Source organism: Nocardia sp. NPDC057353 (assembly GCF_042667085.1).
GTDB lineage: Bacteria > Actinomycetota > Actinomycetes > Mycobacteriales > Mycobacteriaceae > Nocardia.
In genome coordinates this window covers 1-81,990 of the sequence record NZ_JBHVAK010000006.1, presented here as the reverse complement: position 1 = coordinate 81,990, position 81,990 = coordinate 1, and the positions used below count along the sequence as shown (strand labels likewise).

The following is an 81,990-nucleotide window of genomic DNA, read 5'->3' as shown; positions in this document are numbered from 1 at the left end:
CACATCTACCCCCGCAGACCCCCCCCCTCCCCCCCCGACTACCCCCCCCCCTGCCCCGACCGCCCCGCGCCCCGGGGCCTAGAGGGGCTGTGCGACTGCGCTGATGGTTAGCGCAGTCGCACAGTGCGTGTTGAGTTGCCGTTGGTGGATCTGGCGGTTGCCGGTGTAGGGGCAGTTGGCGGATGCGCCGTCGAGGTGCGTCCGTGCACGGGCCGCGCCGGCGCGGCTGTCGAACCGTCAGGTGCGCGCCCCCAGTAGTTCGTCCACCAACTGCTGGACTCGCTGCTGGATCTGGTCGCGGATCGGGCGTACCGCGTCGACGCCCTTGCCCGCGGGGTCGTCGAGCTGCCAGTCGCGGTAGGTGGTGCCGGGCAGGACGGGGCAGGCGTCGCCGCAGCCCATGGTGATCACGACGTCGGCGGCCTCGACGGCGGCGTAGGTGAGTTTCTTCGGGGTCTGGGCGCTGATGTCGATGCCGAGTTCGGTCATCGCCTCGACCGCGGCGGGGTTGATGGTGGCGGCGGGGTCGGAACCGGCCGAGTGGGCGTGGATGGCGTCACCGGCGAGGTGGATGAGGAAGCCTTGGGCCATCTGGGAGCGTCCGGCGTTGTGGATGCAGACGAACAGCACGCTGGGTTTGCCGGTGGTCACTGGGCGGTCGCCTTTCCAGGGATGGGGATGTCGAGTTCGGTGAGCAGGGCGCGGACGCGGGTTTCGATGTCGTCGCGGATGGGGCGGACAGCGTCGAGGGTGAGGTCGGCGGGGTCGGCGAGGGTCCATTCCTCGTAGCGGCGGCCGGGGTAGAGGGGGCAGGCGTCGCCGCAGCCCATGGTGATGACGACGTCGGCGGCCTGGATGATCTCTTCGGTCCAGGGTTTGGGGAATTCGCCGGTGATGTCAATGCCGACTTCGGCCATGGCTTCGATGGCGGCGGGGTTGATCTGGTCGCCGGGTTCGCTGCCGCCGGGCCAGGCGACGGCGTTGGTTCCGGCGAGGTGGGTGAAGAAGCCGAGGGCCATCTGGGAGCGTCCGGCGTTGTGGGTGCACAGGAACAGCACGGTGGGGGTGCCGGTGTGGGCCTTGCCCTCGACGCGGGCGAGGGCGGTGAGGCGCTGGCGGGCGAAGCGCTCGGCGAGCAGGGGCAGGTAGTTGACGACGGTGGCGCGTCCGGCGAACTGGTCGTAGGAGGTGTGCAGGAACCGTTCGATGGTCTCGGTGCCGAACACGCCGTCGAACTCGCGCTGCAAGCGGGTGGCGGCGGTCTTGAGGGCGAGTTGCTGGTCGATGGTGAGGTCTTCGCGCAGGTAGCGGGCGACGGGGCTGGCGTCGGTCATGGTCTCTCCGTCGGTGGAGGTGGACTGGTGGGTGTCGATGAGTTCGGTGAGCAGTGCCTGCACGCGGGCGGCGATGTCTTCGCGGATCAGGCGCATGCGTTCGATGCCGTCGATGCCGCGGGTGGAGGGTTCGTCGGTGTCCCAGCGGATCAGCCGCGGTCCGGATGGGAGGTCGAGTTCGGCTTCGCGGCCGAGCACGACCACGATGTCGGCGTGGGCGGCGAGGGCCGGGTCGAGGGGTTTGGGGTGTTCACCGTCGACGGTGGCGCCGACCTCTTCGAGTACCTGGACCGAGAGCGGGTTGAGGCCGGCGCCGGGGTCGGTGCCCGCGGAGTGCACGCGCACGATTCCGGGGCCCGCCTGGCGCAGGAGCGCGGCGGCCATCTGGGATTTGCCGCTGTTGCGCACGCAGACGAACAGCACCGACGGTGTGGTCACGGCTGCACGCTCCCCTCGATCGGGTCGGTGCGGAAGCGTGTGCGCAGGGCGAGGGAGACGTAGACGAGGGCGACGAGGACGGGGACTTCGATGAGCGGGCCGACGACGCCGGCGAGTGCCTGGCCGGAGGTGGCGCCGTAGGTGGCGATGGCGACGGCGATAGCGAGCTCGAAGTTGTTGCCCGCGGCGGTGAAGGCCAGCGTGGTGGTGCGGGCGTAGCCGAGCCCGAGCAGCGCGCCGAGGGCGTAGCCGCCACCCCACATGAGGGCGAAGTAGGCCAGCAGCGGGATGGCGATGCGGACGACGTCGAGGGGCTGGGAGGTGATGCGGTCGCCTTGGAGGGCGAACAGGATCACGATGGTGAACAGCAGTCCGTAGAGGGCCCACGGGCCGATCGCCGGGAGTAGCCGGGTTTCGTACCAGTCGCGGCCCTTGGCGCGTTCGCCGAAGCGGCGGGTGAGGTAGCCCGCGAGCAGGGGAATGCCGAGGAAGATCAGCACCGACTTCGCGATCTGCCAGGGGGAGGCGTCGATGCCGGTCTGTTCCAGGCCGAGCCAGCCGGGCAGGACCGAAAGGTAGAACCAGCCGAGCACGGCGAACATGACGACCTGGAAGACCGAGTTCAGCGCCACCAGTACCGCGGCGGCTTCGCGGTCGCCGCAGGCGAGGTCGTTCCAGATGATGACCATGGCGATGCAGCGGGCGAGCCCGACGATGATCAGGCCGGTGCGGTACTCGGGCAGGTCGGGCAGGAAGATCCAGGCCAGCGCGAACATCAGCGCGGGGCCGAGCAGCCAGTTCAACACGAGTGATCCGGCCAGGAGTTTGCGGTCGCCGGTGACGGTGTCGAGGCGGTCGTAGCGGACCTTGGCCAGCACCGGGTACATCATGATCAGCAGCCCGATCGCGATGGGCAGGGAGATGCCGTCGATCTCGATCGCGCTCAGCCCGTCGCCCAGACCGGGGATGAGCCGGCCCAGCAGCAGCCCGGCGGCCATCGCAACGCCGATCCAGACGGGCAGGAACCGGTCGAGGGTGGACAGCTTGCCCACGACCGCGGGTTCGGTGGCGGTGGTGCTCATGCGGGGACCTGCCCGCAGCAGTCCGCCTCGGTGCCGATGTCGGCGCCGGTGGTGGCGGGCAGGTGCAGCAGCTCGCCGATGCGGGCCAGTGCCTCGGGCACGACGCGGTAGTACACCCAGGAGGCGCGGCGCTCGGATTCGAGCAGCCCGGCCTCGCGCAACACCTTGAGGTGGTGGGAGATGGTCGGCTGGGACACCTCGACGCCCGCGGAGATGTCGCAGACGCACGCTTCGCGCGTCGACCGTGAGGCGATCGAGCTGAGCAGCTGCAACCGCACCGGGTCCGACAGCGCCCGGAACACGCTCGCCAGTTCCGCCGCGCCCTGCGTGGTCAGGGGTTCGCGGACCAGGGGCGAGGCGGTGCACGCCTGGATCGGGATCACCGGCAGCTGTGACTTCGACATAGGTCGATATTGATCGATATCGAATCTCAGGGCAAGCGAACGGCAGGTGAACGCTCGTCCGACGGGCGTGGGGTCAGTTGACGGGGCTGCGGCGTTCGAGCAAGACGACATCGTGCCAGGTGCCGTCGATGTCGATGAGGCGTTCGCGGATGCCGACGGTGCGGTATCCGGCGGAGTGGTGCAAGGCGAGTCCGGCCCGGTCGGCGGGCAGGACTCCGGTGCTCAGGGTCCGCAGCCCGGCCTCGTCGGCGGCGATGACCAGCGAGCGGATCAAACCCTTACCGACACCGTGGCCGCGCTGGTCCTCGGCGACGAACACAGTGCTCTCGGCGATCCCGTCGTCGGCGGGGCCGAGCGGGGACCGGGACAACGCAGCCCACCCGGCGATGCCGCCGTCGCGTTCGGCGATCCAGCGATGTTCGGGCAACCAGTCCTGCACCGAGGTGGCACCGCCGAGGCGCACGACGACAGGCAGATCGGCATCGGTCATGGCGCGCACGGTCACGTCGGCGGGAACGTCGGACGGGCAGCAGGGGCGCTGCCCGAGCGCGCCCATGACCGCGTCGGCGGCGTGGGGCAGACCGGTGCAGCAGGCGGGGTTGATCGCGACCACGCTGGTGGTGCCCCGCTTGGACACGCTCACGAACCCGACCTCGGCGAGCTTGCGCACGTGATGCGAGACCGTGGGCTGCCCGACTCCGAGCGCTTCGGCCAATTCCCCGATCGTGGTCCCGCCGGGGCGGGCGGCGACCTGGTGCAACAGCCGCACCCGCGTCGGGTCGGCAAGGCATGCGAACCAAGCCGCGTAGGTCGTTGCCTCCGCCACCGGCAGTGGCACCACCTCGGCGCGCACGGCGTCGGCGTCGCGGACGACGGGCATGTCGAGGGATGTCATACACGACAGTCTATTGCGTGTCGTGCAATCAATCGATGGTCATCGATGGTTGCTTTCATCGACGTCTGTCGATACAGTCGCGCCCATCAATCGATGACCGTCGATGAATGGAGACGTGATGAGTAACGACGATCTGCCTGTGGTCGTGATCGGTGCCGGTCCGACCGGCTTGGCCGCCGCCGCCGAACTCGCCGGGCGTGGCCTGTCCCCGCTCGTGCTCGAGCGCGGCGCCGCCGCCGGGGCTGCGGTCGGGGAGTGGAATCACGTGCGGCTGTTCTCCCGGTGGGGTGAGCTGATCGCCCCGGCCGCTGCCCGGCTGCTGGAACCGACCGGGTGGAGCACCCCCGATGCCGACGCCTACCCGACCGGGCAGGAATGGCAGCGCGACTACCTCGAGCCGCTGGCGGCCGCGCTGGGTGCGGATGTGGTGCGGACCGGGGTCGAGGTCGTCGGGGTGGCGCGGCGTGGTCGTGACCGGGTAGTCGATGCCGGACGGGAGGGGGAACCGTTCACCGTCCACGTGCGCCGTGGCGATGGTGGTGAGGAGCGGATCACCGCGCGGGCGGTCATCGACGCCTCCGGTACCTGGGGTGCGCCGAACCCGCTGGGCGGGGACGGGTTGCCCGCCCTCGGCGAGCGCGCCGCCGCCGCGGCCGGGGTGCTCGGCTACCGGGTGCCCGACCTCGACGACCCCGCCACCGCCGCCCGCTACGCCGGTGCGCATACCGTGCTCGCGGGCAGCGGGCACTCGGCTCTGACCGCGATCGTGGCCCTGGCCGGGCTCGCCGAAACGACGCCGGGCACCAGGCTGACGTGGGTGTTGCGGCGTGGCGAGATCGGCGCCACCTTCGGCGGTGGCGCGGCCGATGAACTCCCGGCCCGCGGCGCCCTCGGCGAGCGCGCGCGCCGCGCGGTCGAGGCCGGGCTGCTGCGGGTGGTGACCGGATTCCGCACCACCGCAATCGAACCCGACGCCGAGGGGCGCGTCGAGCTGGTCGCGGACTCCGGGGCCCGGATTCCCGAGGTGGACCGGGTGGTGGCGCTGACCGGTTTCCGCCCCGACCTGTCCTGGCTGTCGGAGATCCGTCTGGAGCTGGACCCGGCGTTGCAGGCGCCGGTGCGGCTGGCACCCTTGATCGACCCGAACGTGCACTCCTGCGGCACGGTCTACCCGCACGGCGTGCTCGAGCTGGCTCATCCCGAGCCGGGGTTCTTCTCCGCGGGGATGAAGAGCTACGGGCGAGCCCCGACCTTCCTGGCGATGACCGGCTATGAACAGGTCCGCTCCGTCGCGGCCGAACTGGCCGGTGACCACGAGGCCGCGCGCCGGGTCGAGCTCACCCTGCCCGAGACCGGTGTCTGCGGAGGTGCCGGAGTCTTCGACGACCCCGCCGCCGACACCGCCGGGGGCGGTTGCTGCGGCACCCCGTCCGCAAGTACTGTCCCGGAGCTGATCACGCTGGCCGCGCCCGGCTCCCGGGGCGCGTGAGCACCACCGGCACCGCGCCCGCGCCGACCGGACTGGATGCCTCCGGTCGGCGCCGGGTGCTGATCGTGCTGTGCGCGACCCAGATCACCAGCTGGGGCATCCTCTACTACGCCTTCCCCGTGCTCTCGACCTCGATCACGACCGGCACCGGATGGTCGGCACCGGTCATCACCGCCGCCTTCTCGGCCGGGCAGCTCGCCGCCGCGCTCACCGGCATCCCCGTCGGACGCATCCTGGACCGGACCGGGCCTCGCACGGTGATGACCGCGGGCTCGATCGCCGCTGTCCCCGCGCTGCTCGTCGTCGCGACCGCACCGAACCCGGTCCTGTTCTTCGCCGGGTGGATCGCGGCCGGGGTGGCGATGGGCGCGGTGCTCTACCCGCCCGCCTTCGCCGCCCTGACCCGCTGGCACGGCGACGACCGCATTCGCGCGCTGATGATCCTGACCCTGGTCGCCGGGCTGGCCTCCACGGTATTCGCCCCGCTCACCGCCGCCCTCGACCTCCATACCGGCTGGCGCACCACCTACCTGATCCTGGCCGGGGTACTCGCGGCCATCACGATCCCGGCGCACTGGTTCGGGCTGCGCGGACCCTGGCCCGACCCGCCACCACCGGCCGCGGCCGAGTTCGACCGCCACGACCGCATCGCCCGCTCCCCGGCATTCCTGGCGTTGACCGCCGCGCTCGCCCTCGGGGCGTTCGCTTCGTTCGCCGGAGTCTTCAACCTGGTCCCGCTGCTGCTCGAACACGGTTTCAGCCCCACCCTCGCCGCCTGGACGCTCGGGCTCGGCGGGGCTGGGCAGGTCCTGGGACGGCTCGGCTACCTCCAGCTCGCCGCCCGCACCAGCCCCGCCACGCGGCTGATAGCGCTCCTGGCCGCCACCGCGGCCACCACCGCACTGCTCGGCCTGGCCGCCACCGTCACCACGCTGGTCGCGATCTCCATCGGCGCCGGACTGGTCCGCGGCCTGACGACCCTCGTGCAGGCCACCGCGGTCACCGACCGCTGGGGCGCCACCCACTACGGACGCCTGGGCGGGCTGCTCAACGCCCCCATCGTCATCGTCATGGCCCTGGCCCCCTTCGCCGGAACCGCCCTGTCTGCTGCTACCGGGAGCTACGCCAACGCCTACCTCGTCCTCGCTGCCATCGCCGCGGCCGCCGCAGTGCTCGGCCTCGCCGCAACACCACGCACCCGCTCACCTGAACCCGTTGCCTCGGAGAGTGATTCATGAGTTCCGACCTCGACGCGATCGTCGTCGGCGCCGGCCAATCCGGCCTCGCCGCCGCCCACCACCTCACCCGCGCCGGACTGTCCACCCTCGTCCTGGAAGCGAGCACGGACACCGCTGGGTCGTGGCCGCGCTACTACGACAGCCTCACCCTGTTCTCACCCGCCCGCTACAGCTCGCTACCCGGCCGGCCCTTCCCCGGCGACCCGGACCACTACCCGCACCGCGACGAAGTCGCCGACTACCTGCGCGGCTACGCCACCGGCCTCGACGCCGAGATCCGCACCGGCACCCGTGTCACCGCCGTCGAACGCGACGACACCGGCTTCGCCGTGCACACGAGCACCGGCCGAACGTTCACCGCACCTCGGCTCGTCGCCGCCACCGGCGGGTTCGGGAACCCGAATCGGCCCGCCCTTCCTGGACAGGAACTGTTCGCAGGCAGGCTGATTCACGCCGCCGACTACCGCAACCCGGACCCTTTCGCGGGTCGTCACGTCCTCGTGGTCGGGGCCGGGAACTCCGCGGTCCAGATCGCCGCCGACCTCGCCGACCACGCCGCCTCTGTCACCCTGACCTCCCGCATACCGCCACGGCTGGTCCCGCAGCGCCCGCTCGGCCGCGATATCCACTTCTGGTTCACCCGCACCGGCCTCGATGCCGCACCCCTGGGCCGGTTCATCACCCGCCCGCCGACCGCACCCGTCTTCGACACCGGCATCTATCGCGCCGCGATCACCGCCGACCGCCCGCGCCTGCGCCCGATGTTCACCACGCTGACCCGCGACACCGCCCGCTGGCCTGATGACAGCGAAACCCCCGTCGAGGTCCTCATCACCGCCACCGGCTACCGCCCCGACCTCGGCTGGCTGGCCGCGCTGGGCGCGCTCACCACCGACGGCACGCCACGACATCGCGGCGGGCTGTCCACAACCTATCCCGGCCTGGCCTACCTCGGCCTGGAGTGGCAACGCAGCCTGTCCTCGGCCTCACTCCGCGGAGTCGGACGCGACGCCCACCGGGTTGCCACCATCCTGACCCGCTCAACGCAATTCGCCCGCACGTCGAATCCCGCACGGCCGGGGCGCGGGATGGAGCGCAGCGCGTAGGCGGCCAGGTTCGATCCGGTCCCGATTTCGATCTCTGCCCCCTCGCCTTCCGTGGAACGAATGGTGCAACACCATAACGTCACTGCCGAGACATAATGACTTGACAGTGACATATTGTCTCGCAAAACTTGGGTCAGTCGTGGCAGCACTCCGAATGGATCAGGTGAACGGTATGGGCGATCGACCAGTACGGGTACCGAGAGGTGACAGCGAGAACCGCCCGCCGCGGTGGGCAATCGTGATGGGGATTCTCATCGGGGTGCTGGTCGTGATGGTCATCGCCATCGTGGTGGTGGGGGGAGGCGAGCACGGCCCGGGCAGGCACACCCCTGAGCGAGGTGACTCCCACGGCAGCCACGCCGCGGGCCGGCATCCCGGCGGTTCAGCGGTGCGAGTCGTACCGCAGCCCGCCGACGCTGCTGAGGGCGGGGATGTACTCGGCTACGACCGTCCGGCGAGTTCGCGTCCGGGGCGGGTGAGTTGACACCTCTGTGGTTGTGCGGGGTGTCAGGTGGGTGGGCGCAGTCCGTCGAGGACGAGCACGACCAAGCGGCGCGTTGCTGCTTCGGAGCGCGAGGACTGAGCGGCCGACAGTGCCGCGAGGCAGTATTCGGTCAGTTCCGTGGTGGCGATGTCGGCGCGGACGATCCCGGCGGTGACGCCGTCGTCGAGCAGGCGGCGCACCATGTCGTGGAGCTGGTGTCGGGCCTGGGTGGCGTGGCTGCCCCGGTGCAGCAGTGCCGACAGCTCGCCGCCGTGGTGGTCGAATCCGATGCGGGCGTAGGTGCTCAGGGCCTGCTCGAGTCGCTGCCCGATGTCGCCGGGACCGGACACGATCGCCTTGAGCTGTTCGATGTGGTCGGTGATGCGGCGTTCGTGCCAGGCGTTCAGGATGGCGCCGACGTCGGGGAAGTACTTGTACAGGGTGGCGCGTCCGATGCCGGCGGCGCCGGCGATCTGGGTCATGGTCACCGCGGTGGGCCCGTGCTCGGCCACCAGCCGCGCTGTCACGTCGAGCACGGTCGCGCGCACAGCATGCTGATGTGCCGCGACCGTGTCGTTCCAGAGCTTGGGCACATCCGGAGTATATCCAGCTCACGACCCGATTCTTTTCCTGCCGACGACCCGACCGAGGCGCGCTCGGCGGTACAGCGGCATCCGATCGGTCGTGGCGCTGTCCCGCCGCCGCGGTCGGTAGTGATCCCGAGGTGTTCCGAATGACTTTCGCTCGGCGTACCCGGCAGCTGGCGCTGCTGGCGCACATCGTCTCGTCGGTGGGATGGATGGGCGCGGTCGCGGTCTATGTCGGCTTGGCTGTCGCGGTGCTGGCGGCTCGGGATCCGCTGGCGGTGCGAGGGGCGCTGACCTCGATGCGGATCTCGGTCTATGGCGTCATCGTTCCGCTGGCCTTCGCGGCGCTGGCGACTGGTGTGATCCTGAGTACCGGGACGATCTGGGGCCTGCTGCGGCACTACTGGGTTGTCTTCAAGCTGGCGTTCACCGTGCTGGGGATCGGTGTTCTGATCCTTTACACCGACTCGATCGACTACTGGGCGCGGCAGGCCCTCTCGGCGCAGTCCGCGGATTCGATCGTGGAGCTGCGCAGCCCCACGCACCTGGTTCACTCCGCCGGAGGGCTGGTCATCCTGCTGGTCGCAGCGGTGCTGTCGGTGTACCGGCCCAGGGGGATGACCCGCTACGGCCGGTCCCGTACACCAGGCGCCACATCGTCTTCGAGCGCACGGAGACGTCGTGGCGGTGAGGGTCACAGTCCTTGCAGTGCGTAGACCGCCGCGGTCGCGATCGCTGTCGTGCCGAGGACGTAGCGCAGCGTCCGCTCGGGCAGGGCGGGTTGCAGGTGGGCGCCGAGGTATCCGCCGAGGAGCCCGCCCGCGCCGGCGGCGATGCCGATGGTCCAGTCGGGTGCGATGTCGGTGCCTCCGGTGGTGATGGCAAGCAGCAGGTAGGTTGCCGCGCCCGCGATCGAGGTGAGCAGGGTGGAGGTGAGTGCGGCGGGCGCGACTTCGGGCAGGTCGATTCCGCGGCCGACGAGGATGGGGCTGAGCAGGGAACCGCCGCCGATGCCGTAGATGCCGCCGACGATGCCGACCAGCAGTGCGGTCAGGGTGATGGTCCGGTCGGAGGGCCGTGGGCGGCGGTGTGGGCGGGGGCCGGTGGCGGTCCGCAGGCACAGCCACAGGCCGAGGGGGCCCAGCAGGGCGGCGGCGAGGAGTTTGAACCCGGTGGCGTCGGGCAGCAGGAACACCCGGATGACGGCTCCGGCAACGACACCGGGCAATGTGCCTGCCACCAGGAGCCGGGTCAGCGGGCTGCGCAGGGAGGCGCGGCGACTGTACCTGGCCAGTGCGCCGGGGATGGATACGACGTTGAACAGCAGGTTGGTGGGGGTGACCGCGGGGCTGGGGACTGCGAGCACACTGATCTGCACCGGCAGCAGGAAGACCGCGCCCGACACTCCGACCGGGGCGGTCACCACGGCCACCACCAGCCCCGCAGCGAAGCTCGCCACCACAGCACCCGCTCCCACGCTGCGACTATCGCATGCGCGGAGAAGGCCGGTGTCCCACCGGCGTCATCACCCGCGTGCCGGATGCCGCGCTCGATCGGGCCGGTGTCGTCGCGGCGGGGTCGGCGGGTTACCCCGGGTGAGCCGGTTCGTGCTCACCCGGGGTGGCCTGTCAGTGGACGGCGGACTTGAAGCGGCGCAGCCGGAGGCTGTTGGTGACCACGAACACCGAGCTCAGGGCCATGGCCGCGCCGGCGAGCATGGGGTTGAGCAGCCCCGCCATGGCCAGGGGGATGGCGGCCACGTTGTAGGCGAAGGCCCAGAACAGGTTGGCCTTGATGGTGGCCAGGGTGCGGCGCGCCAGGCGGATGGCGTCGGTGGCCACCTGGAGGTCTCCGCGCACGAGGGTCAGGTCGCTGGCCTGGATGGCGACGTCGGTGCCGGTGCCCATGGCGAGCCCCAGGTCGGCCTGGGCGAGCGCGGCCGCGTCGTTGACCCCGTCTCCGACCATCGCCACGACCCGGCCCTGGGATTGCAGCCGTTTGATGGTGTCGACCTTGTCCTGGGGCAGGACCTCGGCGATCACCTCCTCGATGCCGACCTCCTCGGCGATGGCGTGTGCGGCACGGGTGTTGTCGCCGGTGAGCAGGACCGGGGTGAGCCCGAGTTCGCGGAACTCGGCGACCGCGCGCGCCGAGGTCGGCTTGACCACGTCGGCGACGAGCAGCACGGCGCGGGCGCGGCCGTCCCAGCCGACCGCGACCGCGGTCTTGGCCTCGGCTTCGGCGCGGGCGACGGCGGCGCTGAGGTCGTCGTCGAGGTGTTGCGCCCAATCGGCCAGCAGCCGGGGCCGTCCGATAATGACCGCGTGGCCGTCGACCACGCCCTGCACGCCGAGGCCTTCGAGGTTGGCGAAGTCGGTGACCGGTGCCGGTTCGCCGAATTCTTCGAAGGCGGCGGCGGCGATGGCGCGGGCGATGGGGTGCTCGGACTGGTGCTCGAGCGCCCCGGCGCTGGCCAGCACGGTGTCGCGGTCCTCGCCCCGGGCGGGCAGCACGTCGAGCAGCGTCATGGCTCCGGTGGTGACGGTGCCGGTCTTGTCGAGCACGATGGTGTCCACGGCGCGAGTGGATTCGAGGACCTGCGGGCCCTTGATCAGGATGCCCAGTTGCGCGCCGCGGCCGGTGCCCACCATGAGCGCGGTCGGGGTGGCGAGGCCGAGGGCGCACGGGCAGGCGATGATCAGCACGGCGACCGCGGCGGTGAAGGCGGCGGCGACGGCGGATCCGGTGCCGAGCCAGAAGCCCAGGGTGGCCACCGACAGGGCGATGACGACCGGGACGAAGATCCCGGAGATCCGGTCGGCCAGCCGCTGGGCGGGAGCCTTGCCGGTCTGGGCGTCTTCGACGAGCTGGGCCATGTGCGCGAGCTGGGTGTCGGCGCCGACGCGGGTGGCGCGGACGACGAGGCGGCCGCCGGCGTTGACGGTCGCGCCGGTGACGGTGTCGTCGACGCCGACCTCGACCGGTACCGGTTCCCCGGTGAGCATGGAGGCGTCGACGGCCGAGCTTCCCTCGACGATCACCCCGTCGGTGGCGATCTTCTCCCCGGGGCGCACGACGAATTCGTCGCCGACGGCCAGCTGGTCCACCGGTACCCGGTGTTCGCGTCCGTCGCGGCGCACGGTGGCTTCCTTGGCGCCCATCTCCAGCAGCGCGTGCAGCGCCGCGCCCGCGCGCCGCTTGGCGCGTGCCTCGAAGTAGCGTCCGGCGAGGATGAAGGTGGTGACGCCGGCGGCGGCTTCGAGGTAGATGTTGCCGGTGCCGTCGGTCCTGGCGATGGTGAACTCGAACGGGTGGGTCATGCCCGGCATGCCCGCGGTGCCCCAGAACAGGGCGTACAGCGACCAGGCGAAGGCAGCCGAGGTGCCGATCGAGACCAGGGTGTCCATGGTGGCGGCGCCGTGGCGCAGGTTGGTGAGCGCGGCCCGGTGGAACGGCAGCGCGCCCCAGACGACCACGGGCGCGGCCAACGTCAGCGACAGCCACTGCCAGTTGTCGAATTGCAGCGCCGGGATCATCGCCATGGCGATCACCGGGACGGTGAGTGCGAGAGAGACCAGCAGCCGGGTCCGCAGGCTTTCGGCCGGGTCGTCGGTGGCGGGGGTGTGCTCGGTGGGTGCGGCGACCGGCTGGGGCAGGACGGCGGTGTAGCCGGCCTGTTCGACGGTGGCGATCAGTTCCTCGGCGGTCACCGTGCCGGTGGATTCGATGCTGGCCTTCTCGGTCGCGTAGTTGACCGTCGCGGTGACGCCGTCGATCTTGTTCAGCTTCTTCTCGATGCGGTTGGCGCACGACGCGCAGGTCATGCCGCCGATCACCAGTTCGACCCGGTCGGTCGCGGGTGGACGGTGCTGCACGGTGGTCATGGTTGCTCCCCTCGGTGCTTGTCGGCCGATCAGTGTCCGTGGCCGGGCTGTTCGGGCTGGGTAGATGTGGTGGGCGCCGGTGTGGCCGGATCGGCGCCGACGCTGACCGTGAACTGCGCGGTGCGCACGACGCCGGCGTGCTGGAAGTCCAGGAACAGCCGGTAGTCCCCGGCAGTGGGGGCCTCCACGACGAAGTCGATGCCGGGCCCGGCCGGGGTGCTGCCGTCGCCGGGCTGCCCCTCGGGGTGGACGTGCAGGTACGCGAGGTCGGTGGCGCGCAGGGCGACGAGGTGGCCGTAGGCGCCGAGATAGGGCTGCAAGTCGGTGACCGGGGCCCGGCCGCGCTCGACCGACAGCCGCACCCGAGACGCCTGCCCGGGCACGATGGCGCCGTCGAGGGTGACGGTGTAGTCGCCGATGGTCGCGGTGCTCGCGGGCGCGGCCAGGGGCTGCGGGTCGTAGTTCCCGCTCACTCGCAGGTCGGTGCGGAGGGTGAGGTTCGGGCCGCCGTCGGGGGTGAAGTCGGCGAAGACCCGGTAGTCCCCGGCGCGGGACAGGTCCACCGGGACCGACCAGGTGCCGGTGGCGTCGAGGGTGGGGTGCACATGCTGGAAGGCGGCCAGGTCACGGCGGACGAGGATCAGGTGCAGGTCCTTGTCGTGGCTGCGGGTGTAGCGGGTCAGCGGCGCGCCGGAGGCGTCCAGGATCTGAAAGCTCAGGGTGGACGGGGTGGTGGCGGTGGCGAGGGCGCTGTCGAGGCGCAGGGTGTAGCCCTGGTCGGTGGTGAGCAGCCCGCCGGGGCCACTGGCGACCGGCGCGGGGCCGCTGTCGTGGGTGTCGTGCGGGCCGGGCTCGGTGGCCGGCTCGGGGCCGACCGCGGCGCCCACGCCCAGTGCGAGTGCGAAGACGGCGGCGAGGCCGCCCGCGAAGGTGATGATCTTGCCGGTGGTGTTCATCGGTCGTGCTCCGTTTCGCCCGGTCTCCGGGCAGGGTTCAGCGGGTGAGGATTCGGTCCGGGCGCAGGTCGAGGCGGCGCAGCAGCTGGGCGTTGACGGCGACGACGACGGTGGAGGCGGACATGAGCAGGGCGCCGATCTCCATGGGCATGGTGATGCCCCAGTGCGCCAGCACGCCCGCCGCGAGGGGGACGGCGACGATGTTGTATCCGGCCGCCCAGGTGAGGTTCTGGATCATCTTGCGGTAGGTGGCTTTCGACAGGGTGATGATCGACAGCACGGCGCGGGGGTCGTCACCGGCCAGGACGACTCCGGCCGAGGCGATGGCGACGTCGGTGCCCGCACCGATGGCGATCCCGACGTCGGCGCGGGCCAGGGCGGGGGCGTCGTTCACGCCGTCGCCGACCATGGCGACCTTGCGGCCCGCCTCCTGGAGGGCTTGCACTTTGGCGCCCTTGTCCTGAGGCAGGACCCCGGCGAAGACCTCGTCGATGCCGAGGCGGGCGGCCACCGTACGGGCCACGGGCTCGGCGTCGCCGGTGATCATCGCGACGTGGATGCCGTGCTCGTGGAGTGCCTCGATGGCTTGGGCGGACTCGGGGCGGATCTCGTCGGCCAGGGCGATCGCGCCGAGCACCGTGCCGTCGCGCAGCACGTGCAGGACGGTCGAGCCTTGTTCGCCCCAGGCCGCGGTCTCGGGGAGCGGGTCGAGGCCGTGTTCGGCGAGCAGGCCGGGTCCGCCGACCGAGACGGTGGCGCCTCCGACCTCGGCGGTGACTCCGATGCCGTTGCGGGCGGTGAAGTCGGTGGCGGCAGGGACGGTGAGGCCGCGCTCGCCGGCGGCGGCGACGATGGCCCGGCCCAGCGGGTGCTCGCTGTCGGCTTCGACGGCCGCGGCCAGGGCGATGACCTCGCTGTCGTCGGCTCCGGTGACGGCCTGCACGGCGGGTTCGCCGCGGGTCAGGGTGCCGGTCTTGTCGAACAGAACGGCATCGACCGAGCGCATGGCCTCCAGGGCACGGCGATCGGTGATCAGCACGCCGGCCCTGGCGGCCCGCTCGGTGGCGATCGAGACCACCAGCGGAATGGCCAGCCCCAGCGCGTGCGGGCAGGCGATGACCAGCACGGTGATGGTGCGGGTGACCGCGGACTCCGGCTCGCCGAGCAGCAGCCAGGTCGCCGCGGTGAGAACCGCCGCCGCGGAGGCGAACCAGAACAGCCATCCGGCGGCGCGGTCCGCGAGCACCTGGGCGCGGGAGCTGGAGTTCTGCGCCTCGGTGACGAGGCGCTGGATTCCGGCCAGTGCGGTGTCGGCACCCACGGCGGTGATCCGCACGCGCAGCGCGGAGTCGGTGCTCACGGTGCCCGCCACCACCCGGTCACCCTCGGTGCGCCGGACCGGGCGGGACTCGCCGGTGATCATGGACTCGTCGACATCGGCGGCGCCGGACTCGACGGTGCCGTCGGCGGGCACCCGCCCACCCGGGCGGACGATCACCAGGTCACCGGTGCGTAGCTCGCCGACCGGCACGGTGGTGACAGCGTCGGCGTCGAGGCGTTCGGCCTCGTCGGGCAGCAGCGCGGCCAGCGATTCGAGTGCGCTGGAGGCCTGCCCGAGCGAGCGCATCTCGATCCAGTGCCCGAGCAGCATGATCACGATCAGCAGCGCCAGCTCCCACCAGAAGTCCAGGTGGTGATCCAGAACCCCGGCGGTGGCGCCCCACGAGGCGGCGAAGGCGACGGTGATCGCGAGCGCGATCAGCAGCATCATGCCCGGCTTGCGGGAACGGATCTCACTCACCGCGCCGGTCAGGAACGGGCGCCCGCCCCACAGGTACATGACGGTGCCGCCGAGCGGGGAGATCCACGACAGGCTCTCGGGGACGGTGTATCCGAGCAGGTCGGCGAACATCGTGTTCGCGGCGACGACCGGGATCGCCAGCACCAGCATCACCCAGAACAGGCGCCGGAACATCGCGACGTGATCACCGTGGCCCGCGTGCCCGCCGTCATGGCCGTGTGCGTGGTGATCGTGCGCGTCGTGACCGCCGTCGCCGGGCGGGGCGGCGGCCGCGACCGCGGCGTCGCCGGACTGGTGACCGTGGTGCGAGTGGTCGTGCGCGGGGTGCTCGTGTTCGCTGGACATACCCGGACTATATACCCCTGGGGGGTATCTGTGAAGGGCGTGGAGCGGCGGCGGATCGTCCCGGGGCGGTGGAGCGCGGGCGGTTAGGGTGGCGTTCGTGGTGCAGGCAGGTGGTCCGATGTGGTCGCGGCGCAGGTTGCTGGCCGCGGCGGGGGCAGGAGCGGCGGCCGTGGCCGCGGGCTGTTCGGCCGAGCCGGGTTCGCGCCCGGTCGGCGTAGATTCGGTGGCGGTGCGCGAGGCCGAGGCGCGCAGGCGCGCGGCGGGTGCGCCGGTGCGCGAGGTGCGGTTGCGGGCCGAACCGGCCACCGTCGACCTGGGCGGGGTGGTGGTCGACACCTGGACCTACGGCGGTCGGCTGCCGGGGACCGAGGTCCGGTTGCGGCGCGGTGAGGTGTTGTCCGCCCGGTTCGACAACGCGCTCGCGGCGCCCTCGACGGTGCACTGGCACGGGGTGGCACTGCGCGCCGACATGGACGGAGTGCCCGGGCTGACCCAGCCGCCGGTGCAGCCGGGCTCGGGCTTCGGCTACGAGTTCACCGTCCCCGACGCCGGAACCTACTGGCTGCACCCCCACGTGGGCGTGCAACTCGATCGCGGGCTGTATGCCCCGTTGATCGTGGAGGACCCCGCTGATCCCGGCTACGACGCCGAGGCGGTGGTGATTCTCGACGATTGGCTCGACGGGGTCGACGGCCGCGATCCCGATGCCGAGCTGGCCCGGCTGCGGGCCGCGGGCATGCACGACATGAGCGCCGAACCGGGCGGCGGGCACGGTGGGCACGGCGGTCACGCAGGCGCGCAGACCGCGCCGCTGGGCGAGCACGGCGGTGACGTCGAGTACCGGCACTACCTGTGCAACGGGCGGCTGCCCGCCGATCCGGTGACCTTCACCGCCGCACCCCGCCAGCGTATGCGGGTGCGGCTGATCAACGCCGCCGCCGACACCGCGTTCCGGGTCGCGGTCGCCGGGCATCGCATGACCGTCACCCACAGCGACGGATTCCCGGTCTTCCCGGTCTCGACCGAGAGCCTGCTGATCGGCATGGGCGAGCGCTACGACGTGACCGTCGACCTGCGCGCGGGCGTGTTCGCGCTGGCCGCCGCCGCCGAAGCCAAGGCCGGCCGCGCCATGGCCGTGATCCGCACCGGGCCCGGGGAGGCACTCGACGCCGGAGTACGGGTTCGCGAGCTCGACACCGCCCCGCTCACCGCGGGCCGGTTGCAGGCCGCCGACGCCGCGCGCCTGGCGCCGCGGGCCCCGGAGGTGGTGCACGAGGTGCGTCTGGGCGCCGACGCCACCGGCTATGTGTGGACGATCAACGACCGCGCACCGCTCGACGGGATGGTGGGACACGACGCGCACGCGATGTTCGAGGTGTTCGCCGGGCAACGGGTGCGGTTGCGATTCGTCAATGCCACCACGATGTTCCATCCGATGCATCTGCACGGGCACACCGGCGCCCTGGTGACCGGCAGCGGCGCGGGCCCGCGCAAGGACACGGTGCTGGTCGGGGCGGGCGAGACCGTGGAGTTCGATTTCGACGCGACGAATCCGGGTCAGTGGATGCTGCACTGCCACAACGCCTATCACGGAGAAGCCGGGATGATGAGCGTGCTGTCCTACCAGGCCTGACCGCCCTCACCGCGTCCCGCCTCCACGCCGGCCGCCCGGGCGGGAAAGCGCCGCTCCCAGGGCGCCGGCGCCGGAACAGCGGGCAGCTGCACGGTCGGGGCGTCCTCGCCGCGGAACTCCCACCGGCCCGTGCGCGCCGACCAGGCGTGCGTCGGTGCGGGCAGCTGCAGGGTCGGCGGGTCGTGCGGGTCCGGCTCGCCTGCCGCGGCCGCGGTGTCCTCGGCCACCGGACGCCGGTCGAGCACGGCCAGTGCGCCGGTGGCGATGACGCCGACCGCGATCAGCCCGGTCCACACCGCCCAATCCGCGCCTGCGGCGCGGGCAGCGCCGAAGACGGCACCGGTGCCGAGGTTCCCGGCGAGGATCCCGACCCCGACGATGGTGTTGTAGAAGCCGTAGTGGGTGGCTACGAGCCGGTCGCGGGCCAGCCCCACCACCGTGTCCATCTCGAAGGGGAACACCGCCGCGGTCCCCACCGCCAGGATCGCGGCCGAGATCAGCAGCGCGGCGATGGCGGCAGGGGCGCCGAGCGGCCCCGGCGCCGGGATCAGCGCCAGCGGCACGAACGCGCCGGTCATGATCGCCATACCGGCCACCAGCGCCCGTGAGCTGCCCCATCGGGCCTTGAACCAGGCGGTGATGCGCAGCTGACCGGCCACCGCGATCACTCCGGACACGACGAACAGCATCGAGATCAGCAGCTGCGCGCGGGCCCCGGCCAGGACCTCGGCCTGCAAGGCCAGGGCCAGATACACCTGGAACGACAGCACGTAGGAGCCGATCATCGCCAGCGAGAACGCCACGAAGCGGCGGTTGCGCGCGACCACCGCCCAGTCCGCCCGGATCGAGGTCCTCGCCTTGCCGGGGTCCTCGCGCCGGGGCGGCAGTGCCAGCAGCTGAGCCACGGTCAGCCCGGCGAAGACCGCCGCGGCCGCGGCGGCCGCGACCTGGAACTGCACCGCCATCAACGCCAGCCCGACCAGCGGTCCGGCCAGGATCCCGGCCTGGTAGAAGATGTTGAACAGCGCGAACGCCTCCACCCGGCGCTCGCCGGTGTCGGCGGCGAGGTAGGCGCGCACCGCCGGGTTGAACAGCGCCCCGGCGAAACCGGTTGCCGCCGAGGCGATCAGCAACCCGGGCAGGCTGGTGGCGAAGATCAGCAGCGCGAATCCGGCGGTGCGCAGCAGGCAGCCGGCCACGATGAGCGGTTTGTAGCCGAGCCGGTCGGCCAGGGTGCCGCCGAGCAGGAACATGCCCTGCTGGGAGAAGTTGCGCACCCCGAGCACCAGCCCGACCGCCCACGCCGCCAGCCCCAGCGGCCCGGCCAGGTAACCGGCCAGGTACGGCATGAGCATGTAGAAGCCGAGGTTGATGCCGAACTGGTTGATCATCAGCAGCCGCGCGGGCAGGTCGAAGCTGCGGAATCCGGCGATCACGCCCATCACCGCTTACTCCCGGTCCAGGTGCGCGGGTCGGTGACGGCCGTGGTCCGGGTCCAGGTGCGCGCGGTCACCGCGCGCGGGCAGTCCACGGTCACCGGCCCGGCGGGCGCGGCGTCGAGCAGCAGATCGTTGGCGCGGCAGTAGTCGTCGCTGTAGACGGTGTCGAAGTAGCGCTGCGGCCCGTCGGGGAATACCGCCGCGATCCGGGTACCGGACGGATACTGCGCGGCAGCCCAGCCCGCTACCAGCCCCACCGCCCCCACGCTCCAGCCGCCGCTGGCGTGGTGGGTGGCGGCCAGGGTGCGCGCGGCCCACACCGCCTCGGCCGGGGCGACCCAGTGCACCTCGTCGAAGGCGGCGTAATCGACATTGGCGGGGTGGATGCTCGAGCCGAGCCCGCGCATCAGCCGCTCCCCGGGCGGCTGGCCGAAGATGGTGGAGGCGATCGTGTCGACGCCGATCAGCGCCAGGGCGGGGTTGTAGCGGCGCAGCACCCGCGCCACCCCGGCCGAGTGCCCGCCGGTGCCGACCGCGCACACCAGCACATCGACTCCGCCGAGCTGGGAGAGCAATTCCATCCCCAGCGACTCGTAGCCCGCGACGTTGTCGGGGTTGGTGTACTGGTCGGGGCTCCAGGCGCCGGGCTCGGCCGCCAGCAGCTCACCCACCCGCTCGCGGCGCGCCTGCTGCCAGCCCCCGACCGCATGCGGCGCGGCGACCACCTCGACCACGGCACCGTAGGCGCTGAGCATCTGCACCATCATCGGTTCCATCCCCGGGTCGGTGACCAGCGTGACGGGGTGGCCGTGCGCCAGCCCCGCCAGCGCCAGCCCCAATCCGAGGGTTCCCGAGGTCGACTCCACGATCCGCGCGCCGGGCGCGAGCTCACCGCGCTCGCGAGCGCGCGCGACCATGTGCAGGGCGGGACGATCCTTCATGCCGCCGGGGTTGAACCCTTCGAGCTTGGCCCAGAAGCCCCGGCCGGCGGGGGCCAGCGGCTGCGACACCCACAGCACCGGGGTGTTTCCGACCAGTGCGTGCGGAGCACGCACCGCACCGGGTATCGCGACGATCCGCTCCGGGGCACCGAGGCGCCCTGGGGTCACCACATTGCTCATGATTTGTCGCTTCCTGTATCCGGGCGCGTGCGGCGAGCACGACCGCCCTCGACGGTGAACGGAAACAGACACCGGCCCGCACGCACCGCGGCCCGGGACAGGGCGCGACGGCACAGACCTGGCGCTGACCGATCAGCGTCGGGCGATACAGAACCGAACCAGCAGCGCCGGTCCGGGCACGACGAAACCCGCGACGGGCGGGCCGCGAGGCACCGCGGGCCCGTACCGGCCCAGCGACGCGGCCACCAGCGCGGTCACCGCCAGGGTGGCCAGGAAGACCAGCGCGAACGGATCACCGGCGCGCATCGGCAGCACCGCCTGGGCCACGCAGTGCACCCCGTGGCTGACGCAGCGCGCGTGCATCGGGTCGGCCAGATACCCCTGGGCATGGTGCGCGCCGGCCTCGGACAGCGCGGCCGGCGCGAAGGCCGCATCGGGCTCGACCAGATGCGAGACCGAGTGGTCGTGACCGTGCTCGGCGCCGGAGCGATCGGTGAGCAGCGCGCAGTGCAGCATCGGCACCAGCAGGGCCACCACGGCCAGCATGGCGAGCATCAGGCCGGGTGCGGTGCGCACCGCGGGCCGTGTTGTCGTCGCGGGCACCGTCACCTCCCTGGTCGCCGTCGAAGTCGTCGCCGCCGCCTGCGTCGGCGGCCGGGCCGGGTTCCGCCGCCCCAATGTAGTCGCCCGCCGCCGGGCCACCGGACATCTGTGAGCTGCGCCACCGCCGTGCGGCGCGTCGCCGCTACCCGACCGGCCCGGAGCGGAATCGGCGTGGTGCGGCCGGGCCGGTGAGGAACGCGCGGATCGCCGGGGCGGTCGCGGCGGCGAGATCGTCGGCGGTGTGCAGCTCGGCGTCGATGCGCACCCGAGCCAGCTGCCCGCCGGCCACCGTCGCGGCGAGGTGTTCGGCCAGGGCGGTGGGGTGGCGGGGATCGGTGCCGGGGAACACCAGCACGGGCGCGGTCACCGCGGCCAGCTCGCCGACGGTGGCGAAGGAGCGATCGTGGGCGATCGCGGCGGCGGCGACGATACTCGCCGGATCCGATCGCGGGATCGCATCGCGCACCATCGCCCCCACCAGCGGCGGGAACTGATCGAGGATCGGCTCCCAGCCCGCCGCTATGCCGTGCTCGGCGACCCGCCGGGCGAAGGCGTCCAGGAACGCGATCTCGGCGGCCTTGGCCTCGTCGTCCTCGATGTCCTCGACCCCGATCGCCACCACGGCCGAGACCCGGTCGGGATGGGTGAGCGCGGTGCGCAGCGCGATCGTGGAGCCCAGCCCCGCCCCCGCCAGCACCGCCGACGACGCGCCGAGGGCATCGAGCAGCGCGACCACATCGGCGCTGTAGCGATCCCAGGTGTGCGCGGCCGGATCGCGGCAGGTCGACGCGCCGTACCCGCGTATGTCCGGGGTCACCACCCGCCCGAGATCGGCGAGGTGGCGCGCCAGCGGCAGCATGCTGTGGTGGTCGGGTCCCCCGGCGTGCAGCAACACCAGCAGCGGCGCGACCGGCGGGCCGTCCATGGCCCAGGCGTGCAGGGCGACGGAATCACCGCCGCTGTAGCTCAGCCCCCGCAGCGTCCCGCCGGTCGGCCGCTGCGCGCTCACGCGCTGACCTGGTAACCGATCGGCTCCACCACCTCCGCGATCGCGGCCGGGGTGATCGGATCCTGCGCGGTGACCACCACCGCGCCGGTGCCCGGATCGGCTTGCACCTCGCTGACGCCGGGCAACTCGCCGATCGCGGTGCGCACCTTGGACGCGCACCCGCCGCACGACATGCCCGAGACGGTGACAGTAGTTGTGGCCATCGGCTTCTCCTCAGCGGTGCCGTTCGCGTGACCAGCCGGTCACACCCCCTTCTTACCCTTACCCCCCTGGGGTATGCAAGGTGTCGGTCAGCAATCGGCGGTCAGCGCCTTGGCGTAGGCGGCGGCCTGGTAGGGGTAGTGATAGATCCATTCACCGGCCGACAGCCGCGCGCCGGCATCGACCATCAGCAGTTCCACTCCCGGGGGCAGGCACCGTTCGAGCAGGTGGCGAGCGCGCGCGAGGTGCGGGGTGAAGGTGACCACGATGACCCGGCGCCAGCCGCGGTCGCGCGCCAGGGCGGCCACCGCTCGCGCCTCGCCGAGGGTGGTGTCCGGCTCGGGGGCGAAGCAGTCCAGCCGGAACTCGAAATGGCTGTCGCACAGGCGGTTCAGGGTGAGGTCGTGGTCGGGCAGATCCTCGCCCAGGTGGGAGTTGGACAGCACCAGCTGACCGGCGTAGCCCTGCCGGGCCAGCGTCAGCCCGCGCTGCTCCCGTACCCGCGGGTGGGCTCCGCCCAGCACCACGATCGCGTCCGCGCTCCGCACCGCGTCGGTGCGCGGGTACACCAGCACCGGAACCAGCGCCAGCAATCCGGCCACGAGCGCGGCCACGAGCAACACCGTCACCCGCCGCCATCGCCGGGGCGACCCTCCCGATACAGCTCTCACGAGCCTCGGATTCCTTTCCGCATCACGCGTCGGGGCCGGAGCCGGACCGGCTCGGCCCCGGTGCGCCGGGCAGCGCGGCACGCGTCCGCGCAGCCCCGGCGACCATGGCGGCGCCGGCCGGTTCCCGTGCGGGAACCGGCCGATGCCCTGGAACACGGGGCAGGCTCAGCCCTGCAGCAACCCCTGCATCTGGCCGATCTCGGCCTGCTGGTCGTCGATGATCTTCTGCGCCAGCGCCTTGGCCTCGGGGTTGGAGCCCTCGGCCAGCTCGGTGCGCGCCATCTCGACCGCGCCCTGGTGGTGGGCGATCATGCCGGTCAGCCACAACCGGTCGAACTCCGCGCCCGATGCCGCCTCCATCGCGGCCATCTGCTCGGCGCTCATCATGCCCGGCATGGCGGCACCGCCCCCGCCGTGATCCATCCCGCCGTGCCCGCCCTGTTCGGTCGCGGCGGGCACCGATTCGCCCCACGCTCGCAGCCAGCCCGACATGGTCGCGATCTCGGGATCCTGCGCGGCCTGGATCCGTGCGGCCAGATCGACCACCGCCGGGTTGGTCGAGCGCGACGGCACGAGCGCGGCCATCTGCACCGCCTGGCGGTGATGCGGGATCATCTCCTGGGCGAAGGCCACGTCGGCCTCGTTGCGCGCCCCGGCCGGTGTGGCGGCCGACGACGACGGCGCCGACGCGCTCGCCGCCGTCGAAGCCGACATGTTGTGGCCGTCGTGGCCGCCGGAATCGCCGCTGTCGCTACAGCCGGCCAGTACCGCGATCGACACCACCGCGGCGGCGGCAGCACAAAGCACAGTCCTCGTAGTCATGGAACTACTCCTGAAGTCCTGAATGTGTGAAGGGTCGGTGAAGCAGCGCCGCGACCCGGGAGAACTCACCGGGTCCGGCGGGCGCCGATCACTGCCGCAGCACACACAGAACTGCCAAACGCCGCAGGACCGGCACCGGCGGTGGCCGGGCCCTGCGCCGATCCCCGCCCCACGCGGCGCGCGTGTGTTCCAGCGCCGCTGCGATAGGCACCTTCGACACGACCACCAGCAATGCCACGCCGACCACCGCGGCCAGGATCGCCAGGCACAGGTGCAGCGCGTCGTGGCCGCCGTGCTCCGCCGGCTCGGGTCCGGCGTTCACCTGCCCCGCGGTGTCATGGGCGCAGCAACCGGGGTCGGCGATGGGCGACCCGATCTCCGCTGGTGCTGTCCCGTGCTCGGTCACGGCAGGGGAGGTCGAGGTGAAGTGATGCCCGGAGCAGGCCGACGCGGCCAGGGCGGGAGCGTGGTGCATGCCCAGTACGGCCACCGCCAGGGTGGCCCAGAGCAACGAACGCACCAGCGTCCTCGCGCAGCCGGACAACACGCATCCAAACTAGCAGTCATCAGCACCGGAGCCGTTCGCCCTGCTGGAGCGCGGGAGCCTGAGGCACGAAGGTTCTGGTGGGCGGGAGCGGGGCCGGCCGCGGCGGCAAGCGGCGGGCCGCGACGAGGTTCGCCTGGCATGGGACCATGTCTGCCGGACCGCCGATTCATATTTTCCTGAATACAGAATTTTATGTATCGTCTTGCGCATGGAAACCGTGCTGCACGTCGACGCTCTCGCTCGCTTCGGGCATGCGCTCTCGGACACGACCCGCACCCGGGTCCTGCTGAGCCTGCGCGAGGGCCCGGGGTACCCGGCGGAGCTGGCCGAGCAGATCGGGGTCTCGCGCCAGATCCTGTCCAACCACCTGGCGTGTCTGCGCGGGTGCGGGCTGGTGGTGGCGGTGCCGGAGGGCCGGCGTTCGCGCTACGAGCTGGCGGATCCGAAGATCGGTCACGCCCTGGCCGATCTGCTCGGGCTGGTACTGGCGGTGGATCCGGCGTGCTGCCCGGACTCCGGACAGCAGGGGTGCTGCTGATGAGCGCGCCACTGGGCATGCCGGGCCTGCCCGCCGCCGTGTCTCTCGGCCCGTCGACGGAGCGCAAGGCGGTGCTGTCGCGCCGGATTCGCTGGTTCGTGGCGGCGACGATCACCTACAACGTGATCGAGGCGATCATCGCCATCAGCGAGGGTGCCCGGGTGTCCTCGACCGCGCTGATCGGATTCGGCCTGGACTCGGTGATCGAGGTGTCCTCCGCGGCCGCGGTCGCCTGGCAGTTCGCCGGCCGCGACCCCGAGGCACGGGAGAAGGTCGCGCTGCGGGTGATCGCCTTCTCCTTCTTCGCCCTCGCCGCCTACGTCACCGTCGACTCGATCCGGGCGCTGACCGGAGCTGCCGAAGCCGAGCACTCCACGATCGGTATCGCATTGGCCGCGGCGAGCCTGGTCATCATGCCGGTGCTCTCGGCCGCACAGCGCCGCACCGGGCGCGAGCTGGGCTCGGCCTCGGCGGTCGCCGACTCCAAGCAGACCCTGCTGTGCACCTACCTCTCGGCGGTGCTGCTGGTGGGGCTGGTCCTCAACAGCGCCTTCGGGTGGTCGTGGGCCGACCCGATAGCCGCGCTGGTCATCGCCGCGGTCGCGGTCAAGGAGGGCCGCGAAGCCTGGCGCGGGGACGGCTGCTGCGCACCCTCCTCACCGCGCGCCGGCGACACTGCGGCCGGTGGGCACGACTGCGACTGCTGCGACTGAACTGCTGAAACGATGCCTGATCTGTCAGACCTGGCGCGGTCCTCGCCCCTGGGCGCCCCGGGCAGCGGTTCAGTTCGGAATAGCGCTGGAGAGGGGCTTGCGGGCCAGGGCCCGCACGACCATGTTCCCGCGGCCGCTGCGCGCCACCTGCTCCAGCTCGAACCCGGCCTGCCGCAGCAGCGGCAGCGGATCGCGCGAGAGGTGATCGGCCGACAGGCGCACCGCCAGCGGCTCGGCTGCGCGCAGCAGCGCCGCACCGAACCGATTGTCGGGCAGGCCGTGCTCGGCGAGCACGAACGCCCCGCCCGGCCGCAGTACCCGCCACGCCTCGGCCACCGCGGCGGCCGGATCGGGAATCGAGCACAGCGCATAGGTCGAGACCACCGTGTCGGCGACCTCGTCGGGCAGCGCCAGTGCCTGCGCGTCGCCGTGGCGCAGTAGGAACCGATCCTGGTCGATCTCGGCGGAGTTCAGCCGGGCTCGGGCCCGGTCCAGCATCGCCGCGGAGATGTCGATCCCGGTCACCCGCGTCACGTCCGGGCCGTAGGCGGGCAGGTTCAGCCCGGTGCCGGTCCCGATCTCGACCACCTCACCCCGCGCCGCCGCCACCGCCCATCGCCGGGCATCGCCCAGCAGTAACCGCTCCGACCAGGTGATCTGACGGTCGTAGCCGTCGGCGAGGTGATCGAACACCCGCACCACCCGCGCGCTCTCCCCGCTGGGATCGGATGCTGATGTGTCCATTCCCGATTCGACCACCCGGATGCCTTCTCGCGCATCGGGGATCGCCCCGACCCGGTACCAGGGGGTGGGGGCGCCGATCCCGCTGAGCCGGGAATCGGTCTGTGCTTTTGGTCGCAAGGTGTTCGCGCCGGTGAGATCCGGGTGCACCAGCAGTAGGTGAACTCCACCGTGCTCGACCGGGCTGCGCGCGCCATCCCCCGGTAGCGGGCCCGTCGGGGCGGGACCGCACGGTTGCTACCGGTGCGTCGCCTGCTCGGTGGAAGCGGTGCCTGCTCGTGCAGGTGACTGCTCGAGAACCTGCGGCGCTTCGATCCCCGGATGGCTGGGCATCAGGTGGTGGGCATCGCGGAGTATGCGACTGATCGTCGAGCGGTTCTTGTGCAGCGCGCGACCTATTCGAGTCGGATTCCACCCGTCGAGGTGATGGTGTGCCAGTGCCTTCGCAACCACGGTGGGGTCGCGTCGGCGTGCGGGATCCCGTGCGCACAGCTGCGCGGCGACCGCTGCGATGGTGTCGGCGGAGAGCCGGGATGTGGTCGATGCGTGCGCACGGTGGGTGATCGGCTGAACTGTGTTCGCACCGCTGGTGCACGGTTCACCGCCGGGGGCGGCGGTTCGATCCGGCGCGTGCGCGAGCGTGAGGAGCGCGACGGTGGCCTGTGCCATGGACCCTTCGATGATCAGCGGCCACAGCCAGGCTTCGTGGGCCGGCACGCCTGCGGTGACCGCCAGCGAGCGCAGTGCGGTGAAGGACAGCCAGAACGCTCCGGCTGCGATAAGCGCAGTCATCGCGATCGCGACCACGTGGGTTGCGCCGAATTTCCCGTGCGCACGGGCGAGAACCGTGACTCCGTGCACGGCGGCGAGCAGTGCCAGTGGCGGGATGACGGCGACCGCGGCGGCGACGACCGGCAGGGCGGTGGTGTGCAGGAGGGCCTGGGTGGCGTTGCCGGTGATGCTCACCGCGGCTGCGGCGGTGAGCACCGTCCAGAAGAAGGCGTGCGCACGCGGTCTCGGTGTGGGCACGATGACGGGTTCGGTCACGGGGAGTCCTCGGTGCGGGGTCAACGTGCGGAAGGCTGGTAGTCGGGCGCGAGCGGGTGCGGTTCGCCGGTGAGCACGGCCAGGGCCGCGGCGACCTCGTGGAGGTCGGCTTTGACGTAGGTGGAGGTGGTGCCTCGTGATTTGGTGGCGTGTCCGGCATAGGCGCTGGCGACGGCGTAGCTGAATGTCCGCTCCACCCAGGTCAGGGTGGTGTGGCGCAGCCAGTGCACGGTCATGCCGTGGGCGGCGACCCAGGGCAGTTCGGCGCCGAGGCGGTTCCAGATGTAGTCGAAGCGGCGTGCGGTGATCGGGCGGCCGTTGCGGTAGCGCAGGAGCTGCTCGTTGCGAGGGCTGCGGCGTTGCCGAGCATGGTCGAGCAGGTGGCGCATGAGGGTGGGGGAGACCGGCTGCCAGCGGTCGATGCCGTCCTTCTCGCGCAGGTAGATCAGGCACTGGTCGGGGTCGAGGTCGTGCGGGCGAAGGGCGAGCGCTCCGCCTCGGCGGCAGGCGGTTTCGATGTGCAGGCGCAGCAGCAGGGAGTCGAGTTCGGGGTCGTTGCCGGTGACGGCGGCGACCTGGCAGATCTCGGTCAATTGACCCGACGGGATGGCGTAGCGCTTCGACGGTCGCCGCGCCGGCATCTTCAGGTGCCGCGCGGGGTTGTCGGCCGGGCGGATCCAGCCGTTGTCCTCGGCGAGGCGGTAGAGGCAGCGGACCGCGCTGACGAAGTGCTCGGCGGCGCTGGTGCCGCCGCGGGAGGCGCGGTTGACCCGCGCACCGGCCTGGATAGTGCGGGCCCGCTCCTCGAACTCGGCCTTCGACGGCTCGTCCAGGCGCCGGTCGGGCCATTCGGTGACAAGCCGGGTCAGTGCGGTGTTGTAGGTCCGCAGCGTGCCTTCCGAGAGCCGGGCGCGGACCAGCGGCACTGCCTCGGCGAAGGTCGGCACGGGTGCTGCTTCGGTGACCAGGTCGGCCGGGGCGATGCCCATCTGCGACAACAGCACTCGCGCGGCGGCTACGGCTTCGGCACTCGGCGCGGTGGTGGTCACGAGGTCGCCTCCGCGAGAGTGGCGAGCGGGTCGGACAGAAAGCCGCCCAGCGTGGCGGGCGGCAGGATCAGCACGCGCCGGTGGGCTCGGTGCGCCAGGAGCAGGACGCGGTCGCCGGCGAACAGGTGCACCCGCCGCCGCTGGCGGTAGCCAATACGGAAGTAGCCGTCGCGCACCGTGGCGACACCGGCTTCGGGTGTGGCTTCGACGAGAAGCGAACCGTCGTTCCGGCAGGAAACGTCGAGAGCTGTCCCGGACTCCCAGCCCAGCGCGGCGAGGATCGTCCGGTCGGCGATGCGGCCGGAGTCTCCGACCACGCAGATGGCGAAGAGCACGTCCCGGTCGGCCATTCGCAGAACGGGAGCGGGCACCAGCGGCTGGGGCAGCAACCGGCCGAGCGGCGTCGAGGGCGGGACGACAGGCGTGATCATCGACGATCACCCCGCCCAGCAAACCCCGGATCCGTCACCGGTGACACCGAAAACGATCCGAGTAGAGCAGAAGTGCGCAGGTCAGCGCAGGAAAACATGAGTTGGCCTCCGTGTGTTCGAGTGCACTCGAACACCCCGCACGCATAAGCGTCACCAGAGACGGAGATCTGTGCGCGAGAGGGGACTTGAACCCCTACGTCCTAAGACACCAGAACCTAAATCTGGCGCGTCTGCCAATTCCGCCACTCGCGCGTGCTGGTACGGCCGTCCAAACTCTACCGGCCCGACCCCGCTGAGCGAAGCATCCTGCGGAGTGTCTCTACTCACGAGTAACCCGACCTGGGATTATAACGATGCGGTAACGGCCAATATGAGGGGCACTCATGTTTCAACGCGGTGTCCATCGACCTCACCAGCGCGATCGAACGTGAGGGAGGATCATGTTTCGCACCGTTCTGGTACATGAGTGCAAGAAAACTCGAGAGTAGCCGCCGCGCCGGAAGAGGAACGTGAGGTTTTCCTCATGATTCTCTGGCATCCTCGGCTCTACCAGGCCCTGGACAGGGGAGACCCCTGCGCACCGGAGCGGAGCGTCCCCCCGGGCTACGTCGCGAGAGTAGGAAGTCGAGCGTCTTGACGATCAACGAGAACACTGAGACCGGGACCGAAACGCGCCGTACGGCGGGACGGTCCCCCGAGGTGGAGGCGTCCCGGTCGCCCTTGCTGGATCGTCTGCTGAACGGCACCGCTTATGCGCTGGCGTTCGGCGGGCAGGGCGCCAAATGGCTGGGCGAGCTGGAGGAGATCGAGCGGGACAGCGCGCTGGAGCCGGAGCTCACCGCCCTGGTGAACGAGGCCGCCGCGCTGCTGGAGCCGGTCGCGAACCAGCTGCTCGTCGTGCGGCCGGTCGGGTTCGACCCGATCGGCTGGATCCTGGAGAACGAACTCGCCGAAGGGGACGACGACGCCGAGAGCTCGGCCGCGCCGTCGGAGCGCGTGCTGCGCTCCGCCGCGGTCTCGATGCCCGGCGTGCTGCTCACCCAGCTCGCGGCGCTGCGCGCGCTCAAGCTGCAGGGGCTCGATGTCGTCGAGCACCCGCCGGTGCGGATGATCGGGCACTCGCAGGGTGTGCTGGCCGCTGCCGCGCTGCGCGACGGGGGTCGGCGCGATGCCGAGCTGCTCGCGTTCGGGCAGATGATCGGTGCGGCCGCCAGCCTGGTCGGGCGGCGGCGCGGGCTGATGCCGGTCGGCGAGCAGTCGCCGATGGTGGCCGTCTCCAATGTCGATCCGGAGCAGCTGCGGGCGGTCGTCGCCGAGGTGTCCGATGGCGTCGATCCCGCTGTCGCGGCGGTGGTCTCGATCCGCAACGGGCGTCGGCGCGCGGTGCTCTCCGGCACCCCGGCGCAGATCGCGCGGGTTCGGCAGCGCTGCACCGAGATCCACGACGCGCAGAGCGCCGAGCGGGATGCCAAGGCGCGCGGCGGCTCGGTCTTCGCGCCGGTCTTCGAGGACCTCGCGGTGGACGTCGCCTTCCACCACCCGGCGCTGACCGACACGGTCGAGCTGGTGGCAGGCTGGGCGCGGCAGTGCGGGCTGGACGCCGAGCTGGCGGGGGCGCTGGCGCAGGAGATCCTGGTCGACCCGATCGACTGGGTCGGCACGGTGGACGAGGTCGTCGCGGCGGGCGCCGAGTGGATCCTCGACCTGGGCCCGGGCGACCTGCTCTCCCGGCTGACCGCGGGCTCGCTCAAGGGGACCGGGGTCGGTGTCGTCGCCGCCGCGACCCGCGAGGGGCAGCGCAGCCTGCTGACCCCGGGCGCTGCGCCGCAGGTGCCCGCGCCGTGGTCGGCGTTCGCGCCGAAGCCGGTGCGGCTGCCGAACGGCCGGATCGTGGTCGAGACCTCCTTCACCCGGCTCACCGGGCGCTCGCCGATCCTGCTCGCGGGCATGACCCCGACCACCGTGGACGCCAAGATCGTCGCCGCGGCGGCGAACGCGGGCCACTGGGCCGAGCTGGCCGGTGGCGGCCAGGTGACCGAGCAGATCTTCGCCGACCGCGTCGCGGAGCTGCAGACGCTGCTGCAGCCGGGCCGCGCGGTGCAGTTCAACTCGCTCTTCCTCGACCCCTACCTGTGGAAGCTGCAGCTGGGCGGGAAGCGGCTGGTGCAGAAGGCCCGCGCCGCGGGCGCGCCGATCGACGGCGTCATCGTCACCGCGGGCATCCCCGAGCTCGACGAGGCCGTCGCGCTGATCGAGGAGCTCACCGAGGCCGGGATCCACCACGTCGCCTTCAAGCCGGGCACCGTGGCGCAGATCCGCGCGGTGCTGCGGATCGCCGACCAGGTCCCCGGCTACCCGGTGATCGTGCACATCGAGGGCGGCCGCGCGGGCGGGCACCACTCCTGGGAGGACCTGGACGACCTGCTGCTCGCCACCTACGCCGAGCTGCGCACCCGCGACAACGTCGTGGTCTGCGTCGGCGGCGGCATCGGCACGCCGGAGCGCGCCACCGAGTACCTGACCGGCGCCTGGGCCACCGGGTACGGCTACCCGGCCATGCCGCTGGACGGCGTGCTGGTCGGCACCGCGGCGATGGCCACGCTGGAGGCGACCACCGCCCCCGAGGTCAAGCAGCTGCTGGTCGACACCCCCGGCACGCCGGACTGGGTCGGCGCGGGCACCGCGATCAACGGAATGGCCTCGGGCCGTTCGCAGCTCGGCGCCGACATCCACGAGATCGACAATGCCGCCTCGCGCACCGGCCGCCTGCTGGACGAGGTCGCCGGTGACGCCGACGCCGTCGCCGCGCGCCGGGACGAGATCATCGCCGCGCTGAACGCGACCGCCAAGCCGTACTTCGGCGACGTCGCCACCATGACCTACCTGGAGTGGCTGGAGCGCTACGTCGAGCTGGCCGTCGGGCTGGACCGGCGCCGCGACTTCGACTGCGGCTCCGACCTGGGCGACGCCATCCGCGAGGCCACCCGCTCGCAGTGGCTCGACATCACCTGGCGGGACCGCTTCGCCGAGATGGCGCGGCGCGCCGAGGCGCGGCTGCACCCGGCCGACCGCGGTGACATCCCCACGCTCTTCGGCTCGGACCAGGACTTCGAGGACCCGGTCGGTGCCATCTGCACGCTGAAGGAGCACTACCCGGCCGCCGCGGAGACGCTGCTGCACCCGGCCGACGTGCCGTTCTTCGTCTCGCTCTGCAAGATGCCGGGCAAGCCGGTGAACTTCGTGCCCGTGGTCGACGGCGACGTCCGGCGCTGGTGGCGCTCGGATTCGCTGTGGCAGGCGCACGATGCCCGCTACTCGGCCGACCAGGTCTGCATCATCCCGGGCACCGTCGCCGTCGCGGGCATCACCCGGGTCGACGAGCCGGTCGGCGAGCTGCTCGACCGCTTCGAGCAGGACACCGCCTACTCGCTGGTCCGCGCGGGCGTCGTGCCCGCCGCGGTGGACGCGCGCCGCGTCGCGGGCGTCACCGCGGGGCCGATCGACGCCGTGCTGGCCGCGCCGGACGTGCGCTGGTCCGGGCGGACCACGGTGAACCCGGTGCACCGCCTCGGTGACCTGGACGCCTGGGTCGTCGACGGCAAGGGCGCCGTGCACCCGGTCACCGGTGCCACGCTCACCGAGACCACCGGCCCCGACACCGAGGACAGCTACGTCGAGCTGACCGTTCCGCTGCTCGGCCGGGACGCCGTCACCATCCGGATCACGGTCCCGGTCTCCGTCTACAACGGCGGCGCCCCGGTCATCACCGAGGCCGACGCCGAGACCGCCATGAGCGCGCTGCTCGCGGTGGCCGCCGGGCAGTCGCTGCCCGAGGTCAAGGGCTCGGTCGCGCACGTCAACGTGGCCTGGACGCCGGACCTCGGCGCCGACCACGCCGGGGTCACCGGCGGCGGGCTGCCGGACACGCTGAGCACGCTCGGCCGGGTCGTCCCGGACGTGCTGGTCGGCGCCTGCTGGCCCGCGGTCTTCGCGGTGCTCGGCGCGGCCCGCACCGCCGACGGCGGCAGCGTCATCGAGGGCATGCTCGACCTGGTGCACCTCGACCACCAGGTGCACCTGGTCTCCGAGCTCCCGGACGCCACCAGCGTGCTCACCGTGCGCGCCGAGGCGGGCGAGACGCTCGACACCGACCTGGGCCGCGTCGTCGAGGTCAAGGTGCGGATCACCGGCATGCTCGACCGGCCGGAGACCGGGCTCTCCATGCCCACCCTCGCCACGCTCACCGAGCGCTTCGCCATCCGCGGCCGCACCGGCTCCGGCGAGCTGACCGACCCGCCGCGCGCCGGTGGCTCGGTCTCCGCCGACGCCCGCGAGACCGCGCGGCGCAGGCGCCGGGACGTCACCGTGCGCGCGCCGCGGGCCATGCACGCCTTCGCCGCCGTCTCCGGCGACCACAACCCCATCCACACCAGCGATTCCGCCGCCAAGCTGGCCGGGCTGGGCAGCCCGATCGTGCACGGCATGTGGCTCTCGGCCGCGGCCCAGCACGTGGTGGCCGCGCTCGACCCGGCGAGCGGGCTCCCCGCGCGCAGGCTGACCGCTTGGACCACCCGGTTCCTCGGCATGGTCCGGCCCGGCGCGGAGATCGACGTCCGGGTGGAGCGGGTCGCGATCGACGCCGGCGACGAGATCGTCGAGGTCTCCTGCCGCGCCGACGGCGACCTGGTGATGGCCGCGACCGGCCGCACCGCCGCGCCGAAGACCGTCTACGCCCTCCCGGGCCAGGGCATCCAGCGCAAGGGGATGGGGCTGGAGGCGCGCACGCGCTCCAAGGCCGCCAAGGAGATCTGGGACCGCGCCGACAAGCACACCCGCAAGGCGCTCGGCTTCTCCATCCTCGCCGTTGTCCGCGACAACCCGACCTACCTCAAGGCGCGCGGCGTCGAGCACCGGCACCCGGACGGCGTGCTGCACCTGACCCAGTTCACCCAGGTCGCCATGGCCGTCGTGGGCGTGGTGCAGGTGGCCGAGCTGCGCGAGGCCGGTGCCTTCGTCGAGGGCGCCGTGCTGGCCGGGCACTCGGTCGGCGAGTACAACGCGCTCTGCGCGGTCGCCGGGGTGCTCCCGCTGGAGGCCACGCTCGAGGTGGTGTTCCAGCGCGGCTCCGCCATGCACCAGCTGGTTCCGCGCGATGCGCAGGGCCGCAGCGACTACCGGATGGCCGCCATCCGCCCCTCGCAGATCGACCTGCCGGACGAGGAGGTCATCGGCTTCGTCGCCGGGATCGCCGAGCAGACCGGCGAGTTCCTCGAGGTCGTCAACCTCAACCTGCGCGGCTCGCAGTACGCCATCGCGGGCACGCTGGCCGGGCTGGAGGCGCTGGAGACCGAGATCGACCGGCGCCGCGAGATCACCGGCGGCAAGCGGGCGTTCATCCTGGTGCCCGGCATCGACGTTCCTTTCCATTCGACGGTACTGCGCAAGGGCGTTCCGGAGTTCAGGCAGAAGCTGGAGCAGCTGCTCCCGGCCGACCTGCACCCGGAGATCCTGGTCGGGCGGTACATCCCGAACCTGGTGCCGCGGCCGTTCTCGCTGGAGCGCTCGTTCGTCCAGGAGATCGCCGACCTGGTGCCCTCCGAGCCGCTGGCCGAGGTGCTCAGCGACTTCGACGGCTGGGCCGCGCGCCCGATCGAGCTCTGCCGCGTGGTCCTGGTCGAGCTGCTGGCCTGGCAGTTCGCCAGCCCGGTGCGCTGGATCGAGACCCAGGACGTGCTCTTCACCGACGCCGCGCACGGCGGCCTCGGGGTCGAGCGGTTCGTGGAGATCGGGCTGGCCGCCACCCCGACGGTGGCGAACCTGGCCAGCCAGACGCTCAAGCTCCCGGCCTTCGGCAACACCGCGGTCGAGGTGCTGAACATCGAGCGCGAGGCCGGCGTGGTCTTCGGCACCGACACCGACCCGGCCCCGGCCGACGAGCCGGTGGAAGAGACCACCACGGCTTCCGAGGCGCCCGCCGCCGCGGCTCCGGCTCCGGCCGCCGCCCCGGTGGCGGCCTCCGGCGGCCCGCGCCCGGACGACATCGCCTTCACCGCCGCCGACGCCACCAAGGTGCTCATCGCGCTCTGGACCAAGCTGCGGCTGGACCAGATCGGCCCGGTCGACACCATCGAGGGGCTCTGCGACGGCGTCTCCTCGCGCCGCAACCAGCTCCTGGTCGACCTCGGCTCCGAGCTCTCGCTCGGCGCCATCGATGGCGCCGCCGACGCCGACATGGGCGCGCTCTCGGCCACCGTCGAGCGGCTGGCGCGCACCTACAAGCCGTTCGGCACGGTGCTCTCCGACGCCATCAACGACCACCTGCGCAAGGTCTTCGGCCCGTCCGGCAAGCGCCCGGCCGCGGTCGCCGACCGGGTGGCCAAGGTCTGGGAGCTGGGCGACGGCTGGGCCAGCCACGTCACCGCCGAGCTCTCGCTCGGCACCCGCGAGGGTGCCAGCGTGCGCGGCGGCGACCTGGGCGGGCTGGTCTCCGGCGCGCTCGGCGACGGCGCCTCGGTGGACGCCGCGATCGACGCCGCCGTGCAGGCGGTCGCAGGCAGGCGCGGCGTCGCGGTCTCGCTGCCCAGCGCGGGCGGCGGGGGCGGCGCGACCGTCGACGCGGCCGCGCTCGGCGAGTTCACCGAGCAGATCACCGGCAGGGACGGCGTGCTCGCCAGCGCCGCCCGCGTGGTGCTGGAGCAGCTCGGCCTGGCCGAGCAGGTGAGCGCCGCGGTCGCCACCCCGGACACCCTGGTCGACCTGGTCGCCGCCGAGCTCGGCTCGGACTGGCCGCGGCTCGTCGCCCCGGCCTTCGACAGCCGCAAGGCCGTGCTGCTCGACGACCGCTGGGCCAGCGCCCGCGAGGACCTGGCCCGGCTCTGGCTCGGCGCCGACGCCGATGCCGCCGAGCTGCCGGTCAACGGTTACCTGGGCGCGGGCGAAGCCGTTGCCACGCAGGCGAACTGGTGGCGGGACAAGGCGAAGCACGAGGCCCGCTCTGTGCTCGCGGGCGCCTACGAGCGGATCGCCGCGGCGGCGCTGACCGCCGAGGAGCCGGGCGAGTGGTCCGCCGACGTCGCGGTGATCACCGGCGCCAGCAAGGGCTCGATCGCCGCCGCCGTCACCGGCAGGCTGCTCGCGGGCGGCGCGACCGTCGTGGTCACCACCTCGCGGCTGGACGACACCAGGCTCGGCTTCTACAAGCAGCTCTACCGGGAGCACGCGCGCAGCGGCGCCGCGCTCTGGGTGGTGCCCGCGAACATGGCCTCCTACACCGACATCGACGCGGTCATCGACTGGGTCGGCGCCGAGCAGGTCGACTCGGCGGGCGGCGCCAAGGTCAAGATCAAGGACGCCATGACCCCGACCCTGCTGCTGCCCTTTGCGGCGCCGCGGGTCGCCGGTGACCTCGCCGACGCGGGCTCCCGCGCGGAGATGGAGATGCGGGTCCTGCTCTGGTCGGTCGAGCGGCTGATCGCGGGGCTCTCCGCGCTCAACGCCGACCACGACGTGGACGCCAAGCTGCACGTGGTGCTGCCCGGTTCGCCGAACCGCGGCCTCTTCGGCGGCGACGGCGCCTACGGTGAGTCCAAGGCGGCGCTGGACGCGGTCGTCACCCGCTGGCGGGCGGAGAAGTCCTGGTCGCAGCGGGTCACCCTGGTGCACGCGCTGATCGGCTGGGTGCGCGGCACCGGGCTCATGGGGCAGAACGACCCCATGGTCTCCGCGGTCGAGGCGGCCGGGGTGCAGACCTGGTCCACCACCGAGATGGCCGACGAGCTGCTCAAGTGGTGCACCTCGCAGGCGCGGGCGATCACCGTCACCGCCCCGCAGCAGATCGACCTCACCGGCGGCCTGGCCGGCGTCGAGCTCGACCTGCCCGCGCTCGCCAAGCAGGCGGCCGACGAGGCCGCGGCGGCCGAGGTGGAGGCCGAGACCGTCCCGACGGTCGCGGCGCTGCCCGCCCCGCCCACCCGCAGCTCCGCGCTGCCGGTGCCGGAGTGGAGCGAGGTCGCCGCCGACCTCACCGACATGGTGGTCATCGTCGGCGCGGGCGAGCTGGGCCCGTACGGCTCGGCGCGCACCCGCTTCGAGATGGAGGTCTCCGACGAGCTCTCCGCCGCGGGCGTGCTCGAACTCGCCTGGACCACCGGGCTGGTGACCTGGGAGAACGATCCCAAGCCGGGCTGGTACGACGTCGCCTCCGGTGACTTCGTGCCGGAGCACGAGGTGGCCGAGCGCTACCACGACACCGTGGTCGAGCGCTGCGGCGTGCGCCGGTACGCCGACGACGCCGCCATGGTCGACAACAGCGCGCCGCTGATGACCTCGGTCTTCCTGGACAAGGACCTGACCTTCACGGTCGGCTCCGAGGCCGAGGCCCGCGCCTTCGAGTCGGCCGCGCCGGAGCACACCGTCGTGCTCCCGGCGGGCGACGGCGGCGACTGGCAGGTGACCCGCAAGGCGGGCACCGAGATCCGGGTGCCGCGCAAGGCCAAGCTCTCCCGCACCGTCGGCGGCCAGATCCCGACCGGCTGGGACCCGACCGTCTGGGGCATCTCGGCGGACATGGCGTCCTCGATCGACCGGGTCGCGCTGTGGAACATCGCCTGCACCGTCGACGCCTTCGTCAGCTCCGGGTTCGACCCGGCCGAGCTGATGAGCTGGGTGCACCCGAGCCTGGTCGCCAACACCCAGGGCACCGGCATGGGCGGCATGTCCTCGATGCGCTCGCTCTACGTCGACAACCTGCTCGGCGAGCCGCGGCCGAACGACATCCTGCAGGAGGCGCTGCCGAACGTCGCGCTGGCGCACGTGGTGCAGTCCTACGTGGGCAGCTACGGCGCGATGGTGCACCCGGTGGCGGCCTGCGCCACCGCCGCGGTCTCCGTCGAGGAGGGCGTCGACAAGATCAAGCTCGGCAAGGCCGAGGTGGTCGTCGCCGGTGGCTACGACGACCTCGGCATCGAGGGCATCGTCGGCTTCGGCGACATGTCCGCGACCGCCGACTCCGCGGTGATGGCGGGCAAGGGCATCGCCGACCGGTACTTCTCCCGCGCCAACGACCGCCGCCGCGGCGGGTTCGTGGAGTCGCAGGGCGGCGGCACCGTGCTGCTGGCCCGCGGCGACGTGGCGCTGGAGATGGGGCTCCCGGTCCTCGGCGTGGTGGCCTTCGCGCAGTCCTTCGCGGACGGCGTGCACACCTCCATCCCGGCGCCAGGGCTCGGCGCGCTGGGCGCGGGCCGGGGCGGGCGCGAGTCCAAGCTCGCCGCCGAGCTGCGCAAGCTCGGCGTCACCCCGGACGAGGTCGCGGTGGTCTCCAAGCACGACACCTCGACCGCGGCCAACGACCCGAACGAGTCGGAGCTGCACGAGCGGCTCGCGGCGGCGATCGGCCGCTCCGACGGCGCCCCGCTCTTCGTGGTCTCGCAGAAGTCGCTGACCGGGCACGCCAAGGGCGGCGCCGCCGCCTTCCAGCTGATCGGGCTCTGCCAGGTGCTGGAGCAGGGCGTCGTGCCGCCGAACCGCAGCCTGGACTGCGTCGACGACAAGATGCGCGAGTACCCGCACCTGGTCTGGGTGCGCGAGGCGCTGCGGTTCGGCGAGCGGTTCCCGCTCAAGGCCGGGCTGGTGACGTCGCTCGGGTTCGGGCACGTCTCCGGGCTGCTCGCGGTGGTGCACCCGCAGGCGTTCGTGGCGGCGGTGCCGGCCGATCGCAGGAACGAGTACCTGCACCGTGCCGAGCAGCGCAGGCTCAACGGCAGGCAGCGCTTCGCCGAGGCGATGTGCGGCGGCTCCGACCTCTACGAGCGACCGGCTGACCGGCGGCTCGGCGCGGACGGCACCCCCGCATCGCGAATCCGTCAGTTCGAGGCCGACATGCTGCTCTCCGGGGCCGCCCGCCTCGGTGCCGACGGCACCTACCGTGCCGACGGCAGGGGTTGCGAGACGGGCCGGTTCGCCCCGGCGTCCGAGACCGAGGGGTCATAGGCTCCGGTTCCATGACCATCATCGGTATCGGGCTGGACCTGGTGACCATCTCGGAGTTCGGCGAGCAGCTGGACCGCGTGGGAACCACCATGCTCAGGGAGAGCTTCACCGCCGCCGAGCGGCGCTACTGCCAGAGCAAGGCAACGGATTCCACGCGCAGCTACGCGGCGCGGTGGGCGGCCAAGGAGGCCGTGCTCAAGGCATGGGCCTCCTCCCGGTTCGCCCGCCGCCCGCAGATCGGGGACAACCCGTACCCGCTGATCGAGGTGGTGAACGACGCGTGGGGCAGGCCGAGCATTCGGCTGCACGGCCTCGCCGCCGAGTTCCTGCCGCGGGTGCGGGTGCACCTCTCGCTGACGCACGACGGTGACACCGCCGCGGCGATGGTCGTCCTGGAGGACCCGGGCGAATTCGCCGACCTCATCGAGGGCAGGGAAGCCTCGAGCTGAACGACGGGGCCCGAGCCGGAAACGGCTCGGGCCCCCTGTCTTTCGCGGCTAGGACCGCGATTCCTTCTCCGCCACCAGCAGGTACGCCACCATGAGCCGCTTGAGCTCGGCCACCGCCTGCCCGCTGCTCTGCTGGTCCTGCACCGAGAAGTTGAGCATCGAATACACCACGTGCACCAGCACCTGGGCCATGGTGGTGCGCCGCTCGCGCGGGGTGCGCGGGGTGAGCGGGCGCAGCATCTGCGAGACGACCTCGGCGAATTCCTTCTCGTGCTTGGCGCCGGTGGCCCTGGTGGAGGGGGTGGACTGCATGGCCAGCCAGACCTCGCGGCGGGAGGGGTCGGTCATCCACAGGTTCGCCAGGTGGTCGACGAACTGGTTCATGTGCCGCAGCCAGTCCAGCGAGGGGACGCCGCCGTGGAAATCGGCGAGCTCCCGGGAGACCGCGACCAGGTCCTGCCGGTTCAGTTCGCAGACGATCACGTACTTGTTGGCGAAGAACTGGTAGAGCGTGCCGATCGGCACCTCGGCGCGGGCCGCGACCTCTTCACAGGTGAACGATTCGAAACCCACCTCGACCAGCAGTTCCCGCGAGGACTGCAGCAGCGCGTCGAACTTCCGCTTGCTGCGCTCCTGGGTCGGGCGGCGCCGCGGCATGAGCTCCTGCGGGTCGTCCTGCATCTCCAACGCAGGGTCGGGTCTGCGTCTCGACCTGGCCTCCGCGCGTAGTTCCACCCGTCCAGGCTAACGTGAGCCCAGCACTGCCCGGTACGGGCGTTTCCGCTCGTCTGTGACAGTTCACCCCCATCCGTCGCGAACTCGGTGCCGAACCACCGCTGTATCCGCGTGTCGGGGCCGTCCTGAGCCGGGAACCAGGTTCCGCGCGCGATGATCGGTATCTACCAGGGGGCGGGACCGACCGGCAGCACGCCGACCCCGCGGCACCGGTGCCCCCGCGGGCAGGAGGCGTGGCTGTGGCGGCACGAACGGGCGGCGCGCAGGCGCCGGTGGTGTTCGGCGTGAGCACCGAGCGCGGGGCGGTGCACGCGGTGGCGCTCGGCGGGGCGGGGGAGCGGCTGGCCGAGCGGGTGCTGGCGCAGCGCACCCTCACCGTCGCCGACGACCGGCGCGCGGCGACCGCCGCCGTGATCGCCGCGCTGGACGCGCTCGCCGCCGCCGTGCGCCGGGAGCCCGCCGGGGTCGCGGTCGCCTACCACGATGCCGCCGAGCGGCGCACGCTCGCCGCCGCGCTGGCCGCGGGCCGCTGGCACGCCGCCGCGCTGGTCTCGACCAGGGCCGCGCACCTGAACGTGGCGGGCGCCATGACGTGGCTGGCCGAGTTCGACGACCTGCTGCTCTGCGACGTGGTGCCCGGTCACCTCACGCTCACCCTGGTCGACCGGGGCCGCGGCCGGGTGCTGGCCGGGGTCACCAGGACCGGCGGGGTCACCAGCGCCGCGCTCGGCGCCGCCGTCGGGGCCGCCCGCGACCAGCTGGACGCCGCCGAGACCAGGCCGGACGCGGTGGTGCTGATCGGCTCCGCCGCCGCCGAGCCCGCGGTGGCGGACGCGGTGCGGGCGCTCGGCGCCCCGGTGCTGCCGTGCACGGTGGCGGCGCAGGCGACGGCGCTCGGCGCCGCGCTCGCGGTCGCGGCGGACCCGGGCGGGGTGGCGGAGGTGCCGGTGCCGCGCTCGCGCTCGGGTCGCACCGCCGCGCTGCTCGGGGCGGCCGCGCTGGCGGCGGGGTTCACCGTGGCGGGCGGGGCGTACCTGATGAGCGATCCGCACCCGATGCCCGCCGCGGTGGTGGCCGGTGCCTTCGCGCCCGCCGCCCCCGCGGTCCCGGTGTTGCCGCAGCACATCGCCGCGACCGCGGCGGACGGCGGGTACCGCATCGGCGAACTGGCAGCCGCCGCGGCGGTCGCGGTGCCGTCGCAGTGGGCGGTCCCGGCCGCGACCACGGGGCGGGACGGGCCGCTGCCGCTCGTTCCCACCGCTGATCTCGCCCTCGCGGAGCCGGCGCAGGCTCCCGGTGACCGGGCGGAAGCGCCCGGCGACTCGCCGCGGGCGCCTGGTGACCCGGCCGGAGGGCCTGGTGACCCGGGGCGGGCATCCGGTGACCCGGGGCGGGCTCCCGGTGACCGGGCGGGAGCGCCGACCCTGCCCGGCACGGGCGTGCCAACGCGGGACGGCGGCCCGGGAAACCCGGACGCCGTCCTGCTGTTCCCCGGCGAATCGCAGGCACCGGCGCCGTTCACCCCGGAGTCGGCCGCCTGGTTCGCGGAACACCTCCGGCTCGCCGTCGCCTGGGCCACCCAGCAGCTGCTCAAGGGCTGAGCGCTCAGTCCCTGGTCCGCGCCCGGAACGCCGCCAGCGCGCCCAGGTACCCCACCACGATGAACAGGGCGCACCAGCTCACCGCCAGCACCGCGCTCGACCCGATCGGGGTGCCGATCAGCAACCCGCGCACGGTCTCGATCACCGGCGTCACCGGCTGGTGCTCCGCCACCGGCCGCAGCCACCCCGGCATCGACTCCACCGGGACGAAGGCGCTGCTCACGTAGGGCAGGAAGAGGAAGGCGAAGGTGGAGCCGTTCGCCGCCTCCACGCTGCGGGTGAGCAACCCCAGCGCCGCCGAGATCCAGGAGAGCGCCAGCACGAAGAGCGCGACCAATCCGAGCGCCGCCAGCCAGCGCAGCGGGTCGGCGGTCGGCCGGAACCCGATCAGCACCGCGAGCACGGTGACCAGCGCGGTGGTGAAGAGGTTGCGCAGCAGGCTCTCGGCGACGTGCGCGTTCAGGAAGGCCGAGCGCGCCACCGCCATGGTGCGGAAGCGGTCGACGAACCCCTCGGTGACGTCGGTGCAGACGCTCACCGCGGTGGTCGCCGAGCCGAACCCCGCGCAGAGCAGCAGGATGCCGGGCACCACGTAGTCGACGTAGGTGCCGCCGCCCACCTCGATGGCGCCGCCGAGCACGTAGACGAACATGAGCAGGATCAGCACCGGCACCGCGATCGTCATGATCAGGGCGTCCGGGCTGCGCAGCGAGTTCCGCAGGTTGCGGTCCAGCATGGTGCGGGTGTCGAGGAGCACGCGGGCTCCCGCGGCGGGGGCGGTCATGGCGGCTCCTGTGGTCACGGCGGTCACGCGGCTTCGGCCGGGGCGGCGTGGCCGGTGAGCGCGAAGAAGACATCGTCCAGGTCGGGGGTGTGCACGGTCAGCCGCGCCACCTCGATGCCGAGTTCGGCGCAGCGGTTCAGCAGCGCGCGCACCTCGGCGGCGCTGCCGTCCGACGGCACCTGCAACTCCAGCTGCTCCGGCTCCGCCCGCCACCCCTCCGGCATCGGCAGGGTGGCCTCGGCGGCGGCCAGCTCGGCGGCGTCGGCGAAGCGCAGCCGCAGGTGCGCGCCCGGCACCCGCCGCTTGAGCTCGTCCGGGGTGCCGTCGGCGACGACGGCGCCGTTGTCCAGCACCGCGATCCGGTCGGCGAGCTGGTCGGCCTCCTCCAGGTACTGCGTGGTGAGGAAGACGGTGGCGCCGTCGGCGGCCAGCCCCTGGATGACCGACCACAGGTCGCGCCTGCTGCGCGGGTCCAGCCCGGTGGTCGGCTCGTCCAGGAAGACCATGCGCGGCCTGCCCATCAGGCTCATCGCCAGGTCGAGCCTGCGCCGCATGCCGCCGGAGAAGTCGGCGGTGCGCCGGTCCGCGGCGTCGGCGAGGTCGAAGCGGTCGAGCAGCTCGGCCGAGCGGCGGTTCAGCTCGGCGCCGGGCAGGTGCAGCAGCCTGCCGGTGAGGCGCAGGTTCTCCCTGGCGGTGAGCACGCCGTCGACGGCGGAGTACTGCCCGGTGACGCCGATCAGCGCGCGCACCGCGTCGGGTTCGGCCACCACGTCGTGGCCGAAGACCCTGGCGCTGCCGCGGTCCGGCGCGGCCAGCGTCGCCAGGATCCGGACCAGGGTGGTCTTGCCCGCGCCGTTCGGCCCGAGCAGGGAGAAGACCGTGCCCGCGGCGACCTCGAGGTCGAGGCCGCGCAGCACGGGGTGATCGCGGAAACCCTTGTGCAGGGCGGAGATCGAGAGGGCGGAGGTCATGGTGGCTCCAGGGTCGGAAACTGTGTATCGAATAAACTCAGTTTATAGAGTAAACAGTTATCCGGCGCAAGAGGAGGTGTGATGGAGAAGCGGAATCCAGGAGTTGCCCTGCGGCTGCTGTGGGGGATGGACGCGGCGGGCACGCGCGGGCCCAAGCGCGGGCTCTCGGTCGAGCGCATCGTGGACGCGGCCATCGCGGTGGCGGACGCGGAGGGGTATGCGGCGCTCTCCATGAAGCGGGTGGCGGAGGAGCTCGGCTTCACCGCCATGTCGCTCTACCGCTACGTGGACAGCAAGACCACGCTGATCGAGCTGATGTCGGACCGGGTGCTCGGGCTACCGCCCGCCGTCGACCCCGCGCTGGGCTGGCGGGACGGGCTGCGGCACTGGGCGGTCACCGAGTACGAGCTGATCACCAGGCACCCGTGGTGGCTGGAGATCCCCATGACGACCCCGCCGCTCGGGCCGAACAACATGGCCTGGCTGAACACCGGGCTGACCATCCTGGAGCGCACCGGACTGCCCCCCGGCGTCCGGCTGCGGCTGGTGATGAACCTGACGCTCTACGTCATCGGCCGGATGCGGCTCAGCCTGGAGCTGGGCCAGGCCGAGGCCGACGACGACCTCTTCGACGGCCTCTTCACCGCCATGGACCCGCAGCGCTTCCCCGCGGTGCTCGCCGCGGCCGCCGCGGGCGCCTTCTCCGACGCCGAGATCGACTGGGCGCGTGCCGACTTCGAATTCGGGCTGGACCGCACGCTGGACGGCTACGAGACCTACATCCGCGGCCTGCGGCCCTGACCCCGTCAGACCGAGAGGTCGCGCCGCAGCTTGGCCACGTGCCCGGTGGCGCGCACGTTGTACTGCGCGACCTCCACCTTGCCCTCCTCGTCCACCAGGAAGGTGGAGCGGATGACGCCGGTGACGGTCTTGCCGTACATGGTCTTCTCGCCGAAGGCGCCGTAGGCGGTGAGCACCGCGCGGTCCGGGTCGGAGAGCAGCGGGAAGGTGAGCTGCTCGGCGTCGCGGAACTTGGCCAGCTTGGCGGGCTTGTCCGGCGAGATGCCGACGACCGCGATCCCGGCACCGTCCAGTTCGGCCAGGTTGTCCCGGAAGTCGCAGGCCTGCTTGGTGCAGCCGGGGGTGCTCGCGGCGGGGTAGAAGTAGACGATGACCTTGCGGCCGCGGTAGTCCGCCAGGGAGACGGTGCTGCCGTCGGCGTCGGGCAGGCTGAAGTCGGGGGCCGGGTCGCCGGGGGAGAGTCGAGTGTCGGTCACGCCAGCACGGTAACCGAACCGCCGGGGCCGATGGCTACGGATACACTCGGGCGAGTTCCGGGGCCTGCGGTTTTCCGTTGGGTTCCGCGGGCACATCGACCGACAGGAGGCGTGGAACGTGGCAAGGGACACCGAGCGGATCGAGCGTGACATCGAGGCCGCGCGCACGCGGCTGGCAGGCACGCTGGACGAGCTCGCGGTGCGGGCCGATCCGCAGCGGATCGCCGGCGACACCAAGAACCTGGTGCTGGCCAAGCTGAACGAGCCCAAGGTCAAGTACAGCCTGATCGGCGCCGGGGCCGTCGTGGTCGGCCTGGTACTGGTCAAGCTCTTCCGCTGACCCGCTCGAAACGAACGACACCCGGTGCGCTGCGCACCGGGTGTCGTCGTTTTCGGGGGTCGCTCAGACCGTCGGGCAGGCGAAGCCGTCGCCGTCCGGGTCCAGGTGCGGGCCGTAGCCCGGTTCCCCGCGGAACAGCGGCGCGCGCCCGGCGGCCTTGGCGTCCTCGCAGTTGGCGAAGGCGCCGCCCGCGGAGCCGGTCTGGGTCAGACCGGCCGAACCGGTGAGCCCGACCCCGGCGTCGATGGCGGAGGACCCGGTACCGGCGGAACCGGTGGGCACGGCATTGGCGGCCGGAGCCGCGAGGAGCGTAAGCCCCGCGGCGGCAACGCTGACGGTGAGCCGGCGAACGTTCATGTATTCCTCTGTTGTGTGCTGCGGTGGATCGGCGGCCGAATGAGACGCCGCCCCCACTGTCGTGAGCCCTCGCCGTGTTGTCAACCGAGCCGTCGGTGAGCGCGGCCGTCCAGGGCCCGGTCGATGAATTCGGCCGGAAGAATTCGGTGTGATACTTCTTCGACATGCACGACGATCGACCCCTCGCTCCGCGTTATCGGCACGACCTGGACGGGCTGCGCGGGGTGGCGATCGCGTTGGTGGTGGTCTTCCACGTGTGGTTCGGCCGGGTCTCCGGCGGCGTCGACGTGTTCCTGGTGCTCTCCGGCTTCTTCTTCACCGGCATGGTGCTGCGCCGCGGCGCGGTCGGCGGGGTCGGGGTGCCCGCGGTCTTCGCGCGCACCGCGCGGCGGCTGCTGCCCGCGCTGGTGGTGGTCCTCGGCGCGGTGACGCTGTGGGTGGTGCGCGAGCTGCCGTACACCCAGTGGACCGAGCTCTCCCGGCAGGTGCTCGCCTCCCTGCTCTACTACCAGAACTGGCAGCTGGCAGCGGCTTCCGCCGACTACCTCGCCGCCGACCCGTCGGTGAGCCCGCTGCAGCACCTGTGGTCGATGGCGGTGCAGGGGCAGTTCTACCTGGCCGTGCTGCTGGTGATCGCCTGCACCGCGCTGGTCTGCCGCCGGGTGCTGCGCCGCCCGCGGCTGCTGCGCCCCGCGGTCGGGGTGCTCGCCGCGGCCGGTGCCGCCGCGTCCTTCTGGTACGCCGCGACCCGGCCTGCCGCGCAACAGGACTGGACCTACTACGACAGCGCCGCGCGGGCCTGGGAGCTGCTGGCCGGTGCGCTGCTGGCGGTGGTACTCGGCTCGGTGGCTTTGCCCTCCGGTCGGTTCGCGCGGGTCGTGCGCGGGCTGCTCGCGGTCGGCGGGCTGGCGGCGGTGCTCGCCTGCGGCGTGCTCTTCGACGGGGCGCAGCAGTTCCCCGGCCCGGCCGCGCTCTTCCCGGTGCTCGCCACCGTCGCGCTGATCCTGGCCGGGGCGGGGGAGCGCCCGCCCGCGGTGAGCAGGCTGCTGGCGACCTGGCCGTTCGTCGAACTCGGCGCGATCGCCTACGCGCTGTACCTGTGGCACTGGCCGCTGCTCATCGCCGCGCTGCACTACACCGGCTCCGGCGGTGCCGGGCTCGGCAGCGGGCTGGTGGTGGTCGGGCTGTCGCTGGCGCTGGCGGTGGTCACCCAGCGCTGTGTCGAGGAGCCGCTGCGGCAGCGCACCGGCCGCCAACCCCGGCCGCCGGTGCTGGTGCGGCGCGGCCTCGGCGCGCTGGTCACCGCGGCCGGGGTGGCGGTGCTCGGCACCGTCTTCTTCTGGCAGGGCGTGCTGCAGGACGTCGAGCGGCCGCTCGGCGCCCTGGATCCCGTGGTCTACCCGGGCGCGGACGTGCTCGTCGAGGGGGTCGCGGCGCCGCCCGCCGCGGTCCGGCCGTCCATGCTGGAGGCCCCGAAGGACGTGCCCGCATCGACCACCGACGGCTGTATCTCGGACTGGCACACCACCGCCGTCGTCACCTGCGACTACGGCGACCCGGAGGGGGAACGGACCATCGCCGTCGTCGGCAACTCGCACGCCGAGCACTGGCTCACCGCCATGGACGCGATCGGCCGCGACCACGGCGTCCGGATCACCGTCTACCTCAAGATGGGCTGCTCGCTGAACCTGCGCGAGGACTCGCTCTACCGTGGCGAGCCCATCCCGGACTGCCGCGACTGGTCCCGCGCCGTGCTCGACCGGCTCGCCGGGCAGCGCCCGGACTGGGTCTTCACCACCGCCACCGCGCCGATCTGGCCGACCGGCGGCGACGAGGTGCCGCAGGGGTTCATCGAGGTGTGGGGTGCGCTGGCCGAGCGCGACCTGCGCGTGCTCGCGGTGCGCGACACGCCGTGGCTGCGCACCGAGTACGGCCGGTACCGCGCCGTCGACTGCCTGGCCGCGGGCGGCACCGCGGAGAGCTGCGGCATGCTGCGCGCCGACGCCCTCGCCCCGGTGAACCCGGCGCTGGAACCGGCCGCGGACTTCCCGAACGTGCGGCTGCTCGACCTGAGCGACGCGGTGTGCGGGCCGGTGGTGTGCCGGGCCGTGGAGGGCAATGTGCTCGTGTACCACGACGAGCACCACCTGACCGCCAGCTACGTCCGCACCCTCACCCCGGAGCTGGAGCGGCAGATCGGCGCCGCCACCGGGCTCTGGTGAGCGCTCTAGGATGCACGGATGGTCCGATGGCTCTCCGATGACGAACAGACCACCTGGCAGGCCTTCATCCGGCTGAACCAGCGGCTGGACGCGGCCGTCGCGAAGGGGCTGGCCGAGCACGGCCTCTCCACGCCGGACTACGAGCTCATGGTCGCGCTCTCCGCCACCCCCGACGGCGCGCTGCGCGCCAAGGACCTGGCGGCCGAGGTGTGCTGGGAGAAGAGCAGGCTCTCCAAGCACCTGGCCCGGATGGCCGGGCGCGGGCTGGTGGAGCGCAAGCCGGTGGCCGACGACGCCCGCGGCGTGCTCGTCGTCCTCACCGAGCAGGGCAGGAGCACCCTGGAGCGGGCCGCGCCGAGCCACGTCGAGCTGGTGCGCACGCTCTTCATCGACGCGCTCACCGCGGACGAGGCGCAGTCGGTGCGCTCGCTCGCCGCCAAGGTGGTCACCCGCGCGGAGGCGCTGTGACGCTCAATTCCAGGGTGTCACCGGCGGTTTGACCCACAGCAGCTTCTCGTCGGCGTGCGGCCGCCGCGCCGCGGGGTGCTCCGGGTGCCGCGCCGCCCACGCCGCCTTCTCGGTCAGCAGGTCGGCGACCGCCACCCAGGTCTCGTCGGTGCTCGGCGGGTTGACCCCCGCCGCCCGCGCCAGCTTGCGGCGGGCGGCCGGGGTGAAGGCGCGCAGCTCGGCCGCGTCGATGGCGCGGTCCCACAGGTAGGCCGCGAGCGCGCGGGCCTTCTCCGCCCGGCTGCGGGCGGCGTGGTCGTTGTGCGTGTAGTCGGGCATCGCCGCCAAGTATGGCGAGCCGCACCGACTCAGTAGGCGCCGTACACGTTGTCCATGGAGCCGTAGGTGTGCGCCGCGTAGTTGCAGGCGGCCACGATATTGGCGACCGGGTCCCAGACGTCGAACGGGGTGCCCGGCACGTGGAACCTGGCGAAGGTCGGGTCGATCACCTGCAGCAGCCCCTTGGAGGGGATGCCCGCAGCGGCGTTCGAGTCGTAGAGGTTGATCGCCTTGGGGTTGCCGGTCGACTCGCGCATGATGTTGCGGTGGATCGACTCGTAGCTGCCCGGGATGCCGTTGGCGCGCATGACGTCGAGCGCCTGGCTGATCCAGCCGTGCAGGTTGTCCGGGTAGAACGCGGTCGCGGCCCGCATCTCCGCCTCGTCCACCAGCGGCGCGGCCTCGGGGGCCGGGAGCGCGGCAGCCACGGCCTCGACGCCCTCCGGCGCGGCCTCGGGCGCGGCCTGCTGCTGCTCGGCGGCGGGCTGCTGCTCGGCGATCAGGGCGATGCGCGACGGCACGCTGTTGTCGGCCACCGAGACGGCAGAGGAGGCGCAGACGGCGACGACGCCTGCCGCGGCGACCGCGCCGGTGATGCTCTCCCGCAGGGTGGGGCGACGCAGGGTGGAGAAACGTGAGTCGGGCATGCGAATTCGGTTCCTTGCTTCGGTCGGTGACGGGCCCAGGGCAGCACCGATCGACCGACGCTGCGGCCGGTTGTGATCGTGGTGCGTGGGTTCCGGTGTCTCCGGACGATGTGCTCTTGTCGGATTTGGTTGTCGGGGGCACTTCGTCCCCGGACGCGACGGCTCGGAATGTCGCGCCCACTCCAACTCGAATGGAGCATGGCCACTGGGGCCGGATTGCAGAATGGTCACGGAAGGTTAACGGAAGGTGAACAGAATTCGTCCGCAGGGTGCTGGGACGGCCGTGAATCAAGCAGCCGTGCCGGAAAGCCCGCGCTGACCGGGGCGGATGGTGCTAAACGCCTTGTGCGTAGCGTCACAGAATTACAACGGTGGTCGACCGCTCAGAGAGCCGCGGCGCGCTCGATCTGGGCGGCGATCCAGTCCTTCGTGACCGGGCGCAGCGCGTGCGCGTCCAAGCCGACGTGGATCTGCCTTCCCCTGACCTTGATGTCGGTGTGCGTGTGGCCGTGCAGCAGGAACTGCCCGACATCCGGCACCCGCCACTCCTCGAACCGGTTCTCCGGAGTGTGATCCCCGTCCGGGTCGCCTCGGAACGGGAAGTGCGAAAGCGTCACCCGCTGCCCGGCGATCTTGTGCACCGCCGTCTGCTGCACCGAGGCGAAGCCGCCCGCCAGGTAGGTGGCCTGCCAGGCGGCGGCGCGCGAGCGCATGGGGTGGCAGCCGTCGTGGTTGCCGGTGATGAGGTGTTTCTCGCCGGGGCGCTGGGCGATCCACTCCAGCGCGGCGGTCTCCTGACGCCTGCCGCCGACCGAGATGTCGCCGAGGACCCAGATCCGGTCGCCCGGGGCGACGAGCTCGTCCCAGCGGCGGGCGAGTTCGGCGTCGTGGGCGGGAATGTCGGGGAAGCCGCGCAGGCCCGAGAGAAGACGATGGCCGATGTGCAGATCGGCGGTGTACCAATCGATCACATCGGCCCCATATGGTGAAATAGTGTGCGCCATCAGGGACTCGAACCCCGAACCCGCTGATTAAGAGTCAGCTGCTCTGCCAATTGAGCTAATGGCGCGTGCTCCGTGTGTTCCGGTGCGAGAGAGACAGTAACAGGCCGGGGGCTCGAAAGTGAAATCGGTATCCGGTGGCCTCGCGCGCCTGCCTTGACCTGCTGTTAACGCTTCAGGGGTCGCCCACGATCCGCAGGGTGGTGCCGTGTGGGAACGGGGCCTGTCCAAACGTGGGCGGACCCGTTCTGCCGGCAGAATGACAGAAGAGGTCATCGGAAACGGGGTTTGTCATGAGTGTTGATCGAGGGCGGCGGCGGTCCTCCTGGAAGAGATCGTCCGCGCCGGTCGTGGTGCTGTCGGTACTGGCGCTGGCGCTGTCGGCGTGCTCGACCTCGTCGGGCGCCACGGAGGCGGACGGCGTGCCGATCGATCGCAACCCCATCACCGAGTTGATCAAGCCCAAGCTGGTGTCCCCGGTCAAGGATGGGGACAAGGGCGTCTCTCCCGCCATGCCGATGACGTTCCAGGTCAACGATGGCAAGTTCACCGAGGTGAACCTGGTGAACAACCAGGGCAAGGCGGTGAACGGCACGCTCTCGCCGGACGGCCGCACCTGGCAGACCGCGGAGGTGCTCGGGTACGGGCGCTCCTACACGATGCAGGCCAAGGCGATCGGGCTCGGCGGCGCGCAGACCGCCGCGGTGAGCTTCACCACGTCCTCGCCGGACAACCAGACCAAGCCGTACCTGAACATCGCCGAGAACGCCGTGGTCGGGGTGGGCCAGCCGGTGGCGGTGCAGTTCGACGAGAACATCCCGGACCGCAAGGCCGCGCAGGAGGCCATCACCGTCACCACGACCCCGCCGGTGGAGGGCGCCTTCTACTGGGTGAACAACCGCGAGGTCCGCTGGCGGCCGGAGCACTTCTGGGCGCCGGGCACCAAGGTGGAGGTGAAGGTCAATGTCTACGGCCGTGACCTCGGCGCCGGGCTGTTCGGCCAGGAGGACGCGAGCACGCAGTTCACCATCGGCGACGCGGTGATCTTCACCGCCGACGACAACACCAAGCAGGTGACGGTGGAGCGCAACGGCGAGGTGATCCGCACCATGCCGACCTCGATGGGCAAGAGCAGCACCCCCACCGACAACGGCATCTACATCCTGGCCGACCGGCACGAGCACATCATCATGGACTCCTCCACCTACGGCGTGGCGGTGAACTCATCGGACGGCTACCGCACCCCGGTGGACTGGGCCACCCGGATGTCGTACAGCGGCATCTTCTTCCACTCGGCGCCGTGGTCGGTGGGGCAGCAGGGCTACTCGAACGTGAGCCACGGCTGCCTGAACCTGAGCCCGGACAATGCCCGCTGGGTGTACGAGAACGCCAAGCTCGGCGATATCGCCATCGTCAAGAACACCGTGGGCGGCACGCTCTCGCCGGTGGACGGCCTCGGCGACTGGAACATGCCGTGGGAGCAGTGGAAGGCGGGCAACGCCGACGTCTGATCCCCCGCACGCGAAAGGCCCCCGGTGCTCCGGGGGCCTTTCGCGGTTACGGGGTGCTCAGGGGATGACCGGGCCCGCGGTGCCGGGGCAGGTGAGGTTGCGGTTCATCGCGCTGCCGACCGCGGCGCAGAGCAGCGGGCCGCCGAAGAGCAGGCTCTCCAGCGCGGTCGCGGAGCCGGTGCCGGACGAGCCGGTGGTGGTGGCGCCTGCCGACGAGCCGGTGTCGACGGCGGCGGCGGAGCCGGTGCCCGCGTTCAGCTGAACGGGCTGCACGGAGGCGCCGGGCGCCGCGGCCGCGGCGGCCGGGGCACCGGCGAGCAGCGTGGCACCCGCGACGGCGGCGATTACTGCGGAACGCATCACAGGTGGATCGTCTTTCTGTCGAACGGGACGACATTCCGACGACGCCGCCCCGAACGGGGAGTCTACGGAGTGAAAATCGGTTCTGTCACATAGTTGCGCGCACTGGCGGAAAGGGAAAGGGCCCGGGAGCGAAACGCTCCCGGGCCCTCCTCGGGGTGAGTGACGGGACTCGAACCCGCGACATCCAGGATCACAACCTGGTGCTCTACCAACTGAACTACACTCACCATCACCGGTACGACCGGCGCGCTCGATACTAGCGTGCCCGGCGCCGGAATCACTAATCGCCCTGGCCGCCGGGGGTCGGGGCGCCGCTCAGCTCGGCCGCGATCGCGGCGATCTCGCTGCTCGACGGGCCGGGCGGGGCGACGAAGGCGGTGCGCCGGTAGTAGTCCAGCTCCCGGATGGATTCGGTGATGTCGGCCAGCGCGCGGTGCGCGAGCCCCTTCTCCGGCTGGCCGAAGTAGATGCGCGGGTACCAGCGGCGGCACAGCTCCTTGATCGAGCTGACGTCGATCATCCGGTAGTGCAGGTGCGCGTCGAGCGCGGGCATGTCCCTGGCCAGGAAGCCGCGGTCGGTGGCGATGGAGTTGCCCGCCAGCGGCACGGTGCGCGGGGCGGGCGCGAACTGCCGGATGTAGTCGAGCACCTGCTCCTCGGCCTCGGCGACGGTGACCGCGGAGCGGCGCACCTCCTCGGTGAGCCCGGAGCGGGCGTGCATCTCGGTGACCACCGGCGGCATGGCGGCGAGCGCGGCGTCGTCGGCGTGGATCACGATGTCGACGCCGTCACCGAGGACGTTGAGGTCGCTGTCGGTCACCAGCGCGGCCACCTCGATCAGCTTGTCGCTGTCGAGCCGGAGCCCGGTCATCTCGCAATCCATCCACACCACAAGTTTGTCCGACACCCGAGCACCTTAACGCGGGGTGCCGCGCGGACCGCCGACGCCACGGAGCCGATCGGCGCGGATACAGTGGGTTCGGTTCGCCCCGGAGTTGCCGCCAGATCAGCACAGGAGGACTCGATGAGCACCCCGCAGGACAGGGCCGCGGCAGCGCGGCGCGCGGCCGACGAGGCGGCGCGGGTCGCGGCGGAGTCGGTCGCGGCAGGGGAGGCGGAGATGCGCGAGGTGGAGCTGGGGCAGCCCGCGGTCACCAGCGCGTCCGCGGTGGCGGGCGAGGTGGCCGCGGTCGAGGCGGCGAACGCGGGCTACGCCGCCGCGATCGAGCTGGGCGCCGCGGCGGCGCGGGCGGCGGACCCGTCGGCCGCGGGCGAGCGGCGCTGACCGCTCAGACCTCCCTGGCCAGCAGGTCGTCGACGGTTTCGCGGCGGACGATCTCGCGGTAGCTCCCGTCCCGCACCGCCACGATCGGCGGCCTGCCGATGCCGTTGTAGGTCGAGGCCAGGCTGTGGTGGTAGGCGCCGGTGCAGGGGACGGCCAGCACCTCGCCCGCGCGCAGGTCGGCGGGGAGGCGGATGTCGGTGGCGATGATGTCGCCGGACTCGCAGTACCGGCCCGCGACGGTGGTGCCGCGCTGCGGCCCGCAGCGGTGCCTGCCCGCGACGACCGCGTCGTAGCGGGCGCCGTAGAGCGCGACCCGCGGGTTGTCGCCCATACCGCCGTCCACGATGGCGTAGCGCCTGCCTGCCTCGTTCTCCTTCACCGCGAGCACCCGGTAGAGCGTGACGCCCGCCCTGGCCACGATGGCGCGGCCGGGTTCGAGCAGCAGCCGCGGTCGCGGGAAGCGGTGCCTGGCGCAGGCGACGTCCAGCGCGTCCGCCAGCACGTCGGCGAGTTCGGCCAGGTTCAGCTCGGCGTCGCCGGGGCGGTAGGCGACGGCGTGCCCGCCGCCGAGGTCGAGCTCGGTGAGCAGCAGGCCGTGCTCGTCCCGGATGGCGGCCATCCGCGCGACCAGCCTGCGCACCGCCTCGCCGTAGTGGTCCGGGTCGTGGATCTGCGAGCCGAGGTGGCAGTGCAGGCCGACCAGCCGCAGCCCCCCGCTGCGCCCGATGCGCTGCACCGCCTCGCCGACCGCGGTGCCGGAGAGCCCGAACTTGTGGTCGCTGCCCCCGGTCCTGATCGCCGGGTGGCCGCCCGCCTCGATACCGGGCGCCAGCCGGAGCAGCAGCCGCTGGTCGTGGGCGGGGAGTGCGGAGAGCAGGGTGATCTCGGCGGTGGAGTCGACCACGATGCGGCCGACGCGGGCGCGCACGGCGGTGCGCAGCTCGTCCATGGTCTTACCGTTGCCGTGCAGCACGATCCGCTCCGGGGCGACCCCGGCGGCCAGCGCGATCGCGAGTTCGCCGCCGGAGCAGACGTCGAGCCCGACGCCCTCCTCGGTCACCCACTCCGCGACCGCGCGGGTGAGCAGCGCCTTGGCCGCGTACACCACCGTCGCCTCCGGGAAGGTGGTCAGGTAGGCGCGGCAGCGGCGCCGGATCTCGGCCTCGTCCAGCACGTAGCAGGGGGTGCCGAAGCGGTCGGCGAGCTCGGTGAGCGCGACCCCGCCCAGGGTGATCCCGCCCTCGGTGTCGTAGTGCGTGTCCGGCGGCCACACCGCGGGGGCGAGCCGCACGGGCGCGCCCGAACCGAGGGATGGGACGAAGTCGAGCAGTGTCACGGTGAACTCCCGGTCGAGTCCCCGCTTTCTCGGAGGGCGGGGCCGCTTCCAGGACTACGCCGCCGCCCGCGGCCCCGGCCCGATCCTGACGGAACGTTGACGGGATCGCGGGCCGATCCTGACGGTTTCGCTCAGCTGCCGAGCTTGCGGTAGAAGGCGCCCGCGACCGGGGCGGTGACCGCGCGCGGGCCGTACTGCCCCGCGACGCTCATGCCCTTGCTGATCAGCCCGGGCACCACGCGCATCTTGTTGCGGGCCAGGGCGTCCAGCGAGACCTTGGCGGTGTACTCGGAGGAGACCCACATGAAGTCGGGCACCAGCCGGTCCACGATGGAGGCGTCGGCCGGGTCCGGGATCTCGGTGCGCACCGGGCCGGGGGCGAGCAGCGTGACGTGCACGCCGGTGCCCTTGAGTTCGCCGCGCAGCGACTCGGAGAAGGTGTTGGCGAAGGCCTTGCTCGCGGCGTAGGTGGTGTTGTTCGGGATCGGCATGTTGCCCGCGGCCGAGCCGCTGATCAGGATGCCGCCCGCGCGGGCCGCCAGCATGCCTGGCAGCACGGCGAGGCTCAGGTCGTGCACCGCGACGGCGTTCAGCTCCAGTTGGTCGCGCTCGTAGGCGGGGTCCAGCTCGGCGACCGCGCCGAAGGTGGCGATGCCGGCGTTGTTGCAGAGCACGGCGATGTCGCGGCCCGCCAGCTCCTCGGCGAGCGGGGCCCGCGCGGCGCGGTCGGCGAGGTCGACCGCGCGGACCTCGGCGGTGATGCCGTGCTTGGCGGTGAGCTCGTCGGCGAGCGCGGTGAGCAGCTCCTCGCGGCGGGCGACGAGAATCAGCGAGTAGCCGCGGGCGGCGAGCTCGGCGGCGAGCGCCGTTCCGATGCCGGAGGAGGCGCCGGTGACGACGGCGCGGTTGTCGGTGGTGGGGGAGGGCAGGCTCACGGGGGTGAGCCTAGGGGATCGGGCCGGTCTCAGAGCCGCGCGGCCAGGCGGGTGCCCTGGTCTATGGCGCGTTTGGCGTCCAACTCCGCTGCCACATCGGCGCCGCCGATGACGTGCAGGGTGACCCCGGCGGCGCGCAGGGGGTCGGCGAGGTCGCGGACCGGCTCCTGGCCCGCGCAGATCACGACGGTGTCGACCAGGATCAACCGCCGGCGCTCCCGCTTAGGGCCGAAGCTGATGTGCAGCCCGGCATCGTCGATGCGCTCGTAGTTGACCCCGCCGATCCGCTCGACGCCCTTGGCCTCGAGCGCGGCCCGGTGCACCCACCCGCTGGTCTTGCCGAGCGTCGCGCCGAACGCGCCCGACTTGCGCTGCAGCAGCACCACGTCGCGGGCGGCGGGGGCGGGGCGCGGCGTGGTGAGCTGGCCGGGCAGCTCCTCGTCGAGGCTGACGCCCCACTCCTCCTTCCACTCGTCCAGCTTGAGCGTGGGATGCCCTTTCACGGTGAGGAATTCGCTGACGTCGTAGCCGATCCCGCCGGCACCGATCACCGCGACCCGCGCGCCCGGCTGCTTCTCCCCGCGCACCAGCTCGGCGTAGGACATGACCATCGGGTGGTCGATCCCGGGGATGTCCGGGATCCGCGGCCGCACCCCGGTGGCCAGCACCACCTCGTCGAACCCGCCCGCGGTCAGCTCGGCGGCGGAGACCCGGCGGCCCAGGTGCAGCGTGACGCCGGTGACCTCGAGCATGCGGGTGAAGTACCGGATCGACTCGTTGAACTCCTCCTTGCCCGGAATCCGCCGGGCCAGGTCGAACTGCCCGCCGATCCGCTCCTCGGCCTCGAAGAGCTCGACGGTGTGCCCGCGCTGCGCCAGCGCCACCGCGGCCGAGAGCCCGGCGGGCCCCGCGCCGACCACCGCAACCCGCTTGCCGCGCCGGGTGGGCAGCAGCGTCAGCTCGGTCTCGTGGCAGGCGCGCGGATTCACCAGGCAGGAGACGGTCTTGTGCCGGAAGGCGTGGTCAAGGCAGGCCTGGTTGCAGGCGATGCAGGTATTGATCTCGTCCACCCGGTCGGCCGCGGCCTTGCGCACCCACTCGGGGTCGGCGAGCAGCGGGCGGGCCATGGAGACCAGCGCGGCGTCGCCGCGGGTCAGGATCTCCTCGGCCACCTCGGGCATGTTGATCCGGTTGGAGGCGCAGACCGGGATCGAGACGGCCCGGGTGATCCGCGCGGTGAACTCGGTGAAGGCGGCGCGCGGCACCGAGGTGACGATGGTCGGCACCCTGGCCTCGTGCCAGCCGATATCGGTGTTCAGGATGTCCACCCCGGCGGCCTCGAGTTCCCGTGCCAGCGCGGTGATCTCGGTGAGCGTCTGCCCCCGCTCCACGAACTCCGCCATGGAGAGCCGGAAGAGCAGCAGGAAGTCGGTGCCGACCGCGGCCCGGATCCGGCGCACGACCTCGACCGCGATCCGCTGCCGGTTCTCCGTCGAGCCACCCCACCGGTCCCTGCGGCGATTGGTGCGCGGCGCGAGGAACTGATTGAGGAAATAGCCCTCGCCGCCCATGATCTCGACCCCGTCGTACCCGGCCAGCCGGGCCAGCCGGGCGCAGCGCACGTAGTCGTCGATGGTGCGCTCGATGCCGCGGGCGGAGAGCGCGCGCGGCCGGAAGGGGTTGATCGGCGCCTTGATCGCGGAGGCGGAGACGCTGCCCGGCCAGTACGAGTAGCGCCCGGCGTGCAGGATCTGCAGCGCGATCAGCCCGCCTGCCTCGTGCACCGCGGCGGTGACCGCGCGGTGCCGCAGCGCCTCGGCGGTGCTGGTCAGCTTGGCGCCGAGCGGGAGCAGCCAGCCGGTGCGGTTCGGCGCGTAGCCGCCGGTGACGATCAGCCCGACCCCGCCGCGCGCGCGTTCGGCGAAGTACGCCGCGAGCCTGGGAATGTCGCGGGCCCGGTCCTCCAGGCCGGTGTGCATCGACCCCATGACCACCCGGTTGGGCAGCGTGACGTGGCCGAGGTCGAGCGGTTCGAGCAGGTGCGGGAAGCGGGTCATGCGGGCCCGGCCTTTCCCGGGCGCAGCGCCCGGAGTACTTCGTCGCACCAGTCGACGAACCCGGTCTCGACGCGGATGCCGCCGCGCAGGACCAGGTACTGGTGCAGTGCGGTGCCGGAGAGCCGATCCGGCGCGGGAAAATCGCGTTTCTCCAGCATGCGGAAGACCTCGAGCCGGGCGGCGTGCTGCTCGCGGTGCCGCTCGACCTCGGTGCAGAGCGCCGCGACGTCGCCGTGCGCGGCGCCGCGGATCTTCACCCCGAGCTCGTTGCGCGGCATGCCGGTGTCGGTCGGCTCGGCGATCCAGCGGGCCAGCTCGGCGCGGCCCGCCGCGGAGACGGCGTAGACCTTCTTGTCCGGCCTGCCCGCCTGCGGCACCGCCTCGGCCGTCACCCAGCCGGATTCGGCCATGCGCTTGAGCACCCGGTAGATCTGCTGGTGGGTCGCGCGCCAGAAGTACCCGATGGACTTGTCGAAGCGGCGCGCCAGTTCGTACCCGGAACCGGCCCGCTCGGTGAGCGAGACCAGCAGGGCGTGCTCGAGGGCCATGCCGGAAGGGTAGTCGTAACACCGGGTACTATGCAATTGGGTGCATAGGGCGTTTTCGGCGCGATCTCCGGCCCCGACCCGGATAGGCTGCCCGGTATGGCGGAGGTGAACGCCCGGGCCACCGTCGGTGGCGCGGCGACGCGCGGACAGGTGGCGGCCTGGGGGCTGTGGGACTGGGGCTCGTCGGCGTTCAACGCCGTCATCCTCACCTTCGTCTTCTCGGTGTACCTCACCGACACGGTCGGCGACGACCTGCCCGGCGATACCTCGGCCAGCGCCTGGCTGGCCTGGGCGCTCGCCGCGGGCGGGCTGGTGGTGGCGCTGACCGCGCCGGTCAGCGGGCAGTACTTCGACGCCGCGGCCGGTCGAAAGCGCGCGCTCGGGATTCTCACCGGGCTCACCGTCGCCTGCATGACCGGCATGTTCTTCGTGCACGACGACCACAGCTACCTCTGGCTCGGGTTGGTGCTGCTCGCCTTCGGCTCCGCCTTCTTCGAACTGGCGAACGTGCCGTACAACGCCATGCTGCGCCAGGTCTCGACCCCGCGGACCATCGGCCGGGTCTCCGGGTTCGGCTGGGCCATGGGCTACTTCGGCGGCATCTTCCTGCTGCTGCTCTGCTACTTCGGCTTCATCGCGGGCGACGGCGACACCAGGGGGCTGCTCGGCATCCCCACCGACGACGGGCTGAACATCCGCCTGGTGGCGCTGCTGGCCGCGGTCTGGTTCGCGGCCTTCGCGCTGCCGGTGCTCTTCGCGGTCCCTGAACTGCCGCGCACCGACGCCGACCCCGGTGCGGCCGAGGCCGGGTTGCTCGGTTCGTACAGGGTGCTCTGGCGTGACCTGCGCGAGCTCTGGCGGGTGGATCGCCGCACGGTGCAGTTCCTGCTGGCCAGCGCGGTCTTCCGGGACGGGCTGGCCGGGGTCTTCACCTTCGGCGCGGTGCTCGCGGTGAACGTCTACGGCATCGCCGACGCCGACGTGCTGCTCTTCGGCGTCGCCGCGAACGTGATCGCCGCGCTCGGCGCGGTGGCCGCGGGCCGCTTCGACGACACCATCGGGCCCAAGCCGGTGATCGTGGCCTCGCTGGCGGGCATGATCGTCTGCGGGATCGGGCTGCTGCTGGTATCGGGGCCGGTGCTCTTCTGGGTGTTCGGGCTGCTGCTCACGGCCTTCGTCGGGCCCGCGCAGGCCGCGGCGCGCTCGTTCCTCGCCCGGCTCGCCCCGCCCGGGCGGGAGGGGCAGCTGTTCGGGCTCTACACCACGACGGGGCGCGCGGTGTCGTTCCTGGCGCCCGCGCTGTTCGGGCTCTTCGTCTGGCTCTTCGACGCCGAGCGCGCGGGCATCGTCGGGCTGGTGCTCGTCCTCGGCGCCGGGCTGCTGGTGCTGCTCCCGGTGCGTAGCCCGGACCGGGCCGAGGTGGCCGAGCCGCCCGCCGCCGCGAAGGAGTACTGAGCGCTCAGCCCCGCGGCGGTTTCCAGGCGCCCATGCCGACGCCGATCAGCGTGACCTTGCGCACGGTCAGCTCCACGATCGCGGACTCCTCGCGCTCCGGCACCGCGACGAACGCGGCGATCCCGTCCGAGACCGTGGCCACCAGCAGCTCCGCCGCGATCTCCAGGTCGTCCGAGCTCCAGGTGTCCAGCGTCGGCACCCGGGAGAGGTCGGTGACCAGCTCGCGCACGATCAGCTGGATCTCCAGCGCGATGGCGCCGCGGATCGCCGCCGAGCCGCCGTGCCGCTCGCGCGCGAAGAAGCCGAACAGCTCCCGCTTCGCGCGCACCTGGTCGAAGACGAACCGCACGATCTCCGAGAGCTGCGTCCCGGAATTGCGCCTGACCTCGCGCAGCGCCAACCGCAGCGCCTTCACGCCGTCGTCGACCAGGGTCCGGCCCAGGTCGTCCAGGGACGGGAAGTGCCGGTAGAAGGCGGTCGGTACGATTCCCGCGGACCGCGCGATCTCGCGCAGGCTGAGCGCGGCGAAGCCCCGCTCGGCGGCGAGCGCGAGCGTGCCGTCGAGCAGCGCCTGCCGCGTGCGCTCCTTGCGCTCGCCCCTGGTCACCGCCTGCTCAGTCATCTCGCTGAGCATACATGCGTTCACCATGACTTCCTCGCGTCATTGTTGCTGCCATCACACATCTGCGCGGTTGACACATACCTGTACCCGTTTGTCACACTGGATGAGTGTACAGGCGTGCACTGAAATTGAGTGGGCGTGCCTGTCGGAGACCGACATCGACGGTATGGAGCAGCGACATGGTGGATCTCGTCAATCTGGTGCAGACCCTCACCTCCCCGCACCCAGTCGACCGCTACCTGGAGCTGGTGCACCCGACGCTGACCATCGGGCGCATGCGCGCCGAGGTGGTCCGGGTGAACCGCTCCGCGCCCGGCTCGGTGACGCTCACCCTGCGGCCGACCCGGCAGTGGCGCGGCCACGCCGCGGGCCAGTACGTCACGCTCGGCGTCGTCGTCGACGGGGTGCGGCACACCCGCTGCTACTCGCCGGTGAACGCCGAGCTCGGCCGGGAGCGCAGGCTCGAGCTCACCGTCAAGGCGCACTCCGGCGGCGTCGTCTCGCAGTACCTGTACCAGCACGCGGCGCCCGGGCTGGTGGTCGACCTGGAGCCCGCCGCCGGTACCTTCGCGCTGCCCGAGCCGCGCCCGGAGCGGATGCTGCTGGTCAGCGGCGGCAGCGGGATCACCCCGGTGCTCTCCATGCTGCGCACGCTGGCCGAGGAGGAGCACCGCGGCGAGGTGCTCTTCCTGCACTTCGCGAAGGCGGAGGTCTTCGTGCCGCACCGGGACGAGCTGGCCCGCATCGCGGCCGAGCACCCGAACCTGCGCGTCGAGCTCCGCTACCCGGACCGCCGCGCGGGCACCGGCTACTTCGACCGGGCCGAGCTGGAGCGGCTCGCCCCCTGGTACCGCGCGGCGGAGGCGTTCGTCTGCGGCCCGGCCCGGCTGATGGACGGCGTGCGCGCGGTCTTCGAGGCGGAGGGGCTCGGCCACCGCGTGCACAGCGAGGAGTTCACGATCTCGCTGGCCCCGGTCGCCACCGAGGACGTGCACGGCACCACCACCTTCTCGGCCAGCGACGTCCGCTCCGACAACACCGGCGAGAGCCTGCTGGAGCAGGCCGAGGCCGCGGGCCTCACCCCCGAGTTCGGCTGCCGCATGGGGATCTGCTTCTCCTGTACGGCGGTCAAGCGCACCGGCTGCACCCGCAACCTGCGCACCGGGGAGACCGACAGCGATCCCGACCAGCCGATCCAGCTGTGCGTCAGCGCCGCCGTCGGCGATGTCGACATCGAGATCTGAAGGGAGTCACCATGACCATCCTGACCGAGACCAAGGACGGCCCGCTCGTCCTCAGCCCCGAGGACATCGAGGAGATCGGCCGCGCCCTCGACGAACTGCGCGACCGCGTCACCGCCGACCTCGGCGAGCGCGACCGCGAGTACCTCTACAAGGTCATCAAGGCCCAGCGCGGCTTCGAGGTGGCAGGCCGCGGGCTGATGTACCTCGGCTTCCTGCCCCCGTTCTGGCTGGCCGCGGTGGCCTCGCTCTCGGTGTCGAAGATCCTCGACAACATGGAGATCGGCCACAACGTGATGCACGGCCAGTACGACTGGATGCGCGAGCCGGACGTCAACTCCCGCGAGTTCGAGTGGGACAACGTCTGCCCCGCCGACCAGTGGCGGCACTCGCACAACTACATGCACCACACCTTCACCAACATCCACGGCATGGACCGGGACATCGGCTACGGCATCCTGCGGATGGACCAGGGCCAGAAGTGGAACCCGTACTACCTGGGCAACCCGCTCTACGCCTTCCTGCTCATGGTGCTCTTCGAGTGGGGCGTCATGCTGCACGACGCGGAGGCGGAGAACATCGTGCAGGGCAAGCGGAAGTGGGCCGACCTCAAGCCGCTGCTCAAGGGGTGGTGGAAGAAGGCGGGGCGGCAGACGCTCAAGGACTACGTGGTCTTCCCCGCGCTCACCGGCCCGCTCTTCCTCAGCACGCTGGCGGGCAACGCCGCCGCGAACCTGGTCCGCAACGTGTGGGCCTACTCGATCATCTTCTGCGGTCACTTCCCGAACGGCGTACAGACGTTCACGCAGGACGAGACGATGGACGAGACCCGAGGCGAGTGGTACATCCGGCAGATGCTCGGCTCCGCCAACATCGACGGCGGCAAGCTCTTCCACATCATGTCCGGCAACCTCTCGCACCAGATCGAGCACCACCTCTTCCCCGACCTGCCCGCCAGCCGGTACCCCGAGATGGCGCCCGAGGTGCGGGCGCTCTGCGAGAAGTTCGGGCTGCCCTACAACACCGGGCCGTTCAGCAAGCAGATCGGCTCGGTCTGGGTCAAGATCTTCAAGCTCGCGCTGCCCGACCGCTTCACGAAGGGTGACCCCACCCCCGGTGTTATCGTCATGCGTAAGCGTGAGGCGACCGAAGCGAGCGTGTAGATGATCGGGAAATTCGAGAGCAACAAGGACCTGATCCAGGAACTGACCGTGTCGGGGGCGAAGCGGGTCGGCAATATCGCCTCGATCATCACCGGCACGGTCGGCGCGGTCACCCGCGAGATCGGCGAGTGGATGACCGACGCCATCGAGATGCGCGAGGCGGCCGCCGCCGCCAAGCGCGACGCGGAGGCGCAGCGCTTCGAGGACGACGAGGTCGTCCCGGCGCCGAAGCCCGCGGGGCGGCCGCCGGTGGTGAAGCCCGAGGGCGCGATCGTGGATGCCGAGGTGGTCGACCACCCCGGTGACGGGCCGCGCTGAGCCGAGTCCGACGTCGAGTGCCCCGGCTGCCGACGGCAGCCGGGGCACTCGCGCGTTCCGGAGCCGCTGCTCCGGCGAGCGATCAGCTAATCTTCGGGTCGTGCCCGCCTACGTCTCCTCCCCGGAACTCACCTTCGGGTTCCTGTTCGCGCTCGAGGATCCGGAGCGGGTCGCGGACGTGGTGCGCAACCTGGTGGTGGGCAAGACCGTCTCGGTGTTCCGGCTGGCCAGGCTCTCCGACGACGACGCGCTGCCCGAGCGGTTCGTGGTGAACTGGGCCGCCATCCCGCAGATCAATGTCACCACCGAGGCGCCGGAGCCGGACCGGCTCCGGGCCGACGGCATCCTCCTGGTGAACGCCTTCCTCGGCGAGAACGGCGACGTCAGCCTGTACTCGGCGCCCTGACCACTCGCTATTCCGCAAAAACCCTGCAGAACCCCGGTCCGCAGTGTTAGAAACGCATGCGCTTCAGAATCCTCGCCAGCGCCGTCGCTCACCGATCGGGGACCGCCATGACCGCGTCAGTTTTCGAGACCGTCGAATCCAACGTCCGCGGCTACTGTCGCGCCTGGCCCACGGTCTTCGCCACCGCGAGCGGCAGCTGGCTGCGCGACGAGGGCGGGCGGGAGTACCTGGACTTCTTCGCCGGGGCGGGCGCGCTCAACTACGGCCACAGCAACCCGGTCTTCAAGCAGGCGCTGGTCGACTACATCCTGAACGACGGCATCATCCACAGCCTGGACATGGCCACCATCGCCAAGCGCGGCCTGCTGGAGGCGCTGCGCGACCTGGTCTTCGTGCCGCGCGGGCTGGACTACCGGGTGCAGTTCCCCGGCCCGACCGGGGCCAACGCGGTGGAGGCCGCGCTCAAGCTGGCGCGCAAGATCACCGGCAGGCAGACCGTGCTGAACTTCACCAACGCCTTCCACGGCATGTCGCTCGGCGCGCTCGCGGTCACCGGCAATGCCGCCAAGCGCGCGGCCGCTGGCGTCCCGCTGCCGTACACCCACCCCATGCCGTACGACGGTTTCCTCGGCGGCGAGGACGAGCTGCGCTGGATGCGCCGCGCGCTGGACGACACCTCCTCCGGGCTGGACAAGCCCGCCGCGGTGATCGTGGAGACGGTGCAAGGGGAGGGCGGCATCAATGTCGCGCGGGTCGAGTGGCTGCGCGAGCTCGCCGAGCTCTGCGCCGCGCGCGGCATCCTGCTCATCGTCGACGACGTGCAGATGGGGTGCGGCCGCACCGGGCCGTTCTTCTCCTTCGAGTTCGCCGGCATCAGCCCGGACATCGTCGCCATGTCCAAGTCCATCGGCGGCTACGGCCTGCCGATGGCGCTGGTGCTGTTCAAGGCCGAGCACGACCAGTGGGCGCCCGGCGAGCACAACGGCACCTTCCGCGGCAACAACCCGGCCTTCGTCACCGCGCGGGTGGCGCTGGAGCGGTACTGGGCCGACGACGCGCTGGAGCGTTCGGTGCTGGCCAAGGGGGAGCGGCTGGCCGCCGGGCTGGCCGAGATCGCCGCGGGCTGCCCCGGCACGACCACCCGCGGCCGCGGCCTCATCCACGGCCTGGTCTTCACCGACCCCTCGCACGCGGGGAAGGTCTCGCAGGCCGCCTTCGAGCTGGGGTTGCTGGTGGAGACCTCCGGCTCGACCAACCAGGTCGTCAAGCTCATGCCGCCGCTGACCACGAGCGAGGACGAGCTGGACCACGGGCTGGGGCTGATCGGCGCCGCGGTGGCGGCGGTCTGCGGCTGAGGATTCCCTGGTTTGCCTGCCGTACGCGGCGGGTAACCCTCCGGTGACCTGCGTGCGCAGCGCCGGTCGAGAGTGGTGTGCGCCCCCGGCAGGAATCGAACCTGCGACCTAGGGATTAGAAGGCCCTTGCTCTATCCAACTGAGCTACGGAGGCAGTCGCATCCACGGTGGCCGGCCGCAACCCCGCGCGCACCGGCAGGGCGAGTATAGCGACTCGATCCGGCCGGGACCCGGCAGCCGTCCGTCCCGGAGTTTCCCGCTCCCACTACGCTGGGTCGTATGTCCGCCCCGCACGAAACCGCTCCGGTGAGCGCTGCTCCCGCGCCGGTCGCGGGGCCCTACGCCGTCCCCGCGCTGCTCGTCGTCGCCGGTGCCGTCGGCGCCGTGGTCGCCGCGCTGGTCGTCGGGCTCTCGGCGGCCGAGGCGCTGACGCTGCTCGGCATCCCCGATCCCGGCCCGCTCACCACCTACGGCCTGCCCGCGGTGCGGGCGCTGGCCGACCTGGCGGCGGCGCTGACCGTCGGTTCGCTGCTCTTCGCGGCCTTCCTGGTGCCGCCGCAGCGGGACGGGCTGCTCGACGTCGCGGGGTACCGCGCGGTGCGCCGCGCCTCGCACGCCGCGCTGGCCTGGGCCTGCTGCGCGGCGCTGCTGGTGCCGCTCACCGCGTCGGACACCACCGGGCGGCCGGTGCGCGAGGTGTGGCAGCCCGCCGAGCTGTGGCGCGCGGTCGGGCAGATCGAGCTCGCCGGGGCCTGGCGCACCACGGTGCTCTTCGCGCTGATCGTCGCGGTCGGCGCCCGGCTGGCGCTGCGCTGGGGCTGGACCCCGCTGCTGCTGCTCGGCGCGGTGCTCACCATGATGCCGCTGGCGCTGACCGGGCACTCCTCCTCCGGTGGGTCGCACGACGTCGCCACCAACTCGCTCATCCTGCACCTCGTCTCGGCCGCGGTCTGGGCGGGCGGGCTGGCCGCGGTGCTGGCGCACGCGCTGCGCGACGGCGCGCACACCGGGCTGGCCGCGCGCCGGTTCTCGGCCGTCGCTGCGGTCGCCTTCGCCGTGGTCGCGGCGAGCGGCGTGGTCAATGCCTGGGTGCGGGTGCCGCTCGACGAGCTGCTGAGCACCACCTACGGCCGGTTGGTGCTGGCCAAGGCGGCCGCGCTGATCGCGCTCGGGGTCTTCGGGTACCTGCAGCGCCGGGCCGCGCTGCCCGCGCTGGCGGCCGACCCCGGCGACCGCCGCGCGCTGGTGCGCTTCGCCGGGGTCGAGGTGCTGCTGCTGGCGGCGACGTTCGGGCTGGCCGCCGGGCTCGGCCGGACCCCGCCGCCCGCCCCGGCCACCGTTCCCTCGCCGACCGAGGTGGAGCTCGGCTACGACCTGGCCGGGCCGCCCACGCTGGCCAGGCTCGCCGTCGACTGGCGCTTCGACCTGCTCTTCGGCACCGCCGCGGTGGTGCTTGCGGTGCTCTACCTGCTCGGCGTGCGCAGGCTGCGGGCGCGCGGCGACCGCTGGCCGGTGGGGCGCAGCATCGCCTGGCTCTCCGGCTGCCTGGTGCTGCTCGTCGCGACCTCGTCCGGGGTGGGGCGGTACTCGCCCGCGGTGTTCAGCGTGCACATGGGCGCGCACATGGCGCTCTCCATGCTGGCGCCGATCCTGCTCGCGCTCGGCGGCGCGGTCACGCTGGCGCTGCGCGCGCTGCCCCCCGCGGGCCGGGAGAACCCGCCGGGGCCGCGGGAGTGGCTGCTGGCCGCGGTGCACAGCCCGGTCTCGAAGTTCCTGACCCATCCGATCGTCGCCTCGGTGATCTTCATCGGCGGCTTCTACGCGCTCTACCTGGGCGGCATCTTCGACGCCTACGCCGACTCGCACGCCGCGCACGTGCTGATGAACCTGCACTTCCTGCTCAGCGGCTACCTCTTCTACTGGGTGGTGATCGGGATCGACCCGAAGCCGCGCACGGTGCAGCCGCTGACCCGGCTCGGCATGGTGTTCGGCTCGCTGCCGTTCCACGCGTTCTTCGGCATCGCGCTGATGAGCACGACCTCCGTCATGGGCGCCTGGTTCTACCGCAGCCTCGGCCTCGACTGGAACGACGACCTGCTCGGCGACCAGCGCACGGGCGGCAGCCTGGCCTGGGCCGCGGGCGAGGTGCCGCTGGTGGTGGTGATGCTGGCGCTGCTGATCCAGTGGTCGCGCAGCGACGACCGCTTGGCCCAGCGCACCGACCGCGCCGCCGACCGCGACCACGACGCCGACCTGGCCGCGCACAATGCCATGTTCGCCGAGCTCGCGCGCCGCGACCGTGGGCTGCACGGTGACTGACTCCGCCACCGACACCGCGCCGCCGCGGGTGTTCCGCTCCGACGTGCGCGCGGCCCGCAAGCGGCTGGCCGGGCAGCTCCGCAAGACCCCGGTCTTCCACACCACCGTCACCGGCCCGGACGGGCCGCTGCCGGTCTCGCTCAAGCTGGAGTACCTGCAGCACGGCGGCACCTTCCAGGTGCGCGGCAGCCTGAACGCGCTGCTCGCCGCGGCCGGGGAGCCGCCGCACGTGGTGCTCGCCGCGGGCGGCAATGCCGGGATCGCGGCCGCGCTCGCCGCCGCCAGGCTCGGCCGGACCTGCACCGTCGTGGTGCCGGAGACGGCGCCGCACAGCAAGGTCGCCGCGATGTGGGCACACGGCGCCGAGGTGCGCTGGCACGGCACCAGCCACGCCGAGGCCTGCGCGCACGCCGCCGAGCTGGCCCGCGAGCGGGGCGCGCTGTACCTGCCCGCGCACGATTCGCCCGCGGTGGTCGCGGGGGCGGGGGTGCTCGGGCTGGAACTGGAGGAGCAGGTGCGCGGCAGGCCGCCGGTGTTGGCCGCGGTGGGCGGCGGTGCGCTGGTCGGCGGGTTGGCCGCGGCGCTCGGCAGGCGGCAGCGGGTGATCGGGGTGGAGCCGGAGCGCAGGGCGGTGCTGCGCGCCGCGCTGGCGGCGCGGTGGCCGGTCGCGGTGCCCGCCGTTGATTCCGCGGGGCCGGACCGGGTCGGGGCGATCGCGCTCGAGCTGGCCCGCCGCTACGACGTGCCCGCGCTGACCGTCACCGAGGACGCCGTCGACGCGGCGCGCGAACAGCTCTGGCGTGAGTTCAGGATCGTGGCGGAGCCGTCCGGCGCCGCCGCGCTCGCCGCCCTGGTCAGCGGCGCTTTCGTGCCTGAGAAGGGGAGCCGGACCGTCGTGGTGCTGTGCGGCGCGAACGGCGACCCCGGCGCGTCCTGAGGCCGGGAAATTCCACAGGGGCGGAGTTGTCCACAGCCGGGCCTTCGACGGTCTCCTCGGCGGTGCCGCTGCGGCACGCTGGGTGCCGGAGACCGAACGGCGCGGAAGGGGGCGCGGACGATGTACGAGGCGATGGCGACGGTGGCGGGCACGGTGGTCACCCACCCGGTGAAGCGGGAGCTCGCGAACGGGGAGCCGGTGATCACGTTCCGGGTGGCGAGCAATTCCCGGCGGTTCGATCAGGGGTCGGGGGAATGGGTGGACAACGGAACGTTGTTCCTCACGGTGAGTTGCTGGCGGCGGCTGGTGCCCGGGGTGCACGCCTCGCTCCGGCGCGGCGACCCGGTGCTGGTGCACGGGCAGCTCCGCACCCACGAGTACCGGGCCAAGGACGGTGTCGAGCGGCGTGACCTGGAGATGCGCGCCGTCGCGATCGGCCCGGATCTGGCCAGGTGCACCGCGGAGATCACCCGGCGGGCGGAGCGGCCGCGGCCGGAGCAGCCGGCCGCCGACCCGGCGACCGAGCCGATGCCGGAGGCCGGGGTGGCGCCGCGGGAGCTGCCCGCGGCCGCGTACGGCCCGTTCCCGGCCGGGACACCGGGATCGGGTACGGTGAGCCGCCCGGGCCCCGCCCGAACCGTCGAGCCGGTCGACGCCTGAGCGCGGCGGCGGAGTGCAGGCCGGGCCGCTCCGGCACGGTATCCGATTCCTTCCACCGATAGGCTTTGCTCCATGGCTGAGTTCATCTACCAAATGAAGAAGGTTCGCAAGGCGCACGGCGACAAGGTCGTGCTCGACGACGTCACGTTGAACTTCCTTCCCGGCGCCAAGATCGGTGTCGTCGGTCCGAACGGCGCCGGTAAATCGAGCGTGCTGAAGATCATGGCCGGACTGGACCAGCCGAACAACGGCGACGCCTTCCTCGCGCCCGGCGCTACCGTCGGCATCCTGCAGCAGGAGCCGCCGCTGAACGAGGAGAAGACCGTCCGCGGCAATGTCGAGGAGGGGCTCGGCGAGATCAAGGTCAAGCTCGACCGCTTCAACGAGATCGCCGAGCTCATGGCCACCGACTACTCCGACGAGCTCATGGACGAGATGGGCAAGCTGCAGGAGGATCTGGACCACGCCGACGCGTGGGACGTCGACTCCCAGCTGGAGCAGGCGATGGACGCGCTGCGCTGCCCGCCGCCGGACGAGCCGGTCACCAACCTCTCCGGTGGCGAGCGCCGCCGGGTCGCGCTCTGCAAGCTGCTGCTGAGCAAGCCCGACCTGCTGCTGCTGGACGAGCCCACCAACCACCTGGACGCCGAGTCGGTGCTCTGGCTGGAGCAGCACCTGGCGCAGTACGCGGGCGCCGTGCTGGCCGTGACCCACGACCGGTACTTCCTCGACAATGTGGCCGGCTGGATCCTGGAGCTGGACCGCGGCCGCGCCTACCCCTACGAGGGCAACTACTCCACGTACCTGGAGAAGAAGGCCGAGCGGCTCGAGGTCCAGGGCAAGAAGGACCAGAAGCTGCAGAAGCGGCTCAAGGAGGAGCTCGCCTGGGTGCGCTCCGGCGCCAAGGCGCGGCAGGCCAAGAACAAGGCCCGCCTCGGCCGCTACGAGGAGATGGCCGCCGAGGCCGAGAAGATGCGGAAGTTGGACTTCGAGGAGATCCAGATCCCGGCCGGGCCGCGGCTCGGCAACGTGGTGGTCGAGGTGGACCACCTGGACAAGGGCTTCGGCGAGCGCCAGCTGATCAAGGATCTCTCGTTCACCCTGCCGCGCAACGGCATCGTCGGCGTCATCGGCCCGAACGGCGTCGGCAAGACCACGCTCTTCAAGACCATCGTCGGGCTGGAGCAGGCGGACAGCGGCACGGTCCGGGTCGGCGACACGGTCAAGCTGAGCTACGTCGACCAGAGCCGCGGCGGCATCGACCCGGCCAAGACGGTGTGGCAGGTGGTCTCCGAGGGGCTCGACTTCATCCAGGTCGGCCAGCAGGAGATGCCGTCCCGCGCCTACGTCTCGGCGTTCGGCTTCAAGGGCCCGGACCAGCAGAAGCCCGCCGGGGTGCTCTCCGGCGGTGAGCGCAACCGGCTGAACCTGGCGCTCACCCTCAAGGAGGGCGGCAACCTGATCCTGCTCGACGAGCCGACCAACGACCTCGACGTGGAAACTCTGAGTTCGCTGGAGAACGCGCTCGAGCAGTTCCCCGGCTGCGCCGTGGTGATCTCGCACGACCGCTGGTTCCTGGACCGCACCTGCACGCACATCCTGGCCTGGGAGGGCGACTCGGACAACGAGGCCAAGTGGTTCTGGTTCGAGGGCAACTTCGAGGCGTACGAGGCGAACAAGATCGAGCGCCTCGGCCCGGAAGCGGCCCGCCCGCACCGGCTCACGCACCGCAAGCTGACCCGCGACTAGTTTTTTCCGGCCGGAATTTCCGGGTGGGTTCGATCGCGACCGGTCGGACCCATCCGGCCGGTCCGCTCTCCTGCGCACCACGGCTCGTAACTTATTGCCCCACCAGTAGCTTCCGGACTGTCGCGCCGTATTCGCGCGGAGTCGATAGTGTGGGTTACGTGCAATTCCAGGTTCGGTCTGAACCTCCCTCGCTCCGCCGTGCACTCGCCCCTCGCCGCCGAGTGGTGGAATCCGCCGTCGCAGTGCACGTTCCCGGACCCGCTGGAATTTCCGGCGCGCATCAACGAGGTGGTTCTCCCCGCATCAGGGCCGATGCACGGTTGATCACCGAATCCGTACCGAGGGAGATGTCAGGAGCATGACGGTGTCGTCCGAAGTGTCCACAGAGCAGTGGTCCGAGAGTTTGCCGGAGCAGGTGCGCGGGTCGCTCGCCGACCTCGAGGAGGCGTACTTCCGGCACGTCGACGCGGGCGACGTTGACTACGTCATCCACGGCGGCACCGACATCTTCCGGCTGCACATCGAACTCGCCCGCGTGCGGCGGCGCGGCGAGGCCGTTGTGCGGGTCTTCCACCCCGAGGCTTCGGACTTCGGTCCCGCGGTGCAGATCGTCACCGACGACATGCCGCTGCTGGTCGAGTCGGTCACCGCGACGCTGAGCAGGCTCGGCGTCCGGATGGTCGAGCTGGTGCACCCGATCTTCGAGGTGCAGCGCGCGGACGACGTCCTGGTCGCGGTGACCGCGCACGAGGCGGGCAGCAGGGGTACCGGGCTGCCGGAGTCCTGGATGTTCGTCCAGCTGCCGCCGACGGTGAGCTCCGCGCTGCTGGAGAAGGTGCGCGGCTCGATCGTCGACGTGATCGACGACGTGCGCCAGGTGGTGGCGGGCACCGAGGAGATCCTGCGGAAGCAGGAGGCGGTCGCCGCCGCGCTGCGCACCGCCGCCGAGCGCGGCGACGCCCCGTTCCCGGCCGAGGAGCTGACCGACACCGCGAACCTGCTGCGCTGGCTCGGCGAGGGCAACTTCACCGTGCTCGGCTACGGCCGCTACCGCTACCACGAGGGCGAGGAGGTCCCGGAGCCGATCCGGGAGAGCTGCCTCGGCGTGCTCGCGCCGGACGTCGGCACCGATTTCGCGGTGCCCTTCGCCGGCGCGGACCGGCAGCTGCTCGTCCTCACCCAGGGGCTGGTGCGCGCCACCGTGCACCGGGCGGCGTACCCGTACTTCGTCGGCGTCGCCGACTTCGACGAATCCGGCGCGGTCGTCGGCGAGCACGTCTTCCTCGGCGTCTTCACCGTGACCGCGGTGCACGAGAACGTGCTCGACATCCCGGTCATCGAGCGCCGGGTGCGGACCGCCATCGCCCGCGGCGGCCACGAGCTCTCCTCGTACTCCGGCCAGGCCATGCTGGAGACCATCCAGTCGCTGCCGCGCACCGAGCTCTTCTCCGCCGACGCCGACAGCCTGGAGCACACCGCCTCGGCCGTGCTGCGGGTGCGCCAGCGCAGACAGGTGCGGCTGTTCCTGCGCTCGGACCAGCAGGGCCGCTTCGTGGCCTGCCTGGTCTACCTGCCGCGGGACCGCTACACCACCGAGGTGCGGCTGCGCATGCAGGCGATCCTCGGCCAGGAGCTCGGCAGCGACGACATCGAGTACTCGGTGCGGGTCAGCGAGAACGAGATCGCCAGCGTGTACTTCACCATCCAGGTGCCGCTGGGCCGCGCACTGCCCGACACCGGCGACGAGAACCGCAGGCGCATCCAGCGGCTGCTGGTGGAGACCAGCAGGTCCTGGCAGGACCGGCTGGAAGAGGAGCTCGCCGCCACCGCCGTCGTCACCGCCGAGGTGCTCGACCGCTACGCGGGCGCCTTCCCGGAGAGCTACAAGCAGGACTTCGACTCCGCCCGCGCCCTGGCCGACATCGTCCGGCTGGAGCGGCTCGGCGCCGACACCATCGACCAGTTCCTCTACCGCACCCAGGATTCCGCGCCGGGGTCGTGGCGGTTCAGCCTCTACATCGGCGGCTCCGGGGTCTCGCTCAGCCAGGTCATGCCGGTGCTGCAGAGCCTCGGCGTCGAGGTGGTGGACGAGCGGCCGTACCGGATCGCGCCGCGCACCGGGAGCGGCGCCGAGCGCGCCGAGTGGTGGATCTACGACTTCGGCGTGCAGGCCCGCCCCGAGCTGCTGCGCGACGCGCTGGACAAGGACCTCGACGCCGAGCTGCTGCGCTCGCCGAACGGCGCCACCGCGGTGCACGCCCCGCCGGAGGGGCTGCGCGACCGGTTCGTGCAGGCCTTCGAGGCGGTCTGGTTCGGCCGGGCCGAGGGGGACGGGCTGAACGAGCTGGTGCTGCGCGCCCGGCTGGCCTGGCGCGACGTCTCGGTGCTGCGCGGCTACGCGAAGTACCTGCAGCAGGCGGGCTTCCCGTACAGCCAGGCCAATATCGCGCGCGTGCTGCTGGTCTACCCGGGGGCCGCGCGGCTGCTCGTCGACCTCTTCGCGGCCAGGTTCGACCCGGACGGCAACTCCGCGGAGCGGGCCGCCGAGCTGGAGGGCGAGCTGCGCGGCCGGATCGACGAGGTGGTCAGCCTGGACGCGGACCGCATCCTGCGCGCCCTGCTCGGGCTAATCCGCGCCACCCTGCGCACCAACTACTACGTCACCGACGCCGACGGCGAGCCGCGCGACTTCCTCTCGATCAAGGTCGAGCCCGCGGAGATCGCCGAGCTGCCCAAGCCGCGGCCGAAGTACGAGATCTTCGTCTACTCGCCGCGGGTCGAGGGCGTGCACCTGCGCTTCGGCTCGGTGGCGCGCGGCGGGCTGCGCTGGTCGGACCGGCTGGAGGACTTCCGCACCGAGATCCTCGGGCTGGTCAAGGCACAGGCGGTGAAGAACGCGGTGATCGTCCCGGTCGGCGCCAAGGGCGGCTTCGTGGTGAAGCGGCCGCCCGCGGCCACCGACGACGCGGCCGCCGACCGGCAGGCGCTCGCCACCGAGGGCGTCCGCTGCTACCGCACCTTCATCGCCGGGCTGCTCGACCTCACCGACAATGTCGACCTCGCCACCGGCGGGGTGCGCCCGCCCGCGCGGGTGGTGCGCCGCGACGGCGACGACGCGTACCTGGTGGTCGCGGCGGACAAGGGCACCGCGCGCTTCTCCGACGAGGCCAACGACGTGGCCAAGCGGTACGGCTTCTGGCTCGGCGACGCCTTCGCCTCCGGCGGCTCGGCGGGCTACGACCACAAGGCCATGGGCATCACCGCGCGCGGCGCATGGGAGAGCGTCAAGCGGCACTTCAGCGAGCTCGGCATCGACACCCAGAGCCAGGACTTCACCGTGGTCGGCGTCGGCGACATGTCCGGCGACGTCTTCGGCAACGGCATGCTGCTCTCCGAGCACATCCGGCTGGTGGCCGCCTTCGACCACCGGCACATCTTCCTCGACCCGGACCCCGTCGCCGCCACCTCCTACGCGGAGCGGCAGCGGATGTTCGAGCTGCCCCGCTCCTCCTGGGCCGACTATGACACCTCGCTGATCAGCGCGGGCGGCGGCGTCTGGGAGCGCACCGTGAAGGCGGTGCCGATCAGCGACCAGGCCAGGCAGGCGCTCGGGCTGCCGGACGGCGTCACCTCGCTCGCCCCGCCGGAGCTGGTGCGCGCCATCCTGAAGGCACCGGTGCAGCTGCTCTGGAACGGCGGCATCGGCACCTACATCAAGGCGAGCAGCGAGTCGAACGCCGACGTCGGGGACAAGTCCAACGACCCGGTCCGGGTGAACGGCAACGAGTTGCGGGTCGACGTGATCGGCGAGGGCGGCAACCTCGGCGTGACCGCGCTCGGGCGGATCGAGTTCTGCCTGGACGGCGGGAAGATGAACACCGACGCGCTGGACAACTCGGCCGGTGTCGACTGCTCCGACCACGAGGTGAACATCAAGGTCCTGCTGGACGGCGTGGTCACCAGCGGCGAGCTGGCCGCGGCCGATCGCAATCCGCTGCTCGCTTCGATGACCGACGAGGTCGCGGAGATGGTGCTGCGCGACAACGTCACGCAGAACATGCTGATGGGCGTCTCGCGCGCCGAGGCGGCGCACATGGTGAGCGTGCACCGCCGACTGCTGGACGATCTGGAGCAGCGGCGCGGGCTGGATCGGGAACTGGAAGCCCTGCCCACCGACCACGAACTGCAACACCGCTACGAGCACCACAGCGGCCTGACCTCGCCCGAGCTCGCCAACCTCATGGCGCACGTGAAGCTGGCGCTCAAGGCCGACCTGCTCGACTCCGACCTGCCGGACATCCAGCACTTCGCGAACCGGCTGCCGCAGTACTTCCCGACCCCGCTGCGCGAGCGCTTCGCCCCGGCCATCAAGCGGCACCGGCTGCGCCGCGAGATCATCACCACGATGGTGGTGAACGAGGTGGTCGACTACGGCGGCATCACCTACGCCTACCGGCTGCGCGAGGAGATCGGCGCGGGCACCACCGACGCGGTGCGCGCCTTCGCCGCGGCGGCGCAGATCTTCGACCTGCCCGCGCTCTGGCAGCGGATCCGGGACTGCGACGCCCCCGCCGCGGTCCGCGACCAGCTGGAACTCGAGACGAAGCGCACACTCGACCGCGCGTCGCGCTGGTTGCTGATCAATCGCCCGCAGCCCATCGCGGTCGGCGCGGAGATCAACCGGTACGCCGCGGGGGTGGCGGAGCTGCGCGAGGCCGCGCCGAACTGGCTGCGCGGCCCGCACGTCGCCAGCCTGACCGAGCAGGCCTCCGACCTGATCGCCCGCGGCGTCCCGGTCGAGCTCGCCACCGAGGTGTTCGGCCTGCTCAACCTGTATCCGCTGCTCGACATCCTGGACATCGCGGACATCGTCAACCGGGACGGCGACGAGGTCGGCGCGCTGTACTACGCGCTGAACGAGCACCTGAAGATCGACTGGCTGCTCGCCGCGGTGAGCAGCCTGGAGCGCGGCGATCGCTGGCACGCGCTGGCCCGGCTCGCGCTGCGCGACGATATGTACGGTTCGCTCCGTTCGCTCACCATGGACGTGCTCAGCGGGTCGGAGCCGGACGAGGAGCCGATGCACAAGATTGCATACTGGGAGTCGAGGAATCAGTCCCGCCTCGGGCGCGCCCGGGCGGCACTGGCCGAACTGTTCGAGTCCGGCACCCACGACCTCGCCACCCTCTCGGTTGCGGCGCGGCAGGTCCGAAGCATGGTGAGCGGCGTGGGTGCGTAATCGGAGGTATCAAGGGTGACCAGCGTCGATGTGCGCGATCGTGGCCGTAGTGTCCCGGGGGCTGCGCAGCTCCCGCTCCGTTTCCACGCGAAGGTGGATATCCGCTGGTCCGACATGGACGTCTTCCAGCACGTGAACCACGCCAGGATGGTCACGCTGCTGGAGGAGGCGCGGATTCCGTGGCTCTTCGAGGACGGGCGGCCGACCGCGGCCATGCGGGAGGGCTGCGTCCTGGTCGACCTGCACGTTCGGTACCGCGGGCAGCTGCGGCACGAGGACACGCCGCTCGATATCGCCATGCACATCACCCAGCTGCGGGCGGTCGACTTCACCATCGGGTACGAGGTCAGGGCGGCGGGCGCCGCGCCGGGCTCGCCCCCGGCGGTGACGGCGTCGACGCAGATCGCCGCGTTCGACATCAGGACGCAGCGGCTGCGCAGGCTGACCGAGGCGGAGCGCGGCTACCTCGCGGAATGGATGGGGTGACCCGCTGACCGGCGACCAGCGGGTCCTGCACGTCGCCGACCCGGCGGAGCGGGAGAACCTCGCGACCTTCGCGAATCGGGCGGTCCGGCTGGATCCGGCGGCGGTGATCCGGCTGCGCAGGCGCGGGCCGGAGCTGGTCTCGGCCTGGGCCGCGACCGGCTTCGAGACGCTCGCGGTACGGACGGTTTCCGCCGATCTCGCGCTGGACGACGTGACCGTCTCCGCCGATCTGCTGCTCAACGGGCTCGGCACCGGGCTCCCCATCGACCTCGGGTACTCGCTCGACTCCGCCTGGCGCGGCGCGCTGCCGCCCGGCGACGGGTGGGCGCACGTGGACGACGTGCCCGCGCGGACGCTAGTCGAGTTGGCCGAGCGCGGGGTGGCGGTGGCCAGGGAGCACGGGAGCGGGCACGGGCCGCCCGCCTCGCTGCTCGACCAGCCGGTGCTCACCGTCTCCGGTGCGGGCCTGGAGGTCGCGGTGCCCATGCGGGTGGTGTTTGCGCTCACCGCCATGGACTTCATTCCGCACTCCGGGGAGAAGGCGGATCCGCGGCGCATCTCCTCCGGGGAGATCGTGCGGGTGCGCAGTGCGCGCACCTGGCTCCGGATCGACGCCCGCTACGGGTCGGTCGCCCGCAGGCACGGCGGCGGGATCCCCCTGCTCCCCAGCTGAGCCGGCTGCGTCCGCCCACGCCGCTCCGGCTGCGGCGCCCTGCCCGCTGCGGCCGCGACGAGCGAGATCCGCCCTGGTCAGGCGACGCCGAGCAGCCTGAGTCCGGCGGTGGTTCCGGCGGCGGCGAGGATCACCACGAGCAGCGGCGCCCGGCGCCAGGCGAGGACGCCCGCGACCGCGACTCCGGCGGGCAGCGCGAGCCCGATGCGCTCGCCGAGCGGGAACGTCTGCGTCGCCATCATGGCGGCGAGCAGCACCACCGCGGCGATCTCCAGCAGCTCGGTGACCCGCGCCGGGAAGCGGACCCGCTCGCGCAGCACCGGCCCCGCCGCGCGCAGCGCGTAGGTGCCCGCCGCCAGTGCGGCCATCCCGGCGATCAACACGGCGCGGGTTCCCGCGAGCCGCGGGCGGGCCGGGCGACCAGCAGTCCGGCAAGGGCGACCAGGACGGGGAGCCCAGCGGGGAGGAACGGGGTGCAGGCGACGGCTGCCGCGGCGCCGGTGAGTGCGGCGCGTCGGGTCCGGGGCTGTGTCAGCGCGGGGAGGATGAGGGCGAGCAGGACGGCGGGGAAGACGGCGTCCAGCCCGAAGGCCGCGGTGTTCGGCACCAGGGTGCCGACGAGCGCGCCGAGCGCGGCGCCGACGGGCCAGGCCACCAGAACCCCGACTCCGCCGAGCCAGTAGGCGGCCCGCCGCCGGTCCGGCTCGGTCTCGGCGACCGCCAGCGCGACCGCCTCGTCGTTCATGACGTGCACGCCGAGCAGCCGCCGCGCCCCGCGCCCGACCACGTCCGGCACCGCGAGGCCGTAGGGCAGGTGCCTGGTGTTGACCAGCAGCCCGGCCAGCACGGCCGCGACGACACTGCCGCCCGCCCCGACGATCCCGACGAACAGGAACTCCGACCCGCCCGCCAGCACCAGCACCGAGAGCAGCATCGGCACCCACGCGGGCAGCCCGGCCGCGACCGCGGTGGCCCCGTAGGAGACGCCGATGACGCCGACCGCCAGGCACACCGCGACGATGCCGCGCAGCGTGCCGCGGTCCAGCACATCGGGGACGAGTGTTCGCCATATCGAACGCATGACTTTTATACTGAACGCCCGGCGGCCTGTTCGTCAACGTGCCCCGCCCCGTGGTTTCCTAGGGCGCATGGCAGGCCCCGACCCCGCACCCGCCCCGCCGCAGGCGGCGATCGCCGCCGCCCTGCGCCGCGAGCGCACCAGGGCCGGGCTCTCGCTGAGCGAGGTCGCGCACCGCGCCGGGATCGCCAAATCCACCCTCTCGCAGCTGGAATCGGGCGCGGGAAACCCCAGCCTGGAGACGCTGTGGGCGCTCTGCGTCGCCCTGGACATGCCGTTCTCCCGGCTGCTCGACCCGCCGCGCCCCGCGGTGCAGGTGATCCGGGCGGGGGAGGGCCCGATGGTCGCCTCCGCCGAGGCCGACTACCGGGCGACGCTGCTGGCCGCGGGCCCGGTGAACTCGCGCCGCGACCTGTTCCGGATCGCGAGCGAGCCAGGGCACGCCCGGGACTCCGCCCCGCACCTCCCCGGCGTGGTCGAGCACATCCTGCTCGCCGCGGGCCGCGCGCTGGCCGGGCCGACCGGGGAGCCGGTGGAGCTGGCCCCCGGCGACTACATCTCCTACCCGGGCGACCGCCCGCACGTCTTCGAGGCGCTGGAGCCGGGGACCTGGGCGCTGCTCGTGGTCGAGTACACCTGACTCAGGCGGCGCCCTCGCCCAGGTACTGCAGCCACTGCGGGTCCAGCTCGGCGGTGGTGGAGAGCAGCCGCCAGTGCGGCCCCTTGGGCGAGACCAGCGGGGCGCGCAGCACCCAGCCCAGCTCGCTGAGCATCTTGTCGGCCTTGCGGTGGTTGCACGGCGCGCAGCTGGCCACGCAGTTCTCCCACGAGTGCTCGCCGCCGCGGCTGCGCGGGATCACGTGGTCGATGGTCTCGGCCTTGCCGCCGCAGTAGCCGCAGCGGTAGCGGTCGCGGTGCATGAGCGCGGCCCTGGTCATCGGGACCCTGGCGCGGTAGGGGACGCGGACGTAGGTGCGCAGCCGGATGACCGAGGGGACGGCGACCGCGGACTCGGCGGAGTGCACCACCGTGCTCTCCGCGGCCTGGTGCACCGGGTCGGCCTTCCCGCAGATCAGCAGGACGACGGCGCGCCGGGCGGAGAGCGCGGTGAGCGGTTCGTAGGTGGCGTTCAGCAGCAGCACCCGGCGCTTCAACCAACTGGGAGCCTCGGGCGGCGGGGCCGATCGCAGGACCGGGACGTGGCCGGTGGGGTGATGCGAACCCGGATATCGTTCGGACAGGATGTGCAGCGGAGTGGCCCCCGACCCACGAGCGTGGACGTCGGCGGGCTGGAGTTGTCGGTGCCCACGCGCCTCTGCGGACCGGGCGCCGTGCCGCTGCTTCATCGGGAGACCTCGATTTCATGATTGGCAGGATCATGTGTTATCTCGGCTGAGACTGCTCCCCAGTTGACCACGGTTCCCCCTGGATTGCACGGTGATTTCGCGCAATCTCCGGTGAACGGCGGCTGAAGGGCGCGGGGCGGGGTACCCACCGTGGCGGTGCGGGGCCGTGGCGGCGCGGTGCGGCGGAACCCGGCAGAATGGAGCCGCGGAACCGCACCCGAACCAGCCCGAGAGGACCCATGACTTCCGGCGAGCAACCAGCGACGTCGTTCTACGCGGAGATCGGCGGCGCGGAGACGTTCCGGCGGATCCTGGCCGGCTTCTACCGCGAGGTGGCCGCCGACCCGGTGCTCCGGCCGATGTACCCGGAGGAGGACCTGGGTCCGGCCGAGCGCAGGCTGCTGATGTTCCTGGAGCAGTACTGGGGCGGCCCGCGCACCTACTCCGACGAGCGCGGCCACCCCCGGCTGCGGATGCGGCACATGCCGTACCGGATCGGCCCGATCGAGCGGGACGCCTGGCTGCGCTGCATGCGCACCGCGGTCGCCGAGATCGAGCCCGCGGTGCTGGACGACCGGCACCGCGCGCAGCTGCTCGACTACCTGGAGATGGCCGCGAACTCGCTGATGAACGCGGAGTGGTGAGCGCCGCTCCGGCGAGCGTGCTGTCCGATTCTTCGGCACTATGGCGGGTGTGACTGTCTCCCCCGCAGAATCGACCCCCTGGTGGAAGTCGGCCGTCTTCTACCAGGTGTACCCGCGCTCGTTCGCCGACTCGGACGGCGACGGGGTCGGTGACCTCGGCGGCATCCGGGAGCACCTCGACTACCTGGCCGAGCTCGGCATCGACGCGCTGTGGATCTGCCCGGTCATGCGCTCGCCGATGGCCGACGGGGGCTACGACGTCGCCGACCCGCGCGACATCGACCCGCTCTTCGGCGGCCTGCCCGCGATGGAGGCGCTGATCACCGCCGCGCACGAGCGCGGCATCCGGGTCACCATGGACCTGGTCCCGAACCACACCAGCAGCGAGCACGCCTGGTTCCTGGAGGCGCTGGCCGCGGGGCCGGGCAGCCTCGAGCGCGCCCGCTACATCTTCCGGGACGGCCGCGGCGCCGACGGCTCCGAGCCGCCGAACAACTGGCCGAGCATCTTCGGCGGCCCGGCCTGGACCAGGATCGTGGAGCCGGACGGCACCCCCGGCCAGTGGTACCTGCACATCTTCGCCGCCGAGCAGCCCGACCTGAACTGGGAGAACGCCGACGTCGTCGCCGATTTCGAGCAGACCCTGCGGTTCTGGCTGGACCGCGGTGTGGACGGCTTCCGGATCGACGTGGCGCACGGCATGGCCAAGCCGGACGGGCTGCCGGACATGGCGCGGGTGGACACCAAGATGCTCATCCACGACGACAACGACCCGCGCTTCAACAACCCGGGCGTGCACGACATCCACCGGCGCATCCGCAAGGTGATCGACGAGTACCCGGGCGCGGTCAGCATCGGTGAGGTCTGGGTGGACGACAATGTCCGCTTCGGCGAGTACGTGCGCCCGGACGAGCTGCACCTGGCCTTCAACTTCCGGCTGGCCGAGACTTCCTTCGAGGCCGCCGACATCCGGGACGCGGTGGAGAACTCGCTGGCCGCGGTGGCCCCGGTCGGCGCGACCCCCACCTGGACGCTCTCCAACCACGACATCGAGCGCGAGGTCACCCGGTACGGCGGCGGCGCGGCGGGCGTCGCGCGGGCGCGGGCGATGGCGCTGCTCGAGCTGGCGCTGCCCGGCGTGGTCTTCGTCTACAACGGAGCCGAGCTGGGGCTGCCGAACGTGGACGACCTGCCGGACGAGGTGCTGCAGGACCCGGTCTGGGAGCGCACCGGGCACGCCGAGCGCGGCCGCGACGGCTGCCGGGTGCCGCTGCCGTGGTCGGGGGCGGCGCCGCCGTTCGGGTTCACCGCGGGGGCGGAGAGCTGGCTGCCGATTCCGGCGGCCTGGGCCGACCGCACCGTGGAGGCGCAGCGCGGGCAGCCCGGCTCCACGCTGGAGTTCTACCGGGCGGCGCTCGCGCTGCGCGGGTCGCGGCCGGAGTTCGTCCCCGACGGGCTGGAGTGGCTGGACGGGCCGCGCGACACCGTCGCGGTGCGCAGGCCGGGCGGGCTGACCTGCGTGCTGAACGCCTCGAGCGCGCCGATCGCGCTGCCCGCGGGGGAGGTGCTGCTGGCCAGCGGGGCGCTCGCGGACGGCGCGCTGCCGCCGGACACCGCCGCCTGGCTGGTCTGACGGTGGGTCGGGGGAGGAACTACTACACAGGATCGGATATCTTGTAACTCGTGAGCATTCTGGAGACTGTGCTGATTTTCGGCGGTATTCCGCTGGTGATCTACGGTGCGATCGCCGGCCTGTCGTACCTCGGCAAGCCGCTGCCCGGGGAGAAGCCCGCGCACTACGAACTCGGCCAGCCGTGGACGCAGGACCCGGTGCTGTGGAGTGCCACCGACGAGGTGATCGGGCACGGGCACCACGGTGGGCACGGCGCCACCGCGGAACTGATCGGAGGCCGGGCAAGTGGCAAGTTCTAAGTGGCCCGCGGTGGTCGAGACCGACCTGCCGCACGGGTACGCGCTGACCAGCAGCGGCCGGGTCTCCGGGGTGCACGACCCGGCCACCGAGTTCAGGAAGCCGCCGTTCACCGATGCCGAGCGGGTGGCGCTGGACAATGCGCTCACCGAGGCGACCAGGGCCACCGCGGTGCGGTTCACCGTCTACATCGGTGATCTCGGCGGCGATCCGGCGGCGGGCGCGGACGCGCTCCTCCCGACCGTCCCCGATGCCGAGCGGGCGGTGCTCATCGCCGTCTCGCCGAACGACCGCGCGATCGAGGTGCGCTCCGGGCGCGAGATCGAGGACCGGGCCAACGACCGGGTCTGCCAGCTCGGGGTCACCGCCGCCTCCAGCTCGTTCCGCCAGGGGCAGCTGATCGACGGGCTCGTCTCCGCCGTCCGCGTCATGGCGGCCGCCATCGGCCGCTGACCCGGCCGAGTCTCTCGGCGCTACCGCGCCGAAAGGTCCCGCGCTGACCGGCGTGCGGCTGGGGCCGCTGCGTAGCAGCATTCTTCCGCGTCCGGCGCGGTCCGTGAGGACCGCGC

The 81,990-nt window shown here is 72.1% G+C and carries 75 protein-coding genes, 4 tRNA genes and 1 pseudogene; 35 read left to right on the top strand and 45 right to left on the bottom strand.

Features of this window, described 5'->3' with window-relative positions:
* Nucleotides 1-237: 237 nt before the first annotated feature.
* The 6 genes and pseudogenes from ACFUUZ_RS04710 to ACFUUZ_RS04685 form a co-directional block, all read right to left on the bottom strand.
* A complete protein-coding gene (locus ACFUUZ_RS04710) occupies nucleotides 238-651 on the bottom strand; it encodes an arsenate reductase ArsC (RefSeq protein ID WP_378692531.1) in 414 nt (137 codons plus the stop codon).
* On the bottom strand, nucleotides 648-1,334 hold the full coding sequence (locus tag ACFUUZ_RS04705; RefSeq protein WP_378692626.1) for an arsenate reductase ArsC: 687 nt from the start codon (nucleotides 1,332-1,334) through the stop codon (nucleotides 648-650). The genes ACFUUZ_RS04710 and ACFUUZ_RS04705 overlap by 4 nt, the downstream gene beginning before the upstream one ends.
* Before the next feature lie 180 nt (nucleotides 1,335-1,514).
* Nucleotides 1,515-1,757 (bottom strand): annotated as a pseudogene (locus ACFUUZ_RS04700) (low molecular weight phosphatase family protein); the annotation flags it as partial.
* Between the two features lie 11 nt (nucleotides 1,758-1,768).
* On the bottom strand, nucleotides 1,769-2,854 hold the full coding sequence (gene arsB / locus ACFUUZ_RS04695; RefSeq protein WP_378692530.1) for an ACR3 family arsenite efflux transporter: 1,086 nt from the start codon (nucleotides 2,852-2,854) through the stop codon (nucleotides 1,769-1,771).
* A complete protein-coding gene (locus ACFUUZ_RS04690) occupies nucleotides 2,851-3,258 on the bottom strand; it encodes an ArsR/SmtB family transcription factor (protein WP_378692529.1) in 408 nt (135 codons plus the stop codon). The genes arsB and ACFUUZ_RS04690 overlap by 4 nt, the downstream gene beginning before the upstream one ends.
* A gap of 73 nt (nucleotides 3,259-3,331) precedes the next feature.
* Nucleotides 3,332-4,153: a helix-turn-helix domain-containing GNAT family N-acetyltransferase gene (locus tag ACFUUZ_RS04685; protein ID WP_378692528.1), complete on the bottom strand. Its 822-nt coding sequence runs from the start codon at nucleotides 4,151-4,153 to the stop codon at nucleotides 3,332-3,334.
* Nucleotides 4,154-4,271: 118 nt separating this feature from the next.
* Between ACFUUZ_RS04685 and ACFUUZ_RS04680 the strand changes: the two genes are divergently transcribed.
* Genes ACFUUZ_RS04680 through ACFUUZ_RS04670 form a run of 3 tightly spaced genes read left to right on the top strand, consistent with a single transcriptional unit; the run spans nucleotide 4,272 to nucleotide 7,986 of the window.
* Entirely contained in the window at nucleotides 4,272-5,642 is a 1,371-nt protein-coding gene (locus ACFUUZ_RS04680) for an NAD(P)-binding domain-containing protein (RefSeq protein WP_378692527.1), read from the top strand.
* Nucleotides 5,639-6,880, top strand: coding sequence for an MFS transporter (locus tag ACFUUZ_RS04675; protein WP_378692526.1), 1,242 nt, complete (start codon nucleotides 5,639-5,641; stop codon nucleotides 6,878-6,880). The genes ACFUUZ_RS04680 and ACFUUZ_RS04675 overlap by 4 nt, the downstream gene beginning before the upstream one ends.
* Nucleotides 6,877-7,986: a flavin-containing monooxygenase gene (locus ACFUUZ_RS04670; protein ID WP_378692524.1), complete on the top strand. Its 1,110-nt coding sequence runs from the start codon at nucleotides 6,877-6,879 to the stop codon at nucleotides 7,984-7,986. The genes ACFUUZ_RS04675 and ACFUUZ_RS04670 overlap by 4 nt, the downstream gene beginning before the upstream one ends.
* 507 nt (nucleotides 7,987-8,493) lie before the next feature.
* Here the strand turns inward: ACFUUZ_RS04670 and ACFUUZ_RS04665 are convergent.
* The gene (locus tag ACFUUZ_RS04665) at nucleotides 8,494-9,063 is read right to left on the bottom strand and encodes a TetR/AcrR family transcriptional regulator (protein WP_378692522.1); all 570 of its coding nucleotides are present in this window, start codon (nucleotides 9,061-9,063) and stop codon (nucleotides 8,494-8,496) included.
* Between the two features lie 140 nt (nucleotides 9,064-9,203).
* Here ACFUUZ_RS04665 and ACFUUZ_RS04660 point away from each other — a divergent pair, with 140 nt between their 5' ends.
* Complete coding sequence (locus ACFUUZ_RS04660) at nucleotides 9,204-9,773, top strand: DUF2269 domain-containing protein (RefSeq protein ID WP_378692520.1); 570 nt, start codon at nucleotides 9,204-9,206, stop codon at nucleotides 9,771-9,773.
* On the opposite strand, the gene ACFUUZ_RS04655 is transcribed toward ACFUUZ_RS04660, so the two are convergent.
* The 4 genes from ACFUUZ_RS04655 to ACFUUZ_RS04640 all read right to left on the bottom strand — a co-directional run bounded on the left by ACFUUZ_RS04655 (nucleotide 9,752) and on the right by ACFUUZ_RS04640 (nucleotide 16,043).
* Complete coding sequence (locus ACFUUZ_RS04655) at nucleotides 9,752-10,534, bottom strand: TSUP family transporter (protein ID WP_378692519.1); 783 nt, start codon at nucleotides 10,532-10,534, stop codon at nucleotides 9,752-9,754. The genes ACFUUZ_RS04660 and ACFUUZ_RS04655 overlap by 22 nt on opposite strands.
* Before the next feature lie 151 nt (nucleotides 10,535-10,685).
* Nucleotides 10,686-12,941: a heavy metal translocating P-type ATPase gene (locus tag ACFUUZ_RS04650; protein ID WP_378692517.1), complete on the bottom strand. Its 2,256-nt coding sequence runs from the start codon at nucleotides 12,939-12,941 to the stop codon at nucleotides 10,686-10,688.
* A 29-nt stretch (nucleotides 12,942-12,970) separates the two neighbouring features.
* Complete coding sequence (locus tag ACFUUZ_RS04645; RefSeq protein WP_378692515.1) at nucleotides 12,971-13,897, bottom strand: hypothetical protein; 927 nt, start codon at nucleotides 13,895-13,897, stop codon at nucleotides 12,971-12,973.
* Between the two features lie 37 nt (nucleotides 13,898-13,934).
* Nucleotides 13,935-16,043 carry a heavy metal translocating P-type ATPase gene (locus ACFUUZ_RS04640; RefSeq protein WP_378692514.1) on the bottom strand — a complete coding sequence of 703 codons (2,109 nt, stop codon included), beginning with the start codon at nucleotides 16,041-16,043 and terminating at the stop codon, nucleotides 13,935-13,937.
* A 118-nt stretch (nucleotides 16,044-16,161) separates the two neighbouring features.
* Between ACFUUZ_RS04640 and ACFUUZ_RS04635 the strand changes: the two genes are divergently transcribed.
* Nucleotides 16,162-17,676: a multicopper oxidase family protein gene (locus tag ACFUUZ_RS04635; RefSeq protein WP_378692624.1), complete on the top strand. Its 1,515-nt coding sequence runs from the start codon at nucleotides 16,162-16,164 to the stop codon at nucleotides 17,674-17,676.
* On the opposite strand, the gene ACFUUZ_RS04630 is transcribed toward ACFUUZ_RS04635, so the two are convergent.
* From ACFUUZ_RS04630 to ACFUUZ_RS04620, 3 genes are all read right to left on the bottom strand, one after another.
* Nucleotides 17,664-19,118, bottom strand: coding sequence for an MFS transporter (locus tag ACFUUZ_RS04630; RefSeq protein ID WP_378692623.1), 1,455 nt, complete (start codon nucleotides 19,116-19,118; stop codon nucleotides 17,664-17,666). The genes ACFUUZ_RS04635 and ACFUUZ_RS04630 overlap by 13 nt on opposite strands.
* Nucleotides 19,118-20,236, bottom strand: a complete 1,119-nt coding sequence (locus ACFUUZ_RS04625; protein WP_378692512.1) for a PLP-dependent cysteine synthase family protein — start codon at nucleotides 20,234-20,236, stop codon at nucleotides 19,118-19,120. Before ACFUUZ_RS04625 ends, ACFUUZ_RS04630 begins: the two co-directional genes overlap by 1 nt.
* Before the next feature lie 132 nt (nucleotides 20,237-20,368).
* Nucleotides 20,369-20,791: a hypothetical protein gene (locus tag ACFUUZ_RS04620; protein ID WP_378692511.1), complete on the bottom strand. Its 423-nt coding sequence runs from the start codon at nucleotides 20,789-20,791 to the stop codon at nucleotides 20,369-20,371.
* Between ACFUUZ_RS04620 and ACFUUZ_RS04615 the strand changes: the two genes are divergently transcribed.
* A complete protein-coding gene (locus ACFUUZ_RS04615) occupies nucleotides 20,781-20,951 on the top strand; it encodes a hypothetical protein (RefSeq protein ID WP_378692509.1) in 171 nt (56 codons plus the stop codon). The two genes, ACFUUZ_RS04620 and ACFUUZ_RS04615, sit on opposite strands and share 11 nt — an antisense overlap.
* A gap of 30 nt (nucleotides 20,952-20,981) precedes the next feature.
* On the opposite strand, the gene ACFUUZ_RS04610 is transcribed toward ACFUUZ_RS04615, so the two are convergent.
* The 5 genes from ACFUUZ_RS04610 to ACFUUZ_RS04590 all read right to left on the bottom strand — a co-directional run bounded on the left by ACFUUZ_RS04610 (nucleotide 20,982) and on the right by ACFUUZ_RS04590 (nucleotide 24,062).
* Entirely contained in the window at nucleotides 20,982-21,848 is an 867-nt protein-coding gene (locus ACFUUZ_RS04610) for an alpha/beta fold hydrolase (RefSeq protein WP_378692507.1), read from the bottom strand.
* A complete protein-coding gene (locus tag ACFUUZ_RS04605) occupies nucleotides 21,845-22,051 on the bottom strand; it encodes a heavy-metal-associated domain-containing protein (RefSeq protein WP_378692505.1) in 207 nt (68 codons plus the stop codon). The genes ACFUUZ_RS04610 and ACFUUZ_RS04605 overlap by 4 nt, the downstream gene beginning before the upstream one ends.
* A gap of 87 nt (nucleotides 22,052-22,138) precedes the next feature.
* Nucleotides 22,139-22,663 (bottom strand): YdcF family protein, encoded by a 525-nt coding sequence (locus ACFUUZ_RS04600; RefSeq protein ID WP_378692503.1) that lies wholly within the window; start codon nucleotides 22,661-22,663, stop codon nucleotides 22,139-22,141.
* Between the two features lie 222 nt (nucleotides 22,664-22,885).
* On the bottom strand, nucleotides 22,886-23,542 hold the full coding sequence (locus ACFUUZ_RS04595) for a DUF305 domain-containing protein (protein ID WP_378692501.1): 657 nt from the start codon (nucleotides 23,540-23,542) through the stop codon (nucleotides 22,886-22,888).
* Between the two features lie 88 nt (nucleotides 23,543-23,630).
* Nucleotides 23,631-24,062, bottom strand: coding sequence for a hypothetical protein (locus tag ACFUUZ_RS04590; RefSeq protein ID WP_378692499.1), 432 nt, complete (start codon nucleotides 24,060-24,062; stop codon nucleotides 23,631-23,633).
* Nucleotides 24,063-24,297: 235 nt separating this feature from the next.
* On the opposite strand from ACFUUZ_RS04590, the gene ACFUUZ_RS04585 reads away from it, so the two are divergent.
* Nucleotides 24,298-24,627: an ArsR/SmtB family transcription factor gene (locus tag ACFUUZ_RS04585; RefSeq protein ID WP_378692498.1), complete on the top strand. Its 330-nt coding sequence runs from the start codon at nucleotides 24,298-24,300 to the stop codon at nucleotides 24,625-24,627.
* Complete coding sequence (locus ACFUUZ_RS04580; protein WP_378692496.1) at nucleotides 24,627-25,340, top strand: cation transporter; 714 nt, start codon at nucleotides 24,627-24,629, stop codon at nucleotides 25,338-25,340. Before ACFUUZ_RS04585 ends, ACFUUZ_RS04580 begins: the two co-directional genes overlap by 1 nt.
* A gap of 69 nt (nucleotides 25,341-25,409) precedes the next feature.
* Here the strand turns inward: ACFUUZ_RS04580 and ACFUUZ_RS04575 are convergent, their stop codons facing one another.
* The 5 genes from ACFUUZ_RS04575 to ACFUUZ_RS04555 all read right to left on the bottom strand — a co-directional run bounded on the left by ACFUUZ_RS04575 (nucleotide 25,410) and on the right by ACFUUZ_RS04555 (nucleotide 28,860).
* A complete protein-coding gene (locus ACFUUZ_RS04575; RefSeq protein WP_378692494.1) occupies nucleotides 25,410-26,231 on the bottom strand; it encodes a class I SAM-dependent methyltransferase in 822 nt (273 codons plus the stop codon).
* An 87-nt stretch (nucleotides 26,232-26,318) separates the two neighbouring features.
* Nucleotides 26,319-27,128 carry a DUF2637 domain-containing protein gene (locus tag ACFUUZ_RS04570; RefSeq protein WP_378692492.1) on the bottom strand — a complete coding sequence of 270 codons (810 nt, stop codon included), beginning with the start codon at nucleotides 27,126-27,128 and terminating at the stop codon, nucleotides 26,319-26,321.
* 20 nt (nucleotides 27,129-27,148) lie between these two features.
* Nucleotides 27,149-28,177, bottom strand: coding sequence for a tyrosine-type recombinase/integrase (locus ACFUUZ_RS04565; protein WP_378692491.1), 1,029 nt, complete (start codon nucleotides 28,175-28,177; stop codon nucleotides 27,149-27,151).
* Nucleotides 28,174-28,608, bottom strand: coding sequence for a hypothetical protein (locus ACFUUZ_RS04560; protein ID WP_378692489.1), 435 nt, complete (start codon nucleotides 28,606-28,608; stop codon nucleotides 28,174-28,176). Before ACFUUZ_RS04560 ends, ACFUUZ_RS04565 begins: the two co-directional genes overlap by 4 nt.
* 170 nt (nucleotides 28,609-28,778) lie before the next feature.
* Nucleotides 28,779-28,860, bottom strand: a tRNA-Leu gene (locus ACFUUZ_RS04555).
* Between the two features lie 381 nt (nucleotides 28,861-29,241).
* On the opposite strand from ACFUUZ_RS04555, the gene ACFUUZ_RS04550 reads away from it, so the two are divergent.
* Both ACFUUZ_RS04550 and ACFUUZ_RS04545 read left to right on the top strand, forming a co-directional pair.
* Nucleotides 29,242-38,595 (top strand): fatty acid synthase subunit beta domain-containing protein, encoded by a 9,354-nt coding sequence (locus ACFUUZ_RS04550; protein WP_378692487.1) that lies wholly within the window; start codon nucleotides 29,242-29,244, stop codon nucleotides 38,593-38,595.
* A gap of 11 nt (nucleotides 38,596-38,606) precedes the next feature.
* Nucleotides 38,607-39,044: a holo-ACP synthase gene (locus ACFUUZ_RS04545; RefSeq protein WP_378692485.1), complete on the top strand. Its 438-nt coding sequence runs from the start codon at nucleotides 38,607-38,609 to the stop codon at nucleotides 39,042-39,044.
* Between the two features lie 48 nt (nucleotides 39,045-39,092).
* On the opposite strand, the gene ACFUUZ_RS04540 is transcribed toward ACFUUZ_RS04545, so the two are convergent.
* The gene (locus ACFUUZ_RS04540) at nucleotides 39,093-39,725 is read right to left on the bottom strand and encodes a TetR family transcriptional regulator (protein ID WP_378692621.1); all 633 of its coding nucleotides are present in this window, start codon (nucleotides 39,723-39,725) and stop codon (nucleotides 39,093-39,095) included.
* Between the two features lie 293 nt (nucleotides 39,726-40,018).
* Between ACFUUZ_RS04540 and ACFUUZ_RS04535 the strand changes: the two genes are divergently transcribed.
* Nucleotides 40,019-41,380: a hypothetical protein gene (locus ACFUUZ_RS04535; RefSeq protein WP_378692483.1), complete on the top strand. Its 1,362-nt coding sequence runs from the start codon at nucleotides 40,019-40,021 to the stop codon at nucleotides 41,378-41,380.
* A gap of 4 nt (nucleotides 41,381-41,384) precedes the next feature.
* On the opposite strand, the gene ACFUUZ_RS04530 is transcribed toward ACFUUZ_RS04535, so the two are convergent.
* Together ACFUUZ_RS04530 and ACFUUZ_RS04525 are read right to left on the bottom strand one after the other, a co-directional pair.
* The gene (locus tag ACFUUZ_RS04530) at nucleotides 41,385-42,164 is read right to left on the bottom strand and encodes an ABC transporter permease (protein WP_378692481.1); all 780 of its coding nucleotides are present in this window, start codon (nucleotides 42,162-42,164) and stop codon (nucleotides 41,385-41,387) included.
* Nucleotides 42,165-42,187: 23 nt separating this feature from the next.
* Nucleotides 42,188-43,135, bottom strand: a complete 948-nt coding sequence (locus tag ACFUUZ_RS04525; RefSeq protein WP_378692479.1) for an ATP-binding cassette domain-containing protein — start codon at nucleotides 43,133-43,135, stop codon at nucleotides 42,188-42,190.
* Between the two features lie 81 nt (nucleotides 43,136-43,216).
* On the opposite strand from ACFUUZ_RS04525, the gene ACFUUZ_RS04520 reads away from it, so the two are divergent.
* Nucleotides 43,217-43,936: a TetR/AcrR family transcriptional regulator gene (locus tag ACFUUZ_RS04520; RefSeq protein WP_378692477.1), complete on the top strand. Its 720-nt coding sequence runs from the start codon at nucleotides 43,217-43,219 to the stop codon at nucleotides 43,934-43,936.
* A 5-nt stretch (nucleotides 43,937-43,941) separates the two neighbouring features.
* On the opposite strand, the gene bcp is transcribed toward ACFUUZ_RS04520, so the two are convergent.
* Nucleotides 43,942-44,412, bottom strand: coding sequence for a thioredoxin-dependent thiol peroxidase (gene bcp / locus ACFUUZ_RS04515; protein ID WP_378692475.1), 471 nt, complete (start codon nucleotides 44,410-44,412; stop codon nucleotides 43,942-43,944).
* A 118-nt stretch (nucleotides 44,413-44,530) separates the two neighbouring features.
* Between bcp and ACFUUZ_RS04510 the strand changes: the two genes are divergently transcribed.
* Nucleotides 44,531-44,752, top strand: a complete 222-nt coding sequence (locus ACFUUZ_RS04510) for a DUF3618 domain-containing protein (RefSeq protein ID WP_067654418.1) — start codon at nucleotides 44,531-44,533, stop codon at nucleotides 44,750-44,752.
* Nucleotides 44,753-44,815: 63 nt separating this feature from the next.
* Here the strand turns inward: ACFUUZ_RS04510 and ACFUUZ_RS04505 are convergent, their stop codons facing one another.
* Nucleotides 44,816-45,109: an excalibur calcium-binding domain-containing protein gene (locus ACFUUZ_RS04505; RefSeq protein ID WP_378692473.1), complete on the bottom strand. Its 294-nt coding sequence runs from the start codon at nucleotides 45,107-45,109 to the stop codon at nucleotides 44,816-44,818.
* A gap of 164 nt (nucleotides 45,110-45,273) precedes the next feature.
* Between ACFUUZ_RS04505 and ACFUUZ_RS04500 the strand changes: the two genes are divergently transcribed.
* Both ACFUUZ_RS04500 and ACFUUZ_RS04495 read left to right on the top strand, forming a co-directional pair.
* Nucleotides 45,274-47,331, top strand: coding sequence for an acyltransferase family protein (locus tag ACFUUZ_RS04500; RefSeq protein WP_378692471.1), 2,058 nt, complete (start codon nucleotides 45,274-45,276; stop codon nucleotides 47,329-47,331).
* An 18-nt stretch (nucleotides 47,332-47,349) separates the two neighbouring features.
* The gene (locus ACFUUZ_RS04495) at nucleotides 47,350-47,799 is read left to right on the top strand and encodes a MarR family winged helix-turn-helix transcriptional regulator (RefSeq protein WP_378692470.1); all 450 of its coding nucleotides are present in this window, start codon (nucleotides 47,350-47,352) and stop codon (nucleotides 47,797-47,799) included.
* Nucleotides 47,800-47,802: 3 nt separating this feature from the next.
* Here ACFUUZ_RS04495 and ACFUUZ_RS04490 read toward each other — a convergent pair whose 3' ends face one another.
* From ACFUUZ_RS04490 to ACFUUZ_RS04475, 4 genes are all read right to left on the bottom strand, one after another.
* A complete protein-coding gene (locus ACFUUZ_RS04490; protein WP_378692468.1) occupies nucleotides 47,803-48,117 on the bottom strand; it encodes a hypothetical protein in 315 nt (104 codons plus the stop codon).
* A 29-nt stretch (nucleotides 48,118-48,146) separates the two neighbouring features.
* Entirely contained in the window at nucleotides 48,147-48,764 is a 618-nt protein-coding gene (locus ACFUUZ_RS04485) for a transglycosylase SLT domain-containing protein (protein WP_378692467.1), read from the bottom strand.
* Between the two features lie 383 nt (nucleotides 48,765-49,147).
* A complete protein-coding gene (locus ACFUUZ_RS04480; protein ID WP_378692465.1) occupies nucleotides 49,148-49,735 on the bottom strand; it encodes a metallophosphoesterase in 588 nt (195 codons plus the stop codon).
* A gap of 25 nt (nucleotides 49,736-49,760) precedes the next feature.
* Nucleotides 49,761-49,833: transfer RNA gene (locus ACFUUZ_RS04475), tRNA-Lys, on the bottom strand.
* Nucleotides 49,834-50,058: 225 nt separating this feature from the next.
* Here ACFUUZ_RS04475 and ACFUUZ_RS04470 point away from each other — a divergent pair.
* Nucleotides 50,059-51,276: an Ig-like domain-containing protein gene (locus ACFUUZ_RS04470; RefSeq protein WP_378692463.1), complete on the top strand. Its 1,218-nt coding sequence runs from the start codon at nucleotides 50,059-50,061 to the stop codon at nucleotides 51,274-51,276.
* Between the two features lie 57 nt (nucleotides 51,277-51,333).
* Here ACFUUZ_RS04470 and ACFUUZ_RS04465 read toward each other — a convergent pair whose 3' ends face one another.
* The 3 genes from ACFUUZ_RS04465 to orn all read right to left on the bottom strand — a co-directional run bounded on the left by ACFUUZ_RS04465 (nucleotide 51,334) and on the right by orn (nucleotide 52,546).
* Complete coding sequence (locus tag ACFUUZ_RS04465) at nucleotides 51,334-51,636, bottom strand: hypothetical protein (RefSeq protein WP_378692461.1); 303 nt, start codon at nucleotides 51,634-51,636, stop codon at nucleotides 51,334-51,336.
* A 157-nt stretch (nucleotides 51,637-51,793) separates the two neighbouring features.
* Nucleotides 51,794-51,866: transfer RNA gene (locus tag ACFUUZ_RS04460), tRNA-His, on the bottom strand.
* Between the two features lie 53 nt (nucleotides 51,867-51,919).
* Complete coding sequence (orn, locus tag ACFUUZ_RS04455) at nucleotides 51,920-52,546, bottom strand: oligoribonuclease (RefSeq protein ID WP_378692459.1); 627 nt, start codon at nucleotides 52,544-52,546, stop codon at nucleotides 51,920-51,922.
* Between the two features lie 117 nt (nucleotides 52,547-52,663).
* Here orn and ACFUUZ_RS04450 point away from each other — a divergent pair, with 117 nt between their 5' ends.
* Nucleotides 52,664-52,924, top strand: coding sequence for a hypothetical protein (locus ACFUUZ_RS04450; RefSeq protein ID WP_378692457.1), 261 nt, complete (start codon nucleotides 52,664-52,666; stop codon nucleotides 52,922-52,924).
* 4 nt (nucleotides 52,925-52,928) lie between these two features.
* On the opposite strand, the gene lysA is transcribed toward ACFUUZ_RS04450, so the two are convergent.
* The 4 genes from lysA to ACFUUZ_RS04430 all read right to left on the bottom strand — a co-directional run bounded on the left by lysA (nucleotide 52,929) and on the right by ACFUUZ_RS04430 (nucleotide 57,800).
* Complete coding sequence (gene lysA, locus ACFUUZ_RS04445; RefSeq protein ID WP_378692455.1) at nucleotides 52,929-54,260, bottom strand: diaminopimelate decarboxylase; 1,332 nt, start codon at nucleotides 54,258-54,260, stop codon at nucleotides 52,929-52,931.
* Nucleotides 54,261-54,391: 131 nt separating this feature from the next.
* Nucleotides 54,392-55,195 carry a mycolate reductase gene (gene cmrA / locus ACFUUZ_RS04440; RefSeq protein WP_378692454.1) on the bottom strand — a complete coding sequence of 268 codons (804 nt, stop codon included), beginning with the start codon at nucleotides 55,193-55,195 and terminating at the stop codon, nucleotides 54,392-54,394.
* Between the two features lie 29 nt (nucleotides 55,196-55,224).
* Nucleotides 55,225-57,252: an FAD-dependent oxidoreductase gene (locus tag ACFUUZ_RS04435; protein ID WP_378692452.1), complete on the bottom strand. Its 2,028-nt coding sequence runs from the start codon at nucleotides 57,250-57,252 to the stop codon at nucleotides 55,225-55,227.
* Nucleotides 57,249-57,800, bottom strand: a complete 552-nt coding sequence (locus ACFUUZ_RS04430) for a PadR family transcriptional regulator (protein WP_378692450.1) — start codon at nucleotides 57,798-57,800, stop codon at nucleotides 57,249-57,251. The genes ACFUUZ_RS04435 and ACFUUZ_RS04430 overlap by 4 nt, the downstream gene beginning before the upstream one ends.
* Before the next feature lie 96 nt (nucleotides 57,801-57,896).
* Between ACFUUZ_RS04430 and ACFUUZ_RS04425 the strand changes: the two genes are divergently transcribed.
* Complete coding sequence (locus ACFUUZ_RS04425) at nucleotides 57,897-59,255, top strand: MFS transporter (protein ID WP_378692449.1); 1,359 nt, start codon at nucleotides 57,897-57,899, stop codon at nucleotides 59,253-59,255.
* 4 nt (nucleotides 59,256-59,259) lie between these two features.
* Here the strand turns inward: ACFUUZ_RS04425 and ACFUUZ_RS04420 are convergent, their stop codons facing one another.
* Entirely contained in the window at nucleotides 59,260-59,877 is a 618-nt protein-coding gene (locus ACFUUZ_RS04420) for a TetR family transcriptional regulator (RefSeq protein ID WP_378692447.1), read from the bottom strand.
* A 179-nt stretch (nucleotides 59,878-60,056) separates the two neighbouring features.
* On the opposite strand from ACFUUZ_RS04420, the gene ACFUUZ_RS04415 reads away from it, so the two are divergent.
* The 5 genes from ACFUUZ_RS04415 to ectB all read left to right on the top strand — a co-directional run bounded on the left by ACFUUZ_RS04415 (nucleotide 60,057) and on the right by ectB (nucleotide 64,360).
* Nucleotides 60,057-61,121, top strand: a complete 1,065-nt coding sequence (locus ACFUUZ_RS04415) for a ferredoxin reductase (protein ID WP_378692445.1) — start codon at nucleotides 60,057-60,059, stop codon at nucleotides 61,119-61,121.
* A gap of 11 nt (nucleotides 61,122-61,132) precedes the next feature.
* Nucleotides 61,133-62,281: a fatty acid desaturase family protein gene (locus tag ACFUUZ_RS04410; protein WP_378692444.1), complete on the top strand. Its 1,149-nt coding sequence runs from the start codon at nucleotides 61,133-61,135 to the stop codon at nucleotides 62,279-62,281.
* Nucleotides 62,282-62,599, top strand: coding sequence for a hypothetical protein (locus ACFUUZ_RS04405; protein ID WP_378692442.1), 318 nt, complete (start codon nucleotides 62,282-62,284; stop codon nucleotides 62,597-62,599). It begins immediately after the preceding gene.
* Nucleotides 62,600-62,699: 100 nt separating this feature from the next.
* Nucleotides 62,700-63,005, top strand: coding sequence for a hypothetical protein (locus ACFUUZ_RS04400; protein ID WP_378692440.1), 306 nt, complete (start codon nucleotides 62,700-62,702; stop codon nucleotides 63,003-63,005).
* Nucleotides 63,006-63,112: 107 nt separating this feature from the next.
* Complete coding sequence (gene ectB / locus ACFUUZ_RS04395) at nucleotides 63,113-64,360, top strand: diaminobutyrate--2-oxoglutarate transaminase (protein ID WP_378692438.1); 1,248 nt, start codon at nucleotides 63,113-63,115, stop codon at nucleotides 64,358-64,360.
* Nucleotides 64,361-64,440: 80 nt separating this feature from the next.
* Here the strand turns inward: ectB and ACFUUZ_RS04390 are convergent.
* A tRNA-Arg gene (locus ACFUUZ_RS04390) sits at nucleotides 64,441-64,514 on the bottom strand.
* 125 nt (nucleotides 64,515-64,639) lie between these two features.
* Between ACFUUZ_RS04390 and ACFUUZ_RS04385 the strand changes: the two genes are divergently transcribed.
* The 7 genes from ACFUUZ_RS04385 to ACFUUZ_RS04355 all read left to right on the top strand — a co-directional run bounded on the left by ACFUUZ_RS04385 (nucleotide 64,640) and on the right by ACFUUZ_RS04355 (nucleotide 76,423).
* Nucleotides 64,640-66,679 carry a cytochrome c oxidase assembly protein gene (locus ACFUUZ_RS04385; RefSeq protein WP_378692437.1) on the top strand — a complete coding sequence of 680 codons (2,040 nt, stop codon included), beginning with the start codon at nucleotides 64,640-64,642 and terminating at the stop codon, nucleotides 66,677-66,679.
* A complete protein-coding gene (locus ACFUUZ_RS04380; RefSeq protein WP_378692435.1) occupies nucleotides 66,672-67,616 on the top strand; it encodes a pyridoxal-phosphate dependent enzyme in 945 nt (314 codons plus the stop codon). Before ACFUUZ_RS04385 ends, ACFUUZ_RS04380 begins: the two co-directional genes overlap by 8 nt.
* A gap of 120 nt (nucleotides 67,617-67,736) precedes the next feature.
* Nucleotides 67,737-68,276 carry a single-stranded DNA-binding protein gene (locus ACFUUZ_RS04375; protein WP_378692433.1) on the top strand — a complete coding sequence of 180 codons (540 nt, stop codon included), beginning with the start codon at nucleotides 67,737-67,739 and terminating at the stop codon, nucleotides 68,274-68,276.
* Nucleotides 68,277-68,348: 72 nt separating this feature from the next.
* On the top strand, nucleotides 68,349-70,025 hold the full coding sequence (gene ettA, locus ACFUUZ_RS04370) for an energy-dependent translational throttle protein EttA (protein ID WP_378692431.1): 1,677 nt from the start codon (nucleotides 68,349-68,351) through the stop codon (nucleotides 70,023-70,025).
* A gap of 358 nt (nucleotides 70,026-70,383) precedes the next feature.
* Nucleotides 70,384-75,264 (top strand): NAD-glutamate dehydrogenase, encoded by a 4,881-nt coding sequence (locus tag ACFUUZ_RS04365; RefSeq protein ID WP_378692430.1) that lies wholly within the window; start codon nucleotides 70,384-70,386, stop codon nucleotides 75,262-75,264.
* Between the two features lie 30 nt (nucleotides 75,265-75,294).
* On the top strand, nucleotides 75,295-75,750 hold the full coding sequence (locus tag ACFUUZ_RS04360; protein ID WP_378692619.1) for an acyl-CoA thioesterase: 456 nt from the start codon (nucleotides 75,295-75,297) through the stop codon (nucleotides 75,748-75,750).
* 4 nt (nucleotides 75,751-75,754) lie between these two features.
* On the top strand, nucleotides 75,755-76,423 hold the full coding sequence (locus ACFUUZ_RS04355) for a hypothetical protein (protein ID WP_378692617.1): 669 nt from the start codon (nucleotides 75,755-75,757) through the stop codon (nucleotides 76,421-76,423).
* A 77-nt stretch (nucleotides 76,424-76,500) separates the two neighbouring features.
* Here the strand turns inward: ACFUUZ_RS04355 and ACFUUZ_RS04350 are convergent, their stop codons facing one another.
* Together ACFUUZ_RS04350 and ACFUUZ_RS04345 are read right to left on the bottom strand one after the other, a co-directional pair.
* Entirely contained in the window at nucleotides 76,501-76,791 is a 291-nt protein-coding gene (locus tag ACFUUZ_RS04350) for an AzlD domain-containing protein (protein ID WP_378692429.1), read from the bottom strand.
* An 8-nt stretch (nucleotides 76,792-76,799) separates the two neighbouring features.
* On the bottom strand, nucleotides 76,800-77,504 hold the full coding sequence (locus ACFUUZ_RS04345) for an AzlC family ABC transporter permease (protein WP_378692428.1): 705 nt from the start codon (nucleotides 77,502-77,504) through the stop codon (nucleotides 76,800-76,802).
* A gap of 67 nt (nucleotides 77,505-77,571) precedes the next feature.
* Here ACFUUZ_RS04345 and ACFUUZ_RS04340 point away from each other — a divergent pair, with 67 nt between their 5' ends.
* Nucleotides 77,572-78,141, top strand: a complete 570-nt coding sequence (locus ACFUUZ_RS04340; RefSeq protein ID WP_378692427.1) for a helix-turn-helix domain-containing protein — start codon at nucleotides 77,572-77,574, stop codon at nucleotides 78,139-78,141.
* Nucleotide 78,142: 1 nt separating this feature from the next.
* On the opposite strand, the gene ACFUUZ_RS04335 is transcribed toward ACFUUZ_RS04340, so the two are convergent.
* Nucleotides 78,143-78,847, bottom strand: a complete 705-nt coding sequence (locus tag ACFUUZ_RS04335; protein WP_378692425.1) for an HNH endonuclease — start codon at nucleotides 78,845-78,847, stop codon at nucleotides 78,143-78,145.
* Between the two features lie 239 nt (nucleotides 78,848-79,086).
* Between ACFUUZ_RS04335 and ACFUUZ_RS04330 the strand changes: the two genes are divergently transcribed.
* From ACFUUZ_RS04330 to ACFUUZ_RS04315, 4 genes are read left to right on the top strand one after another with little or no spacing between them, the layout of a single operon-like run.
* The gene (locus tag ACFUUZ_RS04330) at nucleotides 79,087-79,491 is read left to right on the top strand and encodes a globin (RefSeq protein WP_378692424.1); all 405 of its coding nucleotides are present in this window, start codon (nucleotides 79,087-79,089) and stop codon (nucleotides 79,489-79,491) included.
* A 40-nt stretch (nucleotides 79,492-79,531) separates the two neighbouring features.
* On the top strand, nucleotides 79,532-81,124 hold the full coding sequence (locus tag ACFUUZ_RS04325) for a glycoside hydrolase family 13 protein (protein WP_378692422.1): 1,593 nt from the start codon (nucleotides 79,532-79,534) through the stop codon (nucleotides 81,122-81,124).
* Between the two features lie 50 nt (nucleotides 81,125-81,174).
* Complete coding sequence (locus ACFUUZ_RS04320) at nucleotides 81,175-81,423, top strand: hypothetical protein (RefSeq protein WP_378692420.1); 249 nt, start codon at nucleotides 81,175-81,177, stop codon at nucleotides 81,421-81,423.
* Complete coding sequence (locus ACFUUZ_RS04315; protein ID WP_378692418.1) at nucleotides 81,410-81,874, top strand: DUF5130 domain-containing protein; 465 nt, start codon at nucleotides 81,410-81,412, stop codon at nucleotides 81,872-81,874. The genes ACFUUZ_RS04320 and ACFUUZ_RS04315 overlap by 14 nt, the downstream gene beginning before the upstream one ends.
* Nucleotides 81,875-81,990 lie beyond the last annotated feature (116 nt).

Bases quoted from the DNA above. Each gene is read 5' to 3' on its own strand.
- ACFUUZ_RS04705 (WP_378692626.1), bottom strand. From the start codon at position 1,334: ATGACCGACGCCAGCCCCGTCGCCCGCTACCTGCGCGAAGACCTCACC.
- arsB (WP_378692530.1), bottom strand. From the start codon at position 2,854: ATGAGCACCACCGCCACCGAACCCGCGGTCGTGGGCAAGCTGTCCACC.
- ACFUUZ_RS04690 (WP_378692529.1), bottom strand. From the start codon at position 3,258: ATGTCGAAGTCACAGCTGCCGGTGATCCCGATCCAGGCGTGCACCGCC.
- ACFUUZ_RS04685 (WP_378692528.1), bottom strand. From the start codon at position 4,153: ATGACATCCCTCGACATGCCCGTCGTCCGCGACGCCGACGCCGTGCGC.
- ACFUUZ_RS04680 (WP_378692527.1), top strand. From the start codon at position 4,272: ATGAGTAACGACGATCTGCCTGTGGTCGTGATCGGTGCCGGTCCGACC.
- ACFUUZ_RS04670 (WP_378692524.1), top strand. From the start codon at position 6,877: ATGAGTTCCGACCTCGACGCGATCGTCGTCGGCGCCGGCCAATCCGGC.
- ACFUUZ_RS04660 (WP_378692520.1), top strand. From the start codon at position 9,204: ATGACTTTCGCTCGGCGTACCCGGCAGCTGGCGCTGCTGGCGCACATC.
- ACFUUZ_RS04650 (WP_378692517.1), bottom strand. From the start codon at position 12,941: ATGACCACCGTGCAGCACCGTCCACCCGCGACCGACCGGGTCGAACTG.
- ACFUUZ_RS04645 (WP_378692515.1), bottom strand. From the start codon at position 13,897: ATGAACACCACCGGCAAGATCATCACCTTCGCGGGCGGCCTCGCCGCC.
- ACFUUZ_RS04640 (WP_378692514.1), bottom strand. From the start codon at position 16,043: ATGTCCAGCGAACACGAGCACCCCGCGCACGACCACTCGCACCACGGT.
- ACFUUZ_RS04635 (WP_378692624.1), top strand. From the start codon at position 16,162: ATGTGGTCGCGGCGCAGGTTGCTGGCCGCGGCGGGGGCAGGAGCGGCG.
- ACFUUZ_RS04630 (WP_378692623.1), bottom strand. From the start codon at position 19,118: ATGGGCGTGATCGCCGGATTCCGCAGCTTCGACCTGCCCGCGCGGCTG.
- ACFUUZ_RS04625 (WP_378692512.1), bottom strand. From the start codon at position 20,236: ATGAGCAATGTGGTGACCCCAGGGCGCCTCGGTGCCCCGGAGCGGATC.
- ACFUUZ_RS04615 (WP_378692509.1), top strand. From the start codon at position 20,781: ATGGCGAGCATCAGGCCGGGTGCGGTGCGCACCGCGGGCCGTGTTGTC.
- ACFUUZ_RS04620 (WP_378692511.1), bottom strand. From the start codon at position 20,791: ATGCTCGCCATGCTGGCCGTGGTGGCCCTGCTGGTGCCGATGCTGCAC.
- ACFUUZ_RS04605 (WP_378692505.1), bottom strand. From the start codon at position 22,051: ATGGCCACAACTACTGTCACCGTCTCGGGCATGTCGTGCGGCGGGTGC.
- ACFUUZ_RS04595 (WP_378692501.1), bottom strand. From the start codon at position 23,542: ATGACTACGAGGACTGTGCTTTGTGCTGCCGCCGCCGCGGTGGTGTCG.
- ACFUUZ_RS04585 (WP_378692498.1), top strand. From the start codon at position 24,298: ATGGAAACCGTGCTGCACGTCGACGCTCTCGCTCGCTTCGGGCATGCG.
- ACFUUZ_RS04580 (WP_378692496.1), top strand. From the start codon at position 24,627: ATGAGCGCGCCACTGGGCATGCCGGGCCTGCCCGCCGCCGTGTCTCTC.
- ACFUUZ_RS04560 (WP_378692489.1), bottom strand. From the start codon at position 28,608: ATGATCACGCCTGTCGTCCCGCCCTCGACGCCGCTCGGCCGGTTGCTG.
- ACFUUZ_RS04545 (WP_378692485.1), top strand. From the start codon at position 38,607: ATGACCATCATCGGTATCGGGCTGGACCTGGTGACCATCTCGGAGTTC.
- ACFUUZ_RS04540 (WP_378692621.1), bottom strand. From the start codon at position 39,725: ATGCAGGACGACCCGCAGGAGCTCATGCCGCGGCGCCGCCCGACCCAG.
- ACFUUZ_RS04530 (WP_378692481.1), bottom strand. From the start codon at position 42,164: ATGACCGCCCCCGCCGCGGGAGCCCGCGTGCTCCTCGACACCCGCACC.
- ACFUUZ_RS04525 (WP_378692479.1), bottom strand. From the start codon at position 43,135: ATGACCTCCGCCCTCTCGATCTCCGCCCTGCACAAGGGTTTCCGCGAT.
- ACFUUZ_RS04520 (WP_378692477.1), top strand. From the start codon at position 43,217: ATGGAGAAGCGGAATCCAGGAGTTGCCCTGCGGCTGCTGTGGGGGATG.
- ACFUUZ_RS04505 (WP_378692473.1), bottom strand. From the start codon at position 45,109: ATGAACGTTCGCCGGCTCACCGTCAGCGTTGCCGCCGCGGGGCTTACG.
- ACFUUZ_RS04500 (WP_378692471.1), top strand. From the start codon at position 45,274: ATGCACGACGATCGACCCCTCGCTCCGCGTTATCGGCACGACCTGGAC.
- ACFUUZ_RS04495 (WP_378692470.1), top strand. From the start codon at position 47,350: ATGGTCCGATGGCTCTCCGATGACGAACAGACCACCTGGCAGGCCTTC.
- ACFUUZ_RS04490 (WP_378692468.1), bottom strand. From the start codon at position 48,117: ATGCCCGACTACACGCACAACGACCACGCCGCCCGCAGCCGGGCGGAG.
- ACFUUZ_RS04485 (WP_378692467.1), bottom strand. From the start codon at position 48,764: ATGCCCGACTCACGTTTCTCCACCCTGCGTCGCCCCACCCTGCGGGAG.
- ACFUUZ_RS04470 (WP_378692463.1), top strand. From the start codon at position 50,059: ATGAGTGTTGATCGAGGGCGGCGGCGGTCCTCCTGGAAGAGATCGTCC.
- ACFUUZ_RS04465 (WP_378692461.1), bottom strand. From the start codon at position 51,636: ATGCGTTCCGCAGTAATCGCCGCCGTCGCGGGTGCCACGCTGCTCGCC.
- ACFUUZ_RS04450 (WP_378692457.1), top strand. From the start codon at position 52,664: ATGAGCACCCCGCAGGACAGGGCCGCGGCAGCGCGGCGCGCGGCCGAC.
- ACFUUZ_RS04435 (WP_378692452.1), bottom strand. From the start codon at position 57,252: ATGACCCGCTTCCCGCACCTGCTCGAACCGCTCGACCTCGGCCACGTC.
- ACFUUZ_RS04430 (WP_378692450.1), bottom strand. From the start codon at position 57,800: ATGGCCCTCGAGCACGCCCTGCTGGTCTCGCTCACCGAGCGGGCCGGT.
- ACFUUZ_RS04425 (WP_378692449.1), top strand. From the start codon at position 57,897: ATGGCGGAGGTGAACGCCCGGGCCACCGTCGGTGGCGCGGCGACGCGC.
- ACFUUZ_RS04420 (WP_378692447.1), bottom strand. From the start codon at position 59,877: ATGACTGAGCAGGCGGTGACCAGGGGCGAGCGCAAGGAGCGCACGCGG.
- ACFUUZ_RS04415 (WP_378692445.1), top strand. From the start codon at position 60,057: ATGGTGGATCTCGTCAATCTGGTGCAGACCCTCACCTCCCCGCACCCA.
- ACFUUZ_RS04410 (WP_378692444.1), top strand. From the start codon at position 61,133: ATGACCATCCTGACCGAGACCAAGGACGGCCCGCTCGTCCTCAGCCCC.
- ACFUUZ_RS04405 (WP_378692442.1), top strand. From the start codon at position 62,282: ATGATCGGGAAATTCGAGAGCAACAAGGACCTGATCCAGGAACTGACC.
- ectB (WP_378692438.1), top strand. From the start codon at position 63,113: ATGACCGCGTCAGTTTTCGAGACCGTCGAATCCAACGTCCGCGGCTAC.
- ACFUUZ_RS04385 (WP_378692437.1), top strand. From the start codon at position 64,640: ATGTCCGCCCCGCACGAAACCGCTCCGGTGAGCGCTGCTCCCGCGCCG.
- ACFUUZ_RS04375 (WP_378692433.1), top strand. From the start codon at position 67,737: ATGTACGAGGCGATGGCGACGGTGGCGGGCACGGTGGTCACCCACCCG.
- ettA (WP_378692431.1), top strand. From the start codon at position 68,349: ATGGCTGAGTTCATCTACCAAATGAAGAAGGTTCGCAAGGCGCACGGC.
- ACFUUZ_RS04365 (WP_378692430.1), top strand. From the start codon at position 70,384: ATGACGGTGTCGTCCGAAGTGTCCACAGAGCAGTGGTCCGAGAGTTTG.
- ACFUUZ_RS04350 (WP_378692429.1), bottom strand. From the start codon at position 76,791: ATGGCCGCACTGGCGGCGGGCACCTACGCGCTGCGCGCGGCGGGGCCG.
- ACFUUZ_RS04345 (WP_378692428.1), bottom strand. From the start codon at position 77,504: ATGCGTTCGATATGGCGAACACTCGTCCCCGATGTGCTGGACCGCGGC.
- ACFUUZ_RS04340 (WP_378692427.1), top strand. From the start codon at position 77,572: ATGGCAGGCCCCGACCCCGCACCCGCCCCGCCGCAGGCGGCGATCGCC.
- ACFUUZ_RS04335 (WP_378692425.1), bottom strand. From the start codon at position 78,847: ATGAAGCAGCGGCACGGCGCCCGGTCCGCAGAGGCGCGTGGGCACCGA.
- ACFUUZ_RS04330 (WP_378692424.1), top strand. From the start codon at position 79,087: ATGACTTCCGGCGAGCAACCAGCGACGTCGTTCTACGCGGAGATCGGC.
- ACFUUZ_RS04325 (WP_378692422.1), top strand. From the start codon at position 79,532: ATGGCGGGTGTGACTGTCTCCCCCGCAGAATCGACCCCCTGGTGGAAG.